We start from the raw sequence: 115,343 nt of genomic DNA, 5'->3' as shown, positions 1-115,343 counted from the left end.
TTTTCAAAAAGTTCTTTAATCCCATCTTTTCCAACTGTTTGAATATATTTTGCTAATTCATTTAACTCCATTGTTTCTCTGCTGCATACCGCTTCGATCACCATCGGTAGATTTACACCAGTAATTGAGCGATAGTTTACCTTGTCTTTTAATACTTGATAATTCTGAGCCGTCACATTATAAGGACTTGCACCAAAGATATCGCAAAAAACGATGACTCCTTTACCTTGTTCCATTTTCAGCATTTTGGCAGCAACCTCTTCTTTATAGCCTTCAATACTTGTTTCATGATACAAACCTAACGTATCAATATTTTCTGCCTCTCCTGTAATTAATTTCAATGCTGAAAGATAACCAGCAGCAAGCTCCCCATGGGTTAGTATTAATACACCGATCATCCTTTCACCTCCTCACTCTCTATAAAGCAATAAGCATGCCAACTTTATGAACAAACAAAAAGAAAGCATCAAATCAACGCTTTGACGATAAAACGTAGTTGATACTTTCCAATGAACAATTTATTTTATTAGTGTGCTGTCCAAATAAAAATAGTGTGCTGCTGTTCTTTCATATAGTGTGTCGATTAGTAAATTAACTCTGTATTTACTTCGATCAACTCCATTAAATAGCTAATTTCACTATCCTCGACCACAATTGCATAACGATTTTCTAAAGGCGTCAATAAGTCTTTAAGATACCGATACAACTCGCGATTACTTTCAACAATCACGGCAGTATCTTCTCGTAAAAATTGTTCTTTACGAATCGCTCGTTCAATCATATTGCTGGTATGAAATAGGAATTTGATCCAAAAATCTTCGAAGTGATCAATCTGAAAAGTCGTGGTGATCTTTTTCGCTTCGATTTCTAACAAATCATAAATGGTGGCACCATCTAAAAAGATCAAGCTCTCTTCTAGGATACAAATAATTTTGCTACGGCGATCATCTGTAAACACTATACCTCTTTCTTCCATTGTTTTTACTTGAAAGTCTTCAACACTATTACCAATGTAGGCACTTTGTTCGACAATATCTTCCGAAAGCTCTGTGATCGACATTTTCGGCAACAATGATTTTCTAGTCGCTTCGATGACCATTGGCGTCGTCACCATTTTAATCGTCTTCGTTGGAATACCAGTCTTTTTTGTGATAATATCTCCGAACATGTTCAGTGAACCCATATCACTTAGAATCACAACGCCTTTTCCTTGGTCAACTTTTTGGATCAACTCTGTGGCCTTTTCCAGCGTATCACCAACCGATTGAGATAAAGGCATATTCAATCCGACTGCATGATCGACATTCAGTAATTGATTGGCCGTGTTTGCTAAATCAGTAGCAGCACTTGTTCCGTGCATCAGAATCAAAACTCCGATTTTTTTTTCAGTGTACTTTTCATTCATCGCCTTCAAATACAACGAGATAAAATATTTTTCACTTTCAGGTAATTGCACCTCAAGTTGATTGGAAATCTCACGACAGATTTGTTCAGCAACTTCAAGTTCTTTTTCCAATGCCATTTCATTAGGTCGTTTGTGTTCTAAAAAAGAATTGTCTCTAAAGGAATAACCTTCAGTAATTTTTTCGATCAAAGTATCTAAATGCAACGCTAGACTTTTGATATTACTCTCCTCTAAGTGATAACGTTCTTTAGAAGCGATTCTTTTTAAAATATTGACAGTAACTTCATAATTTTTACGAGAAACAATTTTAAAGATTGCCTGCTGCTGATTCCCTTGTTTTTCTGCCAATTCCTGTGCTTTTCCATGAATGATTGACTTTAACGGTGACAAAGAGCCTTTGCCATCTAAATATTTGTGATAGGTTTCTAACACATCATGAGAAACACTTTCCTCCTCGTCAACTAAAAGAAACGGATCGTAATCTCGCTCTTCTTCAGGAGTGAAAACAAATTCATCGATTTGCAGCAATTTAAGTTTTTCTCTCAGCTCACCGTTGATCTCAGAAGAATGTGTATAGTAAAACTGATCGATCAAATACGTTGAAAGATGTGACAGTTTCACTTGAATAATGTCTGAATTGCTAGAAATACTGTCAACTAAAGCGTTAGCACATAACAGTTGAATATCATTTTTCAGCTGTCCAATATTGCCTACAGGATCATACTGTAAAAAGAAACGGATCACATCCTCATTCACCTGCAGCTTACGTTCAATCTTCTTTGCCTCTTGCTTGAAGCAAAAATAAATCAACTTAATTTTTTCAGCCAACCCGCGTTCTTTTACACTAGGCATAAAGATTTTTAACGGAATGCGCCTTAAAAAAGTCGATAAAATATTGCCTTCGATTTCCTCTGTTGTTGCACCTATAATCAACACCCGAACTTTTCTGGGATTTGATGATTCACCTAAACGATAATACTCTCCTCGATCCATTATCGAAAATAACATTTCTTGACCTTCCGGCGGTAGTCGATGAATTTCATCTAGAAAAAGAATGCCGTTGTTGGCTGCTGCGATTAGTCCATCCTTATCTGACTCCGCTCCTGTAAAGGCATGTTTTACATGACCAAATAGGTGATCTAATAGTAAATGCTGGTTGTTAGAATAATCAGCGCAATTAAAAACCACATAAGGAGAATCTTCTTTCAATTTTCCTGCATGCTTGGCATATTGGTACATGAATCGGGCAAAAGTTGTTTTACCTGAGCCAGAGGGACCCGTCAATAAAGAATGCAACCCGAACGGCGGATAGAGTAACGCGGCTTTTGCCTGTCTTATTGCATTTTCTAGAGATCCATCATAGCCGATCAATTCAGTGAAGGGATAATCACTAGGATAGTTATTATCTTGGGTAGATAAAAGTTCCTCCAATTCCTGAACAGTTAGCGGCTTCTTAGATTCGACTTCTTTCCCAATTTCTTTCTCAATCAAATGTTTTCCAAGAAAACAAACTGGACGACCGGCTAATTTGATTACTTGTTCCTCTTCTACTAAACGATTTAAATCACGACTAACATTGTAGCGTGCTATTCCAATTTCATCTGAAATACTAGTAGAATCTATTTTAGGCGACCCACTTCCAGAAATAAATATTTCTGTTTGCTCACATAAAAAAGTAAAAACACTGTCCTTTCTCCCCATTACTCCCAACCTCCTTTATTAGTGACATTGTACACAGATTAAGAAGCGCTTTCAATATGCGTTTGTTTCTCGCATTCTGAATGAAGACTTTTCAACAGGTAGGACAAATAAAAGTGATGCACTAAATGATCCTTTTAAAACTATTTCTCTCAATCACTTTCAGCAAAATATTTCTCTTGGACCATTTTCAAAATTTCCGTTTCCGATATTTTTTTTGTTTCATTCGCAAACTCATAATAAGCGGGCTTTTGATCATAATAGACTTCCACTGACAATACCGCATCTCCTTGATTCTCGAATAAATCGATCGGAATACTGTACGCATCTGTTGGTAATAAGTGGTAAAAAAGATTTGATCCGCAATGTGAACAAAAACCTCTTTCCGCCCATTCAGATGCCTGGTATCTTGAGACTAGCTGTTCATTTCTAATAGTGATATTCTCCACCGCCCCTGCTTCAATCGTCAAAAGCGGACCTGAACCCCATTTTCGACACATTGAGCAATGACAGGCGCCTACCTCAGAATGAAAATTCTGTACATCAATCGCGATCTTTCCACACAAACATGTTGCAGTATTCATTTTTTTCCTCCATTTCTTCTTCAGCTCTCTATTTTATTATAAATAAAAAATGGTCGTGCGCTTGATCCTACTTGCTATCTTTTCTGAGGGATAGATAAAAAAGACAAGAATGCTCACCCATTCTTGTCTTACATCGTTCTTATTTTTTAATCGGCAGCCAAATTTCTAAACAAGCACGATCCTCTAGTGTTAAATAGGTTTCGAGTTCCGGCCCGTCAATTTTTTGATACTCTGTTTGCGGCAGCCAGGTATTGAATATTTGCTGCTGTAGCTGGAAATAGGCATTGGAAACATTCTCTGTTTTACGATAATCGTAAGGGTCGCTAACAAAAACAGCATATGTCTGTTTAGGAATTTCCAGCGTCAAATAGTCCGACGACGTCTTTTGATTCAAAACAAATCCTGTAAAATAATTCAGCAACCCTGATTGAGGTTTAATAGGATTGGCAACAGCAAAATACGGAGCACGCTTTAGTCCAAAAAAATTCTTTTGCGTTGCCTCACTTTCGGCAAATTCTCGCAGCTCTTGATCCATAAAGAAATTCTCCCACTGCTTGCCCGTCTTGCTAAACAGGTCATCCTCCAATTGATACGCAGCCATTTTACCAACGATAGTGAAGCTAGGTAACTGTTCGATATGATAATTCAAAGTTTTTCCGCCATTGATTTGAATATCTAGTCGAATCGGCGGAAAAAAATTAATCGCCGCCTGAATGTCTTTTGCTTGGCTTGGCGCGATTCCATGAAATTTAGAAAAAGCCCGATTGAAAGCTGATCGATTCGCGTAACCGCATAATTCTGATAGTTCATCAATCGAATGACCTGTTCGCAATAACTCAACCGCTTCTGAAAGGCGGCGATTACGCAAATAATTTGAAAAGGAATAACCCGTCAAATAGGTAAAAAAACGATGGAAAGTATATTCCGAAAGTAAAGCCTGCTTCGCTAACTGCTTCAACGAAACAGCTTCAAATAAATGATTTTCGATATAAGCCAACGTAGCCGAAAAACGTTCAAGGTCTTTTGACATGCTTCTCCTCCTCTAAACTTTCTTTCTTAAGAATAGCATAATGAGGAAAAGTTTCTAATCTTTTCTAAACTTATATCACTTTTTTACTTTCTTCTTACCGGTACCCAAACTTCAATTTCTTCACCTTGTCCGTAAACTTCTAGATCTGGTCCGCCAGAAGTCATTTCTTCAGTCATATAGCCATCGTTCAATAATTCATACTCTTTTGATTGCGGTGCCCAGTTAGAGACAATCGCAAATTGTGTTTTTCCTGAAGTTTCTCTTGTACATGGAAAAACCGCCCACGTATTGGCGGGTACCTCAACCTCGGATACCCCTTCTGGTGTTTCATTTGTAGTAGCAACAGCAATATAATAATCAAATTTTTGAGCATCTGTCTCATCTACATTATAAAAACTGGCACCTATCAAACCAAATGGTTCATGATTGATCAACGGCAAAAGTTTTTCCTGCTTGCCGGTAGAAACGATCGCATTCCAAAATGCCGGACAATCCTTCATTCCTTGACGGTTGGCATTCGTCGATACTTGCTTAAACCCAACCAATTTGAAGCTCTCTAATTCAACAATTCGATGTTCCATAAATCATTCCCTCGCTTTCTTTTCTTTACTATAGCAAAGCCAATGGAGAATTCTTTTATCCTTTTTGAAACAGAAAAAGAGAAAGACAGGATCTGATAAATAGATCGGTCTTTCTCTGTTCAACTTATATTTTTCTTCCATCTGCTTCAAAGCCATCTTGTTGCTCTCCATCAAATTGATAAAGTTTCTTCAACAATCCCCAAAGCTGTTCCAATTCTTCTTCGGAAAAAGCTTGAAAAGCATTTTGTAAAAAAATCCAGCCTTGTACATTGGCCTGTTTAAAAACTTTTTTCCCATTTTCGGTGACCACAATATTTACTGAACGAGCATCCGTTCTGCTTTTTTCCGATTTCAGATAGCCTCTAGTTTTCAGGTTATTAATAATCTGTGCCGTACTTTGTTTTGTTGCGCCCAGTTTTGAAGCAATCGCATTTAGACTGACCTCGCCCTCTGGAATATGAGCAATTGCAATTAATGCCATTAATTGCCTAGAAGTCAACTCCTCCATTGTTTCGTCGCCAGCTGCCTGCAGTTTATTCGTTACCGAAAATAAAGTGGCGTAGGTTTGAGAAATTAGAAATAGACGATCTTCATTACTCATTCAATCACACTCCTCTAGAGCAATAGTACCATATGCAGCTAACTATTGGTTTTCTATGCGATGCTTAATCTCAATAACTGCTTGATAGAATGCTTTAGACTCTTCAAAATTTGGACTATGGGCAGAATTATTGAATGTATAAAACTTTTTATCAGGAGCAGCCACTTCAGCAAAGTATTCTTTTGCCAGCTGATACGACACCTGGTAATCATATTTCCCATGCAAACCATATACAGGCACTTGCAGTTTTGGTAAAGACTTCAATAAGTTGTCATTTGAGTAATCTTCCGTATCCAATTTTTCATTCGATAATACCATTCCTTTGACTGCATTCAATTTCTCTTTCAACGTATATCCTTTGAAAAACATCAGATGCTTGAGCATCGTTGTTAATGACGGCCCTTCATGGCGAATCCCAACACCATATTTTTCTAAAAGCAGGTTATATGCCGGTGCTTCGGGATCAAAATTGGCCAATTTCTTCAATGATTTTTCATCGCCGATCTCGCTCGCGTGTTTACGCAGATAAGCGTAAGCAAGCTTTTGTCCCTTTTTCTGATAGATAGGTTGGCCCACACCCATATATGACGAATAAAGCTCTGGTCTTTTTTCTACAGCATGAATTCCGACATACGCTCCCCAAGAATGTCCCATCAAATAAATTTTTTCTTGTTTGAATCGTTCTCGCAAATAATTTGTAACTTCGATCGTATCCGTTAATACTTGATCCTTCGTCAGGGTATTGCTATCTAACTCCTTTGTATTCGACATACCGGTTCCTCGTTGATCCCAATAGCACACGACAAATTCCTTTTCCAAACGCTCTTGCGTCTCCCAAGCTTCCGACATCGCAAATTCCGGTGTACCGGGACCTCCATGTAAAAACAGTAAGACAGGTTTAGTTTGATCTTCCCCTCGAATGAACATTCCTTGCTTAATTCCGCCAATCTTAATAAATTTTTTCTCACTAATGCTCCCTTGAATCGTTTCTCCGTCTTCGTTTTTCAAGCTAGTTAATTTTCCCGGACTGTTAAAAAATACTAAAAAGAAACCTGCGATCACTACGAAAGCCACCAACCCTAAACTAATCAACCCAATTTTCTTCACCATAATCAAATACTCCTTCTCGAATTTAGTCATTATAATTACTATATTAGAATAGCATGATTCCTTCTTCAGGAAATCAGCCTAAAGTCGTAAGCAATAAACTTTTTTAAAATAACGCTTGATTATGATTTTTAATGCATTTACTCTAAGTATAGAAGGCGCCTTCGGAAATGGAGGAAAATGATGAACAACCAAAAATTCAAAGCGATACAACACAAAATCGCGACAGATCACGAAAATATTACGGGGATCATTGTGCAAAAAAATGATCAGCTGCTTTACGAAGACTATTTCAATAGTTGTGATGAATCCAGTAAGACTCATGTCTATTCAATCACTAAAAGTATTTTGTCATTACTGTTAGGCATTGCCCAAGAACAAGGATATCTCAATGACATAGATCGGCCTATTTTAGAATATTTCCCAGAGCATCGACCAAAGGACATGACAATAAAAAACATTACTCTGAGAAATCTGCTGACGATGACCGCACCTTACAACTATAAATCAGGACCGCTCACCTATATTAAGTATTTTTCTAGTAAAGATTGGACCAAGTTTACTTTAAAGAAACTCGGCGGGAAGCAGCTGATCGGCGAGTTTAATTATACCCCCTTGATTGGCCCGGATCTCTTATCGGCTATCCTCACTCGTACTACGGATCAAAATGTATTAGATTTCGCACGTAAAAAATTATTTGAACCGTTAGAGATCGTTGTTGAGAAAACGATCCAATTAAAATCGGCTAAAGATCAAATGGCTTTTAATAAGTCGACTACTTCAAATGGCTGGGTCGCAGATGATACTGGTTTGAATGCGGGTGGTTGGGGATTGACACTTACAACACGAGAATTGACAAAAATCGGCAGACTGATCTTAAATCAAGGCAGCTGGGAGGGCCAACAGATTGTTCCGAAAAGCTGGATAAATGCGATGCAGAAGAAACATAGCCATTGGGACCAAGAGGGACTTGATTACGGTTATCTATGGTGGATTATTGACCCGTCCAAACCAATTATTGCGGCGATGGGAGACGGTGGAAATATCATCTATATTGATCACGAGCAAGAGCTTGTAGTTGCAATTACCGCCTTATTCAAAGAAAATGTCTACGATCGCATTGATTTTATTCAACGCGAGATTTTACCACTAATATAATAAAAAAATCAAGCAGTTTCACGGCTGCTTGATTTTTTTCGTTACTATCCCATTGCTAATAATTTACTGACTGTATTTGCCGTGCGAATCGTCACATGATTATTGACCGAAGAACTGGCGATTTTAGACCAGCGAGTTTTATTGAAGGTTTTACGAGGCGCTGACCAGAAAATCACTTCGTCATGATAAGCGATTTTTTCATATTCTGGTTTTATTTCACCGACAGCCGCAAAAACTTCTGATACTGTAATGGGAGCGATCATAAAAATAGCGTAGTGGACCGTTTCCTTCTCCTGATTCCACCAATCAGGCGCATGCTTGACCGTCTCAGCCAAATCGTCAACACCTGCAACGGTTACTGGAATCTTCAAATCAAATTTAGCAGTAATCACAGCTTCGCATTTTTGAATCAATTCTGACTTATCTGCACTTTCGCTAGAAAAAATCACATTGCCGCTGTTGATATAAGTCACGACATCGGTAAAACCAATTTCTTCAAATGCCGCTTTCAATAATGGCATAGCCACTTTATTTTTACCGCTGATATTGATCCCTCGCAAAAAAGCGATATATTTTTTCAATTTCTCACCTCACGCAGCAGCCAATAATTTTTTTAACACATTCTTGTTCAGCATATGAACCGTTAAAAATTTTCCTTGATAATAGACTGCCCAATTATTGAATATTCCTGACATTTTTTTGGCTTTTTCGAGGCTGTCCACCGGAACTAGACGTAATGATATTTTTTCTTCGTCGCAATATTCCTGAACCTCTTTTAGACCATTTGGAATGAACGGGCATTGACGACCGTAGAAAATCGTCAATTCTTGATTATCGATCGTTTGCTTTCTAGCCGTTTCCGAAAAGACCGGTACAGTTCCGTCAAAAGATAAGGCCATAAGTTCAAATCCGTCAGCGATTTGATCAACGACTTTAAATCCATTTTTTTCAACAAATTTTTTATCTGTCAAAAAGGGCGTTTTCTTTTTCGAACTAATGACACATACACCAGATTTATTTTGGCGCTTAGCATCCTCAATGCAATAATTCAACAGATTTTTTCCGTGGCCCTGTCCTTTAAAACTGCCAGATACCCATAAACAGTAAATATACAAATAGTTCTCGCCGATTACAGGTACCCAGGCCGTTTCCAATGGGGCATATTCGATAAAGACTTTTCCCTTTGCATTCAGTTTACGAAAGACATGTCCTTCAGACAATCGGTCCTTGATCCATGCTCTTTTTGTATCGACACCTGCCTGGTGTTTCATACCTGAAATCGCGCAACAAAGATGTTCATCAGCAATATTTTCTTCTGTTAAATTTACATACTCTACCATCAAATCCCTCCTCCATTTTTATTATCTCCAGTATAGCATTACGTGTACTTTTCTCTCTTTCAATATTTTTATATTTTTTTATCCATACAAGAAAAAAGATACGGCAGTGAGCATAAGAAAGGCTTCGCGAACTCGTTTAGGTTATTGCCAGTATGTTAGTTCTGCTTAATGTAGTTTAGCAGTAACTGCATGCGTAGCTTGTGTAGAAAAACAGGTTCGTGAAGCCGGCCATGGATATCACTGCTGCTAAGCGATTTATTTATATGAAATTTTTATATTTTCCTTACTGTCAAAAAAAAAGCAGAAGCGAAAACTTCTGCTTTAAACCTTTTACAAATAGAATGTATCCCCGGATTGGTTTCCTAATCCCGGGTGGGTATCAAACCTTACTACACCAACAACTGCTTTATCACCCACTGCTTCAACAATCTTTGCTGTTCCAAGATGACCGAAGCCTCCGCATAGTTCGATTGCCTGGACTCCCTCTTCAACTAATTGTTTTGAAATTACCACCGCTTCTGCATAATCTACTACGCCAACTGTAATCAGTTCAACCGAGGGCGTAGTGACTACTGAACGATCCTTTTGACCATCTGCACCTTCTGCTACAAAAATAAACGCTGCTTTTAACATATGAAACCTCCTTTTTATTGTTAGTCTCTAGGTTAGCAGACTACTCGATTTTAAAGAGTGATCACAAATTTCTTCGTATATTTTTCGTCATCTAGTAAGTCAATTTTATATCCATGTTTTTCAATAATCGTCTTGATAATCGCTAAACCCAGACCGCTGCCTTGGAAATTGCGCTCCGATTCGTTTTCACTGACAAATGGTTGAAAAAGTTTTTCTCGATCCTTCAACGGGATCGCCGTACCATTATCGGCAAAACTAATTTCTGCCTGACTGTTTCGCTGGATCATTGAAATGATCAATTTACTCTCTGGGGGATTGTGCTTGCATGCGTTAATCAACAAATTATTGAATACCCTTCGCATCTCGATTTTATCAATATTTTTGATGACTGGTTCTTCGGGCAAGTCTAAAAACAACTCAATCTCCTGCTGCTCGATCAAATCGTAATTATCTGCTACAGCCTCTTTCAACAAATAATTCACTGCACATTCCTGTCGGTTTAAATCGTATTCCGCTGAGTTCAGTTTTGTGTATTGAAACATCAAATCTAGCAATTCATTAGCCGCCAGCGATTTTTGATAAATAATCGAGGAGACCTCTCCTCGTTCTTCTGGTTCAACGATATCTTCACTCAGTGCCTTGGAGAAGCCTGTGATGCTGGTTAACGGAGTTTTCAGATCGTGAGCGATATTCGCAAATAACGTATTCTGCTGCTTTGCGATTTTTTGACTCTGCTGCGCGATTTTCTTATCTAAATTCCGATAAAAGGAATAGGAAAAGCCAAAGATCGCTACCAATTGAAAGAGCGCACTCATAATCATGAAAATCACTTGATACTCTGGCTCAAAAACCAGTGTTTCCAAGGAAGCAAAGAATTCTTCAATTAATCCGCCCACAATTGAAAGTCCAAAGAAATAGAGGATAAAGGAGCGTAAAATTGCATTTCTAAGCTGTTTCATGTATGACCTCCATACGATAGCCTAAGCCGCGAATCGTTTTAATTCGTTCATTGCCGATTTTTTCTCTCAGCTTGCTCATCATGACCCGTACGTTGTTATCACCTGCCAACGGATCTTGCCAGCCATGTTCGTAAATCTGCTCTTTAGTAAATACCCGTCCCGGCTGCTCCATCAGCAGCTTCAAGACACGAAACTCGACAGCTGTTAAATTGATCAGCCTTTCGTCAACATAAGCTGTACAGGCTTGAGTGTCTAAAAACAAATTACCGACATTCAATCGATCAGAGGTTCGTTCATTGGCGACACCTAATGAATAATACCTCCGTAGTAAAGCATTCACTCTGGCAATCGCTTCGTGAGGATCAAAAGGCTTCGTCAAATAGTCGTCCGCACCGATCTCTAAACCAAAAATCCGATCAGATGCCTCAACTCGAGCTGAAATTACCATAATCGGCAGATTACTGGTCTTTCTAACCGTACGAATCAGTTCAAAACCATCGACTTCCGGCATCATGATATCAACGATCAGCAGATCGATTTTCTTTTCGGCCAAAATCGCTAATGCTGCACGACCATCGGCAGCCTCATAATGGTTGATATTTTCACTTTTCAAGTACATCTTTAATAGTTTGATGATTTCCTTTTCATCGTCCACATGTAAAATATTGTATACCATCAACCATCCCTGCTTCCTGCCTGTATCATCACTATTAATTTTACCATAGTGAGGATGCAGGCTTTAAATCTATTTTTAGATTTCGACAGCTAAAATCTGCTCATTGATCTTTTCCATGCGAGATTCGAGATTTTGACCAGTATAATTCCCTAAATACAACTCTTCCGTAATTTGCCCATCTTCCATAAAGAAAACCTGCTCACTTTGTGCGGCCACTTTGGCATCGTGAGTAACGATAACCACAGTTGTTCCTTCTTCATTTATTTTCAACAAGATATTCATGATTTCTTGGGCGGCTTTAGAGTTCAACGCACCAGTTGGTTCATCGCCGAAAATAATCTCAGGCTGACTCATCAATGCACGACAGATACCGGCTCTTTGCAGCTGGCCTCCAGATACCTGTGTAATTTTACGATCTCTCAATTCTGGTATGCCCACTTTTTTCATCAAGCTCTCTGCCCGCTTTTCTTGCTGAGCAATTTGTTTCTTGCCTTTCAAACTCGGCAGAATAATATTGTCAATTAATGAAAGATTTTTCAAAAGGGTCGGTTGCTGAAAAACAAATCCCATTTGCTCTCTGCGAATATCCGCTAATTGCTTTTCAGACATTTGTTCTATTTGCTGATTATTAAAACTTATTTCCCCAGAATCTACCTGATCCATTCCACTGATTGCATAAAGCAATGTAGACTTGCCTGAACCAGAAGGACCCATAATTGCGACGAATTGTCCTTTTTCCACCTGAATAGTCACTTGATTTAAAACGGTAACCTGCTCTTCTCCCACACCAAAACGTTTAATAATATTTGATCCATTTATCATTGTCTCCATCTGTTTTCCCATCCTTTTCTAGTCTTTAAGATTTTCGGCTATTTTAATTTTTCCTGCTTGGGCTGTTACGATTCTAGTTGTCAAATAAGTAACGATCAGCATTAAAAGCGGACAGCCTAGGTAAATCAATAAACTTCCTGTTAACTGCACGCTGACTCCTCCTAAAGCCGCTGATACTAATCCCGACATTGTCTTCCCTAAAGTCATGGCCAACAAAGTACCAATCCCTAATCCAATCACTAAAACGGTTAAACTTCTTGAAAGATACTGATTTCTAATTTCCTGATTGGTGAGACCAACCGCTTTTAATGTAGCAATCTCTTTTTTATCCTTCACTAAGAGCAGTTTCATGAATAAAGACGTGATTAAGCTGGTAATCACTAGCGCGACTACTATCGCACCGATTGAAATGATCCGTATCGACTGTATCGTCGAACCAAACGTTTGATCGCGAAATTTTTCTGCATTGTTCATCTTGGCAAACGGCAGCTCTTTCTTGTATTGCTTCATTTTTTCGGCTGCTTTGCTAGAGTCTTTTAATTTGATTGAAATATCTGTCCAAATGAGCGGAGCGGTTGTATCTTTAAAAATTGCTTTAGCCGTTTTTCCGCCATTGAAAAGATTGGCATAAATCCCGCAAACAATAAATTTCTCCTCGTGCCCCTCACAAATCATAACGATCGAATCACCAATTTTTTTATTGTATTCTTCTGCATTGATGGTCGATAAAGCCATCTCATTGATTTTACGTGGTGCTTGTCCTTCCAAATAATCTACGGGAAATTTTTGATGGTTTCCTAATTCAACGGACAGCACACTGTCAGCAGCTCCCGTTTCCTTAACATCAAAATTTTTGGTCGATATTTTACTAAACAGTTCAACATCTGGATCATTCGCTAAATAGTCTTCGATCTTAGCCTGATTCTCGACACTGTTGGTGGATTGGTAAAGGCTGGCTGCTATGTCAATCTTACGGCTAAAACCAATACTGTCTACGAATTCTTCAGAGGAAGATGTATGATGGACCAGTGCAGGAACGATCATAATAAAGGTTGATATCATAAAAACAAGCAACATAGTTAGATAAATCTTTTTCCGATTCATAATATCAATGATCCCGATCCGAGTGTCGACTGAGAAAAACGCCAAGCGGCGAAGATTAAAGCGGGTCCTAGTATTAACCTTCTCATTGGCTCCGCTGAAACGAATCGCCTCGACTGCTGAGATCTTTTTGAAACGATTTAGTAGGCGGTATACATAAATGATCATTAAAAGCATTACTACAAACACGCCTGCAACAGCTAAAAGCCAACTGAGTCCTTCATTATTGCTTTCACCCATAAAAAGTTTGATATTCTTTAATAATAGATAGCTCAGAGGAATTGACATCAAATAACCAACCAAACTGCCAATGACCGAAATAGCCGCATACTTTGCCAGATAAATTTTCTTGATCTCTTTTAGCTGCAAGCCAATTGCTTTCATCACACCAATCTCTTTATAGTCCTCCTCAATTTTTGCCAGCAATGTAAAACGAATACACATAAATGTCATCAAGACTACTAGTAAGCTGATTAATAAAAGAATACCGATCATGATTCCATCAGACATCGCGTTTCCCAGCTTAAACAGACGATGAGTCCCACTTGGTCCATTGACCTCTAGACCAGCTTTTTTATAAGCGGCTTCAAATTGATTCAGCTTACTTGGATCTTTCAAACGAAACTCAATGATATATTCTAGCTTTCCCTTAGAAAAAAGTTCGTCGTAGTCTTTTTGATGCAGCAAGAGGCGTTTTGAGCCTGCCATCTGCGAGTTCATTGTGCCATCCCGTAAAAAACCCGTGATTCTGAATGATTTGCCCGCGATTTTTGCCTTGTCGCCAATCTTTGCAAATCCTTGTTTCTTGAAGGCAACTGGAACATACAGCTCTCCACGCTTCGGTTGAATCGGCTGATTTTCCATATCCAAGAAATAATCCAGGTTTTTATTCTGAACCGCTAAGCCATTATCTTCCACACTATCCGCGAAGCTGTGATCTCCAAGCTGAATATCTGATCCATTAAGATTCAAAAACTCCGACACCTCGTAGGACGCCACATTTCCATTGGTTTTTACAAATTTTGCTAAACGATCTTGATCTACACCACCTGTATGCATTTGCATGTAATGCGGCGATTGCGCTTTTTCCATCAGAGTATCAATAGAGCCCGCCAAATTGACACTCAAAATTGTCGCCAGTGCCACTAACAACGCGGCTACAGTAATGAACAACGTGGTGATTAGCGTGATCACCTTACTGTCTCTTACATCATTTTTTATAATTTTTCGATACATAATCCTTCACTCCTACCCCTTCTTCATTCGTTCTATCTTCACTATAAAGAAGGAGTCTTTCCCTAATGTACACAGAATATTAACCTAGTATTAAAGTTTTGTTTTCTTTAAAAAAACGTCAAACACTTCGTCGACTTAATAATCATTAACTTTTTTTGAGTTTCTCTTTTCAAATGACAAGTTTTTTTGATAATTACTTAATAAACCAAAAATTGATTTTTTTAATTTTTTAGCCATAAATTGGGTTCGACCTCTTCTCGCTTGTTTGATAGCATATTAATTGAAACAAGTTCTAAAAAAGTAAAGGAGCAACTATATGGATAAAATTGATTTAACCATTCTTACTATTCTGAAAAAAAACAGCAGAGAATCTATCAGCGCTATCAGTGAAAAAATCGGGTTGAGCGCGCCAGCAGTGATTGAGCGTTTGCGGAAGTTGAAAAGCAGCGGAGTGATCCAGCAATATACGATCAAATTGGATCGAACAAGCTGCGGTCTCCCTATCCTCGCATTTATTTCAGTAAAAATAGATCGAAGTGGAAATACCAGCAACTTTAAAAACACAATCTCAAACTATCACTGTGTGCTGGAATGTCATAAAGTAACTGGTGAATACGATTATTTATTGAAAGTCGCAGCAGCGGATATTCCTGATTTAGAACAATTTCTATCAAAAAAATTAAAGCAAGTTCGCGGGGTTGGTGAGACACAAACGATGATCACCTTGGAAAATTTGAAGGAAGAAGTCAATGGATGACCATATGAGCATTTTCCCGATACTTTAAAAATGAAAAGGATTTCTTGAACATTCTTTCCATTCTTAAAGTCAGCGCCACCTCCGACTTTATTTATTAAGCTTTTTACCACTTTAAAAAAAGTCACATCAAAAAAGCGAACCGTCAAAAAGGACACTGCTTGTGTCACTTTGCCGGTTCGCTATTTCTTAAAATCAAAGGCAATCAAACGATCGATTATTCTTACAAGCTCATCTGGTGATTCCTTTTGCCCTCGATCAATCCAATCCTGTAATACTCCAAATAAGGCATTACTTAAAAATAGAAGTACATAATGCTCTTCAGTCTCATTTTCGATTTTTAAATCCAATTGAGGAAAAACATTTATTCGAGCATTTTCCTGCATCATTTGTTTAATATAATTTTGAACTTCAATCGACCCATTTTCTGAAATAAATGCCGCAATCAAGTCTCCCTCATTTTGCAGATAGGTCAACATACTCGAAAATAATGCCGTCTTACCATTGCCGACATTTTCTTGTGCGAAATAATTGGCGTGATCTCGAAACTCCTTCAAGCTCACTTCCACCAAATCATACTTATCTACATAATGCAGATAGAAGCCGCTCCTGCTGATTTCTGCTTCTTCGCAGATATTCGTCACAGTAATTTGTTCAAATTTTTTTGTTTTCAGCAATTTCGTCATAGCAGATAGGATACTTTTACGTGTCCGAGAATAGCGCAGATCCTTTTCCTTCAATTTTTGCCGGTCCCCCTTCGATATAGTGAGCATTATTTAGTGGTCTTTCTTGCATCACGCTTTATAGTTCATATCGTACAAAATAATAGACAGTATGTCTATTATTTAAGTCAACAGAGTCCTTATTATATAAAAAAATGTCTAATCACCGAATGATGACTAGACATTTCTTTATTTGATCGAACCAATCAACAATATTCCTATTGCAATAAGCGCCGCACCTAAACTGATCATTCGCCATTCCTTTTTTGTTTTCTGAACCTTCAAAAGAACCAATCCCGCATAAATCGAGATTAATACTGCTAACTGTGAAAAGGTGAAACTTTTAGCGACTCCGATCATTGGTATAGTAAGAAATAGACTAATATTTGCTATACTCCAAGCGATTCCGGTCCCAAAGTTTTTTCTCACTTGTTTCCAGCATGTCTCGTCACGTTTAGCAAAAGATAATACTATCGATAAAAACCACATTCCGATTGCTTGTGGAAATAGAACCTCTGCTCCACTGGCTTGAAACGCTTGCGGCAAAGTCACATATATTGTTAAAGCTAATGAAGACAGCAGCAAACAACTAAGCGCTTTGCTTTTATTAGTCTTTAACAGCGATGCGTCATCTTTTTTTTCTAAATAGGAGGTGAAAATAATGCCGACAATAATTAGTAGAATTCCTCCTGTTCCTACACCTGCCATTTTCATATTTGACCATTCTCCAAAAAATAAAGCCGCAATGAAGGTTGTTCCGATTAATTGAGTCCCATTGGAAATCGGCATAGCCTCAGATACTGGTAATAATTGAAATGAATAGAATTGCAGATATTGGCCGATCGACCAAAAACACCCAGAAAAAAGTGCTGCTAGAAAACTGGCACTAGTATACGGTGGCCGAACGATGATCGTGAATAGCGTTCCAATCAGAAGGGCTACTGTCGTTGTTCCTAAAAGCTGATTGATTGGTTTTGCCTTTGTCAGTTTTGCGATGATCGGCATAAAGCCCCATCCTAATGCGGGTAATAGATATAAAATAATCATTGATTTCTCCTAAAAAGCTAAAATAATCACTTAAGAAAAGACTGGGCATGTCTACCCAGTCCCTTCCTACCTAAAATTTGAATAGTTCGTCTTGCAAAGTTACTGCTTGATTTTCTTTCATCAGCTTGCCCTTGGTCATTTCTGGGAAAACCACGATGATGGTGTCGTCCTTTTGGGCATTCTCTAATTGCTGTAAGTCCATAAAGGCAAGTAATGTTCCTGTTTTTACGTTCTGCCCTTCTGCTACTTTGATTGAAAAAGGAACTCCTTTTAGTTCCACAGTATCCAACCCCATATGGATCAATAATTTCTCCCCAGTCTTACTTTCAATTGTTATAGCATGCAGTGTTGGGAAAATGCTCTCAACAATTCCCTCTATCGGTGCATAGACCTTACCATCATGTTGGCTTATCGCATACCCATCGCCCATCATCTTCGAGGAAAAAACGTCATCTTTTACTGCCTCTAAAGGAAGAACGTGACCATTCGCAACAGACTTCAGAACTTTCTTTGTTTTAAAAAAGAGCATTTTCTCATCACCTCTAGACTAATTTCGGCCAGAACTCTTTATTGGCCTCAATCATTTCATCTAATACTTTTTTTGCTACTTGAGCATTCGGAACCGTTTGATTTAATGTAAAAGCCTGCAACGCTTTTTGATACGACCCTTCAAAATAAGCATCCACTAATAATTTTTCAGCTGCCACTTGTGCCTCCATCAATCCTTTATGGAAATCGCAGATCGGCTCTCTTAGTGCTATCGGCTCAACTCCAGTAGCTCCAACATAGGCTGGCACTTCTACAACAGCGTCTGATCGCAAATTAGGTATAGCCCCCTGATTAGGAACGATCAGCATAAAGCGCCGACGTTCATCATTCAATAACGATGTTGCCATATCAACAATGTATTGTCCATGTTCACCAAAGTTGAAATTCAGAACGTCTTCTGTCGCTCCAGCGCGAATTTTCTCAGCCATTTCTTTGGTATTCTTTTCTCTGCCTTCCATCACCATATTGGCCCGAGTGTAGTTTTTATCTGAATGTTCAACGACCATATCCGGATACAAGTAATACTCTAAATAGTTATTCGGAATATTTTGCGGGAAGTTTTTTGTGATTACAGACATCATACTGAAGGCTTCCTGCCACGTCTTATCCCCTGCATTAAAATCAGCTACCTGCATTTCCTGAGTGGTTAGTTTTTCAATGATCTCTGGCATAATATCTTTTTTCAATTCTTTATCATAAATTGAAGTGTACCAGCCGAAATGATTCAACCCATAATAAGTCGGAATCCAATTTTTCCGATCATAACCATAATTGACGGCAATCGTTTCTTCAATAGAAATCGTCATATCACAAGCATTGATCATTTTCGCTTTTGGATATTGTCTGCGAACAGCTTCTGAAACAATTGATTCTGGATTTGTATAATTTAAAATCCATGCATCAGGTGCATACTGTTGTACGTAGCCAACAATTTCCAACAGTCCGCTCATTGATCGCATTCCATAGGCAAAGCCGCCCAATCCGCAAGTTTCCTGACCAACTAATCCGTGACTTAACGGAATTTTCTCGTCTTTCTCACGCATCTTCATTCCACCAACTCGAATTTGCGAGAAGATAAAATCACATCCTGTAAAGGCCGTTTCCGGATCTTCTGTTGAAGAAATGACAACATCCTTAAAACCTTCCTTTTTTAACATATACTGAATGATCAAAAACATATCAGCATTTCTTTTAGCATCAATATCGTATAAGCGAATTTCTGAAAGCGGCAAACGATCCGCATTGTTTAAAACCGCTTGAATAATTCCTGGTGTATACGTACTGCCTCCGCCGGCAATCGTGATAATTTGTTTGTTTGTCATGATTTACGTCCTTCCTATTGCTCCAATAATTTATTAAATTCTGCCATTACATAAGTTACTTCCAGCCCAATAATGACTTGGTAATTTTTTTCTGTCGGCTTGATCACACCGCTGACACCTAGTTGCTTGATGCGCTGCTCGTCAACAATCGCTGGATTTTCAACTTCAACTCTCAAACGAGTGTTACAACTAAAGGCATCGGAAATATTCTCTGATCCGCCAAAAGCCTGCAGCATTTTTTTCGCCATATACTCATAGTTTTTACTTGCCAAACCTAATTCTTTTTCTTCTTCTTCGACTGCTTCTGCTCCGTATTCCGTTGCTACTTCTCTTCCTAAAGTTTGAATATTACGCTTCTTGATCAGATAGTAGAAGGTAAAATAGTACAGTGCAAAGAAAACAATTCCAATTGGAATAATCAAGATGGCATTAGTCGCTATTCTAAAATTGATCAAATAATCAACGATACAGGCGCCAAAAGTGAAGCCGATCCGAATATTCAGTAAATAGCAAACAATCCCCGCTAAGCCCGCAAAAGCCGCGTGCACAACATAGAGCATTGGTGAAAGAAACATGAAGCTGAATTCTACTGGTTCGGTAATATTTGAGATGAAGGATGTGGCTGCGCCGCTCCCCATAATCCCTTTGACCATAGCTTTGTTTTCTTTGAACGCTGCACGATAGATCGCTAAACAGATTGCTGGTACACCAAACATCATGACCACAAAGAAACCTGACAAAAATAACCCTGCCTGTGGATCACCATTAATAAAACGAGTCATTTCTCCTCGGAATACTTCTCCATTCGGTGCCGTATAACTTCCTAAGTCGTAGTAAACATACGTATTCAGTACATGATGAAGGCCAAATGGAATCAATAGTCGATTCAAGAACATGAAAATGCCGACTCCTAATGCGCCCATATTCACTAATAATCTAGCAAAGCTATCAATTCCAGCTTGGGCAAACGGCCATAATATTCCAAAAACAACCGAAGTAATTGTTTGCAAAATCATCACCATCGTCAATGGAAATTTCTCGCCGGCAAAATATGAGAACACCATAGGCAGCTTCTGTTCTTTAAAACGATTATACGTCCAAGCTGCGATCAAACCAGAAATAATCCCACCGAATATCCCCATATTGACGGCTGGATTCATAATTTCTAAACCCTTTTTCAACGTAGCAATCGCTAGGAAACCAGTAAGCGCCGGAATGCCCTTATCCTTCGTTTTCGCAAAACCGATCGTTACACCAATCGCAAACAGAATATCCAAATTTCCAAATACTGCATTTCCAGCTGCTCCGATCACCGGAATATTCAGCATGTCATCTGCTGAGAGACGCATGATCAACCCAGCCAATGGCATTGCAGCTACAGGCAGCAGCATCGCTCTGCCCAATTTTTGTATATTTGCTTTAAAAGTTGACATTTTTACTCCTCCTTAAGTTATATATCTTTATAGGTCGCTAACTCAATCAAACTATCCCTTTTAACCTGCTGTGCAAAATCTGAATGGATCAAAAATTCCACTTGATTAATTCTTGGATAGACAAAACTCGATCCATTCAGCAATTCTTGATCAAGATAAGCTGTGTGACACATAATCTCGATCGTTTTCTTGTCTCGTAAAACGGATATCAAGCGTTCTAAATACTCATGAATGGAACAATCAATTTGCCGTTTTTCGACAATCGTTTCTCCAACATCATCGAAATAAGGTTCAAAATAATCCGTATGTCGGACTTCTGCTTTTCTCTCAAAATTTCCGCGAACTGGCAAATCATATTTTTTCGCCAGTGCAACAACTACTTCCTGATTCATTCCAAAAGTATGTGTATGATGATGGCTGTCCAAGTGTGTGGGAATAACTCCAGCGCGATAAACTTTTTGAATTTGTGCGTTCCATTCCTGATAAAGCTGATCCCCATCCACTTCAAAAGGTTGCTTATAATATGATAAGTGCTTAAATCGGTCTTCCTCCATCAAACTATCCACATTTTTCAAGAGCGGTTTGCCGCAAGTCAATGTCAAATGAACCCCTACACCTAAATCTGGAAGCTCATTTTTTAGTTTTACAGCGTGTTCAAATCCCGGCATATTCGCCATTAGAGTAGTTGATGTCAAGATTCCTCGTTGATAGGCATCCACGATACCGTAGTTCACTCCATAGCTGTAGCCGAAATCATCTGAATTGAAGATTACTTTTCCCATTTTTTCCTTCCTTTCTTTTTTATACTAAAAATAGGCACAACCCAATGAGCACAGATTTTTCTTCTGTGTATCAAAAGGTTGCGCCTACCTGATAGTTACGCCCTGCTTATTGAATTCTTGCCAAGTGAATCGCCAGATAAATGACCTCGTTCTCTTGAACGTCCAATTGAAATTTTTTTTCGATCATATTTTTGATCGCCACTGCCGTTTGATACGGTTTGCTTTCTTTAAAGGTACTTGTAAAAAAGCCAATATTCTCAGTCGGAGATTCCTCCTGATAGATCAAACGCTTCACTAAAAATTTGATGTGGATCATCATCCGATGGTAAGTCAATGAATCTTTATCAAACCGATAACCAAAGGTATTTTCTAAGTCTTCTAAAATCGTTTTGGTCATCTCTAAAATTTTTAAACTGTTCAAACTGTTTCGTTCCCCCAGCTCCGCATTGATGATATGCATTGTGATGAAGCCGACTTCATTTGCCCCCAGCTCTGTATCATAACGGTGATTGATCAAAGCAACAACTTCATTAGCTGTTTCATACTCATCCGGATACAACAGCTTCATTTCCGGCAGCATAATAGCCGTCACCTGACTATCTTCCTTTTGCCGCTGGATCGCAAAATAAATGTGATCGGTCAATGCGATATAAATATTTGAATCTAACGGTGACGCAATTCTCTTTGAAATAACCTGAATAATTTCTTCTGAAAATTCTATAAACTCTATTGGTATTTTTGCCGCCATCTCACTAAACATTTTTGTTTTTTCTTTGGAATCTAAAGTAAAAAATTTATCTGCAAGAGCTGGATCAAACGTTTGATTAACGACGGCGGAGAACCCAATTCCTTTGCCCATCGCAATTTTTTCTACTCCCTCATCATCAATTAGTACTACATTATGATTGATCTTTTTAACAACCTTCATCGTTGCACCGAGCCTCTCTATAAAATACTCTAAATCCAATGGATTATAATATTTAAAACAACAAAAAACGACCTAAGGAAAGTGTTTTCCCAGGTCGTGCCTAATTTAATAGTTACACCCTATTTGTTTACACGCTCAATATAGCAAAATAAAAAAGCGCTGTCAACAATGATTTTTATATTTGTCAAATGATCCTTTTACAAACAGAACAAACGATCCTTCTAGAAAACAAAAAAAGGCTCATGGTAGACTTTCACCATGAGCATGAGATTCTGTGGTTCTCAGTCATCCGTTTCAGTTTCTAGTACCTTACCAGATTTAGCATCGATCTTAACTTCGGTCTCCTTATGACCATCCTCGACTTTGATCTCCCAATAAGTAGTGCCCATGTCCTTGTCTAAACTCCAGTCAGTCGCTTTACCGCTTCCAACCTGTTTTGTAGCAATATCAGCGACCTTTTCGACACTCAAAAGATTTTCCAGATCCAGCTTGTCTTCTTTTCTTTTGACGCCGTCTTGCTCTTCTGTATCTAAGGCTTCTTCGCGTTCTTTAGAGACTTCTTTCGTATCAGCATCTACCTGTATTTCGTATTCTTTACTGTCATCAACGCCTTCGATTTTATACAAATAATTTCCAAAAGATGTTTCTAAATCAATCGAAGTAATATCGCTATCTGGATATGCTTCTTGATATGCCTTGATCGCATCAGCTACACTAACCTTGAAATCAGTCGTCGCCTCACTGCTTGTTTGGCTCTGGCTTGTTTTTTGTGTAGTAGAACTTGAATTGGCTGAGTCATCTGAATCTGTACCACATCCTGCTAATCCTCCTAATAATACTCCAGACAAAGCTAAAACAATTATTTTCTTCACAATTACTCTCCCCTTTTTTATTTATCTTAGAACCATTCACAAAGTAAATCCATCTGACGGCCTGTTATAACTACTTTATCATCCTATTTATTTTATGCAATATAAACCCCTCAGGATTTAATGAAGAGTCTTCGGAAATAAAAAAAACGAGCATTCGCGATTATTCGACGATTCGTCGATTGCTGTTCTCTCTTTTCGTGGATAAACTTAGTTAAAAAATAGATGGAGGAAATTATGCATCCAGCAATCAGAGTCAGAAATTTAACAAAAAACTATAGAGATAAATCGGTCGTCAGCGCACTTACTTTTGAAATAGAGCAAGGCAGTATCTTAGGACTGCTTGGTCCAAACGGCGCCGGAAAAACGACGACTTTAAAAATGTTGACAAATTTGATCAATAAAACCGACGGCGATATTCTAATTGACGGTCTTTCTTTAACAGAACAGCCAAAACAGGCCCTTCAAATGGTGGGAGCATCTCTAGATACTCCCGCCTTCTACAATGATTTTACCGCAATAGAAAATTTGCGCTATATCGCTGATTTGCATGGTAGTATTAGCAATCAGAAAATCGATCAGTTAATAGAACTAGTCGGACTTTCATCAGAAACAACTAAAAAGGTCAGATATTATTCGCTGGGAATGAAGCAGCGCCTCGCTTTAGCCAGAGCTCTGATTCATGATCCGAAGATTGTCATTCTCGATGAACCCGCAAATGGATTAGACCCTCAAGGAATGCGAAAACTTTATCAACTGATCCGGTCAATGGCTGCTGAAAAGCAGGTGACTTTCATCATTTCCTCTCATCAGCTTTCTGATATGGAACAGTTGTGTACTGATGTGCTGATTCTAAATAAAGGGAAAGCCCTCATACACGGAAAAACTAAAGAACTGATCCACTCGAATAATGAATTGATTACTCTAACTCTTGATGATGCAGAAAAAGCGGCAACCTGTCTCCAATCTTCTATGCAAATTGACATCATCGAACAGGATAAGTTGGATTTTACAATAAGAATTAATGATCTTTCTTTTAATGTCTTTTTGAAACGATTGGTAGCCAGCGGTCTTATCGTTCATCGATTAAGTATTAGAGAAAAACGTTTGGAAGACCTTTTTGTTGAATTGACTGAGGGGTGGGATTGAGATGGATATCATAACTCGTATGGAGATTAAACGATTACTTCAACAAAAGATAGTCTATTTTTTTCTTGGATTATTTATTTTTGCAGTCATTGCTTATTCCGGTTTGCTAACTTCTCTCGCACTGCGAAATCTAGTGAATGCAGATGAAAAAGTTTTAGGAGGGCTTTACTTTCCTGAGTTTATGCTACGGTTCTACTCAACGAATATCGGTGCCTTATTCATGGCGATGGTCACAGCACTTTTTATCTGTGAAGATCGTCAGACAGGTCTGTTAATCCAACCGTTACTTCATGGGCGAACTAAAAAGGAGGTCCTTTCAGCAAAAATGAAGATGCTCTGCTTTTTTTCGACAACGATGATCATCGCTATTACGATTATCGTTTATGGCATTTCGTTTTTGTGCTGGGGTACACAGATCTTTAGCACCCCCGTTTTCTATCAAACCATGAGCAAATATGCTTTAGTCGCACTTTCTTTTATACCGTTGGAGCTGTTTTTGATTTTGCTAGCCTTTCACGCTAGACATACGATTATGGTACTTGGCGAAACATTTTTACTTTTGATATTTTTCGTCTTTCTCAATCAGAGTTTTCCAAAATCCGCCAGCTTATTCCCACTCTATTATCCTTATCAATGGATTATCAATCAGGATTTTCAAGCATTGACTTGGCCAGACATTTTTCCAGGGTTACTGAACTTTTTCTTTTATTCCAGCTTGTTTTATTTCTTAATTCTCACTCGTTCCAACAAAATAAACTTTGATAGATAGGAGCTGCAAATGACACGTTTATTATATTTCCAATTAACAACAGCCGTTCGCCAAAAGGCCTTTTTACTTTATCTGCTTGCCTACACGATTATCATTTTTTCCGAAGGTGTCTCTTTTCAGCAAAATCCCCAGAGTGATTTTGCTCAAGCTTACACTGGCGGAAAGTTCATAATTTATTCGTTACAGCTGCAATCCGCCTTGATTGGCCCTCTGTTCTTTCTTTTACTAGCCGCCTTTTCTATCAATCTGGAAAGAAGCACAGGGACATTTCATTTGCCCTTGATAAACAAGCATTCCAAGAAACAACTTCTCCATAGTAAACTACTTTATTTAGTGATTCTAATGATTGGCAGTGTGGTCTTCTTGGCTTTATTTGCTTTTTTAATAAGCGGTTTGCTGAATGGGTTCGGTTCGGTCCTTAAAGGAGTAACAGAATCACTTTTCTGTATCCTCTTAACGCTTATTCCATTGATAACTACCTGCATCGGCATGGTCCTTCTATGTCTCTATACAAAAAATGTTGCAATCACGATGTGTGTCGGTTTATTGATTCTTTTAATCGATAATTTATTGAACCAGTTTATGGCGGATTTTGTTTCGAATTTTTCTTTTCTATTTTATAACTATGCCTTTTCGCTCTATAATGGGAGGCAGCTTTTAGCTAAAGATATTCCCTTCGGCATCGGATTAAGCCTGATTTTTGCTGCTCTTTTTTACTATCTATCCCTAAGAAAAATTGAAAAAATGGAATTTTAACAAAAAATCATGCTTAAGTTGGACGAAAAAAGGATTCTCTTTCGTTAAACTGTAGAAAAGCCTTGTGGAGAAGTGTGTATGTTGGAAAATTCGATGGGAAACTATATAAAAAAATTACGGGTCGCTAAGGGACTCACACAAAAAGAATTGGCCGAAGAAATCTTTGTTACAAATAGTGCCGTTTCAAAATGGGAACGTGGACTTGGCTGTCCAGAAATCAATACATTGCCACTACTTGCCTCTGTCTTAGAAACCACGGTAGAGGAACTTTTACAAGGGCGTGCACATATCGTGGAGACGCCTCTGACGGAGGAATCCTTTGAAGAAAAAAAGAAATCACCCACGCCACAAACCGACTTGAAAGCCAAAAGAGGAAAGGTTTTCTTTTTTACCTCTTCCATTTTATCGACGGCATTCTTTTTAATGATCATCTTGATCAATGTAATCTTGAATTTTGATTCTGGCTTGACCGGTGTGCTGGATATTGTCCAGCCGCTTACAGTTGCTTGGCTCGGTGCCACAAGCATTATTGGCTTCATCCCATGGCTATTCTTCTATTTAATGGATAGATACCGCCTAGTAATAGATTAACCTATTGGAAAAGGAGCAATGCTCCTTTTTTTGATTTTTCGACAAATAAAAAATCACATTGATGACTTGTCTAAGCCGCCAATGTAACACTGATTTTACTGTCCTCAACCTATTTCTATAACTTGCAAATCATGATGTATTCCTCTTGATTTTCGTCAATAATTTCAAATCCAACTTTTTCATACATCTTCAGTGCGTAATTATCCTTTTGAACTGCCAAGGAGGTTTTAGTATACCCAATTTTCTTCAGCTTTATTAACATTTCCTGCATCAAAGCAGTCCCGATTCCAAATCCGCGATAGTCAGGAGCAATGGAAATCGCAAATTCAGGTGTTCGATCATCGATCGATCCAAATCCATCGATATTTCTGACCCAAACAGCCCCGATTACGCGATTATCACTCTCAGCACATAAACAATAATCTTCCTTGGAATTACCAAAATTTTGAATATAGACATTTACCTCGGGATCATCAAGCACCGATCTTGGAATAAGATGATTCGGGTCACGCTGAAAAATCGCCTGATACAAAAATTCCTTCAGCAGCGGATACTCTGACACCTGTAACTCTCGAATGATGTACTCCATATGTTCCTCCTATCACCTGACTTAGTGAATCACTATTCGAATCAACGCTAAAACAATCAAATGCATCGGGTAAAATCCGTAAAAACCCCATTTTACCCATTGTGGCGAATAGCCCCTCTCTCCATTATAACCCGATAATAACGGGATCACTAATAGCGTTCCTAGCCCTGTGAACACTTGATAGAGAGGATATTTTTGCGGATCAGCGAAATACATCGTCGCTAATACCCATACTAAAAAAGCTGTCGTATAAAAAATCGGCCACCAAATCCCCTTCGAGTTATTCCGCCATCTATAAAAACCAAAAATCAATAATACTCCAATTAGAGGCCAGTCCGAGGATATCGTAGCTAGTGAAAATACGAGTACCAGTATATTTCGTATAAAAGGATTTTCTAGCTGCTCATAAAAAATCAGCAGTAAAAGACCCATTAACAGTGTAAAGAAAATATTATTGACCAATTCAATCGGGCTGAAGGGACGGGTGCCGCTAAACAGCAGATGAAAAGGATAAATAGATAGTAGCCAAAAAACGGTCAGCCTCCCTGCATATTTCCGTCGATTATGTGTATAGTAAAAGCCTTCCACCAAAAGATACGCCATAATAGGAAACGTCAATTTACCGATAAACTCGGTAAAGAAATAAAGTACATGGGACTGTTCATAAAGTCTAAAACCACTGCCGATATGATTTAGTAACATCGCTATAATGGCGATCATTTTCAATTTGAAACCATCAATTGATTTGTTCATTTCACACTACCTCTCAACTACTTCGTAATTTAAGTATGCCATAGTTTATACTGCGATTCCCGCAGTATTTGCAAAAATATTAGAAAATACTTTGTATATTAACTAACTTTATTATTTTCAGTTAAGAATTTTTCCTTTATACTAAAAGTATCAACCGATTGAAAGAAGGTTTAACATGAGACATGCCTTATCTTCTACTAAAAATCGTCAAATAGAAATAATCGAGCTTCTTCGAACATCAAACAACTATGTATCTGTAAAAAAAATAGCTAAAAAAGTTGACGCAGTTCCAAAAACCATTTTAAATGATTGTATCGAAATTGAAGATCAATGGAATGCTATCGTTCAAATAGAAAAAAATTCTGCTGGTGATCTGCACTTAACTGAAAAAGACAATCATACTGTACGCGAAATTTTTTCCGATATCCTTAAAGAATCCCCTACGTTTCAACTATTAGAAATTCTTTTTTTTGAACCAGGAAAATTACGAACAGATTTGGAAAAGGAACTTTTCCTTAGTTCTTCAAGCCTCTATCGACGAATCGTCAAACTGAATGAAGGTTTGGAAATGCGTGGACTAAGAGTTGATCGCAATACACTCACATTGAACGGTGAGAGCGAACTTCATGTACGATTATTCATGTCCAGTTACTTTTTAGAAGTTTACGATATTTACGAATGGCCGTTCCAGTTAGATCAAAAAATGATCTTTGACACGATTGATCGCTTAAACGAAAAATTTGATTTGAATCTGAATTTTCTTCAAAAAACTGAATTGGCTTTCTTATTGGCCGTTAGTATGATTCGACAAGAACAAGGCTTTTTAAGCGCCTCCAAACGGAACACGTTATCTGTAGAAAGGGAAAATCAGTATGAAGCTCCTATCACAGAACTGATGAACTATTTTTCAATCCCTATAAATGAGCAAAATAGAAATGATCTGATTCAAACAATTTTTTGGCATGATTTTGCCTGGGACAATGCCGAAGAAGCGGCCCGCATGGAGCGTTTTTGTGCTACAACACTTTCTTTAATCACCAATGCGCTTGGGATCAGCCTGTCCGAAGCTAGCCGCAAAAACTGCATTGCTTTGCTAAAATCAGTTTATAACTCTAATAAGGCCTACCCATACGAAAGATATATCGCCTACAATCGTGAATTGTATAATAGTTTGAATGTTCAAAGAGATTTTGCTGTCTTCAGTAAGGTACTAGAAAAAACATTGAAGGATCAAGAAGCGAAAACACATTTCCCTTGGTATTCTATGTATTTTCACTTGATTTTGTTTGAACTCTTCATCTATTGGGAGGATTTGCCAGAGCAATTAGACAATTTGCGAAAACCAGTTGCAACTGAGGTTTGCAGTGATTTAGGAGAAAAGCATGCCCAGCTTTTGGCTTATTACTTAGATAAAAATTATCATGGGAAGGTGCTGCTGGATGTGCAACCTGATAAAGTCTACACGAAGCTTGCGTCTGGTTCACTTGAATCCGATCTTTATGTGACAAATTTTTCAACACCTGCAATTCCTGAGGATAGATTATTTGTTGTGGAAGATGTTCCTTCAGCAAAAAACTTGTCTGCATTAGGTCGGAAAATTGAAGAATACCGCATGAATACCTTAATAAGACAACTGGCCTATTTAAATTAGTAGTAAAAAAGTTGATTGGAAGAACTCGTCTTCAATCAACTTTTTTCTTTGTCCCGTTAATTAGCAACCAAACCGTCCAGCTCTTCCAATAGCGTCTTCTCTGTCTCTGCTAAGCTCATGATTTGATCACTCATGGGCTTCAACATAGCCTGATCACCAGTATTACCTAAGCGCCACAAATCCTCCGCCAGCCTATCCCACTCTTCAGCCAATCGCATAAAATTTTCCCCGACGATCTTAACTCCCCTATTGGGTATAATCGAATCAACTTCAATCAGAAATTCACCGTACATCTCGCGAAAAATACCTCCGCCTGTCCCACCATCTTTACTAATCTGAAAGTAATTAGTGATCCCCGCTGTTTTTAATTTCTTTTGATCAAAAGAACGCCATTTTAAAATTTCGCGCGAAAATTTCGCGATTCCATTGATGCCTAATAATTGTGCTGGAGGATTCAGCATACTCTGGCAAGTCTCCTTGATCGCGTCAATGACTGTTGCCGAATTTGGTTGCTCATACGTTGAAAAATCAAATTCTAAATATTTATTATTTGCGGGAAACGGCCGAAAGTTGCTGCTGCGTGCCTCCGCCATTTCCTGATAACTTACTAAATGATAATCACTAGCGATCAGCCCTTTAGGTGTTCGAATCGCATAATCAGAATGATCTCGATCACTCACATAAAAAACCTTTTGCTCTTCATCATAGCCAAATAGAACGACCGCGTGTCCGCCAAAATGGCTGTTCGAATTCAACCCTAAGTATTTCATAAAGGGCATATCTGCATAAATCAGAACAGGATGGCCTTCTTGGATCAGCTCTTTCGTTTTCGAAAGACTGATTTCATAATTTTTGGGTTGCCGACAAACGGCTCTAATCATTAAACGTTCCGCAAGCTTCTTCTCAAAGTCTATCGGTTTTGATCTGCCTGATACCATTGGCGAGTTAGCCAAATTTATATAAGTAAAGGCCAAACCGGACCCGATCCCAAATAACATTGCCTCCGATAATGGACAATCGTAATAAGTAAAAACTTGTTTCAAGGCATTTGTAATACAGTGTTTCCCACCAGCAGGTTGAAACTCTTCAATGATATATCTCATGGCGGTTGCTCCTCTCAATAAAATAAGCAGTCACAATAAGACACTAAATGACTGCCATTTGTACCAGTGTAATCTAAGCTGATTTAGCTACAACAAACCCTGATTCCGTGACCCAATTGTCAGGATTCAGATCTTCACCTGGCGAAACATGACCAATATTGATCATGGGACCTACGATTTTGTACTCGTTGACTTCCAGCCAATTCGCGATTGTTTGTGTAATTTTCGGCATTTGATCGAAGCTGCCGCTGAATACTACCGAAGCCATCGTAAAGGCCGGTGCTTTTATAAATTCGGCCGTTTCAGTATTCGGATATTCCCCAATCACACTTGTTTGAACTTCTACATCTGCGTCTTTTTCAACGTACTCTACATTATGAAAAAGAGTCATATTTAATGGCGGCTGTTTCATTTTAGCTTCGGTTTCTTTCACGCTTTGCTGCAGCTTTTGCCACAGCTCGCCCTCTAGAGTATAATCCGCAAGTATCCCGCGGACACTAAGAACATTTCTTTCAGGAATCTCTTTTACGACAACATTGTACTGATTCATGTCCTGTCCTTCTTTCATGTTTTGTTTAAGAAGGGAAACCATTCGTTGTTTTTTTAACAGTTCATCCAAATCCTCCTGCAATTTCTCCTCTTGAAGAATGTAATGCTGTTCTAAAAAATCCAAATCATTGGTATCAAGAATCTCCTTAATTGTTTTCAATGGCAACCCTGTTTGCTGCAATAATTTGATTTGATTCAAGCGTGACAATTGATCGGCTGAATAATAACGATAGTTCGTTTGATCATCGATCTCTTTCGGCTTTAGAAGGCCTAACGCCGTGTAATGATCCAATGTTCGAACAGTTGTATTTGATAGTTTTGAGAATTCTCCAATTTTAAACATATAGTTCTCCTTCGTCTGTTTTGCTAGCTTACCTATAGTATAGAGTCACACGTAACGTGGGAGTCAATCAAAAAATTGAAAAAAATCCAAATACCCTTGTGTATTACTTTTAGTAATGTTACTATTAGTAATACAAACTACTAGGAGGAATTCTAAATGACTCTCTTTTCAATTATAGGGGCAAGTATTTTTGCTTTGATGGCGGTATTGACACTTTTAGTAACACTCGGTTTTCCATTAGGTGAGTTTACAATGGGCGGCAAGTACAAGATTTTACCCGTTCATATGCGTTTTATGAGCGGCAGTGCGTTTGTCTTTCAAATAATTGCCGCTATCAGCGTCCTCTATGTCGGGGAAGTTATTTCATTGAACATTCCTCTTTCTCTTGCTCGCGGCGTTTGTATTTTCTTTGGTATTTATTTATTGCTAAATACTGGGATGAATCTGATGTCTTTCAGTAAAAAGGAAAAGTATGTGATGACCCCATTAGCTTTGATAGGATCAATCTGCTTTTTTGCAACGGTATTCTTATAATAGAACAAATTCGAGGAGTGAAAGAATGGACATTATTATTTTAGGTTTTCTAATGATTCAAGCCTCTACAATTTATGAGCTGCGACAATCGATTAAACAATCTCTTTCAACCGTCAGCAGCGACAGCACCGGCAGTATCCAAGCTGCCCTAAAGAAGTTATTGAATAAAGATAGGATTACTTTTAAAGAACAAGTTGAAGGCGGCTTAAACAAAAAAGTCTATTTCATTACAGATAATGGAATAGAGTATTTTCAACAAGCCATTGCTCAACCCATGCTTTATAAAGAGAAGAATATGGAACTGAGCAAGTTCTTCTTTATGGGTTTTACTGATAAAACCAAACGTGATGATCTGTTAGAAAAATACATTCAGACGTTGGAAGAAGAATTGGCTTCCTTAGAACAGATCAATGACTCTATCGGTTCTCGCTATCAATTTGACGATGCTGTGATAATGGAGTTAAAAGAACGCGGCGGTGCTGTGGATTATTTGAATCTGGAGAATGTTAAGGACATCGCTCATTTTCAATATGCTACGTTGGATCTCGGGATTGAAAAAGCCAAATTTGAAATCGAATGGTTTAAAAAATTTAAAGCGCGTTTATATCTAATGGATTCAGATAAAAAAGGAACTATTGAAAAATAGCTCCTTTTTTATCTGAATAATACTGAAATTTTGAACAGAACAGCCTGCTAGTTCAACATCCGTGCTACCATCTTCGGCGACATGAAAGTCTTCTCAGACAGCTGTTCAATGGATAAGCCCGTCGCGTGCAGTCGTTTCATCATGACCTTCATGTCCTCGCCAACTTCAATGATATGCTTATCTGGATCGTAAAGTCGGACAACTTTTTGTCCCCAAGGCATCTCCAAGTCTTCTCCTACACAGTCTACCTCTAATGCTGAAATTTTTTCGATAAAACCATCGAAGTCCTCTTCTTCAAAATACATTTCTGCGTCATTACCGTGGTAAGTGAAAAAATTACTCGTACAATTTGTAAAGGTTGTCCATGAGCTTTCAGTCTGTAAAGCTAAGCCGCCAGTCAAAGTGACATTCTCTCCTAAATCAGCGATCACTCGAACACCAGTCACTTCCGTGTAAAATTTCTTTGCCCGTTCAATATCCTTTACTACTAACATTGGTCCTCTAAATTTCATCGGTTTTCCCCCTAATAATTTGAGTTCCTATTAATTTTATCATGAGGGGAATTTCGAATACTCGCAAACTTTGCCCGATTATGCGAGTTTTACTCGTTTAATCGACCGCAAACCCCATTCTTCGTTTTACCTCGAGCGTATTCTCTTCACTAGTCAATTTTTCTAATAGGCGAAAAGCCACGTCCAAGCCCGTTTCAGGCGATGAAGAAGTAATGATATTTTGGTCTTCTACAATCCGTTCATCTGATTTCACTTGAACACCCATTGCACTCATTTGATCCTGTCGGGGATTATTTTTGAAACGATAAGTTGTTCCAGTACGCCCCTTTAACACGCCGCTTTTAGCAACTGCTAGACTGGCGACACAGACAGCAGCAATCGGTTTATTCTGCTGATCGAATTCTCGAATGACCGCTAAGAACTCTTCACTAAAGGCATCTTCATAAAAGTTCGCCTCTTCAAAACTTCCAGGAATCGCTAAAGCATCAAACTCCTTCAAATCGATTTCTTTTAACTGACACTTGGGGATACAGGAATACCCCCAAGTACACTCTAAAATAGGGTGTATACCAACCGAGACCAGTTCAGTTTTCTGATTTCCTTCATACAGGTTCCAGCCAAATACATCCGTAAACACACTGGCTTCATAGGATTCAAAACCATTGGCTAATAATAGCAAAATTTTTTTCATTTGAGTTCCTCCCTTTCGTTTCATTTATGATAAGGTATAACTATTCCAATCTACAGTTTGTTTTTAAAGTTTTTAGACCCATTTACTTTAAATAATTAGGAATTTAGGCCCTTTTACCTAATAAAAGAAAGGCAGGAACAAGATGGACGATACGGATAAAAAAATATTGAACCTTTTAAAAGAAAACGCCCGAGTGCCTTATAGCGAAATCGCTCAACAGGTTGCGCTTAGTTCTCCCGCTGTTAAAGAACGGATCACTAAGATGGAAGAATTAGGAATTATCGATAAATATACGATCAACATCAACTATCAAAAGATGGGAAAAAGTATTACAGCCTTTATCTTATTTGAGACAGTCAATTGCAAAGCGTTTCGTGAATTTTGCTCCAACCAGAAAATGGTCATAAAATACTATCGTATCGCGGGTCATTATAGCTACCTAGTTAAGGTTGTCGCGGAAAACATGGCACTTTTAGAAGGATTCATTGATGAGACGATGCATTTTGGCACCCCTTCAACCCATATCGTCTTCTCATCTGCTGTGAATGATTCGGTAGAATAGAAAGAGCCGCTCATTCTTTCTGAGCGGCCCGTTCTTAACTTATTTTAAATGGTGGATGCTTCAGGGCTTTTTCTGCTAGCCCAATCAGGAGCTGCTGGTTATCATCCGCGGCCACACGATTGGTTTTCAATGTACCGCATGCTCGACAGCGATGAATGATCGCCCATTCCCCGTCCGCTTTTGACCAAATGCTGATTGGTTCCATCCGCCCCTTGCACATGGAGGAACGATCCCCTGGGCGGTTATCTACATGAAGACTAACTAAACAGTGCGGACAATGATTTCGATGTTGACTGCCGGCGCTTTCTGGATTCGCTGGCAGCCCGCATTCTTGGCAAATAAAGCTCTCTGCACACGCCGTAATCTGATAATTGTTTTTCAATTGACGAACCGATTTGCTGAGCTCTTTCAGCCATGCTTCTTTCTTCCGTAAATAGGCCGTTTTATCATTAATATATTTAGCTTCCGCATGAAGCTTCAAGTAACTTTCCCAACGCTCTGATGACAATTCTCCATCGCGCAAAGCTTTCTTGATGGCACAATTTGGTTCGCTTTGATGATGACAGTCTTTGAACTTGCATTTGCAAAAATAGGCTTCGACATCTGCAAAACTTTCCTCTAAGCCTTGACTGACATCCCACATTCCAAGCTCCCGCATTCCTGGTGTATCAATCAGCTTTGCACCATTGCCCAGTTTGAATAATTGACGATGGCTCGTCGTATGACGGCCACGCCCATCTTTTTCACGAATCTCTCGCGTCTCCATGACTTCTTTCCCTAATAACCGATTAATCAACGTCGATTTTCCGACACCCGATGAGCCAACCAAAACAGCCGTTTTATCTGGCTGAAGGTAGTGAGTCAATTCTTCCATCGCTTCGCCAGTTCGAGCGCTGATTGCATGAACCTCAGTCCCTAATGCGATATTTTGAGCGGCTAAAAGTTGATCCGAATAGCTGTCCGCTTGATCAATCTTTGTTAATAGAATGATTGGGATCGCCCCAGATTGCCAAGCAAGTGTCAAATAACGTTCTAAACGACGCAGATTAAAATCACGATTCAACGACTGTAAAATAAAGACGTAATCAAAATTAGCAGCAATCAATTGTTCGTTGCCCTTGAAAGAATCCAACCGCGACAAATTCGAAGTGCGCGGCAAGGTTCGCATAATAATACTGTGATCCATTTCGTGCCAATCGACAGCCACATAATCCCCAGTGGTCGGATAGACCTCTTCGCCATTATCATAGCGGCTGCGTTTCACACTAGCTAAACCTGTTCCCATTTAACTAGTGATCTCAAATAAATCTTTATGCACAGCTGTAATTTGGGCAATCATTTCAGCTGGGTGATTTTCGATACTTCTTGTATTCATATAGTTGTTTTTCTCCTATCGTCCTATTCTTTCTGCTTCTTAGTGAACTTTTTATTTCCGATAGCATACATCGATCTCCTTCTATTATTCTTGTCAGATGTCATCCAACTACGCCTTTAAAAACTCGTTGTTTGACCCTATAAACATTTAGCGATACCTGCCGCGAAAATAAACACTTCACCTAAAAGACTATAAAAAGAACGACAAAAAAAGACGATAGTCATACTATCGTCTTGAGAATACACGCCTCTCATTCATTCGACAGATACCACTTCCACAAGCACACCAAATAAAGCTAGGCTTATTCGGCTATTCAGCTCATTGATTAGATACCTGTGACACTCACAAAACATACTCCATTCGTTAATAGGTGTTTGATTTATTTTCACTATCAGTATAGCAAATGCTGACAAAACAAATCAACTTAAATTGAATTGTGATCATATGCCATCTCATCCAACAGCTTCAAAATCTTTCGTGCAAGGGGATAGAGAACCGAGCCGCCTCCAATTACCGTCATCTTGACAACTTCCATCACTTCTCTACGTGAGACTCCCGCTTCTTGGCATTCCTCCAAATGGTAAAGAATACACTCTTCGCATTTTGACATGATCGAAATGGTTAAGCCAATTAGTTCCTTTTGCCGCTTATCAAGAACATTGGCTTGATAGGTTTCCGCGTCAAGTGCACCAAACTTCTTAAAAAATTCATCCTCTTGCGCTAATCGTTCATTATAGCGTTTTCTTTCGCCGCTATTCTCCAAATCTTTTCACCACCTTTTTATCTGCCATTTAATCATACAAAAGTTTCTTAACCACTTCAAAAAGAAAAGCAGCAGCTGATCACTCAACTGCTGCTTGGTCATTCTAGTCTGTGGTAAGCTCGATCAAGTTCCCTTCTGGATCTTGAATCACCGCTTCATAATACCCATCGCCTGTCGTTCTGGGACCATTTAATAGCGGGAATCCATCAGCCAAGAATTTTTCAACGTACGCATCTACATCCTCTTTAGTCCCAACTGAGATCGCCAAATGAGTATAGCCTAGACTATCGGCCACTCGGTTCGATAAATGCTGCTTAGACGTCAATTCCAAGCGACTGCCTGAATCGAAGCTTAGAAAATAGGATCTAAAGCCTGTTTTCTTATTGTGATAAAGCTCGGTACTGCTGACACTAAAATATTTCTCGTAAAACGTCTTCATGTTTTCTAGATCTTTGGTCCAAATTGCTACGTGTTCAATATGCATATTTTTTATTCCTTTCTAAAACCAATTGTTTACAACGCTATCTTTTAATAAAGCGCGGTTCTTTAGCCACGTTTATCATTCCCTGATCCGATAAAATATAATCAATCACTGCTGGTCCGATTTCTGTTGGCAGAAAATCAATCGTAGAAAAGTTTAACAGCTGACTATACGATTGATTGCCTTCGCCAATAATCTGATAATCCTGTTTATGCGTCATCCCCAATTCGCCTAAACCGCTAATGATTCCAGCGGCAGTATCATCAGCATTCGCATAGATTACTTCAGGAATCGGTAAATTCTTGAAGGTTTCTTTGGCCCAAGAATAGCCGCTCTCATAGTCTTCAATTCCAGTGAAGAAATTTTGCCCTTCAATCACTTCGCCAAAGTATTTCTGATAACATTCCGCTTTATCCTTAGCACTGGTACTCTGACTAAGGTCTCTCTTATTCGTAAAAATGACTTTGGTTACCCCTTGTTCAGCCAATTCACAAAATAAACGATCATAAGCCTTTTTCCGATCTGGAAAAATCATCGGAATCTTTGGATTGGCAACCTTTTCCGTTGAGACGATTCGCCCTTTCGACTTAAGTTTGGTCCAATTATCCAAATTGCTGGCGCGAGAAGTCAAAACCAAACCGTCGATCATTCTTTTTTCTAATAGTGAGTAATACTCATTTTCAGTTTCCTCGTCATAATAAGTAGGCAACAGCAACACTTGATAGCCTTTTTCTCTAGCATGAAACAGCAAACTATTGACTAAACGATCATAACAGGAGTTGTTATAGGGCAGTGTTACACCTAACGTATAATTTTTCCCATTACTCAATTTTACTGCATTGCCGTTGACCACATATCCTGTTTCTTCCATAGCGGCTTGGACTCTTGCTCTGATATCCTCTGAAACATACGGGTGATTATTGATCACTCTTGATACCGTCGTTTTAGACACACCTGTCATTGCGGCGATATCTCGAATATTTGCCAAAACTATCACCTCCCTATTTATTTTACAGTATTACTATATGTTATGGGACGCGTCCCATGTCAACACATTATTGTTAAAATAGTGGTCTATTTAACGGCCAGTTGAAAGCTTTCGTCAATTAGTTCTTTTATCTTCTCAAAAGAGATGGAGCCATCTAAACAAATCGTAAACCAATGTTTCTTATTCATATGGTAGCCAGGAAAATAGTTTACTCCATCTACCAGCATTTCAATTTTCTCAGGTTCATTTCTTAAATCTAAGACTTCAATCATCTTTTCTGAGCCTAGACCAAGCTTATTTTTTTGAACAGTTAATATGGCACCGTACCATTTCCCACTATCTGTTCTTCTAAAAATAGCGTTACTAGGTGTTTTTGGCCATAAAAATTCCAAATCATTTTGATACGTGTCCTGCACATAGTTGATGACTCTTTTCGTCTGTTCATTTTTAAAAACATCTGTTTCAAAACACTGATCGGCAATTTCTTGCAGGATTGCTTGATACTCGTTCTTCACGGAACCGACAAAAGAGCCGGCTGCCGAAGTTTTATGAAGTATGTATTCTTCACCGCTGATTATCTCAATTAATTGAGTTGTAACCTTACCAGAATTTTTGATTGTGACCGTTAATTGGAATTCGCCGCCCATAATCGTTGTCTGATAGGTATAATGATCATTATTTTTTCTAAAACCATAAGTCAGTTATTTCTGATTATTCAATTTTTTTCTTTGGAAAAAAATCTCTTCCCTACTCATAAAATATCCCTTCTCCTCATCTTCTCCATCTCTTTTCTATTATACAAAGGAATCCAGCATCTTTCTACCAGCGCTTAACGAGAACACTTTTATGTACATAAAAGCAAAAAAAGAGTAGACTTTTCATCCACTCAACATTTTTAATAGGTAACTCAGCCGTTTAGAGCCTTCCCAATCTCTTCTAATAATTGTTGATAATCCACTTGAGAAAAATCAGTAACGTCTATTTCAATCAATTTTCCTAATGAAAATTCACCATAGCCACGTGATGTACAACGTTTGATGAATTCCTCATAGTCAACCAAATTATCAGCCTCGTCATGATTCAGCTTAGTTTCTCCTTTATGATAACGCAGTAAGATATGTCCTAAATGCCTTGAATGATCTAAATCTCGAATCTTTTGCCGTTCATAAAGAACATCTAAATCAGCCGTCAAACGTATCGTCAGAACTTGAAAATCATACAGCTTTGTTAATTCCCTCAAGCGGCTTTTTTGCTTTTCGCTAAAGGGATAATCAGAAATCAAACTGCTTCCTTCACGAAATGCTGCTTCCATTTCTTGATAATACTCACTCCAGCTTTTTTGAATCAGCACTTCTTTTTCACTTAAATTGTTAAAACCATCCAGATCCCAATTTTTTTCTTTTAAATCATCTGGTGAAAGAAATTGAATGCTCGGGAATTTTTCTAAAATCAAATTGGCTAAATAGGATTTTCCGGTTCCAGGATATCCCGCTAATAAAATCAAAGTTTTCTTCAAATCTGTTCATTCCTTTATATCGTTAGTTCTATTTCCAAATGGTACTTATCGGCTAAATAGTAACTATCTACATATTCTCGTGGGGTATCTTTTACGTCATAAGAGACCCTTTTGATATGAAGTAATGGGGTTCCTGCTCCGACTTTCAAGAGATCCGCAATAGGTCCTGCAGCCGCAATTGAATAGATTTTCTGACTAGCGTATGACCACTGAATATTATAGGTTTTATCAAGAAAGACACGCAGTGACTCTTCTGAAAAATTGCGGTTCAACATTTCTGGAACATAGCTTTTTTCAAAGTAATTGATTTCCAAATAGTAAGGTTCTGTGTCACCATAACGAACCCGGTTCAAACAGATAACTTCCGTATCGGGCTTCAAGTTCAAAGCTTCAGAAACCTCAGCCGGTGCATGGATCACACCGAATTCGATAATTTTTTTCTTTGCGATAACATCCTCTAATCTTTTCTTTCTTGAATATTTCGCCACACGTTGAGGTGAATGTTTTGGATGTGTAGAAATAACAACCGTCCCAAGACCGCGCTGCTTCTTTACGAAACCATCGTTGGCGAGCATCTCCATTGAACGCCTGGCAGTTGCTCGACTCACTTGGTAGGTCTTCATCAATTCACTCTCAGAAGGAATGCACTCCCCGATCGTATAGGTCCCATTGATAATTTTTTGGAACAAGCGGTCATACAGCTGATAATACAGTTGTTCTCTGCCGCTGAAATCCAACGAAGTCATTCTACAACATCCTCCTACTCTCTTAGTCCATCCATTCTCCGCCAACAAGATTGATTGATTGTCCAGTTAAGTAACTAGCTTTTTCTGTCAATAAGAATACCGCAGCATTTATTACATCTTTCATTTCCACCAAGCGATGCATCGGAATATTTCCTTTGAAATAATCCATAACTGCTTCAGGATCAATGTTCCGCTTTCGAGCATATTCATATTTCAATTTCTCCCACATTTCGGTATAGACAATACCAGGACAAATCGAATTGACTCGAATATTTTGATCCGCGAACTCTTTTGCGATTGATTGCGTCAATCCTTGTACCCCAAACTTGCTAGCACAATAAATGGTTTGCCAAGAGCTAGCTTTTTTTCCAGATAAAGAGGACATATTAAGAATTTCTCCTCCACCATGTTCAAGCATTCGTTCAATAGCAGCCTGACAGCATAAAAATGTCGCTTTCAGATTAACATCCATTGTTAGATCCCATAATTCTTCGGTACTCTCCAGAAACGGTACCATCTTAGAAACACCAGCTGAATTTACTAACGTAGTTAACGGCCCATATTTTTCTTCGACAGCTGATATTCCTCGGTGAATGTCTTCTTTTGCAGTAACATCAATTTTATAATAAGTTGCCGCATCGCCTATTTCGGCAATCAAGTTCTCCCCTTTTTCTTCGTCTAAATCAAAGATGGCTATTTTTGCGCCACGCATAGCAAAGTCTCTTGCCATTGCGGCTCCCATCCCACTGCTGCCGCCTGTGATAACGATGACTTTTCCGTCCATTTTTTCCATTTTTATACTCCTATTTCAGATATTTATCTACACCGACTGGTTTGTCTTGTGGCATCACTTGGATAAAGACATTGACCTTTTTATCAAGTAATGCTTGGAATTGTTGATTTTCGTCCAGACTAGTTGAAATATTTTTATATAAAACATTTCGATCTGGTCTCGTTCCCATACCGCCTACGTCAACTTCTTTGATTTGGATGCCATTATCAACCAGATAATTAAGTGCTTCAGGCCCTTTTACTAAAAGAATCGTCGGTTCGTCTAATCCTTGACTGAAAAATTGAACCCCTTCTTCTTTGGTAAATATCCCAATGGCAATTTCTTCTGGGATTGCCATTTCCAACACTTCGATCATATATTCATCATTGGCTGTACCGTCATCCACGATGACCACTTGATTAGCGCCTTTATTTTTGATCCAAGCAGTCATGACTTGACCATGGATCAAACGGTCATCAATTCTTGTTAATACTAAGTTTTGCACGTTTTTTCCGCTCCCCTCTTCCAAATACCTTGCCTTGGATACCGATACAATCTTCTGTTGTTGCTTTTTCCACTAATACATCCAGCGTATCTTCTGCTGTTTTTCCCAATGTCAGTGACAGCAGCATCGGCATGTTCATCCCCGACACCAGTCCGATCTTGAAATTCTTGGATAAATAAGCCGCACTTTGAAACGGTGTACCTCCCGCAATATCCGAAAGAATCAAAAAGCCGCTTTCTTTGTCTTCATAACTAGACAAAACCTCTGCTAATTTTTCACGATAGCTTTCAGGTGCTTCTCCGGGAATTAAAGGTACTGCCTTGACTCCATAGGTATCTCCCGCAATCATTTTCAAACTGCTCAGTAATCCTTCGCAAAATTCTCCATGACTGATCACGACCACATTGACCATACTTTCACCTCATTCATTTTTTAGGCTACATATCCTAGGATGCCCAAATAATAAGCCAAAATACCTACTACAAAAATCGCAACAATAATATAAAGCGTGTTAACTTTTTTCTTCAACATCCACCAAACCAGCAAAGTCAAACCTAGAGGAATTAACCCTGGCGCCAATGAATCTAAAACATCTTGAATTTTCGTCGTTCCTTGACCAACCTTAATCGCCAAAGGTGTATTGACAGTTACTCGACTCGCTGCCATCGCTCCAACAACCATCAATCCTACGATACTAAATGAGTTGATAATCCGGTCGATCGTGCCGTTCTTCAAGATCTTCAAAAGGGATGTCTTTCCTTGCTTATATCCTGTCATAAACATAAAGTAACCGCAACCAAAAATTAGCGCTTCAAAAACGACAAAGGATAAGATTGGTCCTAAGAAACTGCCTTCCAACGCTAACGAACAACCGATCCCAAAGATGATCGGAAATAGAATCCCCTGCATCACCGTGTCGCCGATCCCGGCAACCGGACCCATCAATCCAGTTCGAACCGCATTGATGTCTTTCGCTTCGATATCTTCGCCATTCGCTCGGGCTTCTTCCATTGAACAAGCGATTCCATTGATGATCGGTCCAATCGTAAATACCTCTGAATTATAAAAGACCATATACTTTCTTAGCTCTTCTACTTGTTTTTCATTCGTATCATAGAGTTCGCGAATAGGGGTAATCATCAGATTCGCCGCACCTAAAGCCTGCAAACGCTCATAGTTATAGCAAGCTTCCGTACTGGTCGTCCATAACCATGTTTTAACCAATGTTTTTTTCGTCAACTTTTTAGTGTATTCAACGACTGGCGCTGAAGTCGCCATTTGTGTACTTTCATTCGCAACTTCAATAGCATCGATTTTCTTATTAACAGACAAGCGCTTGACTTTTTTCTTTTCGACCTTTTCTTCTTTATGATTGCTGTTCAAATACATCACTAAAGCGATAATTGCTGAGAAAATCGAAATCGCGGTCATCCCTAATCCAGAATAGACAGTTAAGAAGAAGCCGCCGAAGAACCACGGAATCAGCTTTTTCTTCCCTAAATAATTTAATAGCATAGCGATCCCCAGTGCTGGCATGATTCCGCCAACAACTTCGAGTGCACTGATTACATGTTTTGGTACCATATCGATCAATTGCTGCGCCCATCCGCTGCCAGAATAAACCAATAGGAAAGCGGGTATACCATATAAAATAAAAGCCATACATGCCGATGGCACAAAGTTCATTAATCTGACGCCCCGCAGATTACCCTGATCAAGTAATTTATCCGCGCGGTGAATCCAAGCAGCGTTAACTGTCATGTAAACTTGGTTTAATAATAATCCCAACATACTGAAGGGAATTGCAAAAGTAACTGCCATTTTTGCATCTGCTCCAGATAGAATCGTCATCGCCGTCCCGAAGACTCCGGCAACGATGGTATTACTGGGCATCGTTCCGCCAGCAGAAATCCAGCCTAAGTAGATCAATTGGATATTGGCACCCGCCATCATCCCAAGCATCGGATCGCCCATGAATAAACCTACCAAAGTTCCCGTGGTTAATGGATAAACTAAACATTTTGTTACAGGACCAAAGAACCACCACTGACCCATCGTTGCCAATATTGCAACCAAAATTGCTGATACTACCATTTCATTTCCTCCCTAATGTTCTTTGCTTAAATAGACCATCACTTTTCCTTTGCGGGAATATTCTAAGGCACCTAACTCCTCGCCAATTTCCTCTAAACTTATTTCAGCACTGATAATTTTTTTCGTATCAATCAATCCACTTTCCAAAAGTTTGATCGCTCTTTCTGATGTGTGGGGATTCAAATATGAAGTAAAAATACTTAACTCTTTTGTATAAGCTTCAAATTGATTAAAAGAGACTGGTTCTTCTGGATCACCTAAACCAAACAACAGGACCTTGCCATTTTTGCCAGCAATCTTGATCGCCTGCTCCATCGTTGATTTCAACCCGATACATTCCACCACATAATCAATGTTCTTTGATTGAGCAACTGCTTCGATTTCCTGATCAGTTACCGCTAAGGTCGCCCCTAGTTCTAAAGCCAAAGCTCTTTTTTCAGCTTCACGTTCGATCACGATGACCTCGCTGGCACCGCTGTATTTAATCAATTGCAGCATTAAGGAACCGATCGCCCCCATACCATACATCGCAACTGTTTTACCACTTTCAATCTGGATCAGATCTAAGCCGTGAACCGCACAGGATAAAGGTTCAGTGAAAGCTGCCGTTTCTAAATCTAATGAATCAGCGATGTGATAAACGTTTTGTTCTGGCGGATAAACATATTCCGAAAAACCTTTGGCTACCCCATGTCGTTCCAAACAAAAATTGGGGAATCCTTGCTGACACCAGTTGCATTTCCCGCAGCCGTAGCTGGGATCGCATGCGACACGATCACCAGGTTTGAAATACTTACACTCAGGTCCAATTGCCGTTACAATCCCAGAGCATTCATGCCCTAGAATAATTGGCGGTACAACTACACTAGCACCGTTTTTCCCTTGAAATTTATGGACATCTGTTCCGCATAATCCGCACCAAGCTACCCGAATTTTGATTTCATCTTTGATTGGTTCTCGTTCGGGAATCTCTCGTACTTCATAGGTATAATCCCCTACATAATATCCTGCTTTCATTTTTTATTCCTCATTCACTCATATTTTTAAATAAATTGATTTTACGAGCTACGATTTCTTCAATTGTCTCTAAACAAGGAACAACATTGTCGCGATTTGAGACATTTTCCTTATTTATGTCGTAGCATTCTTTTGATTTCCGATTCCAGCCAACTAGCAGTTCTGTCCCCACATTAAATTTACGAATCCCTAAATCAATGACTTTCTTCACATCATCTTCCTTCACGCCTGTTCCACCATGAATAACTAAAGGAATAGCCACAGCCTCTTTAATTTTCTCTAACTGATTAAAGCTAATATCCGTTTTCGACATGTATTGACCGTGATTAGTTCCAATCGCTACAGCTAAAGCATCAATGCCGGTCTCATTGACAAACTCGACGGCATCTTTTGGATCTGTGTAGAAAACGTCCTCTTGGCTGACCACGATCCCATCTTCTGTACCGCCCACTGTTCCCAATTCTGCCTCCACACTCACCCCATATTCTTTGGCAAAATTGACCACCTGTTTCGTTCCAAGAATGTTCTCTTTAAACGGAAGTGAAGAACCATCGAACATGACTGAACTGTAGCCCGCTCGGATTGCTTTGCGAATCTCAGCGAAATCCTTCGCATGGTCTAAATGTAGAACTACGTCCACACCATATTCTTCAGCCATTGATTTGCTTACTGCTACAAGGTTTTTATGACCTACGTAATTTGCTGTACCACAGCTTGTTTGAATGATTACAGGCGCCTTTTGTTTTTCTGCCGCTTTGATGATTGCCGGCAGCATTTCCAAATTATGAGTATTAAATGCTCCAATCGCCATATTTAACTGATTTGCGTCTTTCAAAACATCTTTTAAAGTAACGTACATCAAGAACTCCTCCTAAGATTATCTGAATCACTAACAAAAAAGATGGCCATCTTTTTATATCTTCTGCAAATATAAAAATGTTAGAATATACGTACGTTTGATTCGTCTTAATCATATAATGTCAAATTTGGAAAAGCTATAGACTAAAAAGGAAAACCCTTACAGCTTTTTTCCAAATTCGGGAAATCCTGAAAATCTATTCATGATAAACTATGAGAAAATGAGTTAGGAGGAAGATTATGATCATTGATATAAAGAAGGATGTTTATCAAAGTCTGTCAGAATCAGAAAAGAAAGTCATTGATTTCTTGAATCGAAATGAACAGCTCATTCCTGAACTGTCAATCACCAAAATCGCAGAAAAAACATTCACATCATCCGCGACAATCTCAAGAACTATTCAGAAATGCGGTTTTTCAGGTATCAATGAACTGCGTTACAAAATTTCCCAGCAAAAAGAGTCCGCAGAATCTGCCAATGCTCCTTACGTAGTCAATAATATCTTGGCAAAGTCTTACCGCGAATGCACCGAGACAATCAATTCAATCAGTTCTACAGATATTTATCAAACAATCGAGTATCTAAAAAATGCGGATCGAATCTTCATTTGTGCTCGTGGATTCACGGCTTTGATTGCTGACGAGTTACAGATGTATCTGCAACTATTAGGGTATAACGCAATCATCGTAAAGGATGTTATGTGGATGAAAAAATTCCATCGCATCATCACAACAAATGATACGTTAGTCATTCTTTCACTTAAAAACAGTACTCCCGAATTAGCGCAAACTGCTAAAGCCGCTCGTGACTGCGATGCAAAAGTAATCAGCATTTGCTGTAAAACACCCACCGATCTTGAGAAATATTCTCACATTACGTTGATCGGTCACTCTGAAAAAATTATGGAGGCCAGTGAACAAATGGTCTATTCTCGTATTCCTCTACTGGTGATTACTCGTACCATTATTGAATACATCGGTCTGTAGACCTCGTCCTGCGAAAGGAGTAAATATGAGTATTTTATGTGTTGGTCAAGCTGTCTACGATTTGACTTTTCCGGTTAACGAAACCTTGGTTGAAAATCAAAAATATCGAATTCATGAACGGCACGAATGTATGGGGGCCCCTGCCGCAAATGCTGCTTATTTATGCGGGTTATGGGGGGGAGAAACGGCTTTGATCGCTCGTGTTGGTAAAGATATCTTCGGTCAAGAAATCGCTCGAACGTTAAAGATGGGAAAAGTCGATACCTCGTTACTTTACTATGATCGCAATCAAGCAACGAGCATAAGCAGTATCGTTGTCAATAAACAAAACGGCAATCGAACGATTTTGAACTCACCAATGAAGGAGCAGGATTTTCTGATTACTTGGCCACAAAAGGACCCTAGTACCTTACTTGTAGATGGACATGAGCTGGATGTGGCATTAAAAGCGATCAAGAAATATCCAAATGCCCGCTCGATTATGGATGCCGGAACATATAAACCAGAATTAATTGAATTGATCTCAACGGTGGATTATTTAGTTTGTTCGGAGGATTTTGCATATCAAGCTACTGGGATAAAAATTCAACTTGATGAAAAAGAACAAATTACTGAAGTGTTCAAGCGATTACACCTACTTAACAACAATCAATTAGTAATCACGTTAGGAGATCGTGGATGTCTTTGGCAGACTAAGGAATCGATCCACCATTTTGCCGCGTTTAAAGTGAAGCCAATAGATACTACCGGTGCGGGCGAGATCTTTCATGGTGCTTTTACCTTTTGTCTCGATCAAAAATACCCGCTCGAAGAGGTGATTTCCATTTCTTCAGCCGCCGCTGCGCTATCCGTTATGAAAATCGGTGGCCAGACTTCGATCCCTTCATCAGAAGCAGCGAGATCTTTTGCCACAGAAAAAGAATGAGCAGATAATTTATCGGAACAAAAGAGGTCATGACAGAAGTAGTCAGCTTTAAGTATAGTTGACTACTTCTCGTTCAAGGCCTTTTTCTAGTTTAATCAGGTTTCTCCCCCTCATCTATGCTGCGAATAGGCTATGCAGTTAGAATGATTATCATCCTAATGTAAAATTATTATCACTTTGAAAAGACTCCTTCAATGTTATCCCCCCTTGCATCTTTTATTCAATGCGAATTGAAACAAAGGATTAAATAACAAAACGAAATACTAAAAAATGCATTACCCAATAATTATCTATTCTTAGGCAATTTAGCAAAACGGACTACAACATTTTTAATAACAGTATTTTCCGAATCTTAAAAAACCTTATAAGTTCTTACCCCAGCTGAATTGCGTTTGTGCTTAGGAGTTCAATCATTCGAGAACAGTTCTCATTCTCATTTGACTAATTAATCACAAACCGACCTTTATTTTTGATATACTTATTTCATATAGAATAACTTTTCTAGACATTCTTTTGTTAAGTTCATACGGAAAATTTGATTTACTATTAAGAAAGGAGGAGACAAAGCATATGAGTCCAGAAACAGTATTTGAATTTGTTGAAACTGAAGGTCAGCAACAAGAATTACAAACCTGCATAGAGGAATTACAAGGCCAACGTGGTGTACAGATGCCCGCTTTACAGGAGGCTCAAAGGATTTATGGCTATTTACCTATCAAAATAATGAAAAGGCTTTCAAAAGAATTGGATCTCCCAATGGAAGAATTGTATAGCACAGCTACCTTCTACGCGCAATTCACGTTTGTCCCTAAAGGAGAATACACGATTAGCGTGTGTATGGGAACCGCTTGCTACGTTAAAGGAGCTGGAGATATTTTAGATTCTTTTGAGACTGAGTTGAACATCGAATCTGGTGAAACAACGAGTGATCGCAAATTTACGTTAGAATCGTGCCGCTGTATCGGCGCCTGCGGTTTAGCCCCCGTACTAACAGTTAATGAAGAAGTCTATGGCCGGTTGTCGAAGAAAAAGGCCGATAAAGTGCTGGTTACATATCAAAAAAAAGAATAGCTGATTGCTGCTCCTACCTTTTCCAAAAAAAACTGATACCTATTAATTACATACTTTTTTTGGGAGATTGTTGTTGTTGAAGGAAACCTCAAGAGTCAGGAGTAAACTACTATGAGAGATTGGAATGAGTTAAAAGAGCTTCGGGATACCCATCGTCAAATGATCACCATGCGCCTAGAAGATGAAGAGCATGTAGAAAATCATTATGAAAAAGAAATACTCGTCTGTGCGGGAACGGGCTGTATTTCATCTAAAAGCAGTGATTTTGTCGATACGTTAAAAGAGGAATTGGCTAAAAATGGTTTAACGGACAAAGTGAATATCGTTAAAACTGGATGTTTTGGTCTATGTGCACAAGGTCCGATTGTCATTATTTATCCAGAGGCTGTCTTCTACCATCAAGTTCAGCCAAAACACGCCAAGAAGATTGTTTCGGATCATTTAGTTAAAGGAAAATTAGTTGAAAAACTATTGTACCACGACAATGAAACCAAAGAGATTATCAACAAATTGATGGATACCCCTTTCTATCATAAGCAAAAGCGTGTCGCGTTGCGCAATTGCGGACGGATCAACCCGGAAAAGATCGAAGAATATGTCGCGTTTGATGGTTATCAAGCTTTAGCAAAAGTAGTGAACGACTATTCTCGCGATGACGTATTGAGTACGTTGGAAACATCCGGCTTGCGAGGCCGCGGCGGCGCTGGTTTCCCCACCTTTATGAAATGGTCCTTTGCCAAAGCCAGTCAATCTGACCAGAAATACGTCATCTGTAACGCAGATGAAGGTGATCCAGGAGCTTTTATGGATCGTTCAGTTTTAGAGGGCGACCCGCATGCTGTCATTGAAGCTATGGCTATCGCAGGTTACACGATTGGAGCGAATCAAGGTTACATTTATGTTCGAGCAGAATATCCTATTGCTGTAAATCGTTTACGGATCGCAATTAAGCAAGCTCGCGAAAAAGGTGTTTTAGGAAAACATATTTTCAGCAGTGATTTTTCTTTTGATTTAGATTTACGTCTAGGTGCTGGCGCTTTCGTTTGTGGTGAAGAGACTGCATTGCTAGAAAGTATTGAAGGACATCGCGGCGAGCCGCGTCCACGCCCGCCTTTCCCAGCAGTCAAAGGATTATTTGGAAAACCAACCATCGTAAACAATGTTGAGACTCTGGCAAATATTCCTCAGATCATCCTTAAGGGCCCCGAATGGTTTGCTAGTTTTGGAACAGAAAAATCAAAGGGAACGAAGGTTTTTGCACTAGGCGGAAAAATTCAAAACACTGGATTGGTAGAGATACCCATGGGTACGACGTTACGAGAAATCGTTGAAGATATCGGCGGAGGTATTCCAAACGGGAAAAAATTTAAAGCGGCTCAAACAGGCGGCCCTTCCGGCGGCTGTATTCCACAAGAGCATTACGATGTTCCTATTGATTATGAAAACCTGAAAAGTATTGGTTCGATGATGGGCTCTGGCGGATTGATCGTTATGGATGAGGACAATTGTATGGTCGACATCGCCAAGTTCTTTCTAGAATTTACCGTAGAGGAAAGCTGCGGTAAGTGTGTCCCTTGTCGTGTTGGAACAAAACGTTTGTTAGAAATTTTAGAGAAGATCACTATGGGGAAAGCAACGCTAGATGACTTGGATCGAATGGAGGAACTTTGTCACCACATTCAAGAGAATTCACTCTGCGGACTCGGTCAAACAGCGCCTAACCCTGTACTTTCCACCTTCCGATATTTCAAAGAGGAATATCTGGCCCATGTCGAAGAGCGACGCTGCCCATCTGGTGTGTGTAAGAATCTAATTCAATATCGGATATTGCCAGATAAATGTACAGGCTGCCGGGCTTGCGCAAAAGGCTGCCCAGTAAGTGCCATCAGTGGTGAAGTGAAACAGGTTCATGAAATTGATCAGTCGATCTGTACGAAATGTGGCTTATGCATTGATACTTGTCGCTACGAAGCGATCACGGTCATATAGGAGGTGGAGCAAGTGAAAGAAGTTATGATAACAATCAACGGAAAAATCTGTACTGCTCCAGAAGGATCGACGATTCTCGAAGCAGCTCGAATCAACAATATTGATATACCTACTTTGTGTTTCTTAAAAGAAATAAACGAAATCGGTGCCTGCCGCATGTGCGTGGTAGAGGTTAAAGGTGCCCGCAGTTTAGTGACTGCCTGTGTCTATCCGATCAGTGAAGGCATGGATATCAAGACCAACTCGAAAAAAGTTTTTGAATCAAGAAAAACTACTTTGGAGCTGATCCTCTCAACTCATGAACGAAAATGTCTTTCTTGTATTCGCAGCGGAAACTGCGAGCTGCAAAAACTCTGTAAGGAGTTTAACGTAGCGGATGAAGACTATTTCAACGGGGAAAACTGTGCGTACGAATTCGATGACAGTGCTGTTCACATGGTTCGCAACAATAATAAATGTATCCTCTGCCGCCGCTGTGTCGCTGCATGCTCGAAGTGGCAAGCCGTTGGCGTGATTGGACCAAACGATCGCGGATTCAATACACATATTGGAAGTGCCTATGAGCAAAATTTAAGCGATGTGCCGTGTATTTCTTGTGGACAATGTATCGTTGTTTGTCCGACAGGAGCAATCCATGAAAAAGACCAGACGCAAGAGGTTTGGGAGGCCTTGGAAGATCCAACGAAACATGTAATTGTGCAGACCGCTCCTTCTATTCGGGTTACTTTAGGTGAGGCCTTCAATATGCCGATCGGTACAAATGTCGAAGGAAAAATGGTCGCCGCATTACGTCAAATCGGCTTTGATAAGGTTTTTGATACGAATGTTGCCGCAGACTTCACTATTATGGAGGAAGCAAATGAATTCTTAGAACGCGTTGGCAGCAACGGACCGTTCCCTATGTTCACTTCGTGTTCACCAGGTTGGGTCAAGTATTGTGAACACTATCATCCAGAACTGATTCCTAACCTTTCAACTTGTAAATCGCCGCAGCAAATGTTTGGTGCCTTGGCTAAAACTTGGTATGCAGAAAAAGAAGGCATCGAACCCAAAGATATCTTTGTAGTCGGTATCATGCCTTGTACTGCCAAAAAATTCGAAGTAACCCGTGAGGATGAAGCGGCAGCGGGGTATTCTGACTGCGACATAGCGTTAACTACCCGTGAATTAGCACGTATGATCGATAAAGCGGGCGTTCGTTTTGTAGAATTAGAAGATGAGAACTTCGATAATCCACTTGGCGAGGCAACTGGAGCAGGCTACATCTTTGGTGCTACAGGAGGCGTTATGGAGGCGGCATTGAGAACTGCAGCAGAAACGTTAGCTGGTCATTCATTAGAACAAGTAGAATTTACAGAAGTTCGAGGAATGAAAGGCATCAAAGAAGCAACTTATGAAATGAGCGGCGCGACGATCAATGTAGCTGTTGCATCTGGAATCGGCAATGCGAAGAAATTACTTAAACGAATCGAATCTGGCGAGAAATTTTATCACTTCGTAGAAATCATGGGCTGCCCTGGCGGCTGTATCAATGGCGGGGGACAACCTGTTCAGCCAGCTTCCGTACGCAACTTCGTTGATCTGAAGACAAAACGCGCAGCTGCTCTCTACTCGGAGGATAAAGGCAAAGGCTTGCGCAAATCAAACGAAAGTCCGATCGTCCAAAAAATCTATCAGGAATTTTTGGAAAAACCAGGAAGCTTAAAAGCACATCACATTCTCCATACCAGTTACCGTGACCGCACAATAATTAAAGCGTAATACAATGAAGGAGCCCCTAATCAACTATCGAATAGGGGCTCCTTTTTTTGGGGTAAATTATCTCACTCTTTGGTGATTCAATGCTTTAGATAGTACTGGAACTACTAAAATTGATAAACCGCCGCCGACCAATGCTGTGATCAGCTGAGGAACTGAAAAGGCCCCAGAGACCATCGCTGCTTTTGGCGCAGGCATTTTTAATAAAATAGGAACTACGAACTTTACAATGGATAGATACAACACCCCGAATTTTGCCACAGCACCGACTACTGTCGCCAGAACAAAAGTCATGATACTTTGCTTTTTATTAAATCCTGAGATCACATGCCAGATAATTACTAAGACTGCATTTCCAATTGCTATACAACCTACGATTTGTGGAAATGCCGGCCCAATCCCGAACATAAAAGCAAAAATCGGTGATAATAACGCGATTGTTAACCCACTAGCCAAGCCACCAGTGGTAACAGCAACAATCAAAATCAGATTCACCAAAGAACCGGTCACCAAAGTATTGCCTAAACCAGAGGTTACCGCTTGAACAACAATCAATAAAGCCAATAATACACCCGTTTGAGTAATCCATAATGCTTTTCGATTCATACCTTCGGGAATCCCATTTATTCAAAAATTCACAAATGGTTATCCCTTCACTTCCCTTCTCATGTCGAATAAAGTGACAGCCGTTTGAAAATGAGCAAATAATGAATAATTACTAACTATTTCTTAATATGTTTATTGTACCAGATTTAAGGAATGGATAGAAAATCATTTTTTGACTAGTCTATCTATTTAAGCCCATTTCATCATTCGGTTCTGTTAAAAACCATCCGCCTAACCAATCTAAATGGCGTTCCTATTAAGAACTGTTTCTTTTACTAACCTCTGATAATTCAGTTGAACGAGTAGCCTACTCCAACTTGTTCAGCTTTATCGTGGGTCGTATCCTTCAATTTCATGTACTTCTTCAGATACCCATCGAACCTCTTCTGTTCATGTTACCTAGTTGTAGGACAAATAACCCGCCGATTCAGCGGGTTAAAATTTTGCTTAGAATGTCATCGAACAGACACGTTCACCCCATACCAACGTTGGATTTTTGATGAGGGAACGTTCGTCAGTTATTCTCGCTTGCGGATTCGATCGAGTAACCGCTTACGCTTTTTCTTTGACTGGACTGGCGGCGACTTAGTTGCTTCTGGAGCCGACTCTTGGACTGAAGCAGGTGCTGCCCGCTCCTCTGCCTCTACCATCGCCGTAACGAGCAGCTTCGCCGGTACGGATTGATCATCGACATCCAGATTGATCGGTGTCGCATGCTCAGGCAGACAGGCCGATATCACGGCGATCGCCTGTTCTTCATTCAATGACCACGGATCTATCCCTCTCGGCAGTTCAATCGTTTGAATCAACCGATCCGGTGCTGGCCGTTCTTCAGTTATACGCAAGTCCTCTGGAATGCGAACATGTTCTAAGACCTCTTCCGATTCTGTAGTTATTGGTTCAATTGGCGCCAGCTCTGGTTTAATTTGCGCTGGTTCAGCCGCAACACTATTCATCAGTGTGCTCAACGGATCCTTCGGTGCTTTCGGTTGGCTTTCAAATTTCGCGGACTCATCAAATACTTCCGTTTCTCTTTCTTCGATAATAGTCGCGTGCTTCACCTTTTTGAATAATTGCACACCGTCCTTTTCAAACAGACTCAATTTAGTTAATTTTTCTAATGCCGAGCGGATTTGTTCCCCCGTTTTACTTGCATCAAAGTTCTTAAAATAAAAATGATGGGATTTGCCGTTGCTGTTTTCAAATTCCGCATCTAATGTAACTGTACTTATCATGGTGGTTTTATACTTTCTTTTTCGTATTTTTTTGCCTCCTTCCTTCACTCATCGTCATGATTCCGCTAATCCTTCTAATGATGGATTGATGACTTGGCTATAGAGGTGTTCCAACTTTTCTGCGATAAATGTTTGTGCTGGAAAGAGCTTGACTGACAATAATCGCCACTCTTTCTTTCCAAAATAATCAATAAAATAAAGATAATAGCGTCGCATAGCTTTCGTTGATCTTGTTTGTAAAAAGATCCGCTGCACTAAGCTTCGTAAAATATATGAGAAACCCGCTTTACACAATTCTTCACGAACCTGCAGCGTAATCAACATTTCGAGGGTGGCCGTTCCATCGTTTGTTTCATGATAAAAGCTGTTGATTCGTCGTTCTAACGTTTTTCGTGTAAGCGAAAACAATTTTTTCTTGTTTAAACCGTAGTCTTCCAAACCTTTTTCTCCTTTCCAATTTTTTATTTCGTTTTTGTTATATGAGATATCTACACAATCAAAATACCTCTTTTTTCAAGCAAATTACACACCAAAAAATTTATAAAAAATAAACCATAATGATTCTCAGAAGCGAATCGTTACCACCCCAAGGGATTCCGCTCCAACAAATAATGAAATCCTTTTCAAAAAAATATCAATATAAGAAATCGAGTTAAAATTAAGTTCTAACCACAAGAATCATTGGCCTTTGATTGACTTCTTTTGTATCATGGAGAAAAAGGTCGAGGTGAATGAACACTGTGACAACATTTGAAATGATTCTAACAAACTCAAAAAAATTATCCGAAATCGAGTCAATCTATCTAAACTCCTTCCCTAAAGAGGAACAACACCCTTTTAAATGGCTGGTCAAAATGGCCGAACATGGAAAAGGACACTTTGCTGGACTTTCTTGTGAGAATCGCCTAGTAGGCATGACTTATTTTACTGTGACTCAAGATATTGTTTACATTTTTTATTTTGCTATTGATCCGTCCATTCGCTCAAAAGGCTGCGGACAAAAGATGATGCTGGCATTGCAACATCAATATGCTCACCATAATTTTATGTTGTTAATTGAGGAAATAATTGATGGTGTAGAAAATATGGAAGAACGCATCCGCAGAAAAAAATTCTATTTGCAGAATGGATTCGAAAGTAAAAATGATACCGTAGAGGTTTTGGGTTCACGTTTTGAGCTATTGCACTTAACTAAAGGAAATTCATCGTTGAAAGATTATCAGCAAATCAAGCAATATTTTTACGAGGATTAAACACAGCAAAAAAACCGTACAGAATAGCTGACTGTATGGCTTTACAAATAATTAATTTGTAGGATCTGTTCTTTTACTCCACTGTTGTTTATTTTCAAAAAATTGAGTATCCAGTACTAACTAATTCCTTTGAGAGCGCCTTGCAAGTGCTTTAAATGAAACAATTGCTTATCTGATTCCGATTGTTTCTTAAAGCTATGTGCTCAATAGTACGTTTTTTGAATACCACACAAAAATACCTGATTTTGCGAATTTAAAGAATTCAAAGAAACAAAAAAAGCCCTTGATTAACAAGGGCTTCGATTCATCAGATAACGAAAGATTAACGACGAATTTCTTTGTAGAATGCGAAAATCGTTATATATACTGGTATTACTGTATTCTTATGTTTAATTGACGACAATTGACTACATGCCATTTTTGGCTTAGCTTTTCCTACTCCTAATTCCACGGCGTTTTCGCAGATTTGAGCAATAATTATTTTTGTAGTCAGCCCTCTAAAGATTTGAAAGCTTCCAATGGCTTTAGCCGTTCTTCAGAGGTTAGATGACGATATATCTCAGAAGTAGTTTTGTCAGCATGACCAAGTCTTGCTTTCAAAACATCCCAACTGCAATAATCAGCTACTAAGCTCGCCATGGTGTGTCTTGTTAAATGGGTATGAAATGGTTTGGTAATTCCGCATCTTTGAACACATTTTTTTATATGATCATTTACATACTCTCGTCTGAATGGGACACCACGTTTACTAGGTTCAAGATAGACAAACAGATAAAAATCATCAACTTGAAATTTGAACCTACTTCGAAATTCTTCAAGAACTTCAATCAGCTCTTTTAATTTCTCAATGACTAATGGCGTAACTACTACTCTTCTTGCAGAAGCTGTACTCTTTGTAGTTTCAATTGTAAAATCGATTTGCTTACCACTTACTGAAGTCTGCTTATAAAATAGGATTTCATTTGTTTTAAAATCTATATCATCTGGTTGTAAAGCTAGTGCTTCACTAATTCGACAACCTGTATAGAATAAAACGTGAAACAAAGTAGCTAGTGGTAGTTCCTCATTGACTAAACTATAATTCAAGAGAAGTTTCACTTCATCAAAGGTCAGATATTTTTGATCCAAAGAATTTAAAGAAGCTTTCAAATCCGCTACACTCTTTTGATACTTTGGACGATTGACGGTTTTTAACGGATTATGAGACAACACATGATATCTTACACAATAGTTAAATATCATATTTAGTGTTTGTCTATATCCTTCTAGAGAGTTTTTCGAGTACCCCTTAGAATCCCCATCAATCCCTTTTTCTTTTAATTCAAAAAAGAAATCTTGCAAGAAATCGGATGTTAAATCACTAATTTTCTTGTCACCGATCCATCTGGAAAGCGAAATAATCATTTCGTACCTTTTGACATAAGTGCTTTTCTTCTGCTCTTGTAAAGATTTGTAATAAGCGAACCATTTTTCTGCAACATCAGCAAAAGTTTCTCTACTACCAGTAAGCTTCTTTTTTGCTTGGTGCATTTTTTTCATGTCTAGATACGCAAGTTGTGCTTCACGTTTTGTTTTAAAGCCTCTCCGAGTTGTACGAAATGCTTGAAAATACCAAGTGACTTCACCCGCCGCATTGACATGTTTTTTAAATCGATCTTTTGTTTCCATTTCTCCCTCTCCTTTTAATCAAAGAAGGAGGTTGAAAAACTGAAGCTGTCTTAATTTTTTCTCTACATATACCATTATAATATACTCTCCTCTCCTTATAAAGAACGTATTGCCTTCATTTGCTCTCTGAAATGATGATAATCATTTTTCTTGTACCATGAAATAACCTCATCCTTCGAGTAGTGCCCACGTATGCCATACCAACATGCTGGAAAATCTGTTAGCTTAATTAAACGATTTAACGTGCTATCACTTATTTGAAATTCATTTTTCAAATCTTCCGTTGTCAAAACCAAAGGAAGTTGATTAATAGAAAGAAGACTTTTAGTATATTGATCAATATGAGAATCAATTAATTGCAATAGATTAAAATCTCTTAATTTCTCAGATGGTTTAATAATCATAAAATCACCTCAATCTTTTTCTACATCTATTAGACATGCTTATGCATCATAGGAATTTCACCTCTCCTCAGTCCTCGGGAGCCTTGCGGAAGTATCATTATGACTTTAGAAAGTCTTGGCATACACTATCTATCGCTCGTCCTATTTCATGGCGTAGTGTCTAAATCAGCTCATTAGTAAAGTCTTTTGTGTCTAATAGATTTATTAAATTTTCAAAGATCAAATGTTTCTTACACTAATAACAACAAAAAAGTCGCTAAAAAAGACACAAAAAAGTAAAATAGTTTTAGCAAAAACGTTGCTACTTGCAAAGCATTTAACTTCAGATGATAAGTTGATATAATAAATTAAAGAATATTATCAGGAGGGATTTCATGAAACTTGAAGAAATTAAACCGCTATTATCAGACATGAGGAAAAACAATGTGACAAAAGATAAATTTACATTTTCTTATAATCAAGTAAAGTTCGAAGTAATTGTGTTAATTGACTGCAAGCCTTTTGAATTACTATTTGGTGTAGTCGGTCACAACTTTAGCTTTATTCTAAATCTTTATCCAGGTTTTCAATTACAAAATCTTCCAGATTCTGTATTTTTCAAACTTTGTGAAATATTAAACCTAAAGCCCGGAAAAGAAACATTTACTTCTTTTGCATTTCTAAAATACATGGCGACTAGGATTCCGACTAACTATAGTCGTATTAATATTCAACCTCATGAAATTATTCCTTTTAAAGTTATGGATATTCCAGAGGCAGATAAAATATATTTCTGTGGTTGGAAAATGTATAAAGAAGATAGTCCCTACAATGCAAAAAATTTTGAGAAGACAAGGAAGATTTTAGGGGAATCTGTTTTTCTTTTTTGCAAAGAAAATAATATTAGTTCGTGTTGGACAAATGAAATGAAAAAAAGAAAAGATTACACTCCACCTGAAGCATTATAAATAGTTTTAGCTCTTTAGTGCGTAAGATGCTTATTGCTTTTGTTTTTTTACTCATATAATAGACCATCAATGACTTATAACTTTTACTTAAAATACTTTAACAGTGAAATTAGAAATATCTATATTTCAAATTTTTCAGTTTAAGATGAACACCAAACTCTTTATAAACAGCTTAAAAATTATCGATAATTTGAAACAGACCATGAAAGTTGGAATAATAACAAATCCATAGTATAAACAAAAAAAAGACCGAAAAGATTTTTAGCTTTTCGGCTTTTCGTTATCCTACTACCATTATTTATATAGCCATTTAAAGAATCTCATATTCGATCTTCAAAATATTCCTTAATATGAGGATTATACATTAAAAATTCCTTCAACAATAAAGAAATTTCCTCTCTCTTTAATTCGCCCTTTACTTTAAATAATTTATATCTATCAATCCCTTCAATGTGCTGAGGATAAATTTTCCCAGTTGATTCAAGTCTTGAAAATACTTCATAGTACTCGTTTCTTTTAAAAATTCTTACAGAGCCATCAATATGCTCGAAATAATTATTTTTTCTATCAAAGGTAAAATGAACAAATTTCTGAGCGACATATTTATTTCCAGAATACGGAGGGAATCTCTCCTTTTGATATTTATATTTTTCTATAGGAACCATTAACTCTTCAACATAATATTGCACAATTTGTTTTTCTATATCTAACCAAGATGGGCGAAAAATTGTATATTTAACTGGATATGTAATTAAATTAAAAATATTATCTTGAGCCTCTAAATCTGTATAATGAAGAGAAGGAGCAAAATTTTTTTTGCTCGTAAGAACATCTTCAGAAAATTTTGGACCATAATAAATATCTCTTTCTAGTATTTCTTGATACTCTGATTTCTCTTCTTGTTTAAATGGATCTAATTTCACAAAGACTTCTTTTCCTGAATTCACAAACTTTGAAAAAAGACAATTGATATCAACGAAATTACTATTTCCATATCTTCTTAAAAATGCATGAGGAAATATCAAAGAGTCCCCTATCACAAGAGCATGCTTTCGGATATCCTGATTCCCAGAAAGTCTAATCATTCCATCATCGTTTACATTCAAATTAAATCTATTTTCAATCTCATGATTTTTCGATAATATTTGCTCTGCATATTCATCCAAACTATTCACTACCATATTCCATTGAGGGTATCTTATCATTTTTCACACTCCTTAAAGAATTTACTAGGTAGAATAAAAATCATTTCAAACTTTAAAATTTCATTTTCATAAAAGTCCTACTTTTTTCCTACCAGCTAAATATGTTTATAATTTGTCATATGATGTTGGATAGAATTGTTGTACTTAAATTAGCTAAAACTACTCATTATTTCAGTATAAGCATTCTTTACCAACTTAAACATTTTTTCATTACCATCAATGCTATCTGGATGATGTATCTTAACAAGCTTTTTATATCTATTTTTAATATCTTGTTTACTAATTTCTCCATTACATGTAAAGTCTAAAATCTCTAAATATGGTTTTAATGCTAGAACTTGTTCGTTGCTTAACACATCACTTTTTTTATCCGTTGATTCTTCTTTATAACCAACTTTAGAAGTAAGACTATGGTCTCTATATTCGATATTAGAATAAATGTCAGTAAGGTGTTGGCTCAATGTTTCTCTATCCCATAGTTCAATATTGGTTTGTAAAGCTGTTCCAATGGCATCCGATGAATATTTTGCTGGCGCTACAACGATTCCTCTATCTAAGCCTCTAACAGCTACTCCTGTATATATTTCTTGTACAGCTTTGTTTCCAACAAAAGAGTTTTTATCGTATCTTTTAGCTTGAAATCCATACTTCAAATTGCTTCTAGTAGCAATTATGTCTACGCCTCGATCGCCAGATCCTCCAACTCTTTTCACATTTTTAAAGCCTAAAGCTATTAGCAAAATAACCAAATATTCTTCAAACTCATAACCAGTATAAGAATCTACTATTTCTATTTTATATTTCAAAATATCAGAAGAATTTGGATAAATTTTAGTTTTCTGGCTGCTTGTTTTTTTAAACGTATTACTTACTTGCTTATTTATGGGTTTCTTTACATAATTCATTATTTGTTTTATAGCTGGTAAACATGTATTCTTAATTTTTTTTGTTGATAGATAAAACACTACAATTGCAACGAGTAAACCTATCCAATTGAAACTACTAAATCCATATCGAAAGAATTGACCAATTTCGCTCAAAACATATATTACACAATAAAGCCATATTATCTCTAACAAAAAGAGCAATCCTAATTGAACGAAGGAGTAAATTGAAACTCCTATTACAGTCATTAAAACAGTATATATCTTTTTCCCATACTTAATAATCAAATATAGAAGTGCTATACCTACAACCAACGCAAAAATATCAGTAATTATACCCAAAACTTTTTCCTCTCCTCTTTACATCACTCTAAAATCTTTCATAGTTTGTTCTATTTCATTCCTTATTCGCCATATACGATCAACATTTTTTATACTTTAACATAAATAAAAATAACGCTTTCAATTAATTATAACGTTCGAAAATCTTTGAATCAACACAATAGTTTTCGTTTTAGATAAGAATAATGAAGAAGTAAGCAGAAATATTCTTACTTCTTCATACTGAGTATAGCCTTAACTTAATTGTTGAACTTCTAAATCTACAGCGAATGAAAATCTCTACTTGTTGATATTCTTGGATTTATCCTCTAATCTCAAATTTCTGAACTGCCAATATAACTGCTATAGCACACTCCTGATAACAATCCTCATCGAAATATCCTTGTTTAGTAGACATCTTTACCATTAATGGATGAAACCTTACAACTAAACTTTCTAAAGCATACCCATCACCTAGTCTTGCAGCAAAATAAATTTTTCGTATAGACAATATTAAACATTCCTTTCAAAAGGACTTTATTGCACACTATTAAGTTTTCTTTTGAGTTTGTCATAGAGCCGTTTTTTATAATTTGTTACACCTTGTCTACTAATTCCAAAAACAACAGCAATCTCTTGATCAGTTTTTCCTAAAACAAGTTTCTCTATCAGAAATTGATGCTCTTTCTGGTTCAATGTAGATACTATCTCATTTAGTTTTTCATCTTGAATTACTAATGAATATTCTCCTAACGAAATCGTTGAAAGATATTCGTTCTCTGGATCAGTTATATCTACTAAAGAAGATAGTAGTTGTTCATCTTGCATTTCTTGGTCATAGTGTTTGGATTTTCTTTTATAATAATTAATTGCTGCATTATGAATAACCTTTTGAAAATACTTTGTTAATTGCGCTTCCATTTTGTTGTTATTTAGATGGTTCATATGAATCACTTCCTCACTAGGATATGAAGGAAGTTCGCATACTAAATAGATAATTTCATATTTATTTTCTTCGGTATTGCCAAAAACCTCGATAGGCTTTCTCAACATTTACCACACTGTCTTTATTCATTCTTGGTAAGATATTCATCGTCAGATTTTTATAGGTCAAACTCAATTGATCTTTACTCATTATCAGTTCGTAAATTTCTTTATTAGATAGCGGACGTCCAGCATCCTTCAGCAAAGAAGCAATTTTTAAACTAATGATAGAATAAGGGACTCTTCCGTTTAGATTTTCCTTTTTTGATAACATGTATCTTTGATACTCGGCTTCTCTTTTTAGCATTGTAGATTGTGTTTGTTGATCAATAGGAATCTCATCTAATATTGCTAATCGTTCTTGTAATTCTGTATATATTTTTGTCAACACTCTCCTTTCATCTATGATTGATTGCATTTGTTCATATAAATATTTTTTCTCTGATAAATTATCCATTTTGCAAATGCCCCCTTCATAAAATAACAACAAATCTAGTGTAGAAAATGACACAAAAAAGAAGAAAAAACTTTAAACTTTTACTGTTTAAAGTCCTTCCTTTCAATCATTATAGTAATGCTTATTTTTATTCTGAACAAAGATTTCCAAATAATAATTAGACATTGGCACTTGTACATTTTTAGTTATGATTCTTCGGCTTCCTTATTCTTCTCAAAAAATATTGATATTTCTCCAATCAAATCTGTATTTATCATTTCCATACAATATACTTCTTGGTCATCATTAATAGCCTTTACAGCCTCAAATTCTTTTAGCTCTCCGTTTTTCACTTGTTCTAAGTAGAAGACAAATAACTGAACTTTTGATTCGATTCTCAAGCAATGAAGGGTTGTTTCTACAGCATTCTTATCACTTTTTAACAGAAATATGCATTCTATACTTCTTCTTAAATCTAGATATACTTCATATAAATCGCTATACCTCAATATATCATTCTGGCTGGCAAAGCTATCTAAATCTTGAACAATACTATCTTTCATATCCATTAATTTTTACCTCTACTTCTCGGCTCCAAAAAAAAGTGTTTATCCTACAGAACTACATATAAACCATTTCCTGTTAATGACTAGTTAGCTTCTCTTGATTTCATTTTTAATACAAAAGAAAATACAATTAATAAGCCTCCCAATATCACGTAGATACTGCCTCTTTTGTCGTTAGTTCTTGGTAATGATGATACACCTGTATTATCTCCTGAAGCATTATCAAGACCACTTTTAGGAATCTCTCGAACGTATTCTTCACTAGAATTGATTTCATCTTCTGAAAAGAACACCTCCACCTTCGTTTGACTAGCGTGTGCCTGTTCAGAAGATAAAGTGAACATTCCAATTGTATTGAGTAAGAGCATCATCAGAACGATTATTTTCTTCATAAAATGCATTACTCTGGATCTACTTTATAAGCTGCTGCAAATGTCAACGTTGCTTGATAAGCCCCCGCTTTTTTTTCACCTTGAGGAATACCAAATTCAATTTTACTTACTTCTGTTTCTTCTAATGCGTAACCTGTAAAGCTCCCTATTACTGGGTCAGTTACTGTAACAACATTGTTGTTACTTTTTAGACTACTTGTCACTTTATCTGATGTTGAGCCTGTTCGTTCTAATTCAATTTCGCCATCCGCTGATAAACCAGTGGTCAGTTTGATTTCTACTTCTTTTCCAGGTTCTAAATTCCGATTGATTGTACTAACAGACATCTCCGTAGAGTTTTTAGATGACAAGTTAACTTTTTCTGGGATCACTAATGTATAATCACCTTCAACTGAATATTCAACTACTGTGTCCTCTTGCTTATTTGCAGCATATGCATTACTTCCATTCGTAATCATCATTCCTAGTGTTGCCAATGCCAATGTACCTACTACTAATTTTTTCATAAAAACTTCCTCCTATTTGTGTCTATACGACTACTAATTTCAAATTTATTTCAGACCCATTTAAGGGGGACTGATCCGTTAAAGAGAAACATTCATATTTCAAAACCGCATCTTCATATTCGCCTGCGGATAGTGCTTCTTCTAATTCAATTGCATACATCCCTTTTCCAGGTTCAATTAAGTCTGATGCCCAAAGTATAGAACCATCTGGGTGAATCAGGCTCAGTTTAAAATAGCAATCATTGATCTCAGGATTATGAAAATTAACCTCTTGTTTTGTCTCTTCAGCTTTAAGTGTTACTTTTTCGAATCCCGGAATTGCAATCGTCGCTTCTTGAGTATTAACTTCTTTGTTCTTTTTCCCATTCCAATCAACGGCCGAAGAATCGACATTTAATAAATCAGATTTTTTCTTAAAATGAGAATAACCCGCTAAAGCAATTACTAGTAAAACTACCATTGCTATAGATGTTATCGTAATTTTTTTCTTATCCATACTATACCTCCTTACTCATATCTAATCGAAAAGAATATCTGTCCTGAGTAATCTCCGGCTTGTATATCTTTCGGTTTTATCATTTTTACCTCTGAATCTTTTGATACAGGAACTGAATCCGCTGGAATTGTTAAAATAGTCCACTCATCAGAAAGTTCGTTTTCCCACTCCAATTGCACATTCGCTGAAATTGACTCGTCCATTTGATTTGTTAACTTAAGCATACGAGACTGGTTGATCTGACTTTCTTCATGTTTGATAGTTACGTTTAAGCTTTTATCACCATTATTGATTCCTGATATCAGCAAATCACTATCTGAATTTAAGTCTATTTTTTCAGGAATTGTTACAGTATAATTTTCGATCCATTTTGCATAAATCGTTTCATTTTTGCTTGCTGGTTGATCAAAATCAAATTTGTTTTTATAGGCTTTATCAAGATACCAGCCATCAAACTGAAAATTTTCTTTAGTTGGAATAAGCATTTCCCACTTTTCACCGATTATTTGCCCTTGTGTTCTTATTTCTGATCCATCTTCGAAATGTCCACCTTGTGAATTCATTTTCATTTCGAAAAGATCCATTATTCGATAAGTATTTTTTTCACTCTTATCATTATGATAATTTTTCATATCATCAGTGCTATAAAACAATTCTTTATTGTTTTCTTCCTGCCAAACAGATGATCTATATAGCTCGCTCAGACCATCTCTCGTTGTAAATTTAAAATCCTTACTTACTATCAACGTTAAATTCATAACATACAAGTCAGGAAACATCTGCGTAGCTGCCCCTCTATTAAATGAACTTAAATCCAACTTTGTTAACCCGTAACAGAAAAAAAACATATAACTCATATCTGACACTTTACTTGTATCAAAATTACTCAGATCCAGCTCTGTTAACTCCATACAAGAACTAAACATAGACCTCATACCGGTCACTGAACCTGTGTTGAGATTACTCACATCTAGTTCCGTTAAACTTCTACAGCCGTTAAACATAGAACTCATATCGGTCACTGAACCTGTGTTGAGATTACTCACATCTAGTCCCGTTAAACTTCTACAGCCGTTAAACATATAACTCATATCGGTCACTGAACCTGTGTTGAGATTACTCACATCTAGTCCCGTTAAACTGCTACAGCCGGAAAACATATAACTCATATCAGTCACTGAACCTGTGTTGAGATTACTCACATCTAGTTCCGTTAAACTGCTACACCTGTTAAACATGGAACTCATATCGGTCACTGAACCCGTGTTGAGATTACTCAGATCTAGTTCCGTTAAACTGCTACAGCCGGAAAACATGGAACTCATATCGGTCACTGAACCCGTGTTGAGATTACTCAGATCTAGTCCCGTTAAACTGCTACAGCCGGAAAACATGGAACTCATATCGGTCACTGAACTCGTGTTGAGATTACTCACATCTAGTCCCGTTAAACTGCTACAGCCGGAAAACATATAACTCATATCAGTCACTGAACTCGTGTTGAAATTACTCACATCTAGTCCCGTTAAACTGCTACAGCCGGAAAACATATAACTCATATCAGTCACTGAACTCGTGTTGAAATTACTCACATCTAGTCCCGTTAAACTGCTACAGCCGGAAAACATATAACTCATATCAGTCACTGAACTCGTGTTGAGATTACTCACATCTAGTCCCGTTAAACTGCTACAGCCGTTAAACATGGAACTCATATCGGTCACTGAACCCGTGTTGAGATCACTCAGATCTAGTCCCGTTAAACTGCTACAGCCGTAAAACATGGAACTCATATCGGTCACTGAACCCGTGTTGAGATCACTCAGATCTAGTCCCGTTAAACTGCTACAGCCGTTAAACATGGAACTCGTATCGGTCACTGAGTTTGTATTAAAACTACTCAAATCTACTTCTATCAACCTAGAACACAATGAAAACATCTCTTTCATATCGATATCAGAATCTGTATCAAGAATAGTATTTGTAAAAGTGACGCGTTTCAGTGTGTATAAATATTTGAAAAAACCTTTCATTGAAGTAACATCCTGCCATACTGAATGTTTGACCTCAAATGATTCCAAAACTGAGTATAATGCTACCTGCTCTCCTATCAGAAAAACCCCAGTAAAGTTTCCTACCATTGTAGCTTCTGAAATTTTAATTGCCCGAATCATTCTTGTATAACTAGCCCACTTCTCAAAATCACTTGCTTTAATAGTTCCTGTTATGATCAATGTTCCATCTTCATACAATGTCCAGCCACCATCAGGTAATTCACCTGAATCTATAATAATCGTTTCATCATTTTCTTCAGAATCGGCTTCCTCTAAAGAAATCGAATTATCTTCAATTTCGACTGGCTCATCTTGTTTTTCTAAATCAAAAGCTTCTTCTGGCACTGTTTGATCATTCACTTCTAAGATGGGTTCATCAATTAAATCTATAGATGGGTCTGTATCTTCAACAGTAACTGCCTCATCAGCATCAATAGTTGATTCACTCATTGGTTGTTCTACTGCAAAACTCACTGGTATAAAACTGTTGGACAATAAAATTACAATACCACCTAAAATATATTTCTTCAAAATTGCCCCTCCCCTAAAAATAACGTGCTTGATTTTCTTAACACGCGTTGCAACTTGATTAATAATAATTGATAAAACGCTAAACATTTGATTTATTTTTTTAATTTTTTAAAATTTTTCAACACGTTATTAAGAAATGCTCCTAAACACCATGGTATTTGAGGAATCTGTACTCATTTTTAAAGAAATGATTCTTTTTACTTTTTTATTTACAACATAAAAAGTGCATAGAGAAACTCTATACACTAGAAATATTATTGTATTTTTATTTGTATTCCCATAACTGACTGTCCTTGTAGGCCAGTAATAGATCCCTTTTTTCAGGATATTTTTCTATTATTTCATTTACTCTCTTAACCAAAAACTGCTTTTCTTCTTCGATATTTGTTTCCCTATAATCCGGCAATTCTTCTAGCAATTTTAACGGATTATCTTGAAAAAGCTTCAACCAATGCTATCGTGACAAATAGTCATAATTCCTATATTGAATAGAATTATTGGTACTGTTATCTGGTAAATAAGCTTCATCAATAATAATATATCCATTAGGTCTAATTTTCTGCGTCTCATCAAGCGTTCCCAAAATATCTGCCGCGGTTCCAAAAATGACCACATCATACTCTTTTTCTTCCATTATGATCTCATTGATATCAGCCATGATAAACTCACAGTTTTCTGTAACATCTCATTCAATTGCTTTTCTTTTTGCTTCAATAATGAAATTAGACATCAAGTCAACTCCCAAAAATCTTGTAATAAAAAGGATAAAATTGGTAATAATTCAGGCGTTGTAGCAGTTAAGGATTCAGCTAATTTTCTTCTATCTCTTGATTCAAATTTTTCCTCCCTTTAAGCTTAACAGTTAATTAACTTCATATCATCAATGTTTCTTTAAGTGCATTCTACTAAAAGAAGAGGTACCTATCTGGTCAATTACTTTAAAAAAGTTAAATTTTTGTCTAAATTGAACATTAAACATTCTAAAACTCGTAGTTAGTTAATCTCATTTATAAAATTATCAGTTGCAATCGTTGCTAACATCTGATTAACCTTTCCAAAATCTGCTTCATTCCATCTAGTATTAACATAAACAATTGGTTGATCAATTTTTAAAGCAGTTAATACTTTATGAGACATAGGAAAATCACTAATAAAAAGATCAATCCCAGGTTCCAGCTCATCTACTACACAAACGTTATAATAATTTGAAAAATAACTCATGAAATCAAATGTAGCAGTCTTATTAGACACAATGGATATTATAGCCACCTTTATCAAACGCGTATGCTTCGAAAAATCAATGCACCTATCAAACACAGTTAAGTATTCACTACTTAACACCTCTTTAAAAGGAGCTAAATCAATCAGCTCAGGCAAGTCCATCATCTGTTGGATCAGTGGTCTTAAGTGATCAACTTTGTGTTGTTTTCTTGTGTTTCTTTTAATATCTCCATAACTAACAATAACTGAATCCAAATTTATATTTAGACCCTTAAACAGAAAGAAACGATAATTGATGCTCATAATAGTATAAAGAAATTTTTCTTTCTCACTATTCGAAAAAGGGATATATAGATGTTGATTGACTTGCTCGTAGATAAAATAGGCAATCTGTAAAAAGCCATTCTTTTCAAATTCTGTTTCACAGTAAAAAAAGGAAGGGACTTTCTCGATTGATGCATAACTGCCAAATGCAAGTAACACACTGATTAAAAGCTTTGAAGTAAACCTAAGATGTTCATCATTCATATTAGGAACGTAGGATTTTATATTAAGGATGAATTTAGAGATACAGATCTCAGTTTCTTCCGAATAGGAATGATATAGAGAAATATCAAATTTTCTAGAAGTTGGTACCAATTCATTTTTCCTGTCTCTTAGTAAATGAATAGCTACATAAAAGTGTATTAATACACTCTTATCTATTGAACCGGATCGATAGATTTCATTAGGACAATTTTGCAGCAGTTTTGTAATCTCAAAATATTGAATGAACGTGAACGGCCATGACTCCCCACCATAAACTAGCAAAAAAAGAAACGTATAATATAATCTAATGCCTAATTCATCGCCAACCAATGCTACCCCTTTATTTGTGGAAATCTGAACACCGTTTGTCTTTAAGCTATCATTCAGCTCTTTAATTCCCCTTCTTAGTTCACTATAAGAAATGTTCAGCTTATCCGAGATTAACTGTAAATTTGGATAAGAGGAGGTTAATAATAACTTTAGTAATTCAAATTTGGGAGACTCTCTGATATATGCATGCAATAGTAATTGAATACTTGCATCCTCATTTATGTTCAAAACAAATATTTTGTTTGTAGAGATGTGTATAATTTCAACTTCAGAATAGCCAAATCTTCTCACATCATCATTAATAATATCTACCATAGCTAACAGGGTTGGATAGGTTATTTGATTTTTTTCCAACAGTTTCTTTTGTGCGCACATATGATTTTTAGAATCAAAAATTGTTTCAATAACCTCTACTTTTTTCAACGTTTTCTTATCTAACAAATACTTCATTTATAATCCCTCCTTCAGTAAATAGTATACTGCACTTATAAGATTATGGGAAAATATACACGTATGAACGAAATTTTCAGAACCTTTTTTCATTATAAAACCCAAAAGGAATAAAAAAACTGTCCAAAAGATTCGTGAACTTTTACAAACTTCCATATCCCATAATATATTGACTATTTTGTTCATACGACAACCGTGCAATTTTATCTCCCGAATTGCCCTCAATTGTATGCACACGTCCATTTTCAACTTTTTCTACTATCCCAACATGATCACTAACTCCGTTACCATTCCAATCAAAGAAGATAATATCTCCATCCTTTGGTTTCTGAGCCCGACTCTTCCATTGATTCTTTGCTTTAAAATTTTCAATACCAGTAGGACAGTAAGCAAAGCGTTCCATAGATACTCCTGCCTTCTCTGCATTGTAAGATACAAAAATAGCACACCATTCAACCCTAGAATTAAAGCCATACCAAGACCAGTATTTTTGTCCTCCTTGATGAGGGCTTTCCGACAATTCATTCAATGCCATTTTAACAATATCCGAATTCCCAGAATTACTTGTATTTCCTGTTTGAATGTATTGCTTCACCAACTGACTATAAAACATATTTCCGTAATTGAAGCGATAATCATATCCTAGGTTAATCGCTATTGGATTCGGGTATGAAACTTTCTCTCCACCAGCTTTACTTTTAGAGAACTGAATGGCTTTTTCAAGTGTGTATTCTTTTCCAGAACTAGATAAAAAGCCGCCGCCAAAATTATAAGCTTGTACAATATTCAATAGGTCATACTCTGGGTATCCCTTAAACATATCCGCAAAATATTTCACACCAACTTCGATAGATTCATCTGGATCTTGGATGCTGTTGGGTGGTTTTCCTTGGCTTTCAGAACATTGCATGACATCTGGATATTTTTCTGAATTTCCACCGGTTTCTACCATAATTATTCCTAGCAGATACGGAACTGCTTCAACAATACCGTTTTTCTCAGCTTCTTTTGTTACCTTACTTTCCCATCGTAATACCATCTCTGGAAGTCCAACAACCTCAGCTATCCCATTACTGTTTCCAAAGTCATCCATACCAGTTAATAAAACAAAGAACAACAACAAAATAGAAAGGCCTATAGCAATTACTTTCCTAATTGATTTCATTAGGATCATCCTCTTCTATTTCCGCATAATCATTTCTTAATTCCATCAACTCTTGTTCCAATTGTTGTGCTTGTTCTTCCGAAATAATATCTGGATTTTCTTGTGTGGTTTGATCTTTTTCATTTTTTTCTTCCTTTGAAGTTACGTCTTTTCTCATTTGCCAGTCTTCAATTACTACCTCTGAATGCTCTTTTAAGTGTTCTTGGACCTCCTCATTTGAAGTCGTCAAATCATCTGTGTCCACATTGCTTAAATCGTCTTGATCATCTGGATACTCAGTTGAAAAGTGTGAAGTCCTTTCTTCTGTAGTATCACTACGTTCCTCCTTAACAGGGTCTTTTTGAGTGACATCAGCTGCTGACACGGCTTCATCTTCTTCATTGTTTGATATATCTGATTCGTCCTTTCCAGCTTGAGCTAAAATATGATCTTGTATATCATCATTTTTATATGCTCGCTCAAGTTCAATCTCTGAACGCAAATAATCATTTTCAGAAGTGTCAGTTCTATATACTTGTTCATCAAAGCGATTATTTCTAAGTCTTTTTTCCTCCCTACGTTGTTTACGATTGGGTTTATTTCTCCCTGATTGATTTCGAAAATCTTTCAGCTCTGCTTGCCCTTTGGTTAAGGTTCGAACGATTTGTCCTTTATTTTTCCAAATGAACATAACTAACAATACTTTGACAAATAGACCTACTAACATCGTCACAATATTCGTAACCACAAAAAAAGAATCAATCAGATTAAGGATTGAAAATAATAAACCAAAACCAAAGCCTAACGCAACTTTTGAAGCAAACAATGTTCCTAACAACATAAAACCATTCTTTAAAAGATGGTGCATATTTGGAATCAATGCTAGAAATAATAAAGAGGGAAAGACAAAAATCAACGCATAAATTAGTAGTTGGACTAAAACATTCGCTAGCCCGATTAACAATACAGCTAACCCAATCACAAACAACATGATTAGCGTATTTGTGAGCACAATAACCTTCTCAGTCATCCTGTCTGACGTAAGATAAGTATTATCATCCGAATCTTCTTTAACCTTTTTTTCTATATCTTTTGATTTATCCTTATCGTAAGTCTCTTCTGATTTCACGAGATAATCATTATACTGCTCTACACTAATATCCGTTTTGCCAAAATTTAACAAGGCATACGGTTTTAAAACAAATTCGTCAAAGATCAAATTTCTGATTTTAGTCGTCCCATCCAATTGATTGGTATTTCCTAATAAACGATCCGAATTACTGGTATGAATCGTGTCAATGGTCCCACTACTTAAATCAACTAACTGACCTTGAACATTTTGAGAAATCGTGTTGACCTGTTGAATTTTCGTTGCTCCTTCTTGAAAAAAAGCAAGGCTGCCAAAATAGATCAATAAGAAAACACCTAAACGAATGAGCGCTTTGGAGATTCCCTTCTCAAAGAAATCTCGAACAATCATGACAATCACAAAGGTAAATAGAAGAATCCCTAACGTGGTAAACAATTTCAAATAGATCGAACTGGCTGTTGAAAACAAAGAAGGCAACACTCCTTCAAGTAAATTCAAACTAAACAATTTATCAATCACATAATCTAATGCCAACACTAAATACTTGATTAGACCAAAAAAAAGATTGATGAGTGCATTCAACACACTCTGTAAATTTTCGCCAATATTAAACCAGCCACCCTTTTCAAAGAATGACTGATAACTATCCATATGATAAACCTCCTTGAGTAACATCGCTTTCCTCCAATCTAACTGCTAAAAGCCATTTCAGCTGTAGCACTGTCATTTCGCTTAACGGTCTGCAACATTTGATGTAATTCTTCATATGGACAATAGACCAACATTTTCCCGACCCTGCCACGTAAATCAAGATACAAACAATGATATTTCGGGAGATTCTTTAGCCAATCAATATTTTCTTCGGTCACTTCCAATCCTAAGTGTTTTAGAATCTCTTCCCGTTCATCCTTATCATCGTAGGCAATGATACGTCCAAAATTTCCTGTATCATCTGCTTCAGAAGTATCTTTCACGGATTGAGTCACGATGATTAAGGTATTATTAAAACTCCTACCTACACGGCGCATTGCTTTAATAATCGCCCGACCATTTCTAGAACTGTTGAAAATCCAGGCTTCATCAAATAGAACGACTGTGCTTTCTTCTCGATCACGCAAGCCAAATAATTCGCAGTATTTCCCAATACACATCATCAACATGACTGATTTTCGTTGTGTAGAACTATAATCAATGCTCAGCGTTTCTGCTTTAGGCATATCCAGACCGAGTACTTCTAATACCGTTACTTTCTTATCTAAATTCAATCCATCGTTTTCACCATAACTGAAAGCTAGTTCCAGCAACGAACCTTGAACAGATTTTTTGATCAGATTGGCGGTATCTCTGACTTCTTCATGTGTACTTTTAAGCATCTCATCCACAACATGCAGCATTCCTACATGTTTGCCCTGATCTCGATCATGAAGAACTTGCTCAATCCCATCTAACATGGCTAAACGAGATTTCTTTTCTCTGGCATTCGTAAAATCATACAGTTCTTCAAATAAATCTTGTGCCATATCTTTAGCAGCCACTCGATTTTTAATAAAACAGAAAGGATCTAATACACCTTTATTTTCTTCCTTATCTGGATCTAAGCGAACTTGATGAAAATGTTCTTGGACAAAAGTGCAAGTTGCAGGAAACTTTTCCTCGTTTTCCGGATTTTGAATGACTTGAATTATCCAATCAAAGAATTCAGATTTTGGATCAACATATAGTCCTTTCCCCTTCATAAGGATATAGATAAAGAAAATGAATTTAGCTAGATATGATTTTCCATTTCCTGTAGGACCAGTAATCGCAATGTGCGGACTATTGGCTTTCTTATCTGCAATATCGTTTTGATTCCCAATAGAGGGATTGAGAAAGACTGGTTTTCGACTAGATTTAGCGATTTCTTTTGGCGATAAATTTCGCGTATTTCGAATCTCAGAGATCATTCCGATAGGTATTCCAACATTATCACCAATCCGATTATCAACACTGAGCATCATTTCAGTAATCCCCTCAACGGTTGTGTAATGTAACCAGTTTTTTTCTCTTCCTAACTTATTCCCTGGTAGGAACTGATGAAAAAGAAAGATTTGATCAGCTAGTCCTTTAACAACTTCGACATTTCTGGTTTGACATAGTGACAAAACGGTTCGAACATGTTGTCTACACTCATCAGGCGTTTGTCCAAAGACACAAAAAATCCCTAACCATTTAAGAATAGGGACACGCAAATCTATTTTATTGTTTAAATCAGTTAGTGCATAACGATTAAATTGACTGGACTTCATTTCAGAATCTCCCATGGATAAGGATTCCTTTGCGCTATTTTTTAATCTTTTTCCTGCTCTAGAGGATTTTCCTTTTAACCCTCGTCCTCCTTTGAGTGGCTCAAAATGTCCTTTCAATCGAAATTCCACAGGGAAAGGTAAACTTTGCACCATTTCAACCACATGATTTAACGCTAAGTTAGGAGCAAACTTATGAATGGGTAAAAGAGCAATATAGCTCGTCCCTTCAAAACTTCGTACTTCAATCAATCCTTGTTCTTTTCCTGGATCTAAAATACTATCTGTTAAAGAATAGCGATCTTTTTCTGAAAAGTCGTTTGAGAAAGAAGTTTTCATTCCTCGAACATAATGATAGCGGAAGGATTGAATCACTTCTTTTTCAACTAATCTTCTACCACTTACTGCTCCCACTAATTGGAAAGCTTCAGCTTCCAACAATTGATACTGCTTTAGAAATGAATCATCTACCTCAAGTTGATAATGATTGAATGCCAATAATTTTCCAACCACTTGATCCGTCAACTCACCCATTCTACCTTTTATTGAAGAAGCAGAAGAAAGACCGGAAAGCTTCACACCTATATAAAACTTTTCTGTGGTTAATACTGAAAGGTGATTTTCCAAGTTCTCTAAAGTCCTTGTCACAATATCGTCACCGATCTCTTTTGCTTGTGCATCAAAACTATCTGAGAAAGCTTTCAATCGATCTTCTAAATCATAGGAGTTTGGATTTAGGAATAATTCGAAGTCTTCAAATCGTCTTAAACTTTGTAAAAACTGATTCCAATTTCGCTTATGCTTTTCTTGTTTTTCCTTATTTTGCCCAATGACATATTCACCTGGACAAGTAAAATAAGCCCATACTTCATTATCTGTTGTGATTAACAGATTTTTGTGGGCTTTACCAAAGGGTTGCTTTAATTTCATCTTTTTCCACCTTTCATGTAAAAAAAGAGCAGCTCGTATGAGCTACTCTACGTAAACATTATTCCAACAATTCTTAGCTTTAATTAATTATTGTTAAAATACCATCATTTCAACTTTTATCTTCTTTTCAATACTCGATTTATCTATCATTTCTATCGCCTTTTCCAAATCTTTTACTTCCGTATACAACTTCTTATATACTAGCAATATTGCACGGATTGATTCATATGAGCTAATACTATTCATTTGTAAAAAAATTGACGTGTATAACTGTAAAATATTGTCATACCTTGTTAGTACATCAATTACTGTATTTTCCAACTTGTCTTCAGAAAAGAGATAATTTGTTGTAGTTATCTTTTCTTTGAAAGTGTTTCTAAACAGGAGAAATTTTATTCTCTCTTCTTCAAAATTTTCTTTCCCGACTGCTTCATATAGATTGTATAGTTCATGAAATAGAGCATGATTTGTAACTTGAGCGAACTCACTTTTTATTATGCTAAACAGGTTTTCACTTCTTTTTTCATATTCGAGAATATCACAATAATATTCTTCATTGTCAGAAAGATCAATAAAAGCCAATCCGTTCATTACATAAGTTACCGCTCGATACAAATTTACAATTTCAAGTCGTTTACTAAATAGAAATTGATTAGATGCTAGTTTCATACTTTTCTTTGTTTGATAAATCCCTATAGCAGCAAAAACTATAGCTATTACAGATATAGTAATGGAAATATACTCTACCATTTCATCGATCACTTTCCTTTTCAGTTATTGTTCACAACTCCATTATAAATTACTGTAATACATTAAATCCACCAACATCTGATAACAATTGCTACTATCTAATGACTACTTTTTGGTAAACAGATTTTTCTAGTCTAATTTTCTCTAACTGCTCATGATACACAACTTTCTTTGTTAGTCCATAATGAAACAGATAGTTCAAATAATCCTTCACAAAAATGTCCACCCTTTTCCCATCAGGTTCCACCTTATTGAACAGTTGAACCATTCCATATGAAACACCGACTGAAACTAACAAAGTGAATTGGTTAAAACCAATTAAGCCTATCAAAAAGCTAAAAGTACAGCCAAAGCTAATCATAGCAATCGTAAAATCCTGTGCATAAACAACGAAAGGCAAACGAACATTTTTTGCAATTTCTCGAATCATATACGGGGCATTAAATGGCTCTCGATAATCAAATATTTGCTTGTTTCTTTTCATAAGCTAAATACCAAAATACTGCTTCAAGTTAGATAATGAAGTCAGTACCCCTTCTGGGTCTTTAATGATCGCGTAGATAATGCCACCAAAGAACAGAATAGCAAAACCTTGAATCCATTTCGCATCCATAAATTCTTTAATAACTAAATACACGACTACTACACCAAAGATTGGTGCAATCCAATCGTTTAAAATGTAATTACTTGCTCCCTTTGCGTTTGCATCCGCAAATACAGGTGTAGCATACATGAACGAACTGATGATACCAACAAATACCAATCCAACTTTTGATTTAATCTTTTCTTTCATCTTAAAAATCATTTCTACTAAGTGATTTTTCATTTTATTCAATTCCTCCCAAAAAATGTGTTAGTTGCTCAACATAATACGTTCCTTCTCGTTGCTTCAATGAAAGTGTCATTTCTTCTACATGAACCCCTTTCGTTTTTTTATCTATAACTTCAAAAGTCGCAAACACAAGTATTTTTTTGCCTGCCAAATGATTTTCAGTGTTGATAGTTTTGATTTCATATTCCCCTTCCAGCACTTCGGAATCTTTCATTAAATAAGCCATTTCTTCTTTTGTACTACTCACATACTTATCAAGAAACATCTCAATAAAACTGGTCACTTCTTTATCCTGAGTATTTTCAAGAGAAGCATATTTTGTTGGTTCATCTCTTTTTTCAATTTTTTCTTCTGTTGTCAATACCTGTTTATTAGAAAGATACGGATAATGATTGATCTTAAAAGTTCCGTCTTTGTATTCCTTAAACGGAATCGAGAGAAATACTGTGGTTTCATTCGTTTCATAATCAGTGTATTTTTCTTTTTTAGTGATCTCTTTGTCGCCTTCTTTTGTTTTGATTTCACGTTCCTTAGTTACAGGCGAAATACTTTCATACGAAACCTTGTAGGTAGCGATTCTTCGACCGGCAATCGTTTCAACCCGATAAAATGAACTGGATAATAACTTTTGTTCGACTCCATGATTTTTTTCATCTTCAATTTCAAAGTTATAATAGTTTTTTTGAAGTGTTGTTAATCGTTCTTCAAAAGCTGCTTGTTCCGTTGGTATATTGATATAAACCTCAATGAAAAGTTCCAAAAAATGCTTATATATTTCAGAAGGAATATTCATATGGGTTTGATTCATAGCTAATGACTCCTGAATTTCTTTTGATAGCAATTCTTGCTGTTTAGCCATTTCTACGTTCATCTTACTTGCTTTAATGAAACCAATTGGTCCACTCACAACCAGAAAGATGATCAAAAGTAAAAATAGTTTTCTGACTATCTTTATCCGAATCGTTTTCTCTTCCTCTATTTTGGCTGGTCGAGTTAATTTTTTCTCTTTTATAAACTTCATATATTCACTCCTTTTGCTGAATTACTTTCAAAAAAAAAGAACCCCTTTACTATGTAAAGAAGTTCTCGTCTAGTTAAATCCGTTCCATATACTTTTAATCGGGCAGGACTTGAATCAAAAAGATAGGTGGCTTTGTAGAAATCATAGCGAAAACCAATATAGTTTCCAGCTGCTGAATAACGATCATAGCCTTCAATGTATAAACTCGTATATTTTGACAACACCCGTTCAAAGCATACTTCTCTCATTGGCTGAAACTTTAAATCATTACGTGCCAACTTTTTTTTAACATATAAAAATCTCCTAGCCTGTTGTTCTGGGATTTCTCCTTCCAAATAAATAAAACCATATGGTTTCAACTCTTTATGCAATGAATTTTCAATAACCATCAATGACATACCTCAATAATGACACTATCATCTGCTTGATAGAGATTTCCATCCATACTTAAATCTCTTCCAATCCCTTCATAATCAATATGCCAAGCAATAATATCTGGGAGTCCTGACAAATAACCGCACTCTTCAATATAATTTTCTGCATACGCCTTATATGAGTAACAGTCTGTATACACATGAATGTCATCTTTGTGTTCAAATGCTTCAAGTAAATCGTTATAAAAACCATATTCGACTAATTCATCCAAATAATTAATAGCATCGTGACCGCTATATTCTTCCATTTTTTCTGCTAATTCGTTCATAAAATCAAAATCTTCGTATTTTGAAATTTTGAAAGGAGCCATGTAGTCAGTAATAAAATATTCTTGTTCTTCCTCCAAAGCTAATCTTTCTTGAACCTCTTCCAAGTGAATAGGTAATTCAAACCAACGACCAGTCTTCAATACTGGATTTTCAATATACAATTCAATCATTTTTTCACCTCTTTCAAAAATAAAAAAGCTACCTAGGATAGATAGCCCCTAATCAAAAAGAAACTGAGCTAACAATTGCTCTACTTCCTTTTGCTTAATTTCAATTTTTCTTGATAACACCTGGTTTTCGACACCATTTTCATAATTATCTTGAATCAATAAATCCTTGATACTTGTTGTAATTTTGATAATTTCACTTTCATCCTTATCCTTCAACACAGCATTTTCAATCCGATCCATCAATTCATTTTTACCTAGAGCTTTATCAATTAGCCAAATCTTCTTTAATGTTGGCGCAAGATAATTAGACAACCAACGCAAAGATTTTTCATAACTTGGTTTTTCTCCTTTCATAGAAAGCTTAAGCTCTTGCATGCTTTCAATGACATTCCGCCAGTTTTCGCTGTATCCTGTCCGTATACCATCTTCATCACAGTCATATACTTTGAGTGAAGTATCAATCAGTTCCTTCGTCACCCATTCAAGTGTTTCCCCTGTAGAAAGCAAATATTCAACAAAAAGGTAGGCTTTTTCATCCGCTAATCGAACTTCATATCGATTTTTAATCCCATACTTTTGCCTAGCCATTTCTACTGAGATTTCCTTTTGCTTAGCTATTTCATAGTCTTTCTGATAAAAATTAAAATAAAGGTGCGATTGTCTAGAACCAAAATAAAGAGACAACCCTTTATTTATGAGTTGTCCCTTGTTTATTGTGAAGCCGCCAGTATAATCAAAATTTCGAAAAGTCGTATCAATCAAGCCACTTTCACACTTATTTTTCAATTCTTTGAGATCATAATTTGGATAGATTGCGGATATTTTTTCGTCTAGAGCCAAATCAATTCGTGTGATTTTAGTATCAACTACTCGGCCATTTCCAAAAAGATCATTTTCATACAAGCTCCAAAAGAAATCATTCCAGGTTTCATTTCGTTCCTCTAGTATTAACTCAAATTCACGACATCCTTGCCCTCTTAGTTCAATCATCACTCCCATATCCACATCATTGGGATTGGAGAAGACAAATATCTCACTAAAAAAATAGGTTTCTGTGTAGTGATTGAACCCATAATCTTTATAGCCAAATACACCTGATTCCATTTTTAATATTTTGGTGATTGCTGAATTGTAATATTAATCGCAACAAAGAACCCATCAAAAATTTCTAGTAAAATGAGTTTAGGATAACAAACTACTAGGAGTGATTTTGATGGGTTCACACAAAAAGCTTACACGAGATAATCGAAAATGTATAGAGACGATGATTTATGATGCCAAGAGTATTCAAGAAATAGCGGACAGAATTGGTGTTAGCCGAACAACGATTGATCGTGAGTTGAAACGAGTACCCGAAGATTTGATCTATAATGCCGACAATGCGCAATTAGATGCGGAAATGAAGCGCAGTGCCTGTGGTGCGAAGTCCAAATGGACTTCTGAATTCGCTTATCAGATTGAATGTGATCTTGAAGACAGCTGGTCCCCTGAACAAATTGCGAATGATCGTCAAATAGTTTCATTCAAAACCATTTACAATTGGCTCTATGCCGGTATTCTTAATGTGTCTAAACAGTGTCTGAGACATAAAGGCAGAAGACAAGAAAAACAAGAAGAGGCACGAGGCAAAATGACTGTAGGGCATACCATTGATGAACGCCCAGCTTCTGTGTCAACTCGAGAAGAATTTGGACATTGGGAGTTGGACACAGTTGTTTCTAGCAGAGGGGAAAGCAAAGCCTGCGAAGCAACGTTTATTGAACGGAAAACACGCTTTTATTGGGCGATCTCAATGAGGGATCGTACCGCGAAGTCAATGGCACAAGCGATTAAAGCTTTTGTGCAAGACCTAGGGAGTCACAAGGCATTTTTAAGCTTTACGGTCGACCGTGGGAAAGAGTTTTCTTGCTGGAAAGAAATTGAGAAAGATTTAGACGTACCTATGTATTTTTGTGATCCATACTCCCCATGGCAACGCGGATCTAACGAAAATGGGAATGGTTTATTTAGAGAATTCTTCCCTAAGGGAACTGATTTTTCAAAGGTACCCCCTACGGAGAAACAGGAAGCATTACGCAAGATAAATATGCGTCCTAAAAAAACATTGAACTGGAAAAATTGTTGGGAAGTCTTTCAAGAAGAAATGTTGCAATTAATTTGACAATTCAGCGATTACTTGTTCCGGTGAGTCAATTTTAAAACGAATCCTCAGAAAGTCTATCTTAGCTTCCATTGGAAGTATCCCTCCATCCAAATGAAATGTTTTCTTTAGATTGCTTACTAGTTCCAAGCTCATTCTTTTCTTTCCATTTTCCACTTTTGATAAATGGCTCCTAGATATTCCTAAGGAATCCGCAAAATATTGTTGACTCAATTTCAATCTTTGACGTAATCGTTTTATTTCATTTGTATACAAACAATCTCTCCCTACTTGTGCCCAACCTGTCCTAAATGTGTGCCTCATAAAAATCAAAAGGAAGCAGCTAAATGAAACGGTTTTGATGTATATCTTATATTCTTTTGTACAAAAGTTACCCCCATGTTATTAATCGGGGGTAACGACTACGAAAGGCATGCCTTTCGTAGTCTCACTCAGTCGTGTTGAGGAAACCTCAATAGCTCCTTTTCGTCCACCACTGGGCGCATAGGCGCCCAGCTTTCACAAGGAGACCTTGTTCATACCCGAAGTGGCTATGAATTGTTGTTGTCTATACCAAATTCTTCATACGCTTCTTCTATCTCATTTAATGTTGGATACACTTCTTTTGTATCCAGTACTTTCATCGAAGGGATTTTCTTTAACTCAGCAATGAAGTCATATTTTTTCGGCACAAAAGGAGCATAGAACTCACGAGGTACAGATGAACCGTCATCCACATATCCTCTTCCTTTTATAGATTTATTGACAAAAGCTTTATTTTTTTGATCATTTCCAAAAGTCATATAATAACCCTGCTCTTGTAGCTTTCCAAGGCTGACACGAAACAAAATATTATCTCGAATTCCACCACCAAAATACTCTGCATCTGGTCGCTGTGTTGCAAGAATTAGAAAGACTCCTGCTTGACGTGCTTTTAGTACGAGTTCCTTAACATATCCTAATATTTCATCTTGTTCTTTATAGTTCAGTGTACTGTAAAAAGCTGCCCACTCATCAACAATGACAAAATATGGCGGTATATCATAATACGCAAAATTCTTTCCTGTTTTATAGGTGGGTAAAGCTTTCATATACACGTATCTTTGATTCATTTCTGCTACTGCATTTTTTAAGCACTTAGTAATCCATTTGGTTCCATAAAACACATGTCTTCTGAAAAGTCCTAAATCTTGTAGATCCTTCAAATCGGCTTCTTTTGGGTCGCAAATATCAACCGTCCCTACTTTCACCAGAGCTTGGATCAGCGTAAGAAGAAAGTAGGTCTTTCCGCCTCCTGTTCCACCGGTTACCAACATATGAGGCACCTCTGCATAATCCCAAGAAACTCCTTCCATCAACTTGACCTTCCCATCTGTTGCAATACAATCTTCGATCGAAATTCGCTTACTAATCACATCAATCATCAATGAATACGTAGTAAAACCCATTTCTTTTTTCTCACTAATAAAGTCAGAGATATACATTTCTTCAAACGTTTTCGCTATTTTCTGAAAGCGATCATGCCACTTCATCCCATCAGTTGGGAGTGTAAGATACAGGATTTCCTTTGTACTTCGATAATAGACCTTTGGGAAAATGATTTTCTCTCTTGTTTGGTCTTTCGATTTTCGCTTCTTTTTTTCATAGAGTCCGTTGCTTTCTAAAAGCCTTGCTAGCATTTGACGTTGATACACTCGATAAAAGAAACCGCCTCTCAAAAAGGAGTGTCTACGAATCATCATTAACAAAAGAAGTGGAATCATGAGCAACAAAAAAAGCCCTCCGCTTGGTAAACAGAGAGCTAGAAAATTGAAATGATTGGCTTGCCTCATTTCAAACAACGGAGGATACAAAAACAAGTAACTATATCCTCCGGCAGCTATAACAAAAGGCAACCATAACAAAAGAAGATATGCACGATAAATGTTCAAATGAAAAGGTCGAATCCGAATACCACGATAGCCGAAAAAATTCTTCATATTCATTTCCTCTCATTCATTAATTGTGCTGAGGCTGCTTTTCCTTTACATGTTTGTTTGGGATAGAAATTTTTCTTTTTTTCACTCCTTCAGCACGAATCTTAAAAGCCTGCTCTGACTGAATAGAATCATTGTAACCAGTATAGGAAGATAGCCATGCCAGAGCAGTCACCTCACCAGTCAGTTCAATCTCATCATCATATTGAATCTCTTTTAGTGACGTTTCTGCTGGTAGGGTAATATCAATCTGATCTCCTTTGGCTTCAGAATAGACTGTGATTCGTTGTTCTCGCACCATCTCCGTACGTCCACCTTCACTGTCACTTTCATAAATCGTTTGGGTACTTAAATAATTTAATTTCCCAAAAGTTTGTTGCAGATCAAAATCTTTGACTAAATTATCTTCAAATTTTAAACTCATCTTTTTTCCTCCTATCCTACTACAACTAGCTGTTTTGCTAAAACTTGCAATTCTAGTGAACGACTAGCTGTCCCGATATTATTTCTCTTTGCGCTTGGGATCAATGTGACTTCTTTCAATTCAACTGTTTTTCTACCTTCAAAGCGGATCGAATTTCTCAGATTGGGAACAATGATTTCAAAGTCTGGATGCAGTGAAGAAGAAGCGATAAATACACGACAAGGAACACGTTTCCCATCAACATAAATCTCACGTTCTTCTTTAACAGTTGCTTTAATAATCGTTCCTAGCTGCTTTTCCTTCAAGGTAATACTTGTTACTCGATTTGCCATTTCTTTTCCTACTTTCTCTTATTAAATGTTGTGATTACTTTTCTACATACTTCTTTTCCTTTAATTTTCGGTATACAACATAGCCTACCGAAGCAATGACGCATAACCCTCCAAGTAAAATTACAGCCTTCTGATTCTTCTCACCAGTTTGAGGCAAACTCATTTTCTCTTTTGGATTCTGTGCATTTGTCATCTCTTTTTTCACAACCTCACCATCTTCCGTAATTTCAAACGCAATTAATTCTGTATCTAGTTGATAACCATCAGGTGCCAAAAATTCTTGGAAATAATACTCACCTGCTGGAAGTTTACTTGCTTGAATAATCCCACTTTCATTCGTTTTTCCTTCATAAACGACTTTATGATTCTCATCTAAAATACGAATACCTGCATTTGATAAAAGCTCACCCGTCGTAGCATCCTTTTTCGTCAGTTCAGCCGTTCCCTTAATCAAATGATTTTCCACCTCGAACAAAACGATCAACTCATCTTCAATGTCAATATTTTCATCATCTTCAGAGATGGACGAACCAACTAATTCTCCACTTTCAGAAAAAATTTGAATCCCTTCCTTAGTAGAGAGAATAGTAAATGTTTCTGTAGACAATACATATTTTTCAGAGGATGGTTGTGTTTCCTTCAAGTAAAATGTTCCTACAGGAATATTTTCAAAGAGCGCAATGGAACCTTCACTAGTCTTCACGGTTTGAATCACTTGGTTCTCAGCTGTCTCTAAAGTAAAAATAGCTCCTGCTCCATTACCTGTCCACTGAAACTCATAGCCTTCATTTGGAATCAAAGTCGCTTCTTCATTGACTTTCTTTAACCCAAACTGATTGAAATGCAACTGATTCAAGATAGCAGCTTCTTCATCTGAATCTGAAGAATAGATATGAATTGTTTTCTCTGTTTCATGATCAGTAGCAAGGAACTCAAACTCGTATTTCTTATTATCTAAGATATGACGCTCCCCTGAAACAAGTTCTTGAACATAGTATTGACCCTCTGGTAAATGCATATCGTTAAATTGTTGTTTTCCTTCAAAAACTGAATCCAATGCTAATAGTACATCAGCGGGAATAATCGTCTCATCTTCTAATAGAAACTCTTGATTGGTAAATAGTCCGAACGTTTTCTCTTCAGCAGGTACTTCTTCGATAATTGGTTGATTTCCTTCCCAATCAGAAATGGACTCCTCATTTTTATGAATGAGCAAATTTAGCCGTTGAAACTCATTTTTCACTTCGACCGATTCGGATACTAGTTCAATTTCTTGCCCACCATAAGTAAATTCAAATGGAATTGGCGTACCATCAAATAGAAAGCCTGCTGGCGCCTCTTTCTCAATGGCCTCATATTTACCTAAATAGAGTTTTGGCATGTCACTGAAAGACCCATGATCATCTGTTTTAACAGTTGCGACTACTTCGCCTTGTTTTGCATGAATATGGCTGCCAACTTTAATGTCTTCAGCAGCTTGAATATCAAAAACGACATCGGCTAGAGGATTGAAGTCAAAATGGATCTGATATAACTCACCAAAATCTGACTCTTCAACGGTTACAGTACTTGCTTTCAGACCCGTTTTTTTCATTTTTAGTAACCCTTGTTGTGCCTTATTGTTAAAGATGACTTCAATCGTTTTATTAGGCTCAACAACGACCTCCTTGCTTTCTCCCTTATTTACAAAACCATCACTGGCAATGATCTCAGTGATTTTCACTCTTGTTCCAGCTTGGATGTCTTCTAAAAGAGCTTGTCCGTTTTTATCGGTGACTACTTCTTTTTCTAAGCCGTTATATTCCAATTTCATTTTGGTATTAGGGATTGGTAATCCTGTATCTTCGTCAACCTTTTGAATTTTCACATGACCATTCAGATTGACTTTAATGTTCAAATTCATTTCCCCTGCATTTGATAATTTAAATGTAGCAACTGTTTGTTCACCTGGTTTCTTATAGACAAAACTTTGCCCAACTTGATCTTTTGGCACAATGCCATATTGGAGTGTTCCTGATTCCTTAGAGTCTTTCGTAGCAGTTAACTTCAAGGTGTTTCCATTTTTTTCCACTTCAAGGTTTGCCGTATTCGATAATAAATGTCCATAATTTGGCAATACATTCTGAGAGTCCGTCAAAGTAACCGATTCTCCAACCTTTAGCTCAATTGTTTGGTTATGGAAGCTCGGCTTTGTATGATGTCTACTTACCTGATCTAGTATCTCTTTTTTACGGTTCGCATAGTTTGGTAGTTGCGTGTATAGAAGTTCATCTCCGTATTCTTCCCAAATAATACTTTGAGTAATTCCGTAATTTTCTACTGAAGGGTTCACCTGATAACCATAGTAGGCAATCAAAGATAATCGCTCTCTTTCAGCGGAAGTCATCTCAGAGGGTGTAAAATCAGAGCCTCCATTTAGCATCACACCATGTTCAATACAAAAAGCAGGTTCGTTATTCGCCTTGATCATATAGACTCCATCATCTGTCCAATGAAGCCCACCCATAGATTTGATATGCCAGGTAGAGACATAGTTAGCCACTTTTGTGTAATTGATTGTAGCAGCCAAAGCCATAATTGGGGCAATAAAAAAAGCAATCATCACTGTTAATACACTCAACAGCGTGATTGCTCGACGTTTCTTCTCATTCATTTGTTTTCCTCCTACTTTAGTTTGAATTCATTTTGCTAATATTAGTCCATCTTTTTTTAATAATTGCAACTCACCTCCATTCAAAATAAAAAGACCTCTAGCATCTTCACGCTAAAGGTCATATTAAAATCAAATGTTTGATTTTGAAAAATAGTATATAAAAATTTAGCTCAAAAAAACTTTTTTCACTTCGTTTACTACTCTAAAAGAAATTATTTCGAAAAAAGTGCCCAAAGATCAGATGATTTTGAATGTAAAAACATTTTCATCTATAGATAATAATTTGAAACATAATCCTCGATTCAACAATAACTCAGATTCTTTTCTTCCGAATGTACTACCTATATATACACAGGCTGTATTTGGGGGAACTATGATCTTTGCAACAGAATCATACGATAAAACATCGCTATGCAATACCTCAGATAAACTATCTTTCTGTACACTAGTTGATACGAAACCCTTATCAATATAAGTATCACCAATTCGTAAATTAGGAATTTTTTCTTTTGAAAACTTTCGATAAGTTTTGAGTTGAAAATTATTCCTTAACTCTAAGAACAATTCATCTATCAAATCAATATTCCGGAGAAAACTATTATACATTGATTCTGTTGTTGTCCCCTCACCATATATTTCTTGATATATTTTATCAAAGTGTTTTTTCTCTGTAATATCCTCTCTAAGAATCAAATTTATATCTCGAAATTGAGTAAAGCAATAATCTTTCAACGCAAGTAGTTTAAAATGATTGTCTGTAGTTGGTAAACTATTAACCAAAAAATAACCTCCAATACCTTTTTTATTCACTCTCAGAATAGAAATACTGACCAACTCTCTCTAGATGATGGCAATTAGGACAAGTATACAAATAGTCGTTAATTATTTCATTAGCCACAGTATCTACTAGTGTGTATTCTGAAGAGCAATTATCACAGATAAAGCTCAATTCTTGAAGTAGCTCCTTCACCAAATTATTAATTGTTTGATCTCCACTTCCTGTAGACTGAACAAACTTCATATTACGTAAATAATTATTGAAAATGACAATCGTTTCATCTGATTTCAAAATTGATTCAAAAATAGATATTATTACTTCGACAGCAAATTTCATAACCAATGGAATCGCATCATAATACTTTTCCCAGTACTCATACCAATTTTCCTCATCACTAAAAACAAAATTTAAATTACCTTTTTCAGTAGCGTAGTTTTTGTTAGTCGTTACTAGATGTATTGACTGGTCCCAAACACCAGCTAGACCATAACTACACTTACGGTCATAGATTATATTATAAATAAGCTCAGCATCAAAAATATTTTCTGACTTTTCGCAAGCCTCTTTTAGTATCTTTTTCTTAAATGCTTCATTTAAGGCAGAAGTATCATATTGTTTGGGATCATCTTTAAGTAGGCGGCTTATGATATCTTTTTCGTCTGACAGTAACCAACAAATATAAAAGAGAGTATCTTTTAGGGACTTTCTGCATAAAGTATACGCAACAGTTACTTTTCCTCTTTCTATGCAATCAAATGATTCATGCATATACAGTATAAAATCTTTTAACAGACTGAAAAATATATGTGGTTTTAAAGCAGAATAAGCCTTTTCTTCAAACCCATTTTCCAATAACCAATCAATAAGATCATCATTCTCTTCAGGATGTGCTTCCTCTTTTTCCCATGAAAAAGTTGTTGTAGATAAATTAAGCTCATCTGCCTTTTTCAAAATATCTACTATTAGATCATTGTAATAAAGTAATAATTGCTGCCTAGATACAAATTTCTTAGGCAACATTTCAGAAATAGCTGATTCTGCCACTAAATCTCCTCCTTATTTAAAATTAAATGAATTATCTTCGCATCATCAAAATTTATTCGGTCTAATATAAAAGACCTAAGTAATTTTTCATACTATAGGTCTTACTTTCAGATTTAGCCTAGATTTGGGAATAGAGATACAATTTTGTCATTTGAGTAATATTCTCTTTCAATATCATTATCGTATTTGCTAAGAAAATTTCTTTCTAAACAGAACAATGACTCTAAAAAATCACGATCAATTTTGTACTTATCCAATATATCCGATAATGCGTACATTTTATTTTTAAAGACCATATCAAGAAGAGCCCTTATCTTCCCAGGACGAACAATCGGAATATCTTCATCTAATGGTTCTTCTTTTCTATATCCGTATCTATTCAAAGAAGCATAAAAATAACGATTCTCTTCAAATGTTAGTAAACCTAATTTATAAGCTCTATACTCTAAAGCACCAATAGAAACCATGTATTTTGATTTCAAATCTAAATAAGATTTTGGATTTGATTTTTTGGAGATCATTGAAAAGTCTTCTAAAAACTGTTCTTTTGGTAACAAGAAAAATGAAGCAAAATCGTTAGCTTCTTTTTCTATCTTTTTATGTTCATCTTTAGATAAAGAATCCATGTCAATTTTGTAGTGCAATAATAAATGACCCAACTCGTGTGCTAGATCAAAATTTCTACGTACAGCAGATTTCTTCTTATTTCCCAAAACAATAAACGGTTTCCCATTTTCTGTCCATGTGCTATAAGCATCAATAGATGCTCCCATATTCTTTTCTAGAATATAAACACCCGACATTTCAAGCTTATACAGAAGTTCTTTATTTTCATGTATATCCAATTTCTGTCTAGCATACTCAGCAATCTGCTCTAGAGTAAAAGAATCAGTGCAAAAATCACTATTCGCGTTAGACAACTTTATTACTTCTTCTCTTAATACAGAAATTGTGTTAAGTGGTGGAATTAGTTTTTCTTCAAACTTATCTAAGAAATAACTTGAAAAATCGATAAACGCTGTCTCCATTTTCGCTTTCTTTCTTGAATCTCTATCTTCAGCTCTATAGGCAATACTTTCTATTTTAGAAACTTGCTTTACAAATGGTTGGGTATAGAAAAATTGAGATCTTACAGAAAACATTTTCTTAACCTCGTTAACTACTTCAAACTTTGGCACAGTATATTGGTTCTCATATTGCCAAACCGCTTGTTCAGTAACCCCAATTTTATCAGCAAATTCCTTTCTGGAGAGACCATTTAATTCCCTAAGACTTTGTAATTTCTCTCCGAAAAACATTTTAAATCACATCCTGACTTATATAAAAATTTATCTCTTAGCCTCTTTTTCCTCTTCTGGTATAGCATATCCGAATGAATCTGAGTCGCCAGAAAAGATCGTTTGATCAGAAGCACTTTCACTTAGTATTGGCTCAACATCATCAGCTGTAATTTCAAATTCACTTTCTCCAATTAGATAGCTTAAATCTTCAATCAATTCTAAATTCATTGTTTCACGATTTGGCATGGTAAGTCTAATTGAAGTAATGATTTTCGTTTCATCATCAATTTCATAAGTAACAATATAGAAGCGAGAGTATTTCTGATTAACTTTCAAAGAAGTTCCATCTATAACCGCCTTTACTTCATGGGGATCACTTAATTCCAATTGAATCTGCTCTGGCTGTTCTTTATAATTTCTTTGTTTCCCCTCAAATAAGTGTGAGTTATATTCTGCTAACTCTACTAAATAATTATCATCATTAGCTTTTTTCTTCTTCTGATCTTCAAATGTTTTTTTTACTCTTCTAGAATTTTTTACAATAACCATATATTCTTCAGAATTTTCACTAACACTGAATTGTAAATATTCCCAAGTATAACCTGCTTTATCAATCTTGAAAGAAACTCCTTTCTCTTCTCCTAATTTGGAAACCTGATCATCTATATGATTTCCTTTAGTCCAAGCATAGGCACCACTAACATTCATGGTTTCCTTCTTCTCTTTTCTTTCTTCTAAATATTGTAAATAGCCTTTAAGCGTACCATCTACAATGATTTTACTAATCTCTTTATCTAACTCCAACTCTGACATACTCAATCTCCCTTCTTCAATTTAACAAATCAAGTATACACTATTTTTAAAGAAAAAACATTATTTTCCACTTTTTTTTAAAGTGATCAATAAAACTCATTCACTTAAAATTTTTAATTAACTTCTCCACTTTGATTTTCCTATAGTCAAATCCAATTTCGACCATCAATTCTTCCCAGCTTTTTCCAGTCCTTCTCATCAGAGTATCGACAGAGGGTAATTTTTCAGAAGTCGTTCTCTTTCTAAACTCAGTCATAGACAAACTATCTTCTAATCCTAAACGCACAATCTCAGCATGTAATTCCACGAGAAGTGCTGTATCAGAAATACCTTGTTTCTCTTTTTTGAATAATGGTTTTAGATTCTCAAATCTTTTCTTTAGTGTATATAAGGATGGAACATTTGGATTATTGGCAGATTCTCGCTCATACCTTTTCTGAGAGTAAATTTCTTCCTGATTTACATACTCTCTTACTATCGTATATAACTCTTCATTCGACATTTTTGACCAACAGTATCGCTCGGGTTTTCCTTGTCCTAGCTGGATTAGCAACTTATCCCAAGAGCCAAATCTTTTAGTAATAAACCAGATGCTGGGTGCTGTCTTTGGAAATTCTTTCAATTTTTGTTGATATTGTCGAACTGAGTGAATATTGTTTTCGCCTATAAATTGTTGAATATGAGTTAATAGAAAGAGATCACTTTTCTCCTTCCAAACTACTCTTGCGTCTTTAGAAATCATCTACGTCTACCTCTCAATTTTATTGTAGAGACGTGTTCTATCAGTCTTTTTAGCAATCGCAATTGGTGTATTGGTAACGGCTATAGATTTTAGCAAGTCAACCTCAAGCTCGCCAAATTCGAATATTCGTTTTGGTAAAATCGGATTGATTTAGTCGTCAAAGAATTTGGAGTGACTACCATATTTTGACGATATTGGTAGTCAAAACGGGACAATCTAGGACAATGACAGACAAAATTCCTAATTTTTACCTAAGGAATAAAAAAGAGCAATAGAAAAAGCCCTTGATATACAAGGACTTTTCACATTTAGAAAATTGAAAGACAGCTTCAGTCTTCTTATCTTCTGATTTCTTTGATACGAGCTGCTTTTCCGTGTAATGCACGCAAGTAGTAAAGTTTTGCACGACGCACTTTACCGTAACGAACAACTTCGATTTTAGCAACACGCGGTGTGTGTAGTGGGTAAGTACGTTCCACACCAACACCATTAGAGATTTTACGTACAGTGTATGTTTCGCTGATACCAGCTCCACGACGCTTGATTACAACGCCTTCGAATAACTGGATACGTTCGCGAGTTCCTTCGACAACTTTCGCGTGAACGCGAACAGTGTCCCCAGGGCGGAATGCTGGGATGTCAGTACGTAATTGTTCTTGAGTTAGTTCTTGAATCAATGGATTCATTTTTATCATTCTCCTTATTCCAAACATTCTTAGGACGGCTGTCCCAGCGGAATATCGTATAATAGATGAGTTTTACACTCACCTAAACATTCTAACAGAGGATTATCTATCTGTAAAGATAAAATTCTTGTCAGATAACCCTTATTTTAATTTTCGGCGTGTCTTGATGAATTGATCCTCGGCAAAATCAAAGAACTTACCACTCGTATCGATAGACATTCGACGAATAAGAAGCTCCATTTTAGTAACATTGACCAAATAATGGACTCCCTTTTCTTTGATTAAATAATACTTACTAGGATCACGCCAATGATCCTCAACTTCATGGATTCCTGGAAGCAGCAGAAAATCCACGACTTTCTCCTTAGAACTCATCTTTCTTTTACGATATAACTCACGAATCGCTACCGCATTTGGAAATTTTTCTAAAATGATTTGATCCTCTAATAAAGCATTTCCCTTTGGCATTGTATATTTCGAAGGATCAATCGGTACTTTGAGTATATGATTTTCGATCACTTCTTCTTCGTTGACTAAATAATCGATACTTATATTGAAAAGCTGTGCGAGTCTTTTCAAATTTTCAATATCTGGAATACCACGATTCGTCTCCCACTTAGCAATCGCTTGTCTGGATACAGTCAATTTTTCAGCCAAATCTTTTTGCGTTAAATTTTGTTCGGATCTCATTCTCTGAATTTTTTCTCCACATTGCATCTGCCTCTCCTCCATAGTTATTTCTACTTCAATCATACAATTATTCACCCCGTATGATAATAAACTTTTTTCAGCAAAGCTGTTACGTATCGTAGCAAGTCTAATTTTAGCCGAATTTAGCTATAAAAAGAGAGCCCTTGCTAATCAAGGACTCTCAATAAGTTATTCTTCTTCTTGCTTAATTTCTGTTAAAAATTTTTCCATCTCTGGAGTCAAATCTAATTTTTCTAACATATCCGGTCGGCGTAAATACGTACGACGTAATGATTCCTTCAATTGCCATTCTTCAATCAAACGGTGATTTCCGTTCATCAAAACTTCTGGAACACCCATTCCCTCAAATTCTGCGGGTCGTGTATACTGCGGGTGTTCTAATAATCCAGTGGAATGAGAATCTGTTTGGGCCGAAGTTTGATTCCCCAGAACATCCGGCAATAACCGTACAGTCGCGTCAATCATGACCATCGCGCCGAGCTCGCCGCCAGTCAATACATAATCACCCAAGGATACCTCATCGGTCACTAATGAGCGAATTCGCTCGTCGTAGCCTTCGTAATGTCCGCAAATAAATACTAACTGCTCTTCTTGAGAAAACGTCTCCGCCATTTTTTGATTGAAGGGTTTCCCCGCTGGATCAAGCAGAATCACACGCTTATTCTGAAGACCAGTTTCTGCTTCGATTGCTTTTAGATTATCATAAATCGGTTGGACCTTTAACAGCATGCCTGCACCGCCGCCATATGGATAATCGTCTACTTGTTTGTGTTTGTTATCCGAATACTGGCGGAAATCATGAACATTGATCTCCAATAGATTCTTCTCAACGGCTTTTCCGATGATTGACTCACCTAATGGGCCCTCAATCATTTTAGGAAAAATCGTCAATACATCAATTCGCATCATCCAACAACCCTTCCGGAATTTCCGCGTGAACGATGCCTTCGGTCAAATCAATGTCCTTCACTACAGATTTAATGTATGGAATCAACGCATCTTTTTGCCCTTTGCGTTTCACTACCCAAACATCATTGGCCCCCGGAGATAAAATCTCAGTAATCTTGCCGATTTCCTTGTCCTCTTCATCAACAACCGTTAGGCCGATAATCTCATGATAATAGTATTCATGCTCGTCAAGTTCCCCAAGCTGCTTCTCAGAAATCTTTAAAATGCCATCGCGAAAAGGTTCAACCAGATTGATATTTTCATAGCCTTCAAAACTCAGCAAATCAAAGTTTTTATGTCTGCGGTAACTTGCAATCGTCAAAGAAAGAACATCCTGTTTATCGCGGAATAAGAAAAGCTTTTCTCCAACTTGATAACGTTCTTCCGTAAAATCAGTAGTAGAAATCACACGAACTTCTCCGCGAAGTCCGTGCGTATTAACGATTTTTCCGACTTTATAATAATTGGTCACGTATTTTCCTCTTTCTGTTTTGTCTATTTTGCCATTGAGACAGCCATCTTCAAGCTATTCATCGAATCGCTGTTCAGAATTGTATAAACGGTTTGATTGTCTTGCCAAACCACGCTATTTGATTGAAAATCGCCTGAAGCTACACGTAATGAAATTTGTCCCGCATCGTGAGGAGCTGGTAAAAATGCCCCCTCCAGATATTCAACCGTCTGTTTTGCCAATGGAACCGGATCTTCTTGTTCCAGATTATTAGCCTGTACAGCTAAACTCCAATTGCCTTCCTTCCACATAATAAAGCTGGAACCGGCACCTGCATTGCGATATCCAGTAATCTTATGACCTAGATCAACCTGTTGACCATTTGGATCATAGGTTTGTCCAACTTCATTTTGTGCAATTTCTTTCGAATCAAAAGTCTTGCGTTGAAATTGAGCGACTGGTGTTTGATCATTTAAGATTGGATCATTGAAAGGCGTCTCTTCATTAACGATATAGTAATTAACCTTCAATGTCCCTTGCTCTTCAGAAGCGGTGATACCGATTTGTTTTCCTTCACTGACAGTAGCAGGATCAGGAAACTTGTCATTTGGATAGTTGGCTTGCAGTTCGTCCATCGCCGACATCGCATGATCGCCGTGGGATGAATCAGTTTTCGTTGAACTGGTTTGCGCTTTTGTATCTGACGAATTTTTACTTGAACTACTAGTTGTACTTTTTTTCGAGCTGGTTTTCTCTGTCGCAGCTGCGGTCGATTTCGTGGTGCTATCTTTTGAATCATTATTTCCTGAATTGCAGGCAGCCAAAACAAACAATGCACTAAACAACAACAAATATTTTTTCATGATGGAACACCTCCATCCATAGTTTAACGTATTTCTAACGAAAAAACACTCGAATCAAACCGACTCGAGTGCTTTACTTTATTTACCATCCACGATGTTAAGACGAACTTTCTTCGGTCCATTAGTCCGAACACTATACACGATCGTACGGATCGCTTTTGCAACTCGGCCTTGTTTTCCAATAATTCTGCCGATATCTTCGGGTGCAACAGTTAAGTTATACTCCAAGAAATCTTTAGACTCTTCGATCTCTAATTTCACTTCTTCAGGTTTTGTCACCAAAGGGTGTACAATGGTCAACACAAGGTTAGTTAAATCTTGCATATTTGATCACCTTATTTCTTAGCGAATTTAGCGTCGTGGTGTTTTTGCATGATGCCTTCTTTAGAAAGGATGTTACGAACTGTATCAGAAGGTTGTGCACCTTTTTGTAACCAGTTTAAAACATCTTCTTCTTTTAATACGACTTCTGCAGGGTTCTTCAAAGGATTGTAAGTACCCACAGTTTCGATAAAACGTCCATCACGAGGAGAACGAGAATCAGCAACAACGATACGGTAGAAAGGTTTCTTTTTAGAACCCATACGTTTCAAGCGAATTTTAACTGCCATTGTATAACTACACCTCCATATAATTAATCACAAGATGTAGTCTAACACGCTTTTAGTTAGCTGTAAAGAGTTTTTTCTTTACAGGCTGAATTTTCTTTATAAGCATATCTTTTGCACCTTTTACTTATTTTTTGTAAGATTAATACATCGGATAACAAACGTAATGTTATTTCAGATTAGGAGGAGTCATTATGACAAAAAAAATTGGTATTTTAGTAGGTAGTTTACGCAAAGATTCTTACAACAAAATAGTTGCAAAACAATTTGCAGAATTATTGCCTGATGGATTCGAAGCAAAATTTATCGAAATTGGAGACCTTCCATTCTATAATGAAGACCTAGATGTTGAGGGTTCTGTCCCTGAAACTTGGTCCCGTTTCCGTAAAGAGGTCAGTGAAGTCGACGGCTTATTCTTCGTAACACCTGAATATAATCGTTCTGTTCCAGCCGCATTGAAAAATGCTCTAGATGTTGGTTCTCGTCCAATGGGCAACAGTGTTTGGGGCGGCAAACCTGGTTTAGTAGTGACTGTATCTCCTGGCGGCCCTGGCGGATTTGGTGCAAATCACGCTTTACGCCAATCATTGGTATTTCTCGATGTTCCAACTTTACAACAACCTGAAGCTTACATCGGCGGCATTATGAACTTAGTTGACAACGACGGTCATATCGCTGACGGCACAGTTGATTTCTTCAAGTTGATTACTGATAAATACATTGAATTCTTTAACAAGCTAACAAAATAGACGAAACAATAACCCGCAATAGATATAGTCCCATTATGGATTATATCTATTGCTTTTTTGGTTTCATCAGCTGAACTTTTCCTATGCTATACTTAACTGAAATAAAAGATTGGAGGAACTTATTTGACTGTTAACATTAGACTTGAAGAAGAAAATGATTATCGGATCGTTGAACAGATCACGCGTGATGCTTTTTGGAATTTATATACTCCTGGAGCCGAAGAACACTACCTTGCCCACACGCTTCGCAGTCATTCTGACTTTTTACCAGAGCTGACTTTTGTCATCGAACTTAACGGGGAAATTATCGGCAGCATTTTCTATAGCAAAGCAAAAATAGCAGCTGAAAATGGCGCTGAGTACCCTGTAATTTCCTTTGGACCTGTGAGTATCGCTCCAGAACACCACCGTCAGGGCTACGGCAGACTGTTGATCGAGCACTCCATCGCTGAAGCAAAACGTTTAGGCTATGACGCGATTGTACTTGGAGGCTTTCCTTATCACTATCATCCCTACGGATTTGTTGGTACAAAGAAATATGGTATTTCTATGCCCGATGGAAAATTCTATACTGGAATTATGGCGTTGCCTTTGAAGGAGGGCGCGCTGGATAATATCCATGGTCAAATCATTTTTTCGCCTGGGTTGTATCCCGATCCTGACGGTTTAGAACTCTTTGACCAAACTTTTCCAGATAAAGAAAAAACCGTTTTACCTTGCCAAGCAAAATTTGAAGCTGCAGCTAGTGAGATAGACGATAATGAGTACTAAAAAAAAGCCAGAAATCTGGCTTTTTTATTTTTTTAAATGGATTTGTGCAAACTGGCCGAATTGCTCTGTTTCCAATAATTGTAGTTTTTGTTGATTGGTTTGAGGTAAAAATAAAGGAACGCCCTCTCCTAATAAAACAGGTACGATTTGTATCCACCATTCTTCGATTATCCCTGCTTCGATCACTGGCTGCAATAGCGCGCCCCCGCCAACCACCCAAATAGTTTTATCCGCAGGCAGATTTCTGATAAATTCGACTGGATCTCCATGAACAACCTGTATGTTGTCATTTACTTTACTATCAGAATGACTAAATAAAAAATTCTTCTTTTCTGGATAAATGGGGTCTAATGCTGCATCTCGCTTCACAACCTCGTAGGTTCGCCGTCCCATCATCGTGTAATCAATCGATTGATAGAATGTATCGTAGGGAACAAGCTCGCCCCCCTCTTGATTGTACAGCCATTCTAACCGGTCCTCTTTGTCAGCCAAATAGCCATCTAAACTAATCGCTCCATAAAATACTGCTCTTGCCATTGAATCACCTCTTTATGCTAGTTACTCAATTCTATCAATTAAGAAAAACGCTTCAAGATTATTGCTCAGAATAAAAGTGAGCACTAGTTCAATTCTTCATAACGAAAGCACGCTACTTCGTGATCGTTAACGATTCCAACAGCTTGTAAAAAGGCATAGATCGTCGTACTGCCTACGAATTTAAACCCGCGTTTCTTTAAGTCTTTGGCAATGTTATCCGACAACTCTGTTTTTGCCGGCACTTCTGAGGCAGAGTTAATTTGATTATCTAACACCTCATGATTCGTATAACCCCATAAGTAATCAGAAAAACTTAAGCCTTCCGCCTGCATATCTAAGATCTTCTGTGCATTGATGATCGCAGCCTCGATTTTTCGACGATTGCGAATAATTCCCGCATTCTGCATCAATTCTTCTACTTTTGCTTCATCAAACCTGGCAACCTTTTCAATCTCAAACTCTTCATACGCCTGATCAAAGTTATCCATCTTATTCAAAATAGTTTGCCAGCTCAATCCTGCTTGATTCATATCTAAAACTAGTTTTCTAAAAAGGCGTTGATCATCATATTCCGGAACGCCCCACACTGTATCATGATAGACTTGCATATTCTCATTATTTCCTGACCATTGACAACGATACATCTTTATCACTCCTAATCTCAGTTTCAATAAACGAACATACGCTCCCCTTCAGTATAGCAGAAAACGAAAAAAAGTCATTGCCTAAATCAAGTGTACTATGTATACTAGTACACGCGAACAACTTAATAGGGTGGTGATGACATGGTTCGGATCGATAAAAACAGCAGTCGAGCTTACTATGAACAATTAGTATTAAGCATCAAAGAGGATATTTTACAGGGTATTTTGCAGCCAGGAGATAAAATTCCCTCAGTCAGAGAGATGGCCAAGCAGCTATTGATGAACCCAAACACAATAAGCAAGGCTTATAAAGTACTTGAAACAGAAAAAGTTTTAGTCACCGTTAAAGGCAAGGGTACCTTTGTTCGCGCGATTGAAGAAATACCGAGAGATGAAATTCGTGTTCAGGAACTTAAAAATACGTTAAACGAATTAGTCATTGAAGCACGACATTTGCAGGTCACGCAAGAAGAATTGCTGCAATGGATACAAGAGGCAGAAAAAAAATTAGGGGGTCAGTCATCTTGATTGTCAAAAAATTAGTGAAAACAATTGATCAACGCTCTATCCTAAAAGATATTGAGCTTGCCTTATCTGATAATGAAATCGTTGGACTTGTCGGTCGAAACGGTTCGGGGAAAACAACATTACTAAGAATACTTGCCGGTCACTTTTTGCCTGACAGCGGCGATATTCTAATTGACGAAAAATCGGTATTCGAACATCCTGCTGTTAAACAAGATATTTTTTTTATTGATGAAAAAGAAAACTTTTTACGGACTTATACTATTCAAAAAATCGCCAGGTTTTATCAATTAGCCTATCCGAAATTTGATCAATCGTTGTTTCTAGATTTCATTGAACAATATGAATTTGTATTAAATCAAAACTATCGTCAACTCTCAAAAGGTCAGCAAGCTTTATTTCAGATCATTTTAGCCATCTGTTCAAATGCCCAATATTTACTATTTGATGAACCTTTTGACGGATTAGATGTCATCGTAAAAAAAGAAGTTATCGGGCTATTAATGGACCATCTGGGTGTTCGTTCAAGAACTGCTTTAATCGCCTCGCATAACTTATCAGAATTGGAAAATTTAGTAGAGCGCGTTTTACTCTTAAAAGACCAATCGATTATTAAGGATTATTGTTTAGAAGATATGCGTGAAAACGCGAAAAAACTTCAACTTGTGTTCAAAACAAAAAAAGTTCCTGCTGTCGTAAAAGATTATTCTAAAATGCTGGATTTCCAAGGCAGAGTTGTCACCGTAGTCTTTGAGGACTTCTCAGAGGAACTTGAAACAGCAATCAAAGAATTTGAACCGCTTGTTTATGAAGAACTTCCCCTATCCTTGGAAGACCTTTTCGAAGCAAATTTAAAGCAACATAGAAAGGGGATACTGAAATGATTCGTTCAATTATTTTAGAACGGTATAAGAAAGTTTTGATTGCTGCATGTTTGTTAGTGATCGCCATCTGCACCTTCACAGCAATCACTCAAAACAACCAATGGAAAAATTTCTACAATAATCCCGAAGTCAAAGCCCAATTCGAGGCAGATCCTGACAGCTATACTTATTATGATGAAGAAAAAATGGATAACGTTCCCTATAAATCGTACGAGGAGTATCGTGATACAACCTTGCTTTTTTATAGTTCTTTCTCCTTGTATAACTCAACCCCTGCCTACAAAACTATGATGAAGGCGGAAAACTATTCAGACAAGATCCCTTATAGTGCAAGTTTCGGTCGCTTCCTTTTAGGATCTATCTTATTATTCATTGTTCCCTTTGCAGGATTTCTACTCTTCTTTATCGATCAAAAGACAGGCTTTAATCGCTTTCTGTTTTCGTTAAGCTTTTCGCGAGAAGAACTATTTAAGAAGAAGCTCTTATATGTTGCGTTGCCATTTCTGCTTTCAATTTTAATTGGACAATCACTTTATGCTTTACTGATTCATTCGCTGATTCCTGCTCCTTATATGAATGCTACTTTAGGACAGCTGTTTACTTCCGTTGTGAGTAACTTTTGTCTGTTGTTCGTAATGTTTTGCAGCAGCGCCTTTATCGGTGCCCTGGTTGGAAATAGCGTTTTTGGACCTTTGACTTGGGCGGTTTATTGGTGGCTGACACTTTCTGTTCCATCTACTATCTATCACTTAGGAAATCTGATCTACACAGCACAGAATATCCTGCACAAACAATTTCCTGAGACGTTGTTTGTTTATTCGGTTGGAAAAATGGGCGGTTTCTGGTGGCTGAACATTCTCTTCCTATTGCTAGGTTCGCTGCTTATTTTTTGGGCCTACAAGAATTATCAAACCCTTTCATTAGAAGAGGATAACGCCTATTTATTGAACAAAAAATCACGCTGGCCGATTTGGGGAATTATGACTCTTTTCACCTCATTTATCCTTACGATTAATTTCTTTGATCCTTGGTCATACTTCTTGCAAAAAAGAATTTACGATCATATAAGTGAGCCGATCAGCGGGCCAATCTTTTCAACTATTGTTATCTTGTTAATCGTCGGAGGTGGTTGTCTGTTCATCGTCTTCTTCCGAGAAATTACTACGGTTCTTTCAAACAGATTTAATCGATTAAATCAAAGAGTGAGGTGATAGTTTGAATTCTTTAGATATTTTATTCCCGCTCTATCTTATCGCTTGTGTCTTTTTTCCTTGTCTAATCTATCAATATTTCACATTAAAAAGAAAAGATAAAACGATTTTTATTTCATCCATGGTTTGGCGCTGGATCTTTTTATTCTATCTCTACTTGGTCATAAATGTTACTGGCGTTGGAACCCTTGAAGATATTTTCAGTTATCCAGAATTAATTCGGCCTGGTGAAATCAATTTTATTCCTTTTCAATCAGGTGTCGGCATGTTAAATATTCTTAATATCATCATGTTCACGCCATTAGGATTTTTATTGCCATTAATCTGGAAACAATGTCGTAAAATAGAAGTTACCGTATTGTTAGGCTTCGAATTTTCATTAATGATCGAGATTCTCCAACTTTTTAACCGACGTGCAACAGATGTAGATGATCTACTTATGAATACACTCGGCGCTCTCATTGGTTTTCTCATTTGGACGTTTAGTCAAAAAATTATCAATAAGGTCCCTAGAGAAATCCATGCATTTTCTAAACGAGAACCGCAAATATACCTATTTTTAAGTCTTGCCAGTGTATTCTTTCTTTACCATTGGCGATTCTTCCTATAGTCACCCCTTATTTCTAAAAAGCAAAAAAATGACGCCGCCTCATTATTTGAGACAGACGTCATTTTTCTATTTGCGTTTCTTTTTCTTCTTCTTATTTTTCTTGACCATACGATTCATAGCCATCTTACCCATCTTACCTTTGATTCCATTGCCAAACATTTGATCCATTCCCGCAGGCATACTGCCTTTGCTCATTTGCTGCATCATTTTGCGTGATTCCTTGAACTGCTTGATCATGCGATTGACCTCTACCACAGAGTTTCCTGATCCGGCAGCAATACGGCGACGGCGGCTTGGATTCAACAAATCGGGATTTTCCCGTTCTGCTGGTGTCATCGAGTAAACCATCGCTTTTTTACGCTCAACATCCTTTGGATCAACTTTGACATTCTCAATACCAGGCATTTGGCTCATTCCAGGGATCATTTTCAAAAGGTCCTCGATTGGTCCCATCCCCATTACTTGATCCAACTGCTCGATAAAGTCATTGAAATCAAAACTGTTTTCCTTCATTTTGCGGGCAAGTTCTTCTGCTTTTTTCTCGTCATAATCTTGCTGCGCTTTTTCAATCAGGGTCAGCATATCCCCCATGCCCAAGATTCGACTAGACATCCGATCTGGGTGGAAGACTTCTAGATCCGTTAGCTTTTCACCTGAACCAATGAATTTAATTGGTGCGCCAGTCACGGCACGAATCGATAGCGCCGCACCACCACGTGTATCGCCATCTAATTTAGTAATAACGACACCAGTAATTCCCAACTGTTCATTAAAGCTTTGGGCTACATTGACCGCATCTTGACCAGTCATGGCATCAACAACTAACAGAATCTCATTTGGCTGTGCAATTTCTTTGATCTGTTTCAATTCGTCCATCAAAGCTTCATCAATATGCAAACGACCGGCTGTATCGATCAAGACATAGTCATTTTTATTTTCGCGCGCTTGCTCCATCCCTTGACGCACAATCTCAACTGGACTAACCTCTGTCCCCATATCAAAGACCGGAACATTTAGTTGTTGTCCTAAAACTTTTAATTGGTCAATAGCCGCTGGACGGTAAATATCGCCTGCGATCATTAACGGACGAGCTTTCTCATTTTTGATCAATTGGTTAGCAAGTTTTCCGGCAAAAGTCGTTTTACCAGCCCCTTGCAGACCAGCCATCATAATCACGGTCGGAATTTTTGGTGATTTTTCGATACCCACAGCTTCTGATCCTAATGTCTTCGTTAATTCTTCATCAACGATTTTTACGATCTGTTGTGCCGGCGTCAAGCTTTCCATAACTTCCGTACCTAGAGCACGCGTACGTACTTCTTTGGTAAATTGCTTCACGACTTGTAAATTGACATCGGCTTCTAATAAAGCGAGACGAATTTCTCGCATCATTTCAGTGATATCTGATTCGGTAACTTTTCCTTTTCTACGTAATTTCCCCATCGCATCTTGTAGACGCTGTGTCAAACTTTCAAATGCCATTGCTTATTTTCCTTTCTCCTATCGAGGTAAAAGTTTCTCCTAAGAAAAATCTTTTTAGTCATTTCATCATCTGGTTCTATAGACTGCATAAAAGAACAACCTGTAAAATAAAACTGATACCCTATCTACTCATCGATGTCTTGTATGCTAGTAATTGTTTCAGCCAAAAATTCATCTTTGGGATAATGTTCTGTTACATACAGCGCTAATTTATCCAGCTGTTCTTCTCTAACAATATAGTCGGAGAACAAATGTAATTTGCGCTCGTAGTCTTCTAAGATTTTTTCAGTTCTTTTGATATTATCATAAACTGCTTGTCGACTCACCTGATATTCCTCGGCGATTTCTCCTAAAGAAAAATCATCCGCATAATACAACTCCATATAGTTCATTTGCTTTTCAGTTAATAGCGTCGCATAGAATTCAAACAACGCATTCATGCGATTCGTTTTTTCGATCTCCATTACGTTATCCTCATTTCTTGCCAATTTTCTTCAGAATAAACGGTTAATCCCTTTTGGATAAAATACGCTGTTGCTACACCTACACCTTTGATTCGCGTGCCCGAGAAACTGCCATCATAGACCCGGCCGCTGCCGCAAGATGGGCTTCTTTCTTTTAGGACCAAACCTGTAACCTGCATTTTCCGTAATTCTTCATAAGCCTTGATCGCACCTTGTTTAAAAGCTTCTGTTAGGTCATTTCCTCTATTGTCCAGAACCCGCGCTTGTCCTCTCCATACATCAAAGCCATCGCCGCTTTGTATCTCTGCGGGATAACGAGGTGTCGGAAGGCCGCCTAAAACTTCTGGACAAATCATGATTGCTTGCCCCATATCAACTAAATGTTTCAACTCTGTGATTTCATTTGATCCGCCGTCATAACGACAAGCTATGCCGCCTAAACAAGCACTAATTCCCAGCATCGTTATTTCTCCCATCAAATTAATAGAAAATAGGTGACAAAACTGCCTTCCCATTATACCATTTATTCAGGTACGGAAATAGTCTTTCACAAATGAAAAGTTTTTTTAAAAGGAGACACTTATGAAACGTGTATTAGTCGTAGACGACGAGCTTTCGATCGTAAAGTTATTAAGCTTTAATTTAGAAAAAGAGGGGTACGCTGTTACTACCGCCGAGAACGGAAAAGAAGGCTATGAATTGGCCTTGAATGAAAAATTTGATTTCATTATTTTAGACGTCATGCTGCCATCGATGGATGGTCTGGAAATCGCCAAAAAATTGCGCCAGGAAAAAATTGATACACCTATTTTAATGCTCACTGCTAAAGACGATGCTATTGATCGCATTTTAGGGTTGGAGATTGGTGCTGATGATTACTTGACTAAACCATTTTCTCCACGAGAAGTATTAGCTCGGATGAAAGCTATCTTCCGGCGAGTGGAGCCACGCCAAGAAGTTGTTGAACATGAATTCCTGACAGCCGGCGAAATCAAGGCGGATCTTTCTAACTATCAAGTGACTGTCCGTGATGAAAAAATCGAATTAACACCGAAGGAATTTGAGCTGCTCGTTTATTTCATGAAACGTAAAGAACGAGTAATTGACCGCGACACCCTGCTTGACCGAATTTGGCAATATGATTTTTCTGGGCAAAGCCGGATCGTGGATGTCCATGTTTCACATCTTCGGGAGAAAATTGAGGTTGATCCAAAGCATCCCCAATACTTACAGACAGTTCGGGGCTTTGGTTATAAATTTCAGGTACCAGCCCAATGAAACGCAAGCACTTAGACTATCTCATTCCCTTTCTGCTGATCTGTCTGCTCTTTTTTGGCAGTTGGAAACTAGCCAATCATTTTTACACCAAAGAATTATTGGAGCAACAAGAAGAATTCTTGTCCAGCAATGGAGAGCTTATGATTCATCGACTCAATGTAGAGCAGCTCGACTCAGATAGTAATCGAGCTGCAATCGAGAGCTTTTCTAAAGAAGCAAATGATCGAATCACGTTATTAGATGCTAAAGGGAATATTATTTTTGATAGCACCGAGCCAAATCTCTCAGGCAGTCGTGAGAACCGGCCGGAAGTAAAAATCGTTTTAGCCAGCAACGCTGTCGGCTCATCGGTTCGCTACAGCACTACGTTAAAAACTGAACTGCTATATACTGCTCAGCCAATCCGCTCTGGTAATGAAACGGTAGGGATTCTGCGTGTCGCAAAGAGAACTTCCGCCTTTCAACCGAAAACACGGAACTTTCAGCGGTCGATTTTTATTATCTTATTCTTATTTTACGCGTTTATTTATTTAATCATCTGTTATTTGACCTATCAACGAAATCGACCAATCGAAACCGTGTTGCCGGTCTTGCAGCGCATGTTAAAAGAACCAGAAAAAAGTAATTACATTATGCAAAACTCGCCGCAATGGCAAGAGCTCTATATCACAGTCAATCAGATCAGTGAGCAGTTGAATGAAACTTACGCTGCGTATACCTCCACTGAAGAGCAATTTTCAACACTCTTCCATGAGCTGACCATCGGTGTTTTCATTATCGATACCGAAGGACGTTTTATCATGATCAATCCAGCGATGGAAGAATTATTGCAAATCGGTGGTGCTAGCCAGCATTATTATTGGCAAGTCATTGAGGACAATAAATTTATTCAATTAATCCAACAAGTCCTAGTGGACAAAAATCAAGTTCATCGGGAAATTTCGGCAAAACTGCCAAGCTCCATGAACCTAGATATTCGTTTGCGCTATATCGAAAATGAAATCAAAGGGGATCAAGTTATGGGAACTGTCTATGACCTGACCCATGTTCGACGCTTAGAAAAAATTCAGCGTGATTTTGTCGGAAATGTTTCTCACGAATTAAAAACACCGGTAACATCTTTATTAGGGTTTACAGAAACCTTACTAGATGGTGCCAAAGACGACCCCGAATTGACAGATGAATTCTTGACCATTATGCAAAACGACGCAAAACGTTTACAACGATTGATTCAAGATATTATTGAACTATCAAAAGACAGTGATGATCTAGCTGAAGATCGACAAACGATCGAACTAAATTATTTTCTGCATCAGCAAATTGATCTATATGAGCATTTACTAAAGAACAAACAAATTACTGTCACAATTGACGGCGCTGAAAATTGTTTCTACCAAACGCGCTTGACCTTTTTCCAACCGATCCTTAAAAATCTTCTAGAAAATGCGATTCAGTATTCTCCTGAAGGGAGTTTGATCGAGTTAGGTTATCGTTTAGGAGAACAATTGGAAATAACTGTCACAGATCATGGCATCGGTATGTCAAAGGAGGATCAAAAACGTATTTTCGAGCGTTTTTATCGTGTAGATAAGGCTCGTGCCCGACACTCAGGCGGAACCGGGCTAGGTCTTGCTATCGTCAAGGAATACAGCGAAATTCTTGGTGGTACTGTCGAAGTCGAAAGTCATCCGAAACTTGGATCGACCTTTACTATTAGATTGCCAAACAAATAAGGACCGCGGACTAATCCGCGATCCTTTTTTATTTGGGGAAGCTATCATGTTCTCTTCACTTGGAAGACTCTTATTTCACTGTACCGTCAGCAGAGCGTTCTACTTTCATTGAGGTAATTGGCAAGTAGCCTAACTCTTTGACTGGACCCGATTGTATGTCATCGCTTGTCATGTATTTCAAGAAATCAGCTAATGCCTTTTCTGGTTTCCCATTTGTATACATGTGTTCATAAGACCAGATTGGCCATTTGTTAGTAGTGATATTTTTGTCATTCGCTGTTACACCATCTAATTGCAAGGCTTGCAGGCTGTCATCAACATAAGACAACGCAAGGTAACTGATTGCACCTGGTGTTTGCGCCACGATTTTTTTCACCGTTCCCGATGAATCCTGTTCTTGTGACTGAATTGTTTCTTTCCCGTCTAATCCCCATTTTTCAAAAGTCGCACGAGTGCCGCTGCCTGACGCACGGTTCACTACTTGAATTGCTTCATCTTTTCCGCCGAGCTCTTTCCAATTTTTGATTTTTCCTGTAAAGATATCGATTAATTGCTGTTTAGTAATATCTTTTACACCAACATCCTTATTAACCACTGGAACAAAACCAACAACTGCTACTTTGTGATCAACTAATTTACTAGCATCTACACCGTCTTTTTCCTCAGCGAAAACATCTGAGTTGCCGATTTCTACTGAGCCGCTCTCAACTTGACTTAACCCAGTGCCGCTGCCGCCCCCTTGAACAGAGATTTGAACATTTGGATGATCTTGAGTGTAGCTTTCTTGCGCCGCATCAACTAACGGCTGCAAGGCTGTTGAACCCACTGCTGTAATTTTCGCTGTATCCTCTTTTGCTGAACTAGAATCTTTCGTTGCGCTACCAGTCCCACATCCAGCTAAGATAATCCCTGAAAATGCTAATGCTAAAATAATTTTCTTCATCATGTACGCTCCTTATAATAGATAATGCATTCATTCTAAGAAATCGGCTCAACTCTATTTGCCGTATTCCTTATCTTTAATACATGGTTACTTTACCAATGAAAAGTAAATATCATGTTGAATGCATGTAAATGATCCGTAAAGAACTGTAAATATTTGGTAAAGACAAAATAACTTACTTATGATTAGTTTTGTTGTACAATACCCATGCAATGAAAATTACAAACGAGAGAAGCGAATTAAAATGTTAGTAATCACTTATGAATTGAATGACTCAAAAAAAGAAAAAACGTATACTGCTGCCAATGATTTTGTTGCTGCACAGTTAAAAGAAGTTCCAGACCTGCCTGACTATTATCGTGTGGTGAGTGCAACGGTTGATGGTAAAGAACTCAACCTGTCCGACAAAACAATCAGTGGCCTATTCAATTACTTGAACAAATAAAAGAAACGATCAAATCCTTTCGATTTGATCGTTTCTTTCTATTTCTCTACATATGCTGTTAGGCGATTCATTGCTTCTATTAAATTTTCCATCGAAGCCGCATAACTGATTCGAACATAACCTTCACCTTCTGGACCAAAGTCAATACCTGGAATAATAGCTAATTGATTTTTTTCAGCTAAATCAATACAGAAGGCCATCGAGTCTTGCTCTAGATCTGCTGGTATTTTAGCGAAGATATAAAAGGCGCCAGAAGGACGAGCCACTTCAAATCCCAGTCTGGTCATCACTTGATATACATAATCGCGCCGTTCGCGATACTCTTCTCTCATTCCCTCAGCATCGGAGATTCCTTGAACTAGCGCTCGAACCGCCGCCTTTTGTGAGATCGTTGATGCAGCTGTCACCAAATACTGATGGACTTTTATAATTTGCTCCGTCAACTCTGCCGGTGCAAAAATAAAGCCGATACGCCAGCCGGTCATAGCGTGAGATTTGGATAAGCCATTGATTAAGATCGTTTGTTCCCTCAAATATTTTCCAAACGAAACGTGCTTCGTCTCATAATTTAATTCACTATAAATTTCATCGCTGATCACAAAAATCGAGTACTTTTTCAACGTCTCACTCAACGCAGAAACCTCTGCTTCATTATAAGCTACTCCCGTTGGATTTGATGGCGATGTGATGATGATCGCTTTGACCCTATCTCCATGCTTTGCCATCGCTTGATCGATCTGCTCAGGTGTTAAAACAAATCCCGTTTCTCGAGTATCAATGTAAATCGGCTCTGCACCCGCCAATAAAATCAATGGTTCGTATCCAGGATAAGTTGGTGCCGGAAGCAATACTTTATCCCCAGGCTCTAAAATAGACAATAAGCTGGCCGATAATGCCTCAGTTGCTCCTACCGTTACTAAAACCTCGGTAGTCGGTTCATAATTGACTGTATATTTTTCAGATAAAAAACGGCTCGCTGCTTCTCGAACGTCAATCAAGCCAGACATACCGGTATAATGGCTGAAATTATCTTTGATCGCTTGCTGCCCTGCTTCTTTGACATGCTCAGGGGTATTAAAATCCGGCTCGCCTAATGTCAACTTCAACATATTAGGAATGCCAGAGACCTTTTCATCAAATTGACGAATCAATGAGACAGCGATTTCGTATACATTTTTGTTAAACCGATCTTGCAATTTATTCATATAACCCCTCCATTTTTAATCATATTATCACAATCTCTCAGATAGTAAAGCAAAACTATCGCGCTATTATTTGCTTCGCAGTCGCATTTTACAAAGATTTCTGCCTATTTCAGTCATTAGATCCCCTCAACACTCGACTTTTTATAAAATTCATAGTTTAACTTTCTTTTCTTTTTTAGAATCGAAAAACTTACTTTAAAAAGAAAAATTTAGTTCCAATCAGGTAATGATTTGTTGATAGCAACATAAAATAACCCTAATTATCAAGTTTTAATTCGACTTTTATGTTGTATTGACTATTTAACAGTCATAAAATAACCATAGAAAAAAATATTTCAGGGAGGTCTCTGTGATGAGCAAGAAACGAATCATGCAATTACCGTTTATTTTCTATTTGATTCCTTATGTCCATCTTTCATTAGCGATTGATTACCTTTTTGATTCGATCGTAGGAATTTTTCTATTCCTAGTGCTCACAGTAATCATCGGATTTTATGCCAAAATCACTCAACAACTTCCCTTATTGATATCTGGGAATGCCATCAATATACTGCTGAGCTGCGCTCTTATTCTTTCAAAAAGTCCGTTAGTTCGTTTATATCACACATCCTCTCCCTTCGTAGCTTCGATTCCGCTGATCGCGCTTTTTTTGATCACACAATTGACTGGAATTTTTTGGGGATATGTTCTTCATAAAGAAACCGAACTCTCAATTGGTAAAGAAAAAAAGAACTAACGTAGTTCCGCTTCAGCCAGAAGTTCTTCATAAAAAGCTTCAGATCATCTAATTGACCTGAAGCTTTGCTTATCCGTTAGTTACTATTTTTTTGTAGGCTTAATCCATATTTCGATTTTGGGCTCGTCCGTCACATTTACATATTTTTGAATCAAGAATGGTTCCATATCCGTCATTTCAATGCCATGTCTCGGCAGCCACGTTTCAAAGAAATATTTATTTGCTTTATATAAAGCATCCTCTACTAAGTATTTAAAATTCTCTGCTTCGAATGTGCAGACATAAAAATCACCAGGTTCTATACCAAACTGAGTGAAGCCTGCTACCTCGTTATCATCGGATTGACCGCCCACAAAATACTGAACTTTTCCAGGAGTAGTGTCACATGTAAAATAATCAATCTCAAGCCCATCTTTCAATAAATTGGGAATGGTCTCTTTCTTTTCATGGAACGCATTCCATAATTCGATTAAAACATTGACCCCAACCTTGTTCATTTCTCTAGAATTGATTTGTCTAGAAATACCTGTATAGTACTCTATTGTGCTTATTTTGCGTCGATTTACCTCTAATACCATATCATCCACCATCAGAGGTACAGCTTCATCCACCAGCGTATAGTACATTGACAAATCTGGTTTTAAGAAGTCCGTTAATAGTAGGTTATTTTTGCGATAGGTCTCAGGAGTAACACCATAAATCTCTTTAAATGCTTTCGTAAACGTTTCATGGCTATTAAAACCATATTCAAGAGCGATATCTACGATTTTCTGATCCGTGGATTTCAATAACGCTTTCGCATTAGCGACTCTCCTCGCTTTGATGTACTCATTCACCGTTTTACCAACTAATCGGTTAAATAATTTTTGAAAATAATACAGCGACAAATACGACACTTGTGCTAATTTTTCAATCGTTAATTCTTCTTTGATGTTTTCTTCAACATAATCTACTGATTTTTGAATGGCTTCCCAAGCATGCATTACACGCACTCCTTGCTATTAATAATTCGCTTCTTTGCGTATAGAAGATAATTTTGACCTCACAGCAATTCGTATTTTCAGCTTGATTACTGACTATTTTTTGCTTAATTACGCTCGTTGGTCTGATATCCTATATCTCTATATTAAAAGTTTAGCATAAGAGTATAACGTAAGCTTGTTTGCTAGTGCTGTTTCTTATTCGGTTAATTCTTCAATCGGCGTAATGACTGGTTTCCCCTCTTTATCCAACAATGGGGTTAACCCACCAGCATAGCCAACCTTATTAAAAATGTAGTTGACTCCAGTCTCACGATCGACAAAAATCATAATCGCGTCTAATTTCCCTTGAGAATAAACCCTTACAAAACGTTCCTTTGCCATTTTCATTCCTTCTTTCTGTTTTTATATAACGCTTTCATTGGAGCTAAATCTAGCGTAGCATAACAAACTACCGCAAACAATCGTATAATGTCATTATCCTTCAACAAAATCATAAAAAAAGAAACCTTTTTTACAAAGATTTCTTTTTTTGTTTCAAACTTTTCTTACGGGAAGCTGGATCTCAGTCAACCAATCCTCTTCTTTATCCTTATTCCAAATGCCATCAATATAGTTTTCGCGCGCTGAATCAATAATTTCGTAGCCATTGTTTTCAACGAACCTGATCGCTGCCGCATAAGCTTTAGGAATATTGCCATACGATCCTTTATGCATCGTGCAAACCGCTTCCGGAACTTCTTCAATCCGCTTAAACTTCAAATTGCCAACGTCTTCTTTCATTTCAGTGACAGCTTCGCAAACTTCAATATCAATATTCTCTTCTTTATACTCATTGTCATGATAAATATTAAAGCAATATTCTGGCACCTCACAGACACAACCGGCTTTTTCCATCTGCTCACCCATATCTGGAATTGTTGAGAATAACGCCTGAAAGTTGGGTACAATTTTTCTCGTCGATGCAACGATAGCTGATGGTAATTTTTTAACTACCATATGATAATTTTCTTCATCTTGTTGCAGGTATCCCTCGATCTGAGATAACATGGACATCCGTTCGGAAATTTCTTTCAGTAGCTGTTGTTTCTTTCGTTGCAAGATACGCTGCTCACTTACACCCTCTTGTACCTGTTTGATTTCCTCAATACTATAGCCGATGCGACGAAGCGCTAATAGTCGATGCAGTGGTTCTAACTGACTTGAACTATAATAGCGATAGCCGTTATCTGGATCAATGAAACGGGGCCGCAATAGTCCCACTTCATCATAATATCGCAACGTTTTGATCGTAACTTGGTTCATTTTGGAGAACATCCCAATTCGATAAAGTTTTTCCTCCACCTTTTGACAGTCCTGTTCCATGAAATCTCCCCCTTTTATTTTTTATTCCCAACGAAAGAATTTTGCTGCCAAACCAAATCCTACGATCGTGATCACACTCAAAAGAATCAGAACAAATTGCGGATGTCCAACCGGCTGATTGAGACTAACACTTTTTAATAACTGAACCCCTTGAGTTAGGGGAAGCACACTCGCAACCTTTTGCATTCCACTAGGAAAAATTTCAAACGGAATCACGGCTCCCGATAAAAAGAGCATCGGAAAGTAGACCAAGCTGCAAACTAAATTAGCAATCTTCATATTTTTACATAAACTGGCAATCAGTAGTCCTAGGCTGTACATGGCAATCATAACCAAAAAATAACTCGCAATCAATAGCAGCCAGCTTCCTCGCATCCGATAACCAAGAAAGACAATTGACACAAATGTTACTAGGCTGGCAGAAATCACAGCGGTGACCGTCGCGACCAATACCTGAGTAGCGATTAAATGTGCAGGTGACGCTGGGGTCACGAAAAAGTGCTTCAATATTTTCTTATCCCGATAATCACAAATCGTTAAAGGAATCCCCATGAATGCAGTCGCGCATATACCGACTACCAGCAATGAACTAAAACTGCTGTCTAAAAACGTATAAGAAGCATTGCCCGCTTGTTTATCTCCTGCGATCATCGTCGTCAATAGCAGCACCCCTAAAGGCATCCCCATACCGAAAAGTATCCCATCAATTGATCGAATTGCTAGCTTCCCCTCAATTTTTGCTAAACTGATCACCTTACTCATAGTCATCCTCCCCTAAGAACCAAAGATAAGCGTCCTCCAAATTATTTTGGGCGCTCTCCGCCAGCAGTTCGGAAACCGTTCCTTCCGTTACCACGTTTCCTCGCTTGATTAGATAGATACGATCACAAAGAATCTCAGCCTCTTCCATATAATGTGTGGTCAAAAAGATTGTTAGCTTCGTCTCCTTTAATTTGAGCAAGGTTTGCCAAACACTTCTGCGTGCCTCCGTATCTAACCCTGTCGTCAATTCGTCCAAAAAAATAATCTCCGGGTCAGGGATCAATGCCAGTACGATCGAAAGTTTTTGTCTTTCTCCACCAGATAGTTTCTCAACAAGTTGAGTCTCGAATCTCTCCAACTTAAATAGACTTAACAGTTCTTGATAATTTCTGGGCTGTTTATAAAGACTTGAAAGCTCTCGACACAGCTCGCCAACGCGGATATTATTTTGATAGCTGGATGATTGCAACTGTACCCCAACTTTCTCAAATACTTCTCGACGCTGCTTTCGTGGATCTAATCCTAGAATCCTAGTAGAGCCTTGGTCAGGTCGCTTGATTCCCAAAAGTGTTTCGATGGTCGTCGTTTTGCCTGCTCCGTTTGGTCCCAAGAGACCAAAAACTTCACCTTTGTTGATGGTGAAGGATAGTTGGTTGACGATCTTTTTTCCGCCGATTTCCTTTGTTAATTGTTTCGCTTCGATAGCTGTATTCACGATGATCCTCCCCTTTCATTAACAGAATAGTGTCTCCTGTTAAGGGAGAGTCAACCGTTTAAGAAAACTTATTGCGGTTTTACAATAAAAATTGTGCCTTCTTTCTGATACCCTTGTTTTTCATAATAGGGATCAACATCGCTCATCACATAAGTCGTTTGCTCAGGAAAATCCTTATAAACTTGCTCCATTAAGTAGCGGCCATAGTTTTTGCCACGACAATTCGCATCAACTAAAAGATCGTAAACATAGACACCAAAACCATCGTCCTCGCGGCAACGTGCATACCCGCAAATTTTTTCATCCTCAAAAAGCAAGTAGGTGAGAGAGGTTTGCAAGGCAGTCTCATACTTTACCCTATTCCGACCAACACAATACTCGCCCCACTCCGCTTCTTTTGCCATCATCGCAAATAAGTTCTTCTCATCCGTTTTTTTATACCGACGAATGTGCCAACTCTTTCCCATTCGAAAAACTCCTTTTCCTTTTATGATAGCAAAAACCAGTCAGTTCTGCTTCCGTTCGTTTATTCGAAGTTCAATTAATTATTTGCCGACAAAAAAAGACACTCATTTCTGAATGTCTTATAGCTGATTAAAATATTCTCTTGTTGCTTGCTCATCAGCATCGAGCTGCTTAATTAAACCCTCAACCGATTCAAAAGCTACTTGTCCACGCAGCATATGATACCAGCGAACCTTTACCTTCTCACCATAAATTTCCTGATTGAAATCCAAAATATTGATCTCAACCGTCAGCATACGATTTGAACCGAATGTATCATTATGACCGATCGATCCCATAGCCGGATACCACTCATCGCCAATTTTGATCTGATTCACATAGACCCCTTCTTTTGGCAATTTCATATCATCAGGTACTTGAATGTTTGCTGTTGGATAGCCTAATGACCTTCCACGAGCCTCACCATGAATCACTGTTCCGCTAATTTCATAAATATACCCTAACAAATGATTGGCTTCGTCTAAACGGCCTTCTGACAATAAACGACGAATTCGAGAAGAACTGATTTTTTCTGTTTCATGTTCTTCGGTTTTTTTATCAACAATTACGACCTCAAAGCGATCTTTCGCATATTTAGGAAGGTGCTTGGCATCGGCAGTTTGATCTTTTCCAAAATTATAATCAAACCCTGAAACTGCCACCTTCCCATGCAAATCAACAATATACTGATCAACAAACGCTTGCGGATTCAGCGCAGCAAATGACGAGGTGAAAGCTACTTCATAGAGTAAATCCACACCCAGTTCAGCCATTCGTTCCTCTTTCTGTCTTAAAGTAGAAAGATATTTAATTGGTTTGCTTTGAACTTGCTGAAACACAACTGCAGGATGTTGGTTAAATGTCATGACCGCTAACTTCAATTTTTTTTCTTTTGCAATTTTCTTACCAGTATTAATGACTTCTTGATGACCACGGTGGACGCCATCAAAAAAACCTAGAACTAACACGCAATCCCCTACAGGAATTTCTTCTGCTTTATAGGGATGGCGTAGTTTTATAATATCCATCTGCTATACCTCCTGAATCCTAACAATAAATTTATTTAATGTTTGATTGTCCAACTAGACGATACAGAACCTAACTAAGATCGTTTCGAATCACTTTACTAGGCTTCAAAAGCCAATTTTTTTCCGGATGCTGTCCATAAAGACTGACTAATTGATTTTGGTAGAAGAATGCAAGCAACTCCTCTGGCATTTTTTCAATCCCAAAAGACTTCATTGGCAATACTTGCCCATTTTTTACTTTTTGCCAATCAGCAGTTGTTAAATCAATTCGCGGAAATTCTTTCATAGCTTCTTCAATCGGTTGTAATGCCTGATCGATCTGATTTGTTTCCATCAATTCACTGACTTGCGCCAAAGTGACAGCTTGACCAACCGAAAAACCACCACTGGCTAAACGTGTTAAGTCAGACATATGAGCAGGGTAACCGAGTTTCTCACCTAGATCCACTGCTAATGTCCGAACGTAAGTCCCTTTGCCGCAAGTAACTTGAAAGCGCCAGCTCTGTGTTTTATTCTCTTCATTATAAACAGGAGCAGTCGTTCGTTGGAAACTCTCAATCACTGCTTCACGCTCAGGCCGTTCAACAGTTTCACCGGCTCGTGCATATTCATATAAGCGTTTGCCATTAACTTTGACAGCTGAATACATCGGCGGTATTTGTTTGATCGTCCCGATAAATATCCCCATCATTTGATCAATCTCTTCAATTGACAATGGTGTAGTTACTGATTTAGTTTCGACAACATCCCCGCTGCGGTCCTCTGTCGTTGTAGAAAACCCCAGTGTAATCTCACCTTCATAAATCTTTCCACTGTCCTGCAAATATTCGATCACTTTTGTCCCTTTTCCAATACAGATCGGCAACACACCATCCACATCGGGGTCTAAAGTTCCACCATGTCCAACTTTTTTAGTCTGTAATATTTTTCTTAATTTAAAGACACAGTCATGACTCGTCATGCCGCGTTCCTTCCATAACGGCAAAATACCGTC

At 37.5% G+C, this 115,343-nt stretch carries 129 protein-coding genes (2 of these 129 running past the window's edge); 28 read left to right on the top strand and 101 right to left on the bottom strand.

The window, feature by feature from the left end:
• The 7 genes from IGI38_RS03885 to IGI38_RS03855 all read right to left on the bottom strand — a co-directional run.
• Positions 1-398 carry the 5' portion of a PTS sugar transporter subunit IIA gene (locus IGI38_RS03885; RefSeq protein WP_010741509.1) on the bottom strand. 19 nt of this gene lie to the left of the window's left edge, so the window shows 398 of its 417 coding nt (coding positions 1-398); it begins with the start codon at positions 396-398; the stop codon falls past the left edge of the window.
• A gap of 185 nt (positions 399-583) precedes the next feature.
• Positions 584-3,106 (bottom strand): sigma 54-interacting transcriptional regulator, encoded by a 2,523-nt coding sequence (locus IGI38_RS03880; RefSeq protein WP_438726948.1) that lies wholly within the window; start codon positions 3,104-3,106, stop codon positions 584-586.
• A 149-nt stretch (positions 3,107-3,255) separates the two neighbouring features.
• On the bottom strand, positions 3,256-3,687 hold the full coding sequence (locus IGI38_RS03875) for a GFA family protein (RefSeq protein ID WP_438726945.1): 432 nt from the start codon (positions 3,685-3,687) through the stop codon (positions 3,256-3,258).
• Positions 3,688-3,826: 139 nt separating this feature from the next.
• Positions 3,827-4,717 carry an AraC family transcriptional regulator gene (locus IGI38_RS03870; RefSeq protein ID WP_438726942.1) on the bottom strand — a complete coding sequence of 297 codons (891 nt, stop codon included), beginning with the start codon at positions 4,715-4,717 and terminating at the stop codon, positions 3,827-3,829.
• A gap of 83 nt (positions 4,718-4,800) precedes the next feature.
• Positions 4,801-5,298, bottom strand: a complete 498-nt coding sequence (locus IGI38_RS03865) for a GyrI-like domain-containing protein (RefSeq protein ID WP_438726939.1) — start codon at positions 5,296-5,298, stop codon at positions 4,801-4,803.
• 124 nt (positions 5,299-5,422) lie between these two features.
• Positions 5,423-5,899, bottom strand: a complete 477-nt coding sequence (locus IGI38_RS03860) for a MarR family winged helix-turn-helix transcriptional regulator (protein WP_438726936.1) — start codon at positions 5,897-5,899, stop codon at positions 5,423-5,425.
• A 42-nt stretch (positions 5,900-5,941) separates the two neighbouring features.
• Positions 5,942-7,009, bottom strand: coding sequence for an alpha/beta fold hydrolase (locus IGI38_RS03855; protein ID WP_438726934.1), 1,068 nt, complete (start codon positions 7,007-7,009; stop codon positions 5,942-5,944).
• A 180-nt stretch (positions 7,010-7,189) separates the two neighbouring features.
• On the opposite strand from IGI38_RS03855, the gene IGI38_RS03850 reads away from it, so the two are divergent.
• Entirely contained in the window at positions 7,190-8,164 is a 975-nt protein-coding gene (locus IGI38_RS03850) for a serine hydrolase domain-containing protein (RefSeq protein WP_438726931.1), read from the top strand.
• Between the two features lie 44 nt (positions 8,165-8,208).
• Here IGI38_RS03850 and IGI38_RS03845 read toward each other — a convergent pair whose 3' ends face one another.
• From IGI38_RS03845 to IGI38_RS03815, 7 genes are all read right to left on the bottom strand, one after another.
• A complete protein-coding gene (locus IGI38_RS03845) occupies positions 8,209-8,745 on the bottom strand; it encodes a DUF1697 domain-containing protein (RefSeq protein WP_438726929.1) in 537 nt (178 codons plus the stop codon).
• A gap of 9 nt (positions 8,746-8,754) precedes the next feature.
• Entirely contained in the window at positions 8,755-9,504 is a 750-nt protein-coding gene (locus IGI38_RS03840; RefSeq protein ID WP_438726927.1) for a GNAT family N-acetyltransferase, read from the bottom strand.
• A gap of 330 nt (positions 9,505-9,834) precedes the next feature.
• Complete coding sequence (locus IGI38_RS03835) at positions 9,835-10,137, bottom strand: DUF6506 family protein (protein ID WP_438726924.1); 303 nt, start codon at positions 10,135-10,137, stop codon at positions 9,835-9,837.
• A 50-nt stretch (positions 10,138-10,187) separates the two neighbouring features.
• Positions 10,188-11,096: a sensor histidine kinase gene (locus IGI38_RS03830; RefSeq protein ID WP_438726922.1), complete on the bottom strand. Its 909-nt coding sequence runs from the start codon at positions 11,094-11,096 to the stop codon at positions 10,188-10,190.
• Complete coding sequence (locus tag IGI38_RS03825) at positions 11,083-11,772, bottom strand: response regulator transcription factor (protein ID WP_438726919.1); 690 nt, start codon at positions 11,770-11,772, stop codon at positions 11,083-11,085. Before IGI38_RS03825 ends, IGI38_RS03830 begins: the two co-directional genes overlap by 14 nt.
• A gap of 75 nt (positions 11,773-11,847) precedes the next feature.
• The gene (locus IGI38_RS03820) at positions 11,848-12,603 is read right to left on the bottom strand and encodes an ABC transporter ATP-binding protein (protein ID WP_438726917.1); all 756 of its coding nucleotides are present in this window, start codon (positions 12,601-12,603) and stop codon (positions 11,848-11,850) included.
• Positions 12,604-12,621: 18 nt separating this feature from the next.
• Positions 12,622-14,940, bottom strand: a complete 2,319-nt coding sequence (locus tag IGI38_RS03815) for an ABC transporter permease (protein WP_438726914.1) — start codon at positions 14,938-14,940, stop codon at positions 12,622-12,624.
• 316 nt (positions 14,941-15,256) lie between these two features.
• Between IGI38_RS03815 and IGI38_RS03810 the strand changes: the two genes are divergently transcribed.
• Positions 15,257-15,697 carry an Lrp/AsnC family transcriptional regulator gene (locus IGI38_RS03810; protein WP_438726912.1) on the top strand — a complete coding sequence of 147 codons (441 nt, stop codon included), beginning with the start codon at positions 15,257-15,259 and terminating at the stop codon, positions 15,695-15,697.
• A gap of 179 nt (positions 15,698-15,876) precedes the next feature.
• On the opposite strand, the gene IGI38_RS03805 is transcribed toward IGI38_RS03810, so the two are convergent.
• The 8 genes from IGI38_RS03805 to IGI38_RS03770 form a co-directional block, all read right to left on the bottom strand.
• On the bottom strand, positions 15,877-16,434 hold the full coding sequence (locus IGI38_RS03805; protein WP_438726909.1) for a TetR/AcrR family transcriptional regulator C-terminal domain-containing protein: 558 nt from the start codon (positions 16,432-16,434) through the stop codon (positions 15,877-15,879).
• Between the two features lie 171 nt (positions 16,435-16,605).
• Entirely contained in the window at positions 16,606-17,463 is an 858-nt protein-coding gene (locus IGI38_RS03800; protein ID WP_438726906.1) for a GRP family sugar transporter, read from the bottom strand.
• Positions 17,464-17,533: 70 nt separating this feature from the next.
• On the bottom strand, positions 17,534-17,992 hold the full coding sequence (locus IGI38_RS03795; RefSeq protein ID WP_438726904.1) for a PTS sugar transporter subunit IIA: 459 nt from the start codon (positions 17,990-17,992) through the stop codon (positions 17,534-17,536).
• 13 nt (positions 17,993-18,005) lie between these two features.
• On the bottom strand, positions 18,006-19,334 hold the full coding sequence (locus IGI38_RS03790) for a maltose-6'-phosphate glucosidase (protein WP_438726901.1): 1,329 nt from the start codon (positions 19,332-19,334) through the stop codon (positions 18,006-18,008).
• Between the two features lie 14 nt (positions 19,335-19,348).
• Entirely contained in the window at positions 19,349-20,767 is a 1,419-nt protein-coding gene (locus IGI38_RS03785; RefSeq protein WP_438726899.1) for a PTS transporter subunit EIIC, read from the bottom strand.
• 17 nt (positions 20,768-20,784) lie between these two features.
• Positions 20,785-21,549, bottom strand: a complete 765-nt coding sequence (locus IGI38_RS03780) for a carbohydrate deacetylase (RefSeq protein ID WP_438726896.1) — start codon at positions 21,547-21,549, stop codon at positions 20,785-20,787.
• Between the two features lie 106 nt (positions 21,550-21,655).
• Positions 21,656-22,477 carry a PRD domain-containing protein gene (locus IGI38_RS03775; protein ID WP_438726894.1) on the bottom strand — a complete coding sequence of 274 codons (822 nt, stop codon included), beginning with the start codon at positions 22,475-22,477 and terminating at the stop codon, positions 21,656-21,658.
• Positions 22,478-22,758: 281 nt separating this feature from the next.
• A complete protein-coding gene (locus IGI38_RS03770) occupies positions 22,759-23,349 on the bottom strand; it encodes a PepSY domain-containing protein (RefSeq protein ID WP_438726891.1) in 591 nt (196 codons plus the stop codon).
• Positions 23,350-23,583: 234 nt separating this feature from the next.
• Here IGI38_RS03770 and IGI38_RS03765 point away from each other — a divergent pair, with 234 nt between their 5' ends.
• From IGI38_RS03765 to IGI38_RS03750, 4 genes are all read left to right on the top strand, one after another.
• A complete protein-coding gene (locus tag IGI38_RS03765) occupies positions 23,584-24,495 on the top strand; it encodes an ABC transporter ATP-binding protein (RefSeq protein ID WP_438726888.1) in 912 nt (303 codons plus the stop codon).
• 1 nt (position 24,496) lies between these two features.
• The gene (locus IGI38_RS03760) at positions 24,497-25,264 is read left to right on the top strand and encodes a hypothetical protein (RefSeq protein ID WP_438726885.1); all 768 of its coding nucleotides are present in this window, start codon (positions 24,497-24,499) and stop codon (positions 25,262-25,264) included.
• Between the two features lie 9 nt (positions 25,265-25,273).
• Positions 25,274-26,020, top strand: coding sequence for an ABC transporter permease (locus tag IGI38_RS03755; protein ID WP_438726882.1), 747 nt, complete (start codon positions 25,274-25,276; stop codon positions 26,018-26,020).
• A 78-nt stretch (positions 26,021-26,098) separates the two neighbouring features.
• Positions 26,099-26,611, top strand: a complete 513-nt coding sequence (locus tag IGI38_RS03750; RefSeq protein WP_438726879.1) for a helix-turn-helix domain-containing protein — start codon at positions 26,099-26,101, stop codon at positions 26,609-26,611.
• 115 nt (positions 26,612-26,726) lie between these two features.
• Here the strand turns inward: IGI38_RS03750 and IGI38_RS03745 are convergent, their stop codons facing one another.
• Together IGI38_RS03745 and IGI38_RS03740 are read right to left on the bottom strand one after the other, a co-directional pair.
• Entirely contained in the window at positions 26,727-27,200 is a 474-nt protein-coding gene (locus tag IGI38_RS03745; protein WP_438726876.1) for a GNAT family N-acetyltransferase, read from the bottom strand.
• Between the two features lie 21 nt (positions 27,201-27,221).
• A complete protein-coding gene (locus IGI38_RS03740; protein WP_438726873.1) occupies positions 27,222-27,953 on the bottom strand; it encodes a TraX family protein in 732 nt (243 codons plus the stop codon).
• Positions 27,954-28,128: 175 nt separating this feature from the next.
• Here IGI38_RS03740 and IGI38_RS03735 point away from each other — a divergent pair, with 175 nt between their 5' ends.
• On the top strand, positions 28,129-29,604 hold the full coding sequence (locus IGI38_RS03735) for a helix-turn-helix domain-containing protein (RefSeq protein WP_438726870.1): 1,476 nt from the start codon (positions 28,129-28,131) through the stop codon (positions 29,602-29,604).
• A gap of 56 nt (positions 29,605-29,660) precedes the next feature.
• On the opposite strand, the gene IGI38_RS03730 is transcribed toward IGI38_RS03735, so the two are convergent.
• On the bottom strand, positions 29,661-30,707 hold the full coding sequence (locus IGI38_RS03730; RefSeq protein ID WP_438726867.1) for a BtrH N-terminal domain-containing protein: 1,047 nt from the start codon (positions 30,705-30,707) through the stop codon (positions 29,661-29,663).
• A gap of 73 nt (positions 30,708-30,780) precedes the next feature.
• A complete protein-coding gene (locus IGI38_RS03725; protein WP_438726864.1) occupies positions 30,781-31,599 on the bottom strand; it encodes a MerR family transcriptional regulator in 819 nt (272 codons plus the stop codon).
• Positions 31,600-31,755: 156 nt separating this feature from the next.
• Between IGI38_RS03725 and IGI38_RS03720 the strand changes: the two genes are divergently transcribed.
• Together IGI38_RS03720 and IGI38_RS03715 are read left to right on the top strand one after the other, a co-directional pair.
• Positions 31,756-32,133, top strand: a complete 378-nt coding sequence (locus tag IGI38_RS03720; RefSeq protein WP_438726861.1) for a hypothetical protein — start codon at positions 31,756-31,758, stop codon at positions 32,131-32,133.
• 25 nt (positions 32,134-32,158) lie between these two features.
• The gene (locus IGI38_RS03715) at positions 32,159-32,779 is read left to right on the top strand and encodes a PadR family transcriptional regulator (protein ID WP_438726858.1); all 621 of its coding nucleotides are present in this window, start codon (positions 32,159-32,161) and stop codon (positions 32,777-32,779) included.
• A gap of 47 nt (positions 32,780-32,826) precedes the next feature.
• On the opposite strand, the gene IGI38_RS03710 is transcribed toward IGI38_RS03715, so the two are convergent.
• Both IGI38_RS03710 and IGI38_RS03705 read right to left on the bottom strand, forming a co-directional pair.
• Entirely contained in the window at positions 32,827-33,291 is a 465-nt protein-coding gene (locus IGI38_RS03710; protein WP_438726855.1) for a VOC family protein, read from the bottom strand.
• Between the two features lie 97 nt (positions 33,292-33,388).
• A complete protein-coding gene (locus IGI38_RS03705) occupies positions 33,389-33,982 on the bottom strand; it encodes a DJ-1/PfpI family protein (RefSeq protein WP_438726852.1) in 594 nt (197 codons plus the stop codon).
• A 142-nt stretch (positions 33,983-34,124) separates the two neighbouring features.
• Between IGI38_RS03705 and IGI38_RS03700 the strand changes: the two genes are divergently transcribed.
• Complete coding sequence (locus IGI38_RS03700; RefSeq protein WP_438726849.1) at positions 34,125-34,544, top strand: Lrp/AsnC family transcriptional regulator; 420 nt, start codon at positions 34,125-34,127, stop codon at positions 34,542-34,544.
• 34 nt (positions 34,545-34,578) lie between these two features.
• Here the strand turns inward: IGI38_RS03700 and rsgA are convergent, their stop codons facing one another.
• The 13 genes from rsgA to IGI38_RS03635 form a co-directional block, all read right to left on the bottom strand.
• Complete coding sequence (rsgA, locus tag IGI38_RS03695; RefSeq protein ID WP_438726846.1) at positions 34,579-35,829, bottom strand: ribosome small subunit-dependent GTPase A; 1,251 nt, start codon at positions 35,827-35,829, stop codon at positions 34,579-34,581.
• Positions 35,830-36,343: 514 nt separating this feature from the next.
• Positions 36,344-36,682, bottom strand: a complete 339-nt coding sequence (locus tag IGI38_RS03690) for a carboxymuconolactone decarboxylase family protein (protein ID WP_438726844.1) — start codon at positions 36,680-36,682, stop codon at positions 36,344-36,346.
• Positions 36,683-36,785: 103 nt separating this feature from the next.
• The gene (locus IGI38_RS03685; RefSeq protein WP_438726841.1) at positions 36,786-37,166 is read right to left on the bottom strand and encodes a VOC family protein; all 381 of its coding nucleotides are present in this window, start codon (positions 37,164-37,166) and stop codon (positions 36,786-36,788) included.
• 37 nt (positions 37,167-37,203) lie between these two features.
• On the bottom strand, positions 37,204-38,151 hold the full coding sequence (locus tag IGI38_RS03680) for a LacI family DNA-binding transcriptional regulator (RefSeq protein ID WP_438726838.1): 948 nt from the start codon (positions 38,149-38,151) through the stop codon (positions 37,204-37,206).
• Positions 38,152-38,237: 86 nt separating this feature from the next.
• Entirely contained in the window at positions 38,238-38,798 is a 561-nt protein-coding gene (locus tag IGI38_RS03675) for an MmcQ/YjbR family DNA-binding protein (RefSeq protein WP_438726835.1), read from the bottom strand.
• Positions 38,799-39,058: 260 nt separating this feature from the next.
• Positions 39,059-39,667 carry an AAA family ATPase gene (locus IGI38_RS03670; RefSeq protein WP_438726832.1) on the bottom strand — a complete coding sequence of 203 codons (609 nt, stop codon included), beginning with the start codon at positions 39,665-39,667 and terminating at the stop codon, positions 39,059-39,061.
• Positions 39,668-39,681: 14 nt separating this feature from the next.
• Positions 39,682-40,413, bottom strand: a complete 732-nt coding sequence (locus tag IGI38_RS03665) for a GntR family transcriptional regulator (RefSeq protein ID WP_438726829.1) — start codon at positions 40,411-40,413, stop codon at positions 39,682-39,684.
• Positions 40,414-40,435: 22 nt separating this feature from the next.
• Entirely contained in the window at positions 40,436-41,197 is a 762-nt protein-coding gene (locus IGI38_RS03660) for an SDR family NAD(P)-dependent oxidoreductase (RefSeq protein WP_438730284.1), read from the bottom strand.
• Between the two features lie 19 nt (positions 41,198-41,216).
• Complete coding sequence (locus IGI38_RS03655; protein ID WP_438726826.1) at positions 41,217-41,690, bottom strand: PTS system mannose/fructose/N-acetylgalactosamine-transporter subunit IIB; 474 nt, start codon at positions 41,688-41,690, stop codon at positions 41,217-41,219.
• The gene (locus tag IGI38_RS03650) at positions 41,662-42,102 is read right to left on the bottom strand and encodes a PTS sugar transporter subunit IIA (protein WP_438726824.1); all 441 of its coding nucleotides are present in this window, start codon (positions 42,100-42,102) and stop codon (positions 41,662-41,664) included. The genes IGI38_RS03655 and IGI38_RS03650 overlap by 29 nt, the downstream gene beginning before the upstream one ends.
• Before the next feature lie 20 nt (positions 42,103-42,122).
• A complete protein-coding gene (locus IGI38_RS03645; RefSeq protein ID WP_438726822.1) occupies positions 42,123-43,784 on the bottom strand; it encodes a PTS system mannose/fructose/sorbose family transporter subunit IID in 1,662 nt (553 codons plus the stop codon).
• Positions 43,785-43,796: 12 nt separating this feature from the next.
• Entirely contained in the window at positions 43,797-44,801 is a 1,005-nt protein-coding gene (locus IGI38_RS03640; RefSeq protein WP_438726819.1) for a zinc-dependent alcohol dehydrogenase family protein, read from the bottom strand.
• A gap of 10 nt (positions 44,802-44,811) precedes the next feature.
• Positions 44,812-45,660 (bottom strand): class II fructose-bisphosphate aldolase, encoded by an 849-nt coding sequence (locus IGI38_RS03635; protein ID WP_438726817.1) that lies wholly within the window; start codon positions 45,658-45,660, stop codon positions 44,812-44,814.
• A 239-nt stretch (positions 45,661-45,899) separates the two neighbouring features.
• On the opposite strand from IGI38_RS03635, the gene IGI38_RS03630 reads away from it, so the two are divergent.
• The 5 genes from IGI38_RS03630 to IGI38_RS03610 all read left to right on the top strand — a co-directional run bounded on the left by IGI38_RS03630 (position 45,900) and on the right by IGI38_RS03610 (position 52,392).
• Positions 45,900-46,646 carry a MurR/RpiR family transcriptional regulator gene (locus tag IGI38_RS03630; RefSeq protein WP_438726814.1) on the top strand — a complete coding sequence of 249 codons (747 nt, stop codon included), beginning with the start codon at positions 45,900-45,902 and terminating at the stop codon, positions 46,644-46,646.
• 25 nt (positions 46,647-46,671) lie between these two features.
• Positions 46,672-47,571, top strand: coding sequence for a carbohydrate kinase family protein (locus IGI38_RS03625; RefSeq protein ID WP_438726811.1), 900 nt, complete (start codon positions 46,672-46,674; stop codon positions 47,569-47,571).
• A 570-nt stretch (positions 47,572-48,141) separates the two neighbouring features.
• Positions 48,142-48,642 (top strand): NADH-quinone oxidoreductase subunit NuoE family protein, encoded by a 501-nt coding sequence (locus IGI38_RS03620; protein WP_438726808.1) that lies wholly within the window; start codon positions 48,142-48,144, stop codon positions 48,640-48,642.
• A 111-nt stretch (positions 48,643-48,753) separates the two neighbouring features.
• On the top strand, positions 48,754-50,631 hold the full coding sequence (locus IGI38_RS03615) for an NADH-ubiquinone oxidoreductase-F iron-sulfur binding region domain-containing protein (protein ID WP_438726806.1): 1,878 nt from the start codon (positions 48,754-48,756) through the stop codon (positions 50,629-50,631).
• A gap of 12 nt (positions 50,632-50,643) precedes the next feature.
• On the top strand, positions 50,644-52,392 hold the full coding sequence (locus tag IGI38_RS03610) for an NADH-dependent [FeFe] hydrogenase, group A6 (protein WP_438726803.1): 1,749 nt from the start codon (positions 50,644-50,646) through the stop codon (positions 52,390-52,392).
• 57 nt (positions 52,393-52,449) lie between these two features.
• Here IGI38_RS03610 and IGI38_RS03605 read toward each other — a convergent pair whose 3' ends face one another.
• From IGI38_RS03605 to IGI38_RS03595, 3 genes are all read right to left on the bottom strand, one after another.
• Positions 52,450-52,995, bottom strand: a complete 546-nt coding sequence (locus tag IGI38_RS03605; protein ID WP_438726801.1) for an ECF transporter S component — start codon at positions 52,993-52,995, stop codon at positions 52,450-52,452.
• Between the two features lie 518 nt (positions 52,996-53,513).
• Complete coding sequence (locus IGI38_RS03600) at positions 53,514-54,230, bottom strand: DUF2922 family protein (protein WP_438726798.1); 717 nt, start codon at positions 54,228-54,230, stop codon at positions 53,514-53,516.
• Between the two features lie 54 nt (positions 54,231-54,284).
• Positions 54,285-54,668 carry a hypothetical protein gene (locus tag IGI38_RS03595; RefSeq protein ID WP_438726795.1) on the bottom strand — a complete coding sequence of 128 codons (384 nt, stop codon included), beginning with the start codon at positions 54,666-54,668 and terminating at the stop codon, positions 54,285-54,287.
• A 293-nt stretch (positions 54,669-54,961) separates the two neighbouring features.
• Here IGI38_RS03595 and IGI38_RS03590 point away from each other — a divergent pair, with 293 nt between their 5' ends.
• Positions 54,962-55,483 carry a GNAT family N-acetyltransferase gene (locus IGI38_RS03590; RefSeq protein WP_438726792.1) on the top strand — a complete coding sequence of 174 codons (522 nt, stop codon included), beginning with the start codon at positions 54,962-54,964 and terminating at the stop codon, positions 55,481-55,483.
• Between the two features lie 489 nt (positions 55,484-55,972).
• On the opposite strand, the gene IGI38_RS03585 is transcribed toward IGI38_RS03590, so the two are convergent.
• Together IGI38_RS03585 and IGI38_RS03580 are read right to left on the bottom strand one after the other, a co-directional pair.
• Positions 55,973-57,151 carry a tyrosine-type recombinase/integrase gene (locus IGI38_RS03585; RefSeq protein WP_438726789.1) on the bottom strand — a complete coding sequence of 393 codons (1,179 nt, stop codon included), beginning with the start codon at positions 57,149-57,151 and terminating at the stop codon, positions 55,973-55,975.
• A 95-nt stretch (positions 57,152-57,246) separates the two neighbouring features.
• Positions 57,247-57,555 (bottom strand): DNA-binding protein, encoded by a 309-nt coding sequence (locus IGI38_RS03580; protein WP_438726786.1) that lies wholly within the window; start codon positions 57,553-57,555, stop codon positions 57,247-57,249.
• A gap of 374 nt (positions 57,556-57,929) precedes the next feature.
• On the opposite strand from IGI38_RS03580, the gene IGI38_RS03575 reads away from it, so the two are divergent.
• Positions 57,930-58,502 carry a DUF6037 family protein gene (locus IGI38_RS03575; protein ID WP_438726783.1) on the top strand — a complete coding sequence of 191 codons (573 nt, stop codon included), beginning with the start codon at positions 57,930-57,932 and terminating at the stop codon, positions 58,500-58,502.
• A 320-nt stretch (positions 58,503-58,822) separates the two neighbouring features.
• Here IGI38_RS03575 and IGI38_RS03570 read toward each other — a convergent pair whose 3' ends face one another.
• The 23 genes from IGI38_RS03570 to IGI38_RS03460 form a co-directional block, all read right to left on the bottom strand.
• Positions 58,823-59,707: a hypothetical protein gene (locus IGI38_RS03570; RefSeq protein ID WP_438726780.1), complete on the bottom strand. Its 885-nt coding sequence runs from the start codon at positions 59,705-59,707 to the stop codon at positions 58,823-58,825.
• A gap of 149 nt (positions 59,708-59,856) precedes the next feature.
• Complete coding sequence (locus tag IGI38_RS03565) at positions 59,857-60,933, bottom strand: restriction endonuclease (RefSeq protein WP_438726777.1); 1,077 nt, start codon at positions 60,931-60,933, stop codon at positions 59,857-59,859.
• 301 nt (positions 60,934-61,234) lie between these two features.
• Positions 61,235-61,423, bottom strand: a complete 189-nt coding sequence (locus IGI38_RS03560; RefSeq protein WP_245792308.1) for a helix-turn-helix domain-containing protein — start codon at positions 61,421-61,423, stop codon at positions 61,235-61,237.
• Positions 61,424-61,449: 26 nt separating this feature from the next.
• Positions 61,450-61,965, bottom strand: coding sequence for a sigma-70 family RNA polymerase sigma factor (locus tag IGI38_RS03555; protein WP_438726773.1), 516 nt, complete (start codon positions 61,963-61,965; stop codon positions 61,450-61,452).
• Positions 61,919-62,353, bottom strand: coding sequence for a hypothetical protein (locus tag IGI38_RS03550; protein ID WP_438726770.1), 435 nt, complete (start codon positions 62,351-62,353; stop codon positions 61,919-61,921). Before IGI38_RS03550 ends, IGI38_RS03555 begins: the two co-directional genes overlap by 47 nt.
• A 185-nt stretch (positions 62,354-62,538) precedes the next feature.
• Entirely contained in the window at positions 62,539-62,901 is a 363-nt protein-coding gene (locus IGI38_RS03545) for a DUF7006 family protein (RefSeq protein WP_438726767.1), read from the bottom strand.
• An 80-nt stretch (positions 62,902-62,981) separates the two neighbouring features.
• Positions 62,982-63,290, bottom strand: coding sequence for an LPXTG cell wall anchor domain-containing protein (locus IGI38_RS03540; protein WP_438726765.1), 309 nt, complete (start codon positions 63,288-63,290; stop codon positions 62,982-62,984).
• An 8-nt stretch (positions 63,291-63,298) separates the two neighbouring features.
• Positions 63,299-63,796 (bottom strand): hypothetical protein, encoded by a 498-nt coding sequence (locus tag IGI38_RS03535; protein ID WP_438726762.1) that lies wholly within the window; start codon positions 63,794-63,796, stop codon positions 63,299-63,301.
• A 22-nt stretch (positions 63,797-63,818) separates the two neighbouring features.
• On the bottom strand, positions 63,819-64,292 hold the full coding sequence (locus IGI38_RS03530) for a tRNA (uracil-5-)-methyltransferase (RefSeq protein WP_438726759.1): 474 nt from the start codon (positions 64,290-64,292) through the stop codon (positions 63,819-63,821).
• An 11-nt stretch (positions 64,293-64,303) separates the two neighbouring features.
• The gene (locus tag IGI38_RS03525; RefSeq protein ID WP_438726756.1) at positions 64,304-66,796 is read right to left on the bottom strand and encodes a BspA family leucine-rich repeat surface protein; all 2,493 of its coding nucleotides are present in this window, start codon (positions 66,794-66,796) and stop codon (positions 64,304-64,306) included.
• 346 nt (positions 66,797-67,142) lie between these two features.
• The gene (locus IGI38_RS03520; RefSeq protein WP_438726754.1) at positions 67,143-67,295 is read right to left on the bottom strand and encodes a hypothetical protein; all 153 of its coding nucleotides are present in this window, start codon (positions 67,293-67,295) and stop codon (positions 67,143-67,145) included.
• A 36-nt stretch (positions 67,296-67,331) separates the two neighbouring features.
• Complete coding sequence (locus IGI38_RS03515; protein ID WP_438726751.1) at positions 67,332-67,535, bottom strand: hypothetical protein; 204 nt, start codon at positions 67,533-67,535, stop codon at positions 67,332-67,334.
• Between the two features lie 335 nt (positions 67,536-67,870).
• Entirely contained in the window at positions 67,871-69,406 is a 1,536-nt protein-coding gene (locus tag IGI38_RS03510) for a helix-turn-helix domain-containing protein (protein ID WP_438726749.1), read from the bottom strand.
• A gap of 142 nt (positions 69,407-69,548) precedes the next feature.
• Positions 69,549-70,499 (bottom strand): lysozyme family protein, encoded by a 951-nt coding sequence (locus IGI38_RS03505; protein WP_438730281.1) that lies wholly within the window; start codon positions 70,497-70,499, stop codon positions 69,549-69,551.
• A gap of 58 nt (positions 70,500-70,557) precedes the next feature.
• Positions 70,558-72,315 (bottom strand): CD3337/EF1877 family mobilome membrane protein, encoded by a 1,758-nt coding sequence (locus tag IGI38_RS03500; protein WP_438726746.1) that lies wholly within the window; start codon positions 72,313-72,315, stop codon positions 70,558-70,560.
• A gap of 14 nt (positions 72,316-72,329) precedes the next feature.
• On the bottom strand, positions 72,330-74,852 hold the full coding sequence (locus IGI38_RS03495) for an ATP-binding protein (RefSeq protein WP_438726743.1): 2,523 nt from the start codon (positions 74,850-74,852) through the stop codon (positions 72,330-72,332).
• A 93-nt stretch (positions 74,853-74,945) separates the two neighbouring features.
• Entirely contained in the window at positions 74,946-75,614 is a 669-nt protein-coding gene (locus tag IGI38_RS03490) for a hypothetical protein (protein WP_438726740.1), read from the bottom strand.
• Between the two features lie 82 nt (positions 75,615-75,696).
• A complete protein-coding gene (locus IGI38_RS03485) occupies positions 75,697-76,086 on the bottom strand; it encodes a TcpE family conjugal transfer membrane protein (protein WP_438726737.1) in 390 nt (129 codons plus the stop codon).
• A gap of 3 nt (positions 76,087-76,089) precedes the next feature.
• Positions 76,090-76,428 (bottom strand): TcpD family membrane protein, encoded by a 339-nt coding sequence (locus tag IGI38_RS03480; protein ID WP_438726734.1) that lies wholly within the window; start codon positions 76,426-76,428, stop codon positions 76,090-76,092.
• A 1-nt stretch (position 76,429) separates the two neighbouring features.
• The gene (locus IGI38_RS03475) at positions 76,430-77,455 is read right to left on the bottom strand and encodes a conjugal transfer protein (protein ID WP_438726731.1); all 1,026 of its coding nucleotides are present in this window, start codon (positions 77,453-77,455) and stop codon (positions 76,430-76,432) included.
• Positions 77,452-77,844, bottom strand: coding sequence for a hypothetical protein (locus IGI38_RS03470; protein WP_438730278.1), 393 nt, complete (start codon positions 77,842-77,844; stop codon positions 77,452-77,454). The genes IGI38_RS03475 and IGI38_RS03470 overlap by 4 nt, the downstream gene beginning before the upstream one ends.
• The gene (locus IGI38_RS03465) at positions 77,844-78,329 is read right to left on the bottom strand and encodes an antirestriction protein ArdA (protein WP_438726728.1); all 486 of its coding nucleotides are present in this window, start codon (positions 78,327-78,329) and stop codon (positions 77,844-77,846) included. Before IGI38_RS03465 ends, IGI38_RS03470 begins: the two co-directional genes overlap by 1 nt.
• A gap of 48 nt (positions 78,330-78,377) precedes the next feature.
• Positions 78,378-79,442: a replication initiation factor domain-containing protein gene (locus IGI38_RS03460; RefSeq protein ID WP_438730276.1), complete on the bottom strand. Its 1,065-nt coding sequence runs from the start codon at positions 79,440-79,442 to the stop codon at positions 78,378-78,380.
• A gap of 100 nt (positions 79,443-79,542) precedes the next feature.
• Here IGI38_RS03460 and IGI38_RS03455 point away from each other — a divergent pair, with 100 nt between their 5' ends.
• Positions 79,543-80,490 carry an IS30 family transposase gene (locus IGI38_RS03455; protein ID WP_438725454.1) on the top strand — a complete coding sequence of 316 codons (948 nt, stop codon included), beginning with the start codon at positions 79,543-79,545 and terminating at the stop codon, positions 80,488-80,490.
• On the opposite strand, the gene IGI38_RS03450 is transcribed toward IGI38_RS03455, so the two are convergent.
• The 17 genes from IGI38_RS03450 to rpsP form a co-directional block, all read right to left on the bottom strand.
• Positions 80,482-80,745: a helix-turn-helix transcriptional regulator gene (locus IGI38_RS03450; protein ID WP_438726725.1), complete on the bottom strand. Its 264-nt coding sequence runs from the start codon at positions 80,743-80,745 to the stop codon at positions 80,482-80,484. The genes IGI38_RS03455 and IGI38_RS03450 overlap by 9 nt on opposite strands.
• A gap of 275 nt (positions 80,746-81,020) precedes the next feature.
• Entirely contained in the window at positions 81,021-82,448 is a 1,428-nt protein-coding gene (locus tag IGI38_RS03445) for an FtsK/SpoIIIE domain-containing protein (RefSeq protein ID WP_438726722.1), read from the bottom strand.
• Positions 82,449-82,467: 19 nt separating this feature from the next.
• Positions 82,468-82,869 (bottom strand): DUF961 family protein, encoded by a 402-nt coding sequence (locus IGI38_RS03440; RefSeq protein ID WP_438726719.1) that lies wholly within the window; start codon positions 82,867-82,869, stop codon positions 82,468-82,470.
• 11 nt (positions 82,870-82,880) lie between these two features.
• Positions 82,881-83,201, bottom strand: coding sequence for a hypothetical protein (locus tag IGI38_RS03435; RefSeq protein ID WP_438726716.1), 321 nt, complete (start codon positions 83,199-83,201; stop codon positions 82,881-82,883).
• Positions 83,202-83,235: 34 nt separating this feature from the next.
• A complete protein-coding gene (locus IGI38_RS03430; protein WP_438726712.1) occupies positions 83,236-85,854 on the bottom strand; it encodes a SpaA isopeptide-forming pilin-related protein in 2,619 nt (872 codons plus the stop codon).
• Between the two features lie 237 nt (positions 85,855-86,091).
• The gene (locus tag IGI38_RS03425; protein ID WP_438726709.1) at positions 86,092-86,634 is read right to left on the bottom strand and encodes an ADP-ribosyltransferase; all 543 of its coding nucleotides are present in this window, start codon (positions 86,632-86,634) and stop codon (positions 86,092-86,094) included.
• Between the two features lie 22 nt (positions 86,635-86,656).
• On the bottom strand, positions 86,657-87,676 hold the full coding sequence (locus tag IGI38_RS03420; protein ID WP_438726706.1) for a hypothetical protein: 1,020 nt from the start codon (positions 87,674-87,676) through the stop codon (positions 86,657-86,659).
• A gap of 113 nt (positions 87,677-87,789) precedes the next feature.
• The gene (locus IGI38_RS03415) at positions 87,790-88,974 is read right to left on the bottom strand and encodes an ImmA/IrrE family metallo-endopeptidase (RefSeq protein ID WP_438726703.1); all 1,185 of its coding nucleotides are present in this window, start codon (positions 88,972-88,974) and stop codon (positions 87,790-87,792) included.
• A gap of 30 nt (positions 88,975-89,004) precedes the next feature.
• Positions 89,005-89,769 carry a hypothetical protein gene (locus IGI38_RS03410; protein WP_438726700.1) on the bottom strand — a complete coding sequence of 255 codons (765 nt, stop codon included), beginning with the start codon at positions 89,767-89,769 and terminating at the stop codon, positions 89,005-89,007.
• Positions 89,770-89,869: 100 nt separating this feature from the next.
• Positions 89,870-90,511, bottom strand: coding sequence for a hypothetical protein (locus IGI38_RS03405; protein ID WP_438726697.1), 642 nt, complete (start codon positions 90,509-90,511; stop codon positions 89,870-89,872).
• Positions 90,512-90,849: 338 nt separating this feature from the next.
• Complete coding sequence (gene rplS, locus IGI38_RS03400) at positions 90,850-91,197, bottom strand: 50S ribosomal protein L19 (protein WP_010740291.1); 348 nt, start codon at positions 91,195-91,197, stop codon at positions 90,850-90,852.
• A gap of 141 nt (positions 91,198-91,338) precedes the next feature.
• The gene (locus IGI38_RS03395) at positions 91,339-91,950 is read right to left on the bottom strand and encodes a helix-turn-helix domain-containing protein (RefSeq protein ID WP_438726693.1); all 612 of its coding nucleotides are present in this window, start codon (positions 91,948-91,950) and stop codon (positions 91,339-91,341) included.
• 126 nt (positions 91,951-92,076) lie between these two features.
• Positions 92,077-92,817, bottom strand: coding sequence for a tRNA (guanosine(37)-N1)-methyltransferase TrmD (trmD, locus tag IGI38_RS03390; protein WP_438726690.1), 741 nt, complete (start codon positions 92,815-92,817; stop codon positions 92,077-92,079).
• Positions 92,804-93,328: a ribosome maturation factor RimM gene (gene rimM, locus IGI38_RS03385; RefSeq protein ID WP_438726687.1), complete on the bottom strand. Its 525-nt coding sequence runs from the start codon at positions 93,326-93,328 to the stop codon at positions 92,804-92,806. Before rimM ends, trmD begins: the two co-directional genes overlap by 14 nt.
• A 23-nt stretch (positions 93,329-93,351) precedes the next feature.
• Entirely contained in the window at positions 93,352-94,170 is an 819-nt protein-coding gene (locus tag IGI38_RS03380) for a membrane lipoprotein lipid attachment site-containing protein (RefSeq protein WP_438726683.1), read from the bottom strand.
• A gap of 78 nt (positions 94,171-94,248) precedes the next feature.
• Positions 94,249-94,494 (bottom strand): KH domain-containing protein, encoded by a 246-nt coding sequence (locus IGI38_RS03375; RefSeq protein ID WP_010746101.1) that lies wholly within the window; start codon positions 94,492-94,494, stop codon positions 94,249-94,251.
• Positions 94,495-94,505: 11 nt separating this feature from the next.
• Positions 94,506-94,781: a 30S ribosomal protein S16 gene (rpsP, locus tag IGI38_RS03370; protein ID WP_010740297.1), complete on the bottom strand. Its 276-nt coding sequence runs from the start codon at positions 94,779-94,781 to the stop codon at positions 94,506-94,508.
• Positions 94,782-94,972: 191 nt separating this feature from the next.
• On the opposite strand from rpsP, the gene IGI38_RS03365 reads away from it, so the two are divergent.
• The gene (locus IGI38_RS03365) at positions 94,973-95,527 is read left to right on the top strand and encodes an NADPH-dependent FMN reductase (protein ID WP_438726680.1); all 555 of its coding nucleotides are present in this window, start codon (positions 94,973-94,975) and stop codon (positions 95,525-95,527) included.
• Between the two features lie 123 nt (positions 95,528-95,650).
• Positions 95,651-96,298, top strand: a complete 648-nt coding sequence (locus IGI38_RS03360) for a GNAT family N-acetyltransferase (RefSeq protein WP_438726678.1) — start codon at positions 95,651-95,653, stop codon at positions 96,296-96,298.
• A 24-nt stretch (positions 96,299-96,322) separates the two neighbouring features.
• Here IGI38_RS03360 and IGI38_RS03355 read toward each other — a convergent pair whose 3' ends face one another.
• On the bottom strand, positions 96,323-96,835 hold the full coding sequence (locus IGI38_RS03355) for a dihydrofolate reductase family protein (protein ID WP_438726675.1): 513 nt from the start codon (positions 96,833-96,835) through the stop codon (positions 96,323-96,325).
• Positions 96,836-96,918: 83 nt separating this feature from the next.
• Entirely contained in the window at positions 96,919-97,479 is a 561-nt protein-coding gene (locus IGI38_RS03350) for a DNA-3-methyladenine glycosylase I (protein WP_438726672.1), read from the bottom strand.
• Between the two features lie 141 nt (positions 97,480-97,620).
• On the opposite strand from IGI38_RS03350, the gene IGI38_RS03345 reads away from it, so the two are divergent.
• The 4 genes from IGI38_RS03345 to IGI38_RS03330 are packed head-to-tail and all read left to right on the top strand — an operon-like array spanning position 97,621 to position 100,709.
• Positions 97,621-98,007 (top strand): GntR family transcriptional regulator, encoded by a 387-nt coding sequence (locus tag IGI38_RS03345; protein ID WP_438726670.1) that lies wholly within the window; start codon positions 97,621-97,623, stop codon positions 98,005-98,007.
• Positions 98,004-98,888 (top strand): ATP-binding cassette domain-containing protein, encoded by an 885-nt coding sequence (locus IGI38_RS03340; protein ID WP_438726667.1) that lies wholly within the window; start codon positions 98,004-98,006, stop codon positions 98,886-98,888. Before IGI38_RS03345 ends, IGI38_RS03340 begins: the two co-directional genes overlap by 4 nt.
• Positions 98,885-100,099, top strand: coding sequence for an ABC transporter permease (locus IGI38_RS03335; RefSeq protein WP_438726664.1), 1,215 nt, complete (start codon positions 98,885-98,887; stop codon positions 100,097-100,099). The genes IGI38_RS03340 and IGI38_RS03335 overlap by 4 nt, the downstream gene beginning before the upstream one ends.
• 4 nt (positions 100,100-100,103) lie before the next feature.
• Positions 100,104-100,709, top strand: a complete 606-nt coding sequence (locus IGI38_RS03330) for a VanZ family protein (protein WP_438726661.1) — start codon at positions 100,104-100,106, stop codon at positions 100,707-100,709.
• A gap of 66 nt (positions 100,710-100,775) precedes the next feature.
• On the opposite strand, the gene ffh is transcribed toward IGI38_RS03330, so the two are convergent.
• From ffh to IGI38_RS03315, 3 genes are all read right to left on the bottom strand, one after another.
• Positions 100,776-102,191 carry a signal recognition particle protein gene (gene ffh / locus IGI38_RS03325; protein ID WP_438726658.1) on the bottom strand — a complete coding sequence of 472 codons (1,416 nt, stop codon included), beginning with the start codon at positions 102,189-102,191 and terminating at the stop codon, positions 100,776-100,778.
• Positions 102,192-102,316: 125 nt separating this feature from the next.
• On the bottom strand, positions 102,317-102,655 hold the full coding sequence (locus tag IGI38_RS03320; protein WP_438726655.1) for a putative DNA-binding protein: 339 nt from the start codon (positions 102,653-102,655) through the stop codon (positions 102,317-102,319).
• On the bottom strand, positions 102,655-103,116 hold the full coding sequence (locus IGI38_RS03315; protein WP_438726652.1) for a DUF523 domain-containing protein: 462 nt from the start codon (positions 103,114-103,116) through the stop codon (positions 102,655-102,657). The genes IGI38_RS03320 and IGI38_RS03315 overlap by 1 nt, the downstream gene beginning before the upstream one ends.
• A gap of 121 nt (positions 103,117-103,237) precedes the next feature.
• On the opposite strand from IGI38_RS03315, the gene IGI38_RS03310 reads away from it, so the two are divergent.
• Positions 103,238-103,933 carry a response regulator transcription factor gene (locus tag IGI38_RS03310; protein WP_438726650.1) on the top strand — a complete coding sequence of 232 codons (696 nt, stop codon included), beginning with the start codon at positions 103,238-103,240 and terminating at the stop codon, positions 103,931-103,933.
• Positions 103,930-105,666, top strand: a complete 1,737-nt coding sequence (locus tag IGI38_RS03305) for an ATP-binding protein (RefSeq protein ID WP_438726647.1) — start codon at positions 103,930-103,932, stop codon at positions 105,664-105,666. Before IGI38_RS03310 ends, IGI38_RS03305 begins: the two co-directional genes overlap by 4 nt.
• Before the next feature lie 70 nt (positions 105,667-105,736).
• Here the strand turns inward: IGI38_RS03305 and IGI38_RS03300 are convergent, their stop codons facing one another.
• Entirely contained in the window at positions 105,737-106,609 is an 873-nt protein-coding gene (locus IGI38_RS03300) for a phosphate ABC transporter substrate-binding protein PstS family protein (RefSeq protein ID WP_438726644.1), read from the bottom strand.
• Positions 106,610-106,853: 244 nt separating this feature from the next.
• Between IGI38_RS03300 and IGI38_RS03295 the strand changes: the two genes are divergently transcribed.
• Complete coding sequence (locus tag IGI38_RS03295) at positions 106,854-107,054, top strand: hypothetical protein (RefSeq protein ID WP_438726641.1); 201 nt, start codon at positions 106,854-106,856, stop codon at positions 107,052-107,054.
• Between the two features lie 38 nt (positions 107,055-107,092).
• Here IGI38_RS03295 and IGI38_RS03290 read toward each other — a convergent pair whose 3' ends face one another.
• Complete coding sequence (locus IGI38_RS03290) at positions 107,093-108,259, bottom strand: pyridoxal phosphate-dependent aminotransferase (protein ID WP_438726638.1); 1,167 nt, start codon at positions 108,257-108,259, stop codon at positions 107,093-107,095.
• Positions 108,260-108,611: 352 nt separating this feature from the next.
• On the opposite strand from IGI38_RS03290, the gene IGI38_RS03285 reads away from it, so the two are divergent.
• Positions 108,612-108,995, top strand: a complete 384-nt coding sequence (locus IGI38_RS03285; RefSeq protein WP_438726635.1) for a hypothetical protein — start codon at positions 108,612-108,614, stop codon at positions 108,993-108,995.
• A gap of 83 nt (positions 108,996-109,078) precedes the next feature.
• On the opposite strand, the gene IGI38_RS03280 is transcribed toward IGI38_RS03285, so the two are convergent.
• From IGI38_RS03280 to truB, 8 genes are all read right to left on the bottom strand, one after another.
• The gene (locus IGI38_RS03280; RefSeq protein ID WP_438726632.1) at positions 109,079-109,978 is read right to left on the bottom strand and encodes a helix-turn-helix transcriptional regulator; all 900 of its coding nucleotides are present in this window, start codon (positions 109,976-109,978) and stop codon (positions 109,079-109,081) included.
• Between the two features lie 195 nt (positions 109,979-110,173).
• Positions 110,174-110,359: a DUF6440 family protein gene (locus IGI38_RS03275; RefSeq protein WP_438726629.1), complete on the bottom strand. Its 186-nt coding sequence runs from the start codon at positions 110,357-110,359 to the stop codon at positions 110,174-110,176.
• Between the two features lie 153 nt (positions 110,360-110,512).
• Complete coding sequence (locus tag IGI38_RS03270; RefSeq protein ID WP_438726626.1) at positions 110,513-111,340, bottom strand: MerR family transcriptional regulator; 828 nt, start codon at positions 111,338-111,340, stop codon at positions 110,513-110,515.
• Between the two features lie 21 nt (positions 111,341-111,361).
• Positions 111,362-112,102 carry an ABC transporter permease gene (locus IGI38_RS03265; protein ID WP_438726623.1) on the bottom strand — a complete coding sequence of 247 codons (741 nt, stop codon included), beginning with the start codon at positions 112,100-112,102 and terminating at the stop codon, positions 111,362-111,364.
• Entirely contained in the window at positions 112,095-112,817 is a 723-nt protein-coding gene (locus IGI38_RS03260; RefSeq protein ID WP_438726620.1) for an ABC transporter ATP-binding protein, read from the bottom strand. Before IGI38_RS03260 ends, IGI38_RS03265 begins: the two co-directional genes overlap by 8 nt.
• 68 nt (positions 112,818-112,885) lie before the next feature.
• Positions 112,886-113,284 carry a GNAT family N-acetyltransferase gene (locus tag IGI38_RS03255; RefSeq protein ID WP_438726618.1) on the bottom strand — a complete coding sequence of 133 codons (399 nt, stop codon included), beginning with the start codon at positions 113,282-113,284 and terminating at the stop codon, positions 112,886-112,888.
• 117 nt (positions 113,285-113,401) lie between these two features.
• On the bottom strand, positions 113,402-114,349 hold the full coding sequence (gene ribF, locus IGI38_RS03250; RefSeq protein WP_438726615.1) for a riboflavin biosynthesis protein RibF: 948 nt from the start codon (positions 114,347-114,349) through the stop codon (positions 113,402-113,404).
• Positions 114,350-114,419: 70 nt separating this feature from the next.
• Positions 114,420-115,343 carry the 3' portion of a tRNA pseudouridine(55) synthase TruB gene (truB, locus tag IGI38_RS03245; protein WP_438730273.1) on the bottom strand. 3 nt of this gene lie beyond the right edge of the window, so 924 of the gene's 927 nt are visible here — the last part of the coding sequence; its start codon lies off the right edge, out of view — the gene reads right to left on this strand; its stop codon occupies positions 114,420-114,422.

The sequence above is a fragment of the Enterococcus sp. AZ128 genome (assembly GCF_051714485.1).
GTDB lineage: Bacteria > Bacillota > Bacilli > Lactobacillales > Enterococcaceae > Enterococcus_A.
Note: the sequence above shows the minus strand (reverse complement) of the source record. Positions and strands in the feature narration are given on the sequence as shown.

What these genes read in the sequence shown, in the direction of transcription:
- IGI38_RS03735 (WP_438726870.1), top strand. Translation starts at nt 28,129, where the DNA reads ATGAGACATGCCTTATCTTCTACTAAAAATCGTCAAATAGAAATAATC.
- IGI38_RS03815 (WP_438726914.1), bottom strand. Translation starts at nt 14,940, where the DNA reads ATGTATCGAAAAATTATAAAAAATGATGTAAGAGACAGTAAGGTGATC.
- IGI38_RS03645 (WP_438726822.1), bottom strand. Translation starts at nt 43,784, where the DNA reads ATGGTAGTATCAGCAATTTTGGTTGCAATATTGGCAACGATGGGTCAG.
- IGI38_RS03775 (WP_438726894.1), bottom strand. Translation starts at nt 22,477, where the DNA reads ATGAAGGTTGTTAAAAAGATCAATCATAATGTAGTACTAATTGATGAT.
- IGI38_RS03665 (WP_438726829.1), bottom strand. Translation starts at nt 40,413, where the DNA reads ATGACTTCGTTGGATTTCAGCGGCAGAGAACAACTGTATTATCAGCTG.
- IGI38_RS03720 (WP_438726861.1), top strand. Translation starts at nt 31,756, where the DNA reads ATGACTCTCTTTTCAATTATAGGGGCAAGTATTTTTGCTTTGATGGCG.
- trmD (WP_438726690.1), bottom strand. Translation starts at nt 92,817, where the DNA reads ATGATGCGAATTGATGTATTGACGATTTTTCCTAAAATGATTGAGGGC.
- rpsP (WP_010740297.1), bottom strand. Translation starts at nt 94,781, where the DNA reads ATGGCAGTTAAAATTCGCTTGAAACGTATGGGTTCTAAAAAGAAACCT.
- IGI38_RS03290 (WP_438726638.1), bottom strand. Translation starts at nt 108,259, where the DNA reads ATGAATAAATTGCAAGATCGGTTTAACAAAAATGTATACGAAATCGCT.
- IGI38_RS03485 (WP_438726737.1), bottom strand. Translation starts at nt 76,086, where the DNA reads ATGAAAAGAAACAAGCAAATATTTGATTATCGAGAGCCATTTAATGCC.
- IGI38_RS03675 (WP_438726835.1), bottom strand. Translation starts at nt 38,798, where the DNA reads ATGGGCGGCGAATTCCAATTAACGGTCACAATCAAAAATTCTGGTAAG.
- IGI38_RS03685 (WP_438726841.1), bottom strand. Translation starts at nt 37,166, where the DNA reads ATGCATATTGAACACGTAGCAATTTGGACCAAAGATCTAGAAAACATG.
- IGI38_RS03745 (WP_438726876.1), bottom strand. Translation starts at nt 27,200, where the DNA reads ATGGAGTACATCATTCGAGAGTTACAGGTGTCAGAGTATCCGCTGCTG.
- IGI38_RS03700 (WP_438726849.1), top strand. Translation starts at nt 34,125, where the DNA reads ATGGACGATACGGATAAAAAAATATTGAACCTTTTAAAAGAAAACGCC.
- IGI38_RS03540 (WP_438726765.1), bottom strand. Translation starts at nt 63,290, where the DNA reads ATGAAGAAAATAATCGTTCTGATGATGCTCTTACTCAATACAATTGGA.
- IGI38_RS03710 (WP_438726855.1), bottom strand. Translation starts at nt 33,291, where the DNA reads ATGAAATTTAGAGGACCAATGTTAGTAGTAAAGGATATTGAACGGGCA.
- IGI38_RS03550 (WP_438726770.1), bottom strand. Translation starts at nt 62,353, where the DNA reads ATGGATAATTTATCAGAGAAAAAATATTTATATGAACAAATGCAATCA.
- IGI38_RS03730 (WP_438726867.1), bottom strand. Translation starts at nt 30,707, where the DNA reads ATGAGATATATCATTGAAGAGTTTCAACCTGCTGGTGGGAAACACTGT.
- IGI38_RS03430 (WP_438726712.1), bottom strand. Translation starts at nt 85,854, where the DNA reads ATGAATGAGAAGAAACGTCGAGCAATCACGCTGTTGAGTGTATTAACA.
- IGI38_RS03515 (WP_438726751.1), bottom strand. Translation starts at nt 67,535, where the DNA reads ATGGCTGATATCAATGAGATCATAATGGAAGAAAAAGAGTATGATGTG.
- IGI38_RS03310 (WP_438726650.1), top strand. Translation starts at nt 103,238, where the DNA reads ATGAAACGTGTATTAGTCGTAGACGACGAGCTTTCGATCGTAAAGTTA.
- IGI38_RS03405 (WP_438726697.1), bottom strand. Translation starts at nt 90,511, where the DNA reads ATGATTTCTAAAGACGCAAGAGTAGTTTGGAAGGAGAAAAGTGATCTC.
- IGI38_RS03660 (WP_438730284.1), bottom strand. Translation starts at nt 41,197, where the DNA reads ATGGACGGAAAAGTCATCGTTATCACAGGCGGCAGCAGTGGGATGGGA.
- IGI38_RS03265 (WP_438726623.1), bottom strand. Translation starts at nt 112,102, where the DNA reads ATGAGTAAGGTGATCAGTTTAGCAAAAATTGAGGGGAAGCTAGCAATT.
- IGI38_RS03840 (WP_438726927.1), bottom strand. Translation starts at nt 9,504, where the DNA reads ATGGTAGAGTATGTAAATTTAACAGAAGAAAATATTGCTGATGAACAT.
- IGI38_RS03525 (WP_438726756.1), bottom strand. Translation starts at nt 66,796, where the DNA reads ATGAGTGAATCAACTATTGATGCTGATGAGGCAGTTACTGTTGAAGAT.
- IGI38_RS03705 (WP_438726852.1), bottom strand. Translation starts at nt 33,982, where the DNA reads ATGAAAAAAATTTTGCTATTATTAGCCAATGGTTTTGAATCCTATGAA.
- IGI38_RS03535 (WP_438726762.1), bottom strand. Translation starts at nt 63,796, where the DNA reads ATGAAAAAATTAGTAGTAGGTACATTGGCATTGGCAACACTAGGAATG.
- IGI38_RS03850 (WP_438726931.1), top strand. Translation starts at nt 7,190, where the DNA reads ATGAACAACCAAAAATTCAAAGCGATACAACACAAAATCGCGACAGAT.
- IGI38_RS03435 (WP_438726716.1), bottom strand. Translation starts at nt 83,201, where the DNA reads ATGGCAAATCGAGTAACAAGTATTACCTTGAAGGAAAAGCAGCTAGGA.
- IGI38_RS03580 (WP_438726786.1), bottom strand. Translation starts at nt 57,555, where the DNA reads ATGATTATTAAACCATCTGAGAAATTAAGAGATTTTAATCTATTGCAA.
- IGI38_RS03750 (WP_438726879.1), top strand. Translation starts at nt 26,099, where the DNA reads ATGTTGGAAAATTCGATGGGAAACTATATAAAAAAATTACGGGTCGCT.
- IGI38_RS03765 (WP_438726888.1), top strand. Translation starts at nt 23,584, where the DNA reads ATGCATCCAGCAATCAGAGTCAGAAATTTAACAAAAAACTATAGAGAT.
- IGI38_RS03440 (WP_438726719.1), bottom strand. Translation starts at nt 82,869, where the DNA reads ATGAGTTTAAAATTTGAAGATAATTTAGTCAAAGATTTTGATCTGCAA.
- IGI38_RS03630 (WP_438726814.1), top strand. Translation starts at nt 45,900, where the DNA reads ATGATCATTGATATAAAGAAGGATGTTTATCAAAGTCTGTCAGAATCA.
- IGI38_RS03740 (WP_438726873.1), bottom strand. Translation starts at nt 27,953, where the DNA reads ATGAACAAATCAATTGATGGTTTCAAATTGAAAATGATCGCCATTATA.
- IGI38_RS03545 (WP_438726767.1), bottom strand. Translation starts at nt 62,901, where the DNA reads ATGGATATGAAAGATAGTATTGTTCAAGATTTAGATAGCTTTGCCAGC.
- rplS (WP_010740291.1), bottom strand. Translation starts at nt 91,197, where the DNA reads ATGAATCCATTGATTCAAGAACTAACTCAAGAACAATTACGTACTGAC.
- IGI38_RS03760 (WP_438726885.1), top strand. Translation starts at nt 24,497, where the DNA reads ATGGATATCATAACTCGTATGGAGATTAAACGATTACTTCAACAAAAG.
- IGI38_RS03880 (WP_438726948.1), bottom strand. Translation starts at nt 3,106, where the DNA reads ATGGGGAGAAAGGACAGTGTTTTTACTTTTTTATGTGAGCAAACAGAA.
- IGI38_RS03375 (WP_010746101.1), bottom strand. Translation starts at nt 94,494, where the DNA reads ATGCAAGATTTAACTAACCTTGTGTTGACCATTGTACACCCTTTGGTG.
- IGI38_RS03395 (WP_438726693.1), bottom strand. Translation starts at nt 91,950, where the DNA reads ATGATTGAAGTAGAAATAACTATGGAGGAGAGGCAGATGCAATGTGGA.
- IGI38_RS03480 (WP_438726734.1), bottom strand. Translation starts at nt 76,428, where the DNA reads ATGAAAAATCACTTAGTAGAAATGATTTTTAAGATGAAAGAAAAGATT.
- IGI38_RS03355 (WP_438726675.1), bottom strand. Translation starts at nt 96,835, where the DNA reads ATGGCAAGAGCAGTATTTTATGGAGCGATTAGTTTAGATGGCTATTTG.
- IGI38_RS03570 (WP_438726780.1), bottom strand. Translation starts at nt 59,707, where the DNA reads ATGATAAGATACCCTCAATGGAATATGGTAGTGAATAGTTTGGATGAA.
- IGI38_RS03555 (WP_438726773.1), bottom strand. Translation starts at nt 61,965, where the DNA reads ATGTTGAGAAAGCCTATCGAGGTTTTTGGCAATACCGAAGAAAATAAA.
- IGI38_RS03275 (WP_438726629.1), bottom strand. Translation starts at nt 110,359, where the DNA reads ATGGCAAAGGAACGTTTTGTAAGGGTTTATTCTCAAGGGAAATTAGAC.
- IGI38_RS03640 (WP_438726819.1), bottom strand. Translation starts at nt 44,801, where the DNA reads ATGAAAGCAGGATATTATGTAGGGGATTATACCTATGAAGTACGAGAG.
- IGI38_RS03715 (WP_438726858.1), top strand. Translation starts at nt 32,159, where the DNA reads ATGGACATTATTATTTTAGGTTTTCTAATGATTCAAGCCTCTACAATT.
- IGI38_RS03530 (WP_438726759.1), bottom strand. Translation starts at nt 64,292, where the DNA reads ATGGATAAGAAAAAAATTACGATAACATCTATAGCAATGGTAGTTTTA.
- IGI38_RS03270 (WP_438726626.1), bottom strand. Translation starts at nt 111,340, where the DNA reads ATGGAACAGGACTGTCAAAAGGTGGAGGAAAAACTTTATCGAATTGGG.
- IGI38_RS03495 (WP_438726743.1), bottom strand. Translation starts at nt 74,852, where the DNA reads ATGAAATTAAAGCAACCCTTTGGTAAAGCCCACAAAAATCTGTTAATC.
- IGI38_RS03380 (WP_438726683.1), bottom strand. Translation starts at nt 94,170, where the DNA reads ATGAAAAAATATTTGTTGTTGTTTAGTGCATTGTTTGTTTTGGCTGCC.
- IGI38_RS03830 (WP_438726922.1), bottom strand. Translation starts at nt 11,096, where the DNA reads ATGAAACAGCTTAGAAATGCAATTTTACGCTCCTTTATCCTCTATTTC.
- IGI38_RS03410 (WP_438726700.1), bottom strand. Translation starts at nt 89,769, where the DNA reads ATGTCAGAGTTGGAGTTAGATAAAGAGATTAGTAAAATCATTGTAGAT.
- IGI38_RS03865 (WP_438726939.1), bottom strand. Translation starts at nt 5,298, where the DNA reads ATGGAACATCGAATTGTTGAATTAGAGAGCTTCAAATTGGTTGGGTTT.
- IGI38_RS03315 (WP_438726652.1), bottom strand. Translation starts at nt 103,116, where the DNA reads ATGCTGGGAATTAGTGCTTGTTTAGGCGGCATAGCTTGTCGTTATGAC.
- IGI38_RS03755 (WP_438726882.1), top strand. Translation starts at nt 25,274, where the DNA reads ATGACACGTTTATTATATTTCCAATTAACAACAGCCGTTCGCCAAAAG.
- IGI38_RS03835 (WP_438726924.1), bottom strand. Translation starts at nt 10,137, where the DNA reads ATGTTAAAAGCAGCGTTTATTTTTGTAGCAGAAGGTGCAGATGGTCAA.
- IGI38_RS03295 (WP_438726641.1), top strand. Translation starts at nt 106,854, where the DNA reads ATGTTAGTAATCACTTATGAATTGAATGACTCAAAAAAAGAAAAAACG.
- IGI38_RS03855 (WP_438726934.1), bottom strand. Translation starts at nt 7,009, where the DNA reads ATGGTGAAGAAAATTGGGTTGATTAGTTTAGGGTTGGTGGCTTTCGTA.
- IGI38_RS03500 (WP_438726746.1), bottom strand. Translation starts at nt 72,315, where the DNA reads ATGTTACTCAAGGAGGTTTATCATATGGATAGTTATCAGTCATTCTTT.
- IGI38_RS03255 (WP_438726618.1), bottom strand. Translation starts at nt 113,284, where the DNA reads ATGGGAAAGAGTTGGCACATTCGTCGGTATAAAAAAACGGATGAGAAG.
- IGI38_RS03350 (WP_438726672.1), bottom strand. Translation starts at nt 97,479, where the DNA reads ATGTATCGTTGTCAATGGTCAGGAAATAATGAGAATATGCAAGTCTAT.
- IGI38_RS03455 (WP_438725454.1), top strand. Translation starts at nt 79,543, where the DNA reads ATGGGTTCACACAAAAAGCTTACACGAGATAATCGAAAATGTATAGAG.
- IGI38_RS03635 (WP_438726817.1), bottom strand. Translation starts at nt 45,660, where the DNA reads ATGTACGTTACTTTAAAAGATGTTTTGAAAGACGCAAATCAGTTAAAT.
- IGI38_RS03650 (WP_438726824.1), bottom strand. Translation starts at nt 42,102, where the DNA reads ATGGTCAATGTGGTCGTGATCAGTCATGGAGAATTTTGCGAAGGATTA.
- IGI38_RS03780 (WP_438726896.1), bottom strand. Translation starts at nt 21,549, where the DNA reads ATGGGAAAAGTAATCTTCAATTCAGATGATTTCGGCTACAGCTATGGA.
- IGI38_RS03795 (WP_438726904.1), bottom strand. Translation starts at nt 17,992, where the DNA reads ATGCTCTTTTTTAAAACAAAGAAAGTTCTGAAGTCTGTTGCGAATGGT.
- IGI38_RS03345 (WP_438726670.1), top strand. Translation starts at nt 97,621, where the DNA reads ATGGTTCGGATCGATAAAAACAGCAGTCGAGCTTACTATGAACAATTA.
- IGI38_RS03620 (WP_438726808.1), top strand. Translation starts at nt 48,142, where the DNA reads ATGAGTCCAGAAACAGTATTTGAATTTGTTGAAACTGAAGGTCAGCAA.
- IGI38_RS03285 (WP_438726635.1), top strand. Translation starts at nt 108,612, where the DNA reads ATGAGCAAGAAACGAATCATGCAATTACCGTTTATTTTCTATTTGATT.
- IGI38_RS03470 (WP_438730278.1), bottom strand. Translation starts at nt 77,844, where the DNA reads ATGGTTATTGAAAATTCATTGCATAAAGAGTTGAAACCATATGGTTTT.
- IGI38_RS03505 (WP_438730281.1), bottom strand. Translation starts at nt 70,499, where the DNA reads ATGGATGACTTTGGAAACAGTAATGGGATAGCTGAGGTTGTTGGACTT.
- IGI38_RS03445 (WP_438726722.1), bottom strand. Translation starts at nt 82,448, where the DNA reads ATGAAGAATTTTTTCGGCTATCGTGGTATTCGGATTCGACCTTTTCAT.
- IGI38_RS03625 (WP_438726811.1), top strand. Translation starts at nt 46,672, where the DNA reads ATGAGTATTTTATGTGTTGGTCAAGCTGTCTACGATTTGACTTTTCCG.
- IGI38_RS03465 (WP_438726728.1), bottom strand. Translation starts at nt 78,329, where the DNA reads ATGATTGAATTGTATATTGAAAATCCAGTATTGAAGACTGGTCGTTGG.
- IGI38_RS03305 (WP_438726647.1), top strand. Translation starts at nt 103,930, where the DNA reads ATGAAACGCAAGCACTTAGACTATCTCATTCCCTTTCTGCTGATCTGT.
- IGI38_RS03335 (WP_438726664.1), top strand. Translation starts at nt 98,885, where the DNA reads ATGATTCGTTCAATTATTTTAGAACGGTATAAGAAAGTTTTGATTGCT.
- IGI38_RS03585 (WP_438726789.1), bottom strand. Translation starts at nt 57,151, where the DNA reads ATGGAAACAAAAGATCGATTTAAAAAACATGTCAATGCGGCGGGTGAA.
- IGI38_RS03475 (WP_438726731.1), bottom strand. Translation starts at nt 77,455, where the DNA reads ATGAAGTTTATAAAAGAGAAAAAATTAACTCGACCAGCCAAAATAGAG.
- IGI38_RS03320 (WP_438726655.1), bottom strand. Translation starts at nt 102,655, where the DNA reads ATGGAGATCGAAAAAACGAATCGCATGAATGCGTTGTTTGAATTCTAT.
- ffh (WP_438726658.1), bottom strand. Translation starts at nt 102,191, where the DNA reads ATGGCATTTGAAAGTTTGACACAGCGTCTACAAGATGCGATGGGGAAA.
- IGI38_RS03590 (WP_438726792.1), top strand. Translation starts at nt 54,962, where the DNA reads ATGAACACTGTGACAACATTTGAAATGATTCTAACAAACTCAAAAAAA.
- IGI38_RS03510 (WP_438726749.1), bottom strand. Translation starts at nt 69,406, where the DNA reads ATGAAGTATTTGTTAGATAAGAAAACGTTGAAAAAAGTAGAGGTTATT.
- IGI38_RS03820 (WP_438726917.1), bottom strand. Translation starts at nt 12,603, where the DNA reads ATGGAGACAATGATAAATGGATCAAATATTATTAAACGTTTTGGTGTG.
- IGI38_RS03785 (WP_438726899.1), bottom strand. Translation starts at nt 20,767, where the DNA reads ATGTCAACTTTTAAAGCAAATATACAAAAATTGGGCAGAGCGATGCTG.
- IGI38_RS03810 (WP_438726912.1), top strand. Translation starts at nt 15,257, where the DNA reads ATGGATAAAATTGATTTAACCATTCTTACTATTCTGAAAAAAAACAGC.
- IGI38_RS03790 (WP_438726901.1), bottom strand. Translation starts at nt 19,334, where the DNA reads ATGACAAACAAACAAATTATCACGATTGCCGGCGGAGGCAGTACGTAT.
- IGI38_RS03600 (WP_438726798.1), bottom strand. Translation starts at nt 54,230, where the DNA reads ATGATAAGTACAGTTACATTAGATGCGGAATTTGAAAACAGCAACGGC.
- IGI38_RS03415 (WP_438726703.1), bottom strand. Translation starts at nt 88,974, where the DNA reads ATGTTTTTCGGAGAGAAATTACAAAGTCTTAGGGAATTAAATGGTCTC.
- IGI38_RS03300 (WP_438726644.1), bottom strand. Translation starts at nt 106,609, where the DNA reads ATGAAGAAAATTATTTTAGCATTAGCATTTTCAGGGATTATCTTAGCT.
- IGI38_RS03875 (WP_438726945.1), bottom strand. Translation starts at nt 3,687, where the DNA reads ATGAATACTGCAACATGTTTGTGTGGAAAGATCGCGATTGATGTACAG.
- IGI38_RS03365 (WP_438726680.1), top strand. Translation starts at nt 94,973, where the DNA reads ATGACAAAAAAAATTGGTATTTTAGTAGGTAGTTTACGCAAAGATTCT.
- IGI38_RS03825 (WP_438726919.1), bottom strand. Translation starts at nt 11,772, where the DNA reads ATGGTATACAATATTTTACATGTGGACGATGAAAAGGAAATCATCAAA.
- IGI38_RS03870 (WP_438726942.1), bottom strand. Translation starts at nt 4,717, where the DNA reads ATGTCAAAAGACCTTGAACGTTTTTCGGCTACGTTGGCTTATATCGAA.
- IGI38_RS03605 (WP_438726801.1), bottom strand. Translation starts at nt 52,995, where the DNA reads ATGAATCGAAAAGCATTATGGATTACTCAAACGGGTGTATTATTGGCT.
- IGI38_RS03725 (WP_438726864.1), bottom strand. Translation starts at nt 31,599, where the DNA reads ATGTTTAAAATTGGAGAATTCTCAAAACTATCAAATACAACTGTTCGA.
- rsgA (WP_438726846.1), bottom strand. Translation starts at nt 35,829, where the DNA reads ATGGGAACAGGTTTAGCTAGTGTGAAACGCAGCCGCTATGATAATGGC.
- IGI38_RS03615 (WP_438726806.1), top strand. Translation starts at nt 48,754, where the DNA reads ATGAGAGATTGGAATGAGTTAAAAGAGCTTCGGGATACCCATCGTCAA.
- IGI38_RS03800 (WP_438726906.1), bottom strand. Translation starts at nt 17,463, where the DNA reads ATGATTATTTTATATCTATTACCCGCATTAGGATGGGGCTTTATGCCG.
- ribF (WP_438726615.1), bottom strand. Translation starts at nt 114,349, where the DNA reads ATGGATATTATAAAACTACGCCATCCCTATAAAGCAGAAGAAATTCCT.
- IGI38_RS03280 (WP_438726632.1), bottom strand. Translation starts at nt 109,978, where the DNA reads ATGCATGCTTGGGAAGCCATTCAAAAATCAGTAGATTATGTTGAAGAA.
- IGI38_RS03860 (WP_438726936.1), bottom strand. Translation starts at nt 5,899, where the DNA reads ATGAGTAATGAAGATCGTCTATTTCTAATTTCTCAAACCTACGCCACT.
- IGI38_RS03575 (WP_438726783.1), top strand. Translation starts at nt 57,930, where the DNA reads ATGAAACTTGAAGAAATTAAACCGCTATTATCAGACATGAGGAAAAAC.